The sequence below is a fragment of the Micromonospora sp. NPDC005215 genome, from assembly GCF_040607915.1.
GTDB lineage: Bacteria > Actinomycetota > Actinomycetes > Mycobacteriales > Micromonosporaceae > Micromonospora.
The window spans coordinates 1-111,677 of the sequence record NZ_JBEXHQ010000012.1 but is presented as its reverse complement, the minus strand read 5'-3'; the positions used below and the strand labels follow the sequence as shown (position 1 = coordinate 111,677).

At 72.3% G+C, this 111,677-nt stretch carries 106 protein-coding genes and 5 tRNA genes (1 of these 111 running past the window's edge); 54 read left to right on the top strand and 57 right to left on the bottom strand.

Annotated elements, in window-relative coordinates:
* The 5 genes from ABZU25_RS12420 to ABZU25_RS12400 form a co-directional block, all read right to left on the bottom strand.
* Window positions 1–31, bottom strand: partial view of a hypothetical protein gene (locus tag ABZU25_RS12420; protein WP_355029416.1) — the 5' end (the start) only. 767 nt of this gene lie to the left of the window's left edge; 31 of the gene's 798 nt are visible here — the first part of the coding sequence; it begins with the start codon at window positions 29–31; the stop codon falls past the left edge of the window.
* Window positions 32–200: 169 nt separating this feature from the next.
* Complete coding sequence (locus ABZU25_RS12415) at window positions 201–2,297, bottom strand: 3-hydroxyacyl-CoA dehydrogenase NAD-binding domain-containing protein (RefSeq protein WP_355029446.1); 2,097 nt, start codon at window positions 2,295–2,297, stop codon at window positions 201–203.
* Between the two features lie 20 nt (window positions 2,298–2,317).
* Entirely contained in the window at window positions 2,318–3,514 is a 1,197-nt protein-coding gene (locus ABZU25_RS12410; RefSeq protein WP_355029415.1) for a thiolase family protein, read from the bottom strand.
* Between the two features lie 158 nt (window positions 3,515–3,672).
* The gene (locus ABZU25_RS12405; protein WP_355029414.1) at window positions 3,673–4,992 is read right to left on the bottom strand and encodes a ribonuclease D; all 1,320 of its coding nucleotides are present in this window, start codon (window positions 4,990–4,992) and stop codon (window positions 3,673–3,675) included.
* A 176-nt stretch (window positions 4,993–5,168) separates the two neighbouring features.
* The gene (locus ABZU25_RS12400) at window positions 5,169–5,741 is read right to left on the bottom strand and encodes a DUF3000 domain-containing protein (RefSeq protein WP_355029413.1); all 573 of its coding nucleotides are present in this window, start codon (window positions 5,739–5,741) and stop codon (window positions 5,169–5,171) included.
* Between the two features lie 136 nt (window positions 5,742–5,877).
* On the opposite strand from ABZU25_RS12400, the gene hemE reads away from it, so the two are divergent.
* The 3 genes from hemE to hemQ are packed head-to-tail and all read left to right on the top strand — an operon-like array spanning window position 5,878 to window position 9,096.
* Window positions 5,878–6,981, top strand: coding sequence for a uroporphyrinogen decarboxylase (gene hemE / locus ABZU25_RS12395; RefSeq protein ID WP_355029412.1), 1,104 nt, complete (start codon window positions 5,878–5,880; stop codon window positions 6,979–6,981).
* 7 nt (window positions 6,982–6,988) lie between these two features.
* Window positions 6,989–8,398, top strand: coding sequence for a protoporphyrinogen oxidase (hemG, locus tag ABZU25_RS12390; protein ID WP_355029411.1), 1,410 nt, complete (start codon window positions 6,989–6,991; stop codon window positions 8,396–8,398).
* Window positions 8,395–9,096, top strand: a complete 702-nt coding sequence (gene hemQ, locus ABZU25_RS12385; protein WP_355029410.1) for a hydrogen peroxide-dependent heme synthase — start codon at window positions 8,395–8,397, stop codon at window positions 9,094–9,096. The genes hemG and hemQ overlap by 4 nt, the downstream gene beginning before the upstream one ends.
* A gap of 87 nt (window positions 9,097–9,183) precedes the next feature.
* On the opposite strand, the gene ABZU25_RS12380 is transcribed toward hemQ, so the two are convergent.
* From ABZU25_RS12380 to ABZU25_RS12365, 4 genes are all read right to left on the bottom strand, one after another.
* Complete coding sequence (locus ABZU25_RS12380) at window positions 9,184–10,341, bottom strand: lytic polysaccharide monooxygenase (protein WP_355029409.1); 1,158 nt, start codon at window positions 10,339–10,341, stop codon at window positions 9,184–9,186.
* A 118-nt stretch (window positions 10,342–10,459) separates the two neighbouring features.
* Window positions 10,460–10,915: a GNAT family N-acetyltransferase gene (locus ABZU25_RS12375; RefSeq protein ID WP_355029408.1), complete on the bottom strand. Its 456-nt coding sequence runs from the start codon at window positions 10,913–10,915 to the stop codon at window positions 10,460–10,462.
* Window positions 10,916–10,934: 19 nt separating this feature from the next.
* Window positions 10,935–11,876, bottom strand: coding sequence for a DMT family transporter (locus tag ABZU25_RS12370; protein WP_355029407.1), 942 nt, complete (start codon window positions 11,874–11,876; stop codon window positions 10,935–10,937).
* Between the two features lie 276 nt (window positions 11,877–12,152).
* Window positions 12,153–12,413, bottom strand: coding sequence for a Prokaryotic metallothionein (locus tag ABZU25_RS12365; RefSeq protein ID WP_203152424.1), 261 nt, complete (start codon window positions 12,411–12,413; stop codon window positions 12,153–12,155).
* 154 nt (window positions 12,414–12,567) lie between these two features.
* On the opposite strand from ABZU25_RS12365, the gene ABZU25_RS12360 reads away from it, so the two are divergent.
* The 3 genes from ABZU25_RS12360 to ABZU25_RS12350 all read left to right on the top strand — a co-directional run bounded on the left by ABZU25_RS12360 (window position 12,568) and on the right by ABZU25_RS12350 (window position 14,379).
* Window positions 12,568–12,843 (top strand): isoamylase early set domain-containing protein, encoded by a 276-nt coding sequence (locus ABZU25_RS12360; RefSeq protein WP_355029445.1) that lies wholly within the window; start codon window positions 12,568–12,570, stop codon window positions 12,841–12,843.
* A 110-nt stretch (window positions 12,844–12,953) separates the two neighbouring features.
* Entirely contained in the window at window positions 12,954–13,697 is a 744-nt protein-coding gene (locus ABZU25_RS12355) for a lytic polysaccharide monooxygenase (protein ID WP_355029406.1), read from the top strand.
* A 64-nt stretch (window positions 13,698–13,761) separates the two neighbouring features.
* A complete protein-coding gene (locus ABZU25_RS12350) occupies window positions 13,762–14,379 on the top strand; it encodes a DUF305 domain-containing protein (RefSeq protein WP_355029405.1) in 618 nt (205 codons plus the stop codon).
* 31 nt (window positions 14,380–14,410) lie between these two features.
* Here the strand turns inward: ABZU25_RS12350 and msrB are convergent, their stop codons facing one another.
* Entirely contained in the window at window positions 14,411–14,815 is a 405-nt protein-coding gene (msrB, locus tag ABZU25_RS12345; RefSeq protein WP_355029404.1) for a peptide-methionine (R)-S-oxide reductase MsrB, read from the bottom strand.
* Window positions 14,816–14,862: 47 nt separating this feature from the next.
* Between msrB and ligD the strand changes: the two genes are divergently transcribed.
* On the top strand, window positions 14,863–15,900 hold the full coding sequence (gene ligD, locus ABZU25_RS12340; protein WP_355029403.1) for a non-homologous end-joining DNA ligase: 1,038 nt from the start codon (window positions 14,863–14,865) through the stop codon (window positions 15,898–15,900).
* A gap of 288 nt (window positions 15,901–16,188) precedes the next feature.
* Here ligD and ABZU25_RS12335 read toward each other — a convergent pair whose 3' ends face one another.
* Complete coding sequence (locus ABZU25_RS12335) at window positions 16,189–16,815, bottom strand: LysE family translocator (protein WP_355029402.1); 627 nt, start codon at window positions 16,813–16,815, stop codon at window positions 16,189–16,191.
* A 180-nt stretch (window positions 16,816–16,995) separates the two neighbouring features.
* Here ABZU25_RS12335 and ABZU25_RS12330 point away from each other — a divergent pair, with 180 nt between their 5' ends.
* Entirely contained in the window at window positions 16,996–17,370 is a 375-nt protein-coding gene (locus ABZU25_RS12330; protein WP_355029444.1) for a LysR substrate-binding domain-containing protein, read from the top strand.
* 104 nt (window positions 17,371–17,474) lie between these two features.
* The gene (locus ABZU25_RS12325; protein ID WP_355029401.1) at window positions 17,475–17,666 is read left to right on the top strand and encodes a DUF397 domain-containing protein; all 192 of its coding nucleotides are present in this window, start codon (window positions 17,475–17,477) and stop codon (window positions 17,664–17,666) included.
* A gap of 115 nt (window positions 17,667–17,781) precedes the next feature.
* Here the strand turns inward: ABZU25_RS12325 and ABZU25_RS12320 are convergent, their stop codons facing one another.
* A complete protein-coding gene (locus ABZU25_RS12320) occupies window positions 17,782–18,237 on the bottom strand; it encodes a MarR family winged helix-turn-helix transcriptional regulator (protein ID WP_355029400.1) in 456 nt (151 codons plus the stop codon).
* Window positions 18,234–19,082, bottom strand: a complete 849-nt coding sequence (locus ABZU25_RS12315; protein ID WP_355029399.1) for an MBL fold metallo-hydrolase — start codon at window positions 19,080–19,082, stop codon at window positions 18,234–18,236. Before ABZU25_RS12315 ends, ABZU25_RS12320 begins: the two co-directional genes overlap by 4 nt.
* 85 nt (window positions 19,083–19,167) lie before the next feature.
* Here ABZU25_RS12315 and ABZU25_RS12310 point away from each other — a divergent pair, with 85 nt between their 5' ends.
* Window positions 19,168–20,418: a DUF222 domain-containing protein gene (locus ABZU25_RS12310; protein WP_355029398.1), complete on the top strand. Its 1,251-nt coding sequence runs from the start codon at window positions 19,168–19,170 to the stop codon at window positions 20,416–20,418.
* Between the two features lie 124 nt (window positions 20,419–20,542).
* Here ABZU25_RS12310 and ABZU25_RS12305 read toward each other — a convergent pair whose 3' ends face one another.
* Window positions 20,543–21,280: a VOC family protein gene (locus ABZU25_RS12305; RefSeq protein ID WP_355029397.1), complete on the bottom strand. Its 738-nt coding sequence runs from the start codon at window positions 21,278–21,280 to the stop codon at window positions 20,543–20,545.
* An 89-nt stretch (window positions 21,281–21,369) separates the two neighbouring features.
* Between ABZU25_RS12305 and ABZU25_RS12300 the strand changes: the two genes are divergently transcribed.
* The 8 genes from ABZU25_RS12300 to ABZU25_RS12265 all read left to right on the top strand — a co-directional run bounded on the left by ABZU25_RS12300 (window position 21,370) and on the right by ABZU25_RS12265 (window position 30,691).
* Window positions 21,370–22,014, top strand: coding sequence for a YdeI/OmpD-associated family protein (locus ABZU25_RS12300; RefSeq protein WP_355029396.1), 645 nt, complete (start codon window positions 21,370–21,372; stop codon window positions 22,012–22,014).
* 31 nt (window positions 22,015–22,045) lie between these two features.
* Window positions 22,046–22,525 carry a DUF2975 domain-containing protein gene (locus ABZU25_RS12295; protein WP_355029395.1) on the top strand — a complete coding sequence of 160 codons (480 nt, stop codon included), beginning with the start codon at window positions 22,046–22,048 and terminating at the stop codon, window positions 22,523–22,525.
* Complete coding sequence (locus tag ABZU25_RS12290; RefSeq protein ID WP_355029394.1) at window positions 22,525–22,740, top strand: helix-turn-helix transcriptional regulator; 216 nt, start codon at window positions 22,525–22,527, stop codon at window positions 22,738–22,740. Before ABZU25_RS12295 ends, ABZU25_RS12290 begins: the two co-directional genes overlap by 1 nt.
* Entirely contained in the window at window positions 22,737–22,901 is a 165-nt protein-coding gene (locus tag ABZU25_RS12285) for a hypothetical protein (RefSeq protein WP_355029393.1), read from the top strand. The genes ABZU25_RS12290 and ABZU25_RS12285 overlap by 4 nt, the downstream gene beginning before the upstream one ends.
* A 156-nt stretch (window positions 22,902–23,057) precedes the next feature.
* Window positions 23,058–26,252 carry an ABC transporter permease gene (locus ABZU25_RS12280; RefSeq protein WP_355029392.1) on the top strand — a complete coding sequence of 1,065 codons (3,195 nt, stop codon included), beginning with the start codon at window positions 23,058–23,060 and terminating at the stop codon, window positions 26,250–26,252.
* Entirely contained in the window at window positions 26,249–28,957 is a 2,709-nt protein-coding gene (locus tag ABZU25_RS12275) for an FtsX-like permease family protein (protein WP_355029391.1), read from the top strand. Before ABZU25_RS12280 ends, ABZU25_RS12275 begins: the two co-directional genes overlap by 4 nt.
* 1 nt (window position 28,958) lies before the next feature.
* The gene (locus ABZU25_RS12270) at window positions 28,959–29,954 is read left to right on the top strand and encodes an ABC transporter ATP-binding protein (protein ID WP_355029390.1); all 996 of its coding nucleotides are present in this window, start codon (window positions 28,959–28,961) and stop codon (window positions 29,952–29,954) included.
* An 11-nt stretch (window positions 29,955–29,965) separates the two neighbouring features.
* Complete coding sequence (locus tag ABZU25_RS12265) at window positions 29,966–30,691, top strand: ABC transporter ATP-binding protein (RefSeq protein ID WP_355029443.1); 726 nt, start codon at window positions 29,966–29,968, stop codon at window positions 30,689–30,691.
* 352 nt (window positions 30,692–31,043) lie between these two features.
* On the opposite strand, the gene ABZU25_RS12260 is transcribed toward ABZU25_RS12265, so the two are convergent.
* Window positions 31,044–31,541, bottom strand: coding sequence for a hypothetical protein (locus ABZU25_RS12260; protein WP_355029389.1), 498 nt, complete (start codon window positions 31,539–31,541; stop codon window positions 31,044–31,046).
* Window positions 31,542–31,602: 61 nt separating this feature from the next.
* A complete protein-coding gene (locus ABZU25_RS12255; protein ID WP_355029388.1) occupies window positions 31,603–32,055 on the bottom strand; it encodes a GNAT family N-acetyltransferase in 453 nt (150 codons plus the stop codon).
* Window positions 32,056–32,127: 72 nt separating this feature from the next.
* Between ABZU25_RS12255 and ABZU25_RS12250 the strand changes: the two genes are divergently transcribed.
* On the top strand, window positions 32,128–32,640 hold the full coding sequence (locus tag ABZU25_RS12250; protein ID WP_355029387.1) for a potassium channel family protein: 513 nt from the start codon (window positions 32,128–32,130) through the stop codon (window positions 32,638–32,640).
* Here ABZU25_RS12250 and ABZU25_RS12245 read toward each other — a convergent pair.
* Together ABZU25_RS12245 and ABZU25_RS12240 are read right to left on the bottom strand one after the other, a co-directional pair.
* A complete protein-coding gene (locus ABZU25_RS12245) occupies window positions 32,567–34,210 on the bottom strand; it encodes an alpha/beta hydrolase (RefSeq protein ID WP_355029386.1) in 1,644 nt (547 codons plus the stop codon). The two genes, ABZU25_RS12250 and ABZU25_RS12245, sit on opposite strands and share 74 nt — an antisense overlap.
* A complete protein-coding gene (locus tag ABZU25_RS12240; protein WP_355029385.1) occupies window positions 34,197–35,312 on the bottom strand; it encodes an ATP-dependent DNA ligase in 1,116 nt (371 codons plus the stop codon). The genes ABZU25_RS12245 and ABZU25_RS12240 overlap by 14 nt, the downstream gene beginning before the upstream one ends.
* Window positions 35,313–35,447: 135 nt before the next feature.
* Between ABZU25_RS12240 and ABZU25_RS12235 the strand changes: the two genes are divergently transcribed.
* Window positions 35,448–35,660: a hypothetical protein gene (locus ABZU25_RS12235; RefSeq protein WP_355029384.1), complete on the top strand. Its 213-nt coding sequence runs from the start codon at window positions 35,448–35,450 to the stop codon at window positions 35,658–35,660.
* 94 nt (window positions 35,661–35,754) lie between these two features.
* On the top strand, window positions 35,755–36,183 hold the full coding sequence (locus tag ABZU25_RS12230) for an SRPBCC family protein (protein WP_355029383.1): 429 nt from the start codon (window positions 35,755–35,757) through the stop codon (window positions 36,181–36,183).
* Window positions 36,184–36,240: 57 nt separating this feature from the next.
* Here the strand turns inward: ABZU25_RS12230 and ABZU25_RS12225 are convergent, their stop codons facing one another.
* The 9 genes from ABZU25_RS12225 to ABZU25_RS12185 all read right to left on the bottom strand — a co-directional run bounded on the left by ABZU25_RS12225 (window position 36,241) and on the right by ABZU25_RS12185 (window position 47,009).
* Complete coding sequence (locus tag ABZU25_RS12225) at window positions 36,241–37,161, bottom strand: DNA-3-methyladenine glycosylase 2 family protein (RefSeq protein WP_355029382.1); 921 nt, start codon at window positions 37,159–37,161, stop codon at window positions 36,241–36,243.
* A gap of 120 nt (window positions 37,162–37,281) precedes the next feature.
* On the bottom strand, window positions 37,282–37,929 hold the full coding sequence (locus ABZU25_RS12220; protein WP_355029381.1) for a hypothetical protein: 648 nt from the start codon (window positions 37,927–37,929) through the stop codon (window positions 37,282–37,284).
* Between the two features lie 203 nt (window positions 37,930–38,132).
* Window positions 38,133–38,909: a zf-HC2 domain-containing protein gene (locus ABZU25_RS12215; RefSeq protein ID WP_355029380.1), complete on the bottom strand. Its 777-nt coding sequence runs from the start codon at window positions 38,907–38,909 to the stop codon at window positions 38,133–38,135.
* Entirely contained in the window at window positions 38,906–39,598 is a 693-nt protein-coding gene (locus ABZU25_RS12210; protein ID WP_355029379.1) for a sigma-70 family RNA polymerase sigma factor, read from the bottom strand. Before ABZU25_RS12210 ends, ABZU25_RS12215 begins: the two co-directional genes overlap by 4 nt.
* 124 nt (window positions 39,599–39,722) lie before the next feature.
* The gene (locus ABZU25_RS12205) at window positions 39,723–40,580 is read right to left on the bottom strand and encodes a fused MFS/spermidine synthase (protein ID WP_355029378.1); all 858 of its coding nucleotides are present in this window, start codon (window positions 40,578–40,580) and stop codon (window positions 39,723–39,725) included.
* An 18-nt stretch (window positions 40,581–40,598) separates the two neighbouring features.
* Entirely contained in the window at window positions 40,599–41,558 is a 960-nt protein-coding gene (locus tag ABZU25_RS12200) for a hypothetical protein (protein WP_355029377.1), read from the bottom strand.
* 55 nt (window positions 41,559–41,613) lie between these two features.
* Entirely contained in the window at window positions 41,614–44,088 is a 2,475-nt protein-coding gene (locus tag ABZU25_RS12195) for an SMC family ATPase (protein WP_355029376.1), read from the bottom strand.
* Window positions 44,088–45,236: an exonuclease SbcCD subunit D gene (locus ABZU25_RS12190; protein ID WP_355029375.1), complete on the bottom strand. Its 1,149-nt coding sequence runs from the start codon at window positions 45,234–45,236 to the stop codon at window positions 44,088–44,090. Before ABZU25_RS12190 ends, ABZU25_RS12195 begins: the two co-directional genes overlap by 1 nt.
* A gap of 18 nt (window positions 45,237–45,254) precedes the next feature.
* Entirely contained in the window at window positions 45,255–47,009 is a 1,755-nt protein-coding gene (locus tag ABZU25_RS12185; protein WP_355029374.1) for an ATP-binding protein, read from the bottom strand.
* Window positions 47,010–47,209: 200 nt separating this feature from the next.
* Between ABZU25_RS12185 and ABZU25_RS12180 the strand changes: the two genes are divergently transcribed.
* Both ABZU25_RS12180 and ABZU25_RS12175 read left to right on the top strand, forming a co-directional pair.
* The gene (locus ABZU25_RS12180) at window positions 47,210–47,722 is read left to right on the top strand and encodes a SigE family RNA polymerase sigma factor (protein ID WP_355029373.1); all 513 of its coding nucleotides are present in this window, start codon (window positions 47,210–47,212) and stop codon (window positions 47,720–47,722) included.
* Complete coding sequence (locus ABZU25_RS12175; RefSeq protein ID WP_355029372.1) at window positions 47,715–48,464, top strand: hypothetical protein; 750 nt, start codon at window positions 47,715–47,717, stop codon at window positions 48,462–48,464. Before ABZU25_RS12180 ends, ABZU25_RS12175 begins: the two co-directional genes overlap by 8 nt.
* Window positions 48,465–48,468: 4 nt before the next feature.
* Here ABZU25_RS12175 and ABZU25_RS12170 read toward each other — a convergent pair whose 3' ends face one another.
* Window positions 48,469–49,215 (bottom strand): pyrimidine reductase family protein, encoded by a 747-nt coding sequence (locus tag ABZU25_RS12170; protein WP_355029371.1) that lies wholly within the window; start codon window positions 49,213–49,215, stop codon window positions 48,469–48,471.
* Between the two features lie 150 nt (window positions 49,216–49,365).
* Between ABZU25_RS12170 and ABZU25_RS12165 the strand changes: the two genes are divergently transcribed.
* The 6 genes from ABZU25_RS12165 (at window position 49,366) to ABZU25_RS12140 (ending at window position 55,895) form a co-directional block, all read left to right on the top strand.
* Entirely contained in the window at window positions 49,366–49,929 is a 564-nt protein-coding gene (locus tag ABZU25_RS12165) for a plasmid pRiA4b ORF-3 family protein (protein ID WP_355029370.1), read from the top strand.
* A gap of 195 nt (window positions 49,930–50,124) precedes the next feature.
* Entirely contained in the window at window positions 50,125–51,414 is a 1,290-nt protein-coding gene (locus ABZU25_RS12160; RefSeq protein ID WP_355029369.1) for an extracellular solute-binding protein, read from the top strand.
* A 109-nt stretch (window positions 51,415–51,523) separates the two neighbouring features.
* Window positions 51,524–52,495 (top strand): sugar ABC transporter permease, encoded by a 972-nt coding sequence (locus ABZU25_RS12155; RefSeq protein ID WP_355029368.1) that lies wholly within the window; start codon window positions 51,524–51,526, stop codon window positions 52,493–52,495.
* A 10-nt stretch (window positions 52,496–52,505) separates the two neighbouring features.
* On the top strand, window positions 52,506–53,348 hold the full coding sequence (locus tag ABZU25_RS12150; protein ID WP_355029367.1) for a carbohydrate ABC transporter permease: 843 nt from the start codon (window positions 52,506–52,508) through the stop codon (window positions 53,346–53,348).
* Window positions 53,345–54,766, top strand: a complete 1,422-nt coding sequence (locus tag ABZU25_RS12145) for a GH1 family beta-glucosidase (protein WP_355029366.1) — start codon at window positions 53,345–53,347, stop codon at window positions 54,764–54,766. Before ABZU25_RS12150 ends, ABZU25_RS12145 begins: the two co-directional genes overlap by 4 nt.
* Window positions 54,767–54,848: 82 nt before the next feature.
* On the top strand, window positions 54,849–55,895 hold the full coding sequence (locus ABZU25_RS12140; RefSeq protein WP_355029365.1) for a LacI family DNA-binding transcriptional regulator: 1,047 nt from the start codon (window positions 54,849–54,851) through the stop codon (window positions 55,893–55,895).
* Between the two features lie 20 nt (window positions 55,896–55,915).
* Here ABZU25_RS12140 and ABZU25_RS12135 read toward each other — a convergent pair whose 3' ends face one another.
* Together ABZU25_RS12135 and ABZU25_RS12130 are read right to left on the bottom strand one after the other, a co-directional pair.
* Window positions 55,916–57,127 carry an acyl-CoA dehydrogenase family protein gene (locus ABZU25_RS12135; RefSeq protein ID WP_355029364.1) on the bottom strand — a complete coding sequence of 404 codons (1,212 nt, stop codon included), beginning with the start codon at window positions 57,125–57,127 and terminating at the stop codon, window positions 55,916–55,918.
* Window positions 57,127–58,206, bottom strand: coding sequence for a phosphotransferase family protein (locus ABZU25_RS12130; RefSeq protein WP_355029363.1), 1,080 nt, complete (start codon window positions 58,204–58,206; stop codon window positions 57,127–57,129). The genes ABZU25_RS12135 and ABZU25_RS12130 overlap by 1 nt, the downstream gene beginning before the upstream one ends.
* 150 nt (window positions 58,207–58,356) lie before the next feature.
* Here ABZU25_RS12130 and ABZU25_RS12125 point away from each other — a divergent pair, with 150 nt between their 5' ends.
* From ABZU25_RS12125 to ABZU25_RS12110, 4 genes are all read left to right on the top strand, one after another.
* Window positions 58,357–59,058: an amino acid-binding protein gene (locus ABZU25_RS12125; RefSeq protein ID WP_355029362.1), complete on the top strand. Its 702-nt coding sequence runs from the start codon at window positions 58,357–58,359 to the stop codon at window positions 59,056–59,058.
* Window positions 59,059–59,148: 90 nt separating this feature from the next.
* Window positions 59,149–60,201: a GNAT family N-acetyltransferase gene (locus ABZU25_RS12120; RefSeq protein ID WP_355029361.1), complete on the top strand. Its 1,053-nt coding sequence runs from the start codon at window positions 59,149–59,151 to the stop codon at window positions 60,199–60,201.
* Between the two features lie 277 nt (window positions 60,202–60,478).
* A complete protein-coding gene (locus ABZU25_RS12115) occupies window positions 60,479–63,373 on the top strand; it encodes a glycoside hydrolase family 9 protein (protein WP_355029360.1) in 2,895 nt (964 codons plus the stop codon).
* Between the two features lie 208 nt (window positions 63,374–63,581).
* Window positions 63,582–66,071, top strand: a complete 2,490-nt coding sequence (locus ABZU25_RS12110; RefSeq protein WP_355029359.1) for a non-reducing end alpha-L-arabinofuranosidase family hydrolase — start codon at window positions 63,582–63,584, stop codon at window positions 66,069–66,071.
* A 68-nt stretch (window positions 66,072–66,139) separates the two neighbouring features.
* On the opposite strand, the gene ABZU25_RS12105 is transcribed toward ABZU25_RS12110, so the two are convergent.
* The 3 genes from ABZU25_RS12105 to bioB are packed head-to-tail and all read right to left on the bottom strand — an operon-like array spanning window position 66,140 to window position 67,843.
* Entirely contained in the window at window positions 66,140–66,646 is a 507-nt protein-coding gene (locus ABZU25_RS12105) for a GNAT family protein (protein ID WP_355029358.1), read from the bottom strand.
* A gap of 4 nt (window positions 66,647–66,650) precedes the next feature.
* On the bottom strand, window positions 66,651–66,842 hold the full coding sequence (locus ABZU25_RS12100; RefSeq protein ID WP_355029357.1) for a hypothetical protein: 192 nt from the start codon (window positions 66,840–66,842) through the stop codon (window positions 66,651–66,653).
* Between the two features lie 5 nt (window positions 66,843–66,847).
* Window positions 66,848–67,843: a biotin synthase BioB gene (gene bioB / locus ABZU25_RS12095; RefSeq protein ID WP_355029356.1), complete on the bottom strand. Its 996-nt coding sequence runs from the start codon at window positions 67,841–67,843 to the stop codon at window positions 66,848–66,850.
* A gap of 156 nt (window positions 67,844–67,999) precedes the next feature.
* Here bioB and ABZU25_RS12090 point away from each other — a divergent pair, with 156 nt between their 5' ends.
* The 4 genes from ABZU25_RS12090 to ABZU25_RS12075 are packed head-to-tail and all read left to right on the top strand — an operon-like array spanning window position 68,000 to window position 72,155.
* Entirely contained in the window at window positions 68,000–69,136 is a 1,137-nt protein-coding gene (locus tag ABZU25_RS12090; RefSeq protein WP_355029355.1) for an 8-amino-7-oxononanoate synthase, read from the top strand.
* A complete protein-coding gene (gene bioD / locus ABZU25_RS12085) occupies window positions 69,124–69,858 on the top strand; it encodes a dethiobiotin synthase (protein ID WP_355029354.1) in 735 nt (244 codons plus the stop codon). The genes ABZU25_RS12090 and bioD overlap by 13 nt, the downstream gene beginning before the upstream one ends.
* Before the next feature lie 54 nt (window positions 69,859–69,912).
* Complete coding sequence (locus ABZU25_RS12080; protein ID WP_355029353.1) at window positions 69,913–71,478, top strand: histidine kinase; 1,566 nt, start codon at window positions 69,913–69,915, stop codon at window positions 71,476–71,478.
* Window positions 71,479–71,489: 11 nt separating this feature from the next.
* Window positions 71,490–72,155 (top strand): response regulator transcription factor, encoded by a 666-nt coding sequence (locus tag ABZU25_RS12075; protein WP_355029442.1) that lies wholly within the window; start codon window positions 71,490–71,492, stop codon window positions 72,153–72,155.
* A gap of 37 nt (window positions 72,156–72,192) precedes the next feature.
* Here the strand turns inward: ABZU25_RS12075 and ABZU25_RS12070 are convergent, their stop codons facing one another.
* The 5 genes from ABZU25_RS12070 to ABZU25_RS12050 form a co-directional block, all read right to left on the bottom strand.
* A complete protein-coding gene (locus tag ABZU25_RS12070; protein ID WP_355029352.1) occupies window positions 72,193–73,014 on the bottom strand; it encodes an ABC transporter permease in 822 nt (273 codons plus the stop codon).
* Entirely contained in the window at window positions 73,011–73,943 is a 933-nt protein-coding gene (locus ABZU25_RS12065; protein WP_355029351.1) for an ATP-binding cassette domain-containing protein, read from the bottom strand. Before ABZU25_RS12065 ends, ABZU25_RS12070 begins: the two co-directional genes overlap by 4 nt.
* A gap of 88 nt (window positions 73,944–74,031) precedes the next feature.
* Window positions 74,032–74,874, bottom strand: coding sequence for a polysaccharide deacetylase family protein (locus tag ABZU25_RS12060; RefSeq protein ID WP_355029350.1), 843 nt, complete (start codon window positions 74,872–74,874; stop codon window positions 74,032–74,034).
* A 35-nt stretch (window positions 74,875–74,909) separates the two neighbouring features.
* Window positions 74,910–76,031 (bottom strand): cytochrome P450, encoded by a 1,122-nt coding sequence (locus tag ABZU25_RS12055; RefSeq protein WP_355029441.1) that lies wholly within the window; start codon window positions 76,029–76,031, stop codon window positions 74,910–74,912.
* A 66-nt stretch (window positions 76,032–76,097) separates the two neighbouring features.
* Window positions 76,098–76,766, bottom strand: coding sequence for a 50S ribosomal protein L11 methyltransferase (locus ABZU25_RS12050; RefSeq protein ID WP_355029349.1), 669 nt, complete (start codon window positions 76,764–76,766; stop codon window positions 76,098–76,100).
* A 184-nt stretch (window positions 76,767–76,950) separates the two neighbouring features.
* Here ABZU25_RS12050 and ABZU25_RS12045 point away from each other — a divergent pair, with 184 nt between their 5' ends.
* Window positions 76,951–77,802, top strand: a complete 852-nt coding sequence (locus ABZU25_RS12045; protein ID WP_355029348.1) for a hypothetical protein — start codon at window positions 76,951–76,953, stop codon at window positions 77,800–77,802.
* Between the two features lie 46 nt (window positions 77,803–77,848).
* On the opposite strand, the gene ABZU25_RS12040 is transcribed toward ABZU25_RS12045, so the two are convergent.
* Window positions 77,849–80,779, bottom strand: coding sequence for a M36 family metallopeptidase (locus ABZU25_RS12040; RefSeq protein ID WP_355029347.1), 2,931 nt, complete (start codon window positions 80,777–80,779; stop codon window positions 77,849–77,851).
* Window positions 80,780–81,000: 221 nt separating this feature from the next.
* Here ABZU25_RS12040 and ABZU25_RS12035 point away from each other — a divergent pair, with 221 nt between their 5' ends.
* Window positions 81,001–82,134, top strand: a complete 1,134-nt coding sequence (locus ABZU25_RS12035) for an alkane 1-monooxygenase (protein ID WP_355029346.1) — start codon at window positions 81,001–81,003, stop codon at window positions 82,132–82,134.
* Window positions 82,135–82,172: 38 nt separating this feature from the next.
* Here the strand turns inward: ABZU25_RS12035 and ABZU25_RS12030 are convergent, their stop codons facing one another.
* Complete coding sequence (locus ABZU25_RS12030) at window positions 82,173–82,754, bottom strand: TIGR03086 family metal-binding protein (RefSeq protein WP_355029345.1); 582 nt, start codon at window positions 82,752–82,754, stop codon at window positions 82,173–82,175.
* Between the two features lie 79 nt (window positions 82,755–82,833).
* Window positions 82,834–83,436 (bottom strand): TetR/AcrR family transcriptional regulator, encoded by a 603-nt coding sequence (locus tag ABZU25_RS12025; protein WP_355029344.1) that lies wholly within the window; start codon window positions 83,434–83,436, stop codon window positions 82,834–82,836.
* Window positions 83,437–83,822: 386 nt separating this feature from the next.
* Between ABZU25_RS12025 and ABZU25_RS12020 the strand changes: the two genes are divergently transcribed.
* From ABZU25_RS12020 to ABZU25_RS12010, 3 genes are all read left to right on the top strand, one after another.
* Window positions 83,823–83,895 (top strand) — tRNA-Gly (locus ABZU25_RS12020).
* Window positions 83,896–83,929: 34 nt separating this feature from the next.
* Window positions 83,930–84,000: transfer RNA gene (locus tag ABZU25_RS12015), tRNA-Cys, on the top strand.
* A 13-nt stretch (window positions 84,001–84,013) separates the two neighbouring features.
* Window positions 84,014–84,088 (top strand) — tRNA-Val (locus ABZU25_RS12010).
* A 76-nt stretch (window positions 84,089–84,164) separates the two neighbouring features.
* Here the strand turns inward: ABZU25_RS12010 and ABZU25_RS12005 are convergent.
* From ABZU25_RS12005 to ABZU25_RS11995, 3 genes are all read right to left on the bottom strand, one after another.
* On the bottom strand, window positions 84,165–84,683 hold the full coding sequence (locus tag ABZU25_RS12005; RefSeq protein ID WP_355029440.1) for a winged helix-turn-helix domain-containing protein: 519 nt from the start codon (window positions 84,681–84,683) through the stop codon (window positions 84,165–84,167).
* A 135-nt stretch (window positions 84,684–84,818) separates the two neighbouring features.
* The gene (locus ABZU25_RS12000) at window positions 84,819–85,163 is read right to left on the bottom strand and encodes a GNAT family N-acetyltransferase (RefSeq protein ID WP_355029343.1); all 345 of its coding nucleotides are present in this window, start codon (window positions 85,161–85,163) and stop codon (window positions 84,819–84,821) included.
* Between the two features lie 52 nt (window positions 85,164–85,215).
* Entirely contained in the window at window positions 85,216–86,196 is a 981-nt protein-coding gene (locus ABZU25_RS11995) for an ArsR family transcriptional regulator (protein WP_355029342.1), read from the bottom strand.
* A gap of 70 nt (window positions 86,197–86,266) precedes the next feature.
* On the opposite strand from ABZU25_RS11995, the gene ABZU25_RS11990 reads away from it, so the two are divergent.
* Window positions 86,267–87,082, top strand: coding sequence for an isocitrate lyase/phosphoenolpyruvate mutase family protein (locus tag ABZU25_RS11990; protein ID WP_355029341.1), 816 nt, complete (start codon window positions 86,267–86,269; stop codon window positions 87,080–87,082).
* Between the two features lie 130 nt (window positions 87,083–87,212).
* Here the strand turns inward: ABZU25_RS11990 and ABZU25_RS11985 are convergent, their stop codons facing one another.
* The gene (locus ABZU25_RS11985) at window positions 87,213–87,455 is read right to left on the bottom strand and encodes a DUF6458 family protein (protein ID WP_347663612.1); all 243 of its coding nucleotides are present in this window, start codon (window positions 87,453–87,455) and stop codon (window positions 87,213–87,215) included.
* A gap of 147 nt (window positions 87,456–87,602) precedes the next feature.
* On the opposite strand from ABZU25_RS11985, the gene ABZU25_RS11980 reads away from it, so the two are divergent.
* Both ABZU25_RS11980 and ABZU25_RS11975 read left to right on the top strand, forming a co-directional pair.
* Window positions 87,603–87,675 (top strand) — tRNA-Gly (locus ABZU25_RS11980).
* Window positions 87,676–87,723: 48 nt separating this feature from the next.
* Window positions 87,724–87,798 (top strand) — tRNA-Val (locus ABZU25_RS11975).
* A gap of 84 nt (window positions 87,799–87,882) precedes the next feature.
* Here ABZU25_RS11975 and ABZU25_RS11970 read toward each other — a convergent pair.
* Genes ABZU25_RS11970 through ABZU25_RS11955 form a run of 4 tightly spaced genes read right to left on the bottom strand, consistent with a single transcriptional unit; the run spans window position 87,883 to window position 95,459 of the window.
* Window positions 87,883–90,636, bottom strand: a complete 2,754-nt coding sequence (locus tag ABZU25_RS11970) for an FtsX-like permease family protein (RefSeq protein WP_355029340.1) — start codon at window positions 90,634–90,636, stop codon at window positions 87,883–87,885.
* Window positions 90,633–93,800, bottom strand: coding sequence for a permease (locus tag ABZU25_RS11965; protein WP_355029339.1), 3,168 nt, complete (start codon window positions 93,798–93,800; stop codon window positions 90,633–90,635). Before ABZU25_RS11965 ends, ABZU25_RS11970 begins: the two co-directional genes overlap by 4 nt.
* Before the next feature lie 7 nt (window positions 93,801–93,807).
* Window positions 93,808–94,530, bottom strand: coding sequence for an ABC transporter ATP-binding protein (locus ABZU25_RS11960; RefSeq protein WP_355029338.1), 723 nt, complete (start codon window positions 94,528–94,530; stop codon window positions 93,808–93,810).
* On the bottom strand, window positions 94,527–95,459 hold the full coding sequence (locus ABZU25_RS11955; RefSeq protein WP_355029337.1) for an ABC transporter ATP-binding protein: 933 nt from the start codon (window positions 95,457–95,459) through the stop codon (window positions 94,527–94,529). The genes ABZU25_RS11960 and ABZU25_RS11955 overlap by 4 nt, the downstream gene beginning before the upstream one ends.
* Before the next feature lie 187 nt (window positions 95,460–95,646).
* Between ABZU25_RS11955 and ABZU25_RS11950 the strand changes: the two genes are divergently transcribed.
* Entirely contained in the window at window positions 95,647–96,297 is a 651-nt protein-coding gene (locus tag ABZU25_RS11950; protein WP_355029336.1) for a TOPRIM nucleotidyl transferase/hydrolase domain-containing protein, read from the top strand.
* A 56-nt stretch (window positions 96,298–96,353) separates the two neighbouring features.
* On the opposite strand, the gene ABZU25_RS11945 is transcribed toward ABZU25_RS11950, so the two are convergent.
* The gene (locus ABZU25_RS11945) at window positions 96,354–96,815 is read right to left on the bottom strand and encodes a MerR family transcriptional regulator (protein ID WP_355029335.1); all 462 of its coding nucleotides are present in this window, start codon (window positions 96,813–96,815) and stop codon (window positions 96,354–96,356) included.
* Between the two features lie 9 nt (window positions 96,816–96,824).
* On the opposite strand from ABZU25_RS11945, the gene ABZU25_RS11940 reads away from it, so the two are divergent.
* Entirely contained in the window at window positions 96,825–97,637 is an 813-nt protein-coding gene (locus ABZU25_RS11940; RefSeq protein ID WP_355029334.1) for a methyltransferase domain-containing protein, read from the top strand.
* 11 nt (window positions 97,638–97,648) lie between these two features.
* On the opposite strand, the gene ABZU25_RS11935 is transcribed toward ABZU25_RS11940, so the two are convergent.
* The 3 genes from ABZU25_RS11935 to ABZU25_RS11925 form a co-directional block, all read right to left on the bottom strand.
* Complete coding sequence (locus ABZU25_RS11935; protein WP_355029333.1) at window positions 97,649–98,494, bottom strand: universal stress protein; 846 nt, start codon at window positions 98,492–98,494, stop codon at window positions 97,649–97,651.
* A gap of 10 nt (window positions 98,495–98,504) precedes the next feature.
* Window positions 98,505–100,898, bottom strand: a complete 2,394-nt coding sequence (locus tag ABZU25_RS11930; protein ID WP_355029332.1) for a phosphoketolase family protein — start codon at window positions 100,896–100,898, stop codon at window positions 98,505–98,507.
* A gap of 67 nt (window positions 100,899–100,965) precedes the next feature.
* On the bottom strand, window positions 100,966–101,826 hold the full coding sequence (locus tag ABZU25_RS11925; RefSeq protein WP_355029331.1) for a universal stress protein: 861 nt from the start codon (window positions 101,824–101,826) through the stop codon (window positions 100,966–100,968).
* A gap of 149 nt (window positions 101,827–101,975) precedes the next feature.
* On the opposite strand from ABZU25_RS11925, the gene ABZU25_RS11920 reads away from it, so the two are divergent.
* The 6 genes from ABZU25_RS11920 to ABZU25_RS11895 all read left to right on the top strand — a co-directional run bounded on the left by ABZU25_RS11920 (window position 101,976) and on the right by ABZU25_RS11895 (window position 107,276).
* Window positions 101,976–102,212, top strand: coding sequence for an HTH domain-containing protein (locus tag ABZU25_RS11920; protein ID WP_007457155.1), 237 nt, complete (start codon window positions 101,976–101,978; stop codon window positions 102,210–102,212).
* Window positions 102,212–102,793 (top strand): Clp protease N-terminal domain-containing protein, encoded by a 582-nt coding sequence (locus ABZU25_RS11915; protein ID WP_355029330.1) that lies wholly within the window; start codon window positions 102,212–102,214, stop codon window positions 102,791–102,793. Before ABZU25_RS11920 ends, ABZU25_RS11915 begins: the two co-directional genes overlap by 1 nt.
* A gap of 94 nt (window positions 102,794–102,887) precedes the next feature.
* Window positions 102,888–103,892 carry a diacylglycerol kinase family protein gene (locus ABZU25_RS11910; RefSeq protein WP_355029329.1) on the top strand — a complete coding sequence of 335 codons (1,005 nt, stop codon included), beginning with the start codon at window positions 102,888–102,890 and terminating at the stop codon, window positions 103,890–103,892.
* Window positions 103,885–104,886, top strand: a complete 1,002-nt coding sequence (locus tag ABZU25_RS11905) for a YihY/virulence factor BrkB family protein (RefSeq protein WP_355029328.1) — start codon at window positions 103,885–103,887, stop codon at window positions 104,884–104,886. The genes ABZU25_RS11910 and ABZU25_RS11905 overlap by 8 nt, the downstream gene beginning before the upstream one ends.
* A 69-nt stretch (window positions 104,887–104,955) precedes the next feature.
* A complete protein-coding gene (locus ABZU25_RS11900) occupies window positions 104,956–106,446 on the top strand; it encodes a phosphatase PAP2 family protein (RefSeq protein ID WP_355029327.1) in 1,491 nt (496 codons plus the stop codon).
* A gap of 8 nt (window positions 106,447–106,454) precedes the next feature.
* Window positions 106,455–107,276, top strand: a complete 822-nt coding sequence (locus tag ABZU25_RS11895) for an endonuclease/exonuclease/phosphatase family protein (protein ID WP_355029326.1) — start codon at window positions 106,455–106,457, stop codon at window positions 107,274–107,276.
* A 19-nt stretch (window positions 107,277–107,295) separates the two neighbouring features.
* Here the strand turns inward: ABZU25_RS11895 and ABZU25_RS11890 are convergent, their stop codons facing one another.
* Genes ABZU25_RS11890 through ABZU25_RS11880 form a run of 3 tightly spaced genes read right to left on the bottom strand, consistent with a single transcriptional unit; the run spans window position 107,296 to window position 109,219 of the window.
* On the bottom strand, window positions 107,296–107,424 hold the full coding sequence (locus tag ABZU25_RS11890) for a hypothetical protein (protein ID WP_355029451.1): 129 nt from the start codon (window positions 107,422–107,424) through the stop codon (window positions 107,296–107,298).
* Window positions 107,421–108,209, bottom strand: a complete 789-nt coding sequence (locus ABZU25_RS11885) for an alpha/beta hydrolase (protein ID WP_355029325.1) — start codon at window positions 108,207–108,209, stop codon at window positions 107,421–107,423. The genes ABZU25_RS11890 and ABZU25_RS11885 overlap by 4 nt, the downstream gene beginning before the upstream one ends.
* 47 nt (window positions 108,210–108,256) lie before the next feature.
* Window positions 108,257–109,219, bottom strand: a complete 963-nt coding sequence (locus tag ABZU25_RS11880) for a TIGR03557 family F420-dependent LLM class oxidoreductase (RefSeq protein ID WP_355029324.1) — start codon at window positions 109,217–109,219, stop codon at window positions 108,257–108,259.
* A 373-nt stretch (window positions 109,220–109,592) separates the two neighbouring features.
* Between ABZU25_RS11880 and ABZU25_RS11875 the strand changes: the two genes are divergently transcribed.
* Complete coding sequence (locus tag ABZU25_RS11875) at window positions 109,593–110,984, top strand: cellulase family glycosylhydrolase (protein ID WP_355029323.1); 1,392 nt, start codon at window positions 109,593–109,595, stop codon at window positions 110,982–110,984.
* A gap of 55 nt (window positions 110,985–111,039) precedes the next feature.
* On the opposite strand, the gene ABZU25_RS11870 is transcribed toward ABZU25_RS11875, so the two are convergent.
* Entirely contained in the window at window positions 111,040–111,360 is a 321-nt protein-coding gene (locus tag ABZU25_RS11870; protein ID WP_355029322.1) for a multidrug efflux SMR transporter, read from the bottom strand.
* Window positions 111,361–111,677: the final 317 nt, after the last annotated feature.

Below are 111,677 nucleotides of genomic sequence, written 5' to 3'. Positions count from 1 at the left end.
GGCCGTACGGGGTGGCCGGCGGCTGAGACATCAGTTAGCTCCAAGTCAGGGGTGCAAAGCGCGTGATCTTAACCCGGTGCGGCTACCGGTGATGTCCCCGCGTAGGTCCCTCCGACGGCCGAGGTGATCACAAACGGTCGCGGTGGTCGGCGGTCCACGCGGGACGGTCCGACCACCGCGACGGTGGCGCTGCGATCTGCTCAGGCGGGCAGGCTCGCCGCCCCCGGTGGCAGGAACCGCTGACCGGTGACCCGCTCGGAGGTGCCGGTCCGATCCAGGTAGGGCGTCACGCCACCCAGGTGGAACGGCCACCCGGCGCCCAGGATCATGCACAGGTCGATGTCCTGCGCCTCGGCGACCACGCCCTCGTCCAGCATCAGCCGGATCTCCTGCGCGAGCGCGTCGAGCGCGTTCTGTCGTACCTGCTCGGCGGTCAGCGGCTGGTCACCGACGACGAGCAGCTTGGCCACCTCGTCGTTGACCTGGTCGTCGACCACGATCGGCTGACCGGAGTCGGCGATGCGCCTGAGGTTGTCGCTGACGCCGTACCGATCCGGGTACGCCGCGTGCAGGGTGCCGCCCACGTGGTACGCGACGGCCGGCCCGACGAGCTGGAGCAGGGCGAGCGGGCGCATCGGCAGGCCCAGCGGGTCCAGTGCGCTGTTCGCCACGTCCAGCGGGGTGCCGGCGTCGACGGCGGCGAAGACGGTGCCCAGGAAGCGGGTGAGTAGCCGGTTCACCACGAACGCCGGAGCGTCCTTGACCAGCACACTCGACTTCTTGAGCTGCTTGCCGACCGCGAACGCGGTGGCCAGGGTGGCGTCGTCGGTGCGCTCACCCCGGACGATCTCCAGCAGCGGCAGCACAGCCACCGGGTTGAAGAAGTGGAAGCCGACCACCCGCTCCGGGTGCTCCAACTCGGCGGCCATCTCGGTGATCGACAGCGAGCTGGTGTTGGTGGCGAGCACCGCCTCCGGGGAGACGATCTTCTCCAGCTCGGCCCAGACCTGCTTCTTCACGCCCAGGTCCTCGAAGACCGCCTCGATGACGAAGTCGGCGTCCGCGAAGGCGCTCTTGTCGACAGTGCCGCTGACCAGGCCGTACAGCTTGGCGGCGGTGCCCTTGTCCATCCGGCCCTTGATGACGGCCTTCTCGATCTGGGTGTGCACGTAGCCGACGCCCTTGTCCACCCGGGACTGGTCCAGGTCGCTCATGACGACCGGCACCTGGAGGCGGCGGGCGAAGAGCAGCGCCAACTGGCTGGCCATCAGGCCGGCGCCGACGATGCCGACCTTGGTGATCGTGCGGGCCAGACCCTTGTCCGGTGCGCCGGCCGGTCGCTTGGCCCGCCGCTGCACCAGGTCGAACGCGTACAGGCCGCTGCGCAGCTCCTCGGAGAAGATCAGGTCCGCGAGGGCCTCGTCCTCGGCGGCGGTGCCGGCGGCGAAGTCGCCGTCCTTCGCCGTCTCCAGCAGGTCGAGGGCCTTGTACGCGGCCGGGACCGCGCCGTGCAGCCGCTGGTTCAGTGTCTCCCGGGCGAAGTAGAGCACGCCCGCCCACATGTCCTTGTCGACAGCGGGTCGGGTGACGGTCACCCGACCGCGCACCACGTCGGCGGCCCACTCCAGGGAACGCTCCAGGAAGTCGGCCGGTTCCAGCAGCACGTCCGCGATGCCCAGCTCGGCGGCCTGCTTCGGCTTGAGCATCTTGTTCTGCATCAGCGGGTTCTGGATGATCACCTGGGTCGCGGCGGGGATGCCGATCAGGTTCGGCAGCAGTTGGGTGCCGCCCCAGCCGGGCACCAGACCGAGGGAGACCTCGGGCAGCGCGAGGGCCGCCGCGCCACCGGAGAGCGTCCGGTAGTCGCAGTGCAGCGCCAGCTCCAGGCCGCCGCCCATCGCCGCCCCGTTGACGAACGCGAAGGTGGGGACGGTGCTGTCCTTGAGCCGGGCGAAGACCCGGTGACCGAGCCGGCCGATCTCCAGTGCCTGCGCGCGGTTGGCGAGCTGCGGCAGGCCGAGGATGTCCGCGCCCACGCAGAAGATGTACGGCTTGCCGGTGACCGCGATGAACGCCGGGTCGGCGGCGAGCGCGGCGGTGATCGCCTCGTCCAGGCTGGCCAGCCCACCCGGACCGAAGGTGTTCGGCTTGGTGTGGTCGAGCCCGTTGTCCAGTGTGATCAGGGCGGCGGGTCGGTCCAGCCCCGGTACGTTCACCTGCCGCAGCAGCGCCCGGGTGACGACCTCGTTCGGCGCCTTCACAGTGCCATCCTCGGTTCGCGACTGCGGGGCTCGCAGGCCCGGCTCACTCCTCGCGCTCACTTGTCGCCCTCCGTCCAGTGCGGGTTCTCCCAGATGACAGTGCCGCCCATGCCGATGCCGATGCACATGGCGGTGAGGCCGTAGCGCACCTCGGGGTGCTCGGCGAACTGGCGGGCCAGCTGCGTCATCAGCCGTACACCCGACGAGGCGAGGGGGTGGCCGATGGCGATCGCGCCGCCCCACGGGTTGACCCGCGCGTCGTCGTCGGCGATGCCGAAGTGGTCGAGGAAGGCGAGCACCTGCACGGCGAACGCCTCGTTCAGCTCGAACAGGCCGATGTCGTCGATGCTGAGCCCGGCGAGACGCAGCGCCTTCTCCGTCGACGGGATCGGGCCGACGCCCATCACCTCCGGCTCCACGCCTACGAACCCGAACGACACCAGCCGCATGGCGACCGGCAGGCCCAGCTCGCGGGCGGTCGCCTCGTCGGCGAGCAGGCTCGCGGTGGCACCGTCGTTCAGGCCGGCCGCGTTGCCAGCGGTGACCTTGCCGTGCGGGCGGAACGGGGTCTTCAGGGTGGCGAGCTTCGCGAGCGAGGTGTCCCGCGGGGCCTCGTCCACAGTGGCCAGGCCCCAGCCGCCCTCCGCGTCGCGGATGGACATCGGCACCAGGTCGTCCTGGAGCTTGCCGTTGGCGTACGCCTTCGCGGTCCTCTGCTGCGAGGCGAGCGCGAACGCGTCGGTGCGCGCCTTGGTGATGTGCGGGACCAGGTCGTGCAGGTTCTCCGCGGTGGCACCCATGACCAGCGCGGACGGGTCGACAAGCTTCTCCGCGATGATGCGCGGGTTGGGGTCGACGCCCTCGCCCATCGGGTGGTGTCCCATGTGCTCGACGCCGCCGGCGATGGCGACGTCGTACGCGCCCATGGCGATGCCGCTGGCCACGGTGGTCACCGCGGTCATGGCGCCGGCGCACATCCGGTCGATGGCGAAGCCGGGAACGGTCTTGGGCAGACCGGCCAGCAGGGCGGCGGTACGGCCGATGGTGAGGCCCTGGTCGCCGATCTGGGTGGTGGCCGCGATGGCGACCTCCTCGACCCGCTCCGGGGGCAGCTGCGGGTTGCGGCGCAGCAGTTCACGGATGCAGCGGATCACCAGGTCGTCGGCGCGGGTGTTGGCGTACATGCCACCCGCCTTGCCGAACGGGGTACGGACACCGTCGACAAAGACGACATCCCGAACTTCACGGGGCACTTGAGCCTCCTATTGACCATGATTCGGCCGTCGTGCGGAGCGGCACTCCGGACCGGACAGGGGTCGCCGACACGGGCACGTTCCCCCGAATGCTACTCGCCAGTAACCAACCCCGTCCCCACCCCCACCTGTGGCCCACCCCACACCCCGCCCGATGCTCAGGGGGTGGGGTCCAGGGCCTCGGTCAGGTCGGTGGCGAGGAGCCCGATCTGCCACTCGCGGGCGTTGAGGCCACGCAGGGTCTCCGCGACCGACTCCTCGGTGACCTCCTCCGGCGGGGTCCAGGCCAGCCGGCGAACCGAATCCGGAGTGATCAGGTTCTCCGGCGGCAGGTTGTGCTCACCGGCGATGCGGATCACCGCCTCCCGGCAACGGGCCAACCGACCAGCCGCCACCGGGTCGCGTTCGGCCCAACGGTGCGGCGGGGGCGGGCCCTCCACCGTCGGGGAGACCGGCAGCGAGTCGTCCGGCAGCTGCCGGGCGTCGTCGAGAGCGGCGAGCCAGGTGCGGGCCAACCGACGAACCGACCGACCGCCGAAACCGGGCAGGGTCAGCAGCGTCTTCTCGTCCTTCGGGTCCAACTCGGCGGCGGCGATGATCGCCGAGTCGGGCAACACCCGGCCGGGCGCGGCGTCCCGCCGGGAAGCGATCTGGTCCCGGGCGTACCACATCGAGCGGACGCGAGCCTGGGCCCGCGCCCCGCGCAGCCGGTGGATGCCGGAGGTACGCCGCCAGGGCTCCGCCCGGACCCGCGGCGGACGCGCCCCGGTGCGAACCAGCGCGGCGAACTCCTCAGCGGCCCAGGCCGACTTGCCCTGTCGGATCAGCTCGGCGTCGAGCGCGTCGCGCAGGTCGGTGAGCAGCTCCACGTCGAGAGCGGCGTACGTCAGCCACGACTCGGGCAGCGGCCGGCTCGACCAGTCGGCCGCCGAGTGGTGCTTCTCCAGGGTGAACCCGAGCAACTGCTCGGTCAGCGCGGCCAGCCCGACCCGCTCGAACCCCGCCAGCCGGGCAGCCAGCTCCGTGTCGAACAACCGGCGCGGGCGCAGCCCCACCTCGGCCAGGCAGGGCAGATCCTGGCTGGCCGCGTGGAGCACCCACTCGGCATCCCCGATCGCCGCGTCCAGCGCGCTGAGGTCCGGCAGGGGCAGCGGGTCGATCAGCGCCGTACCCGCACCGGCCCGGCGCAGTTGCACCAGGTACGCGCGCTGGCTGTAGCGGTAGCCGGAGGCGCGCTCGGCGTCCAGGGCGACGGGGCCGCTGCCCGCCGCGAAGCGGGCCACGACCTCGGCGAGCTCCGCCGGAGCGGCCACCGGATCGGGGGTGCCGTCACGCGGGGCGATCAGCGGAACGGGCCCACCGTCGGTCGGGTCGACCCCGTCGCCCGCCGGCTGCGGCTGGGCCGACGGCGGGTGCTGGGGTGCGTTTCCCGGAAGTTCTTCGGCGGGCCGACGGCGCAGGGGTGGTTCGTCGGTCACCTGCCAACCCTAGTGCGCGTGGGGAATCGGCGGGTGCAGCCGGTCCGGCGTGTGTCGGTCAGGTGTCCGCGCGGTGTCCCCGCGCATACCAGACGTTGCGGCAGACAACGACCGTTCGTGCTGGTACGTGCCATCGAACCGCGCCCTCCCGCAGCCGCCGCCCCGGACCGGTGCGGTCAGGCCGCGCCGGCCGCCCGGCGATCGGACAGGGCGGTGACCCCCGGTGGTGGCAGGCCGGCCGTGGAGGCGAGCAGCGCGCACCAGCCGAGCAGGTGCGGGGTCAGCTCGTCGTCGACAGGTGTCCAGGAGGCGCGGATCTCGATGTCGCCGACGGTCGGTGGGCCGGCGAGGTCGCCGAACCGGGTCGACATGGTCTGCGTCACCGTGCCGCCGATCGCCCGGTGACCGGCATCCTGGGCGTCCAACGCGTCGGTCAGCCACGTCCAGCCAACCGCGGGCAGCAGCGGGTCGGCGGCCAGGTCGACCTCCAACTCCGCTGTCACGTAGGTGACCAACCGCAGGGTGCCCTGCCACGCCTCGTGGCCGACCGGGTCGTGCAGCAGGATCAACCGGCCGGTCGCCACCTCGTCGCCGTCGCGCAGCACTGTGGCGGAGAGCGCGAACGCGTACGGGGCCAACCGCTGGGGAGCGCCGACCTCCTCCAGCGTGATCTCCGGCCGGGGGGTCGCCGATCGCAGCCCGGCGACCGCGCGGGCGAACGTCTCCGGGAGCGCGATCGGGGGGGCCATGTCGGCAGCCTATGCCGCCGTCGGCCCCCGGCTTCGACGGCGCGCCGACACCCGTGCGCCACCGGGGGCCTACAGAAGTCGCTCTTCCTTTCACCCCAGGTGGGGTGGGGGTGGTGGGCGTGGCACGATTGCGGCGATGACCACGGACACCACGGGCACTGTCGCCCGAGACGGAGAACCCCGCCCCGGCGGACCGGCCGACTCGCCCTTCGTCAGGGCCTGCCGACGAAGGCCCGTGCCGCACACCCCGGTCTGGTTCATGCGCCAGGCCGGCCGCTCGCTGCCGGAATACCGGGAGATCCGGGCCACCGTGCCGATGCTGGAGTCCTGCCGTCGCCCGGAGCTGGTCACCGAGATCACGCTCCAGCCGGTGCGCCGGCACGGAGTGGACGCGGCGATCCTGTTCAGTGACATCGTGGTGCCGGTCGCGGCGGCCGGCGTCGATCTGGACATCGTGCCGGGCACCGGCCCGGTGGTCGCCGAGCCGATCCGCACCCTCGCCGACGTCGAGCGGATCCGCCCGATCACCCGCGACGACGTCCCGTACGTGGACGAGGCCGTCCGGCAGTTGGTGGTCGAGCTGGGCGACACCCCGCTGATCGGTTTCGCCGGCGCGCCGTTCACCCTGGCCAGCTACCTGGTCGAGGGTGGGCCGTCGCGGACCCACGTCAAGACCAAGGCCCTGATGTACGGCGACCCGGAGCTGTGGCACGCGCTCTGCGGCCGGCTGGCCGAGGTGACGCTGGCCTTCCTGCGGGTGCAGATCGAGGCTGGCGTGTCCGCCGTGCAGCTGTTCGACTCGTGGGCGGGCACGCTGTCCGAGGCTGACTACCGCCGCTACGTGCTGCCGCACTCCACCGCCGTGCTGAGCGGGCTGGCCGACGACCGCCCCGGGGTGCCGCGGATCCACTTCGGGGTGGGCACCACCGAGCTGCTCGGCGCGATGGGCGAGGCCGGCGCGGACGTGGTCGGCGTCGACTGGCGTACCCCGCTGGACGTGGCCACTCAACGGATCGGCCCGGACAAGGCGGTGCAGGGCAACCTGGACCCGTCCGTGCTGTTCGCGCCGTGGCCGGTGGTGGAGGCCGAGGTGCGCCGCATCCTGGAGCAGGGCAGGGCGGCCCCCGGGCACGTGTTCAACCTCGGCCACGGCGTGCCGCCGGAGACCGACCCGGAGGTGTTGACCCGGGTGGTCGCGCTGGTGCACGAGCTTTCCAGCCGCCGGGCCGACCAGAGCTGAGAAGGTGATGCGGCAGCCCTGGCGGGTGGCGGTGGTCGGCGGCGGGATCGCCGGGCTGGCCGCCGCGGTCCGCCTGCGCGACAACGCACCGGCCGGCACCGAGATCACTGTGTACGAGCAGTCCGGCGCACTGGGCGGCAAGCTGCGTACCGGGGAGTTGGCCGGCCAGCCGGTGGAGTTCGGGGCCGAGTCGTTCCTGCTGCGTGACCCGACCGGGGCGGAGTCCGGGGCGGTGGCCCTGATCCGGCGGCTCGGGTTGGCCGACCGGATCGTGCACCCGACGGTGGGGCAGGCCGCGCTGGTCATCGACGGTGGGCTGCGCCCCATCCCGGGCGGCACCCTGGTGGGCGTACCGGGGGATCTGGACCGGGTGACAGCGGTCGCCCGCCCGGCGGCGGACGCCGACACCGACGACGGGCGGCCGCTGGTGGGGCCGGACGCGGACGTCTCGGTGGGTGCGCTGGTCCGGTCCCGCTTCGGTGACGAGGTGGTCGAGCGGCTGGTCGACCCGATGCTGGGCGGCGTGTACGCGGGCCGCGCCGACGATCTCTCCCTGGTCACGACGATGCCGGCGCTGGCCCGCACGGCCCGGGTGGAGCACACCCTGACCGGCGCGGTCCGGGCCGCGCAGGCCGCCGCGCCGCGCGCGCCCGGCGCCCCGGTCTTCGGCACCCTGGTCGGTGGGCTGGGCACCCTGGTCGAGGCCGCCGTGACGGCCAGCGGCGCGACGATACGGCGAGACGCCGCCGTCCGCGAGCTGACCCCGACCGGAACGGGTTGGCGGCTCACTGTCGGCCCGACCCGCGATCCGTCGATGGTCGACGTGGACGCCGTGGTGCTGGCGGTGCCGGCGCGACCGGCGGCCCGGCTGCTCACGGGCCCCGCCCCGGCGGTCGCGGCGGGTGTCGGCGAGCTGGACTACGCGAGCGTCGCGTTGATCACCCTGGCGCTGCCGCAACCGCAACTGCCCGAGTTGTCCGGTTTCTTGGTGCCCAGCACCGAAGGACTGCTGATCAAGGCCGCGACCTTCTTCACCACCAAGTGGGGGCACCTGCGCCGGCCGGACGGCCTGGCGTTGGTGCGCGCGTCGGTGGGCCGGTACGGCGAGGAGGCGCATCTCCAGCGCCCCGACGCGGACCTGGCGACCACAGTGCACCGAGAGTTGTCGGCGGTGCTCGGCACCCCGTTGCCCGCCCCGGTCGACGGGCACGTGCAGCGGTGGGGCGGTGCGCTGCCGCAGTACGCCCCGGGGCACGCCGACCGGGTCGCCGCCGCACGGGCGGCGTTGCGGTCCGCGTACCCCACAGTGGTTCTCGCCGGCGCCGGCTACGACGGCGTCGGCATCCCGGTCTGCGTCCGCTCCGGCGAGACGGCGGCCGACGAGATCATTACAGCACTGGGAGGATCGGCGAGATGACCGAGCAGACCAACGCGGCCCGGTTGCGGGAGCTGAACGACAGCGTCCGCTACACCATGTGGTCGGTGTTCCGGGCCAGCGCCCCGCTGCCGTCGCTGCGGGACAACGTCACCGGCGAGGTCGTGGCTCTCTTCGACGAGCTGGCCGGCAAGGACGTGGTGGTCCGCGGCGTGTACGACGTCGCCGGTCTGCGCGCCGACGCGGACGTGATGATCTGGTGGCACTCCGCGTCCAGTGACGCGCTCCAGGACGCGTACCTGCGGTTCCGTCGCACCACGCTGGGGCGGTCGCTGACCCCGGTCTGGTCGCAGATGGCGCTGCACCGGCCGGCGGAGTTCAACAAGAGCCACATCCCGGCGTTCCTGGCCGGCGAGGAGGCCCGCCCCTACATCTGCGTGTACCCGTTCGTCCGCTCCTACGAGTGGTACCTGCTGCCCGACGCCGAGCGGCGCGAGATGCTGGCCGAGCACGGCAAGATGGCCCGCGGCTACCCGGACGTACGCGCCAACACGGTGGCCTCGTTCGCGTTGGGTGACTACGAGTGGATGCTCGCCTTCGAGGCCGACGAACTGCACCGGATCGTCGACCTGATGCGGGACCTGCGCGCGTCCAGCGCCCGCCGGCACGTCCGCGACGAGGTCCCGTTCTACACCGGTCGCCGGCGTTCGGTGGCCGAGATCGTCAACTGCCTGGTCTGAGCTGGGCCACGCGGTTCGCGCGGGCGCACCCCGGACTCACCGCCGGCCGGTGCCGCACCCCCGCCCGGGTGCGGCACCGGTCGGAGGTCAACTGGTCGTCGTGCAGGAGACCAGCGGAACCGGGTTGCTGCCGTTCCACGAGCCGAGGAAACCGAACGAGGTGCTCGCGCCGGCGGCGAGGGTGCCGTTGTGGTTGGCGTTGCGTGCGGTGACCAGCGAGCCGTTGGTGCTGACCGTCGCGTTCCACGACGAGGTGACCTGCTGGCCGTTGTTGTAGTTCCAGCTCACCGACCAGCCTCGGGTGGGCGAGCCGCCCGCTGTCACCTTCACCTCGGCCTGGAAGCCGCCGGACCACTGGCCGGTGACCTGGTACGTCGCCGTGCAGGCCCCAGCCGGCGGCGGGGTGCTCGGCGGCGGGGTGGTGGGCGGAGGCGTGGTGGGCGGAGGCGTGGTGGGCGGAGGCGTGGTGGGCGGAGGCGTGGTGGGCGGAGGCGTGGTGGGCGGCGGGGTCGTCGGCGGCGGCGTCGTCGGCGGCGGGGTGCTCGTGCCCCCGAAGGTGACGTCGCTGCACAGGTAGTACGACTGGTCCAGGTGGCTGGCCTGCCAGACGGTGTAGACGATGTGCCGCCCGGTGCGCCCGGACGCGTTGACCGGGATCTGGATGGAGACGCCACCGGTGTCCGGGTTCCACTGGGAGGCCGGAGTGTTGCCGATCTGACCGGCCAACTCCAGGTCGTCCCAGCCGAGCGGCTCGGTGAGCGCGTTGAAGCCCTGCTTGGTCACGTACACCCGGATGTAGTCGGCGCCGTGACTGGCCTGGTCGAAGAAGCGCAGCCGGAAGTTGTTCGACACCGCTGTGGTCTTCCACGCGCCAATGGTGTCCAACGAGTTGTAGCGCGGGCTCTGGGTACGCCCGCCGCTGCACAGTTGGCCGTTGGGGACGGCGGCCTGGTGGTTACCGCCCACGCCCTCGCGGAACAGGCCGTTCCAGTTCCACATGGCGGCCGGGTCGGCCTGCCAGGCCTGCCAGCACATCGGGTCTTCGGTGGCCATCCGAGGGTTCTGGAAGTCGCCACCCCAACGTTGCCAACAGCTGTAGTTGCGCGAGGGCGGGTCGACGACCGACCCGTGCGCGGAGGCAGGCTGGGCCTGCATGGTGTTCAGTGCGGTCGTCAACAGGAGCGTGCTGGTCGCCGCGATGGCGAACAACCAGAGCACGCGTCGTGATCGGGTGGAAGTGGACATGGAGCCCCCGGGGGGATGAGGTCGGACGACGACACCCGGATCGACGGGAGTTGCCCACTCCCGCGCCTAATCGCTGGCTCCCGCGACGGCTCTACCCGGAACCATGCCAGCTCGATCGTCAGCCGTCAATGACAGCGCGTCGCATCGGGGTGTGTGGGATGCCGTCCTCGACGTACTCCGGGCCGCTGACCGCGAAGCCGTGCCGGGTGTAGAACGCCACCAGGTGCGACTGGGCATCCAGCACGCAGGGCCGGTTGCCCACCACCTCCAGCGCCGCGCTCATCAACCGGCCGGCGTGTCCGCCGCCGCGCGCCGCCGGGGCCACCACCACCCGACCGATCCGGGCGGTGCCGTCCGGGTCGGCCAGGATCCGCAGGTACGCCAGCGGCGCACCGCCGTCGGTCAGCCAGAGGTGCCGGGTGCCCGGCTCGACGTCGCGCCCGTCGAGTTCCGGGTAGGGGCAGTGCTGTTCCACAACGAACACGTCGATGCGCAGCTTGAGCAGGTCGTGGAAGGTGCGGGCGTTCAGGTCGGCGAAGGACGCCGTCCGGATTTCGGTGGTCTGCTGGGGCACCCACCGATGGTAGGCCGCCTCAGGGGGTGCCTGGTGGCGGTGCCAGGTAGGTGGCGGCCACGGCGGTGAGCAGCAGGACGCCGCCGACGATGACCGGCAGCGGGAGCGGCTCGTGCAGCAGTGTCACCGCCAGCGCCGCGGCGGTGAGCGGTTCCAGCAGGGTCAGCACGGCGGCGACGCTGCCCGGGGTGGTGCGCAGCCCGGCGTAGAACAACGCGTACGCCAGCGCGGTGGTGACCACGCCGAGGTGCAGCAGCAGTGCCACGGTGTCCAGGCGTACCGGCACGCCGACCCCGGCGACCAGGGCGAAGGGCGCGAGGGTCAGCGCACCGACCACTGTGGAGATGGTGGTCAGCGTCATCGGCGCGGTGTGCTGCGAGACGTTCCGGCTGATCAGGGTGGTCACCGCGTACCCGAGGCCGGAGCCGGTCGCGGCGAGCAGGCCGAACAGTGGCGCGGGCGCCGCCACGCTCGGATCGGCCGTGGCGCCGGTGATCAGGGCGAGACCGACCACTGCCGCGACCAGCGTGCCCAGTCGCAGCGGGCCGGGGAGCCGTCGGGCGCGCACCGACTCCCAGGTCGCGGCGAGCACCGGGGCCAGACCCAGGCTGACAACGGTGGCGACGCTGACGCCGGCCCACGCCACCGCGGCGAAGTAGAGCGCCTGGTAGAGGCCGAGGCCGAGGCCGGTGAGCAGCAGCGGTACGGGTGCCGCGCGCAGGGCGGACCGGAGTGTGCCGAGCCGACCGGCGGTGCACGCCAGCAGCACGAGCGCGGCGATCGCGAGGCGATGGAAACCGATGCTCACCGGGCTGAGCCCGGTGCCGTCGCGCAGGAGTTGCACCGCCACGCCGGTGGTGCCCCACAGCACGCCGGTGACGGTGATCTGGATCAGGCCGGTGCGGGCCGGACTGGCGGCCGTGGCCGGGGCGGCCGGCGGCACGGTACGGGAGAGGGACACGGAGGCGCTCCGAAGGGTGAGCCGTTGACGGGGACGACGTCGACGGAGCGCGTACGGCAGGGGGCCGAGCCGGGTAGCTCACCCGGTCGGGGACAGCGCGGCGCTCCGTTCAGGAGCGCGGCGGGGAAAGAACGCCCAGCAGTGGCCGCATGGCGACGACCGTACCGCAGGATCGTGGGATCGGGCGCGGCCTTTCAGCCGGCCGGCGTCGACCAGGGCGTGCGGTCGGGCCGGGCGTGCGGTCGGGCCGGGCCGGCGGTCGGGCCGGGCGGGCGGTCAGGCCGGGCGGGCGCCGACGGCGTCGCGGATCTCGGCGCCCTCGGCGCCCTCGACCGCGCGGGCGCAGTGTGCGCAGCAGAAGAAGCGGCCGTTGACCTCGACGCCATGCCCGACGATCTTGACTTGGCAGTGCTCGCAGATGGGCGCCATCCGGTGGATCGCGCACTCGAACGAGTCGAAGGTGTGCACGTCGCCGCTGACGGTGTGCACCTCGAACGCCATCCAGTAGTCGTTGCCGCAGACCTCGCACGTGGCCATGGCCAACCTCCTCATTCCGACATTTAGCCCAGAATGCCGCAGACTCGGATGCTCGCGGACGGAAATGCCGCTCTCCAGCGATCTGGGCGGCGTGTCGGCGCTGGCGTGTTGTCCGTTGTGCCAGGTGAACCGCCGCAACCCCCGGAGGGTCACAGTGATCAAGCGCAACAAGCTCTTCGGCAACCAGACCCGGGTGACCTTCTGCCTGCCCCGGGATTCCCCGCCCGGCCCGGTGAGCGTCGTCGGCTCCTTCAACGACTGGCAGCCGGGTCGACACGAGTTGGTGATCCGCCGCGACGGCATGCGCACGGTCACCGTGAAGCTTCCGCCGGGGGAGTACGTCTTCCGTTATCTCGCCGCCGGCGGCGTCTGGTTGGACGACGAGTCGGCCGACCGGGTCGACGACCGGGGCAGCCTGCTTCGCCTCTGACCGGAAAACTCGTCACCATCGATGGATTTATTGATGGGAGTCTTTACTGTTAACAATGTTTAAATTATGTTGAGGGGCACCTACCGGACCCTGGAGAAGGAGCCGCCCCGATGCGTCGAAGAATCACCATCCCGCTGGTGGCGGCCGGTGCCGTCGCCGCCACCCTCACCGTCGCCGCTCCCGCGCAGGCGCACGGCTACGTCTCCGCCCCGCCCAGCCGGCAGGCGCTCTGCGCGCAGGGCCGGGTGCCCGACTGCGGGCAGATCAAGTACGAGCCGCAGAGCGTCGAGGGGCCCAAGGGCCTGCGCAGCTGCAACGCCGGCATCGCCCAGTTCGCCGTCCTCAACGACGACAGCCGGGGCTGGCCGGCCACCTCGGTCGGCAGCTCGCTGACCTTCACCTGGGTGAACACCGCCCGCCACGCCACCAGCAACTGGGAATACTGGATCGGCAACACCCGGGTCGGCGTGGTCAACGGCAACGGCCAGCAGCCGGGCGCGACGGTCTCGCACACAGTCAACCTGGGCGGCTTCTCCGGACGGCAGAAGGTCCTCGCGGTGTGGAACATCTCCGACACCGCGAACGCCTTCTACTCCTGCATCGACGTGCAGATCGGCGGCGGTGGCGGGCCGGCCCCCACTCCCACGCCGAGCGCCTCACCCACCCCACGACCCACCCCGACCGCCACGCCGACCACGACGCCCGCCCCGGGCGGCAGCTGGACGACGGGCCGGGCGTACCAGGTCGGTGACCAGGTCACCTATGGCGGACGGACGTACCGCTGCCGGCAGGCGCACACGGCGATCCCCGGCTGGGAGCCGCCGAACGTACCGGCGCTCTGGCTACAGGTCTGACCCCACGGGTGCGGCCACCGGCCGCACCCGTGTCGCCGTCCCCCGCGTGAACGGAGCACCAGGCATGCCCTGTCGTACCCGTCTGGTGTCCCTTGTCGCCGCACTGCTGCTCACCGGCGCCTGCGGCGGGTCGCCCACGTCGAGCCCGTCGGTCGTGCCGCAACCGGCCCCCGCGTCCCCGGTCGGCACGGCGTCGCCCGGGGGCGTCGGATCCGGGGGAGCGGGGTCCGCGGTCGCCGGGGACGCGATGAGCGGGATCGACGTGGTCTTCCTGAGCACGATGGTCGGGCACAGCGAACGCACCCTGCAGATCGTCGCGCTGGCCCGGGACCGGGTGCGCGACGACGCGCTGCGTACCCTGGCCGCCGCCATCGAGGCGACCGAGGCCGACGAGCTGTCCGCGATGCGCGGCTGGTTACCCACGGCCGGGCCGGGTGCCAGCGCGGGCAATCACCAGCACGAAGGGCACGGCGACGACGCCGCGCTCGACCGACTGCGGACCGCGCCCGACGCGGACGTCGACCGAGCACTGCGCGAGGTGCTCGCCGACCACCAACGCGCGGCGGCCGACCTGGCCCGAGCCCAGGTCGGCGTGGGCCGGAACGAGCAGATCCGCGACCTGGCCCGGCGGATCGAGCAGTCCCGGACCGCCGAGGTCGAGCTGCTCAGGGGTACGCCGTGAGCGCGCGTCCGCCGCGCCCGGACAGCTCAGGTCAGCGGGGTTCCAGCCGGACCGAGATCGAGTTGACGCAGTGTCGGGTGTCCTTCGGGGTGAAGCCCTCGCCGTGGAAGACGTGCCCGAGGTGACTGTCGCAGCGGGCGCAGCGGATCTCGGTGCGCGCCATGCCCAGACTGCGGTCGTTGATCTCCTTTACCCGGCCCGGGATGGCGTCGTCGAAGCTCGGCCACCCGCAGTGCGAATCGAACTTCGTGTCGCTGGAGAAGAGTTCCAGCCCGCAGGCGCGGCAGTGGTAGACCCCCTGGGTCTTCGTGTCCACGTACTCGCCGACCCACGGGCGTTCGGTGCCGGCCTCCCGCAGGACGTGAAATTCCTCGGGGGTCAACCGGACCCGCCACTCGTCGTCGGTGCGGGGCAGCTCGTTGTCGTCAAGACTCACCCGTCAACGGTACGTCGAACGTCGGGGGCGTGGCATAAGGTCGCGAGATGGCGGGCACCAAGGCAGCGGTCACCGAGGTCGAGGTGGCCGGACACACCGTACGGCTGAGCAGTCCCGACCGGGTGATCTTCCCCCAGCGGGGCTTCACCAAGGCGGACGTCTTCCACTACTACGTCGCGGTCGGCGACGGGATCATGCGCGCCCTGCGGGAGCGGCCCACCACGCTGCAACGCTTCCCCGAGGGCGTCGAGGGCGAGGCGTTCTTCCAGAAGCGGGTGCCCACCCGAGGGGTCCCGCCGTGGGTGACCACCGCGCAGATCACCTTCCCCAGCGGTCGCAGCGCGGCGGAGCTGTGCCCGGCCGATCTGGCGCACGTGGCCTGGGCGGCGCAGATGGGCACCATCGTCTTCCACCCGTGGCCGGTGCGCGCCGCCGCCGTCGACCGACCCGACGAGCTGCGCATCGACCTGGATCCGCAGCCCGGCACCGACTTCGCCGACGCGGCGCGGGCCGCCGCGGAGGTCCGCGCGCTCCTCGACGAGCTGGGCGTGACCGGTTGGCCGAAGACCTCCGGTGGCCGGGGTGTGCACGTCTACCTGCGCATCCAGCCCCGTTGGACGTTCACCGAGGTGCGCCGGGCCACCATCGCGCTCGCCCGCGAGGTGGAGCGTCGCCACCCCGACCTGGTCACCACCGCCTGGTGGAAGGAGGAGCGCGGCAGCCGGGTCTTCGTCGACTTCAACCAGATGGCCCGAGACCGGACGATCGCCTGCGCGTACTCGCTGCGGGCCAACGCGCGGGCCACCGTCTCGACCCCGGTCACCTGGGACGAGCTGCCCGACGTCGACCCGGACGACTTCGACCTGCGTACCGTCCCGGTCCGGCTCGCCGAGCGCGGCGATCCGCACGCCGGCATCGACGACGCCCCGTGGGACATCACGCCGCTGTTGGAGTGGGCCGACCGGGACGCCGCCGCAGGCCAGGGCGACCTGCCGTACCCGCCGGACCACCCGAAGATGCCCGGCGAACCCAAGCGGGTCCAGCCGAGCCGCGCCAAGCGTGCCCCGGAGGGCGAGAGCGCCTGAGCGCGCCGGGTGCCGGGCGGCCCGGACCAACACGTCGCCGTCCCGAGGCGGAATCACCTGGCGAACCTGTGGTTCGCGCGCGGCGTGGCGGGTTCCATCCGATGCAGCACCCGCCATCGTCGTCACGACCCCTGGTGGGCGGGCCGGTAGCGTTGGCTCCGCCGCGCGGCGCACGGGCAGCATCGACGGCTTCGAGAGAGCGGGGTGGCGTTTACCGAGCGCTACGGACACGCCCGCATCGCGAGCGGACAGCGGCAGATCCGGGTGCCAAGACGGTCAATGGCGTTCCTACCGTTCGGCGGCCAGATGTAGGCCGATGGCGATGAGAACGCCGCCGGTGGCTGTGTCGATGCGGCGGCTCAGCGTGCGGCGATGCCGCAGCCACGTTCCGATCCGACCGGCGAACACTCCGACCGCGCCGTCTACCACGAACTCCAGCGCGATCAGGATCAGCCCGAGAACGGCGAACTGGACCCAGACGGAACCGAGTGCTGGATCGACGAACTGCGGCAGAAAGGCCACCGAGAACGCGATCATCTTCGGGTTGGAGAGGTTGGTCAGGAAACCGCTGAGGTAGGCGCGCCGACCGGACACTCCGGCTGCCTCCGTCCCGGCGATCATGTCACCGCGCTGCCGAATCATCTGGATGCCGAGGTACGTCAGGTACACCGCACCGGCGATACGCAGCAATGTGAACGCTTGCGGCACCGCGGTGAACAGGGCGGTCAAACCGGCCGCCGCAACCAGCACGTGGATCGCCTCGCTGGTGGCCAGCCCCGCGGTGGCCAGCAGTCCGGCCCGCGGCCCACCGCGCATCCCGCAGCTGAGCACGAACAGCATGTCTGGGCCAGGCGCGATCATGGCAATGACCGTGACGGCGGTGAAGGCGGCAAGCAGATGCGGATCGAGCGGCATCGTCTCAGCATGCCGGGAGTCCAGCAATAGATCCATACCGTATGGCGAGCGCTGAGCATGAGCTTTTCCGATGCTCGATTATCGGCGGCTGAGCCTGTTACGTGACGTGGCGGTCACCGGCACCATTGCTGCCGCCGCCGAACGTGCCGGTTAGCCGATGTTGCTGGCCGTGCCCGAAGCCTGGCAGCCGCCGAGACCGGGGCCTTCGACCTCGCCGACTTCGCCACGACTCCCTGGGTCGCCGCGCTCACCAGCACCGGTTTCCAGGCCGCCACCGAGATGGCCTGCCGAGCAGCCGGTTTCGACCCCCGCGTCGATATCCGGGTGCACAGTTACCCGATGGTCCTGGCGATGGTCGGCGCCGGTTTTGGGGTAGGGCTCGTGCCGCAGCTCGCAGCCGTCGCGCAGCCCGGCGTGAGCTACCTGCCGATCGCCAGGCCGACTGGCCTGACGAGGCAGATATACGCCACCACCAGGCGCGCCGACCGGTCGCCGGCAGCCCGGGCACTTCACCGATACCTTTGCGACGTCCTGGCCCTGACCACCCCGAAGTAGGCGCCGCCCTGGCCGGAGCGGGGAGAGGTCTGCCGAGCTTACCGCTCAAGCGTTGAGCGTTGAGGAATCGCGGAAGCTGATGCAGGGAATCAAGGAGAGGCACCATGATTGATCTGACCGGCGCGGCCTGGCGCAAGAGCACCCGGAGCGGAGCGCAGGGCAACTGTGTGGAGGTTGCCGACAACCTCCCGGGTGTCATCGCTGTCCGGGACAGTAAGGACAAGGAGGGGCCAGCGTTGACCTTCCCTCCGACGACGTGGGGCGCGTTCGTCTCCTACGCCAAAGCAGCCAACTAGCCCGCTGAGTCTCCACAGAACGACGACCTCCCGGCTCTTCCCTCATGGCAGGTCCGGGGTTTCCGCGCCTGCCGAGCACAGAATGGCCTGCCGGGGTTCCTCGTGAACGGCAGCGTCAGAGGCAGGAGCCCGGATCGGTGCTGGTGCCGATGATCGCGAACAGCATGTGGCGGAGCAGGGCGACCTGGTCCGGACCGAAGCCGGCCATGGTGTTCCGCTCCGCCTCCTCGCTGGCGCGGGCCACCTCCGCCCGGACGTTGTCGCCGGCGGGTGTGATCTCCGGAATGCGCCTGCGGCGGTCCTGGGGGTCGGAGTGGCGTACGACGAGATTGCCCTGTTCGAGGCGATCCAGCTGGGTCATGAGGGTGGTCTTGTCGAGACCGAGCGCTCTGGCCAGCTCGACCTGGGTCAGCCCGGGGGTCTTGTCGAGCGCACTCAACACGATGTAGTCACGCAACTGGAGGCCATGCCTCTCGGCTTGTTCACCCGTCACCACGTGCATTCGTTGGGCGGCGCGGTGCAGCAGCCAGGTGATCTCGGAGTCGAGCGACGGCGCCGGACCCTCGGTCATCGCGCTGTCTCCGGGAGGAGCGGAATGCCCTCGTAGGCGCGGAGGTCGTGTGCGGGGACCACCTGCATCAGTTCGGTCAGTGCGGCCGACCGCAGGATGCCCTGTCGCACCTGCGCGGGGTCGCTGTCGGCGAGGGCGCGCAGCAGCCAGGGTCGTTCGACTCTCCGGTGGATTCCATCGAGCTGCCAGGTCAGGTCACCGATGAACGCGTAGCGCTGTCCCGATGGAAGGGTCACGAACGCGACCACGGACCCCGTCGTGTGGCCGCCGGCCAGCGCCAGCACCAGCGACCCGTCGCCGTGGACGTCGAAGCTCGTGGAAAAGCCGAGATACGCGGGGCCGTCGAAGACGTATTCGTGGATCTCGTGGCCGGGGGAGACGGCGCGGAAGACCTTGCCGTCACCGTCGCTGCCGGCGTACTCCAGCTCACCCCTGTTCATCCAGATCGGGAGGTCGAGCGAGTCCAGGCCGCTCGCGTGGTCCCAGTGCGAGTGCGTCAGGAAAACTCCGCTGAGCCTGGTGCGGTCGTAACCGCTGTCGTCGAGCTGCTGACTCACTGTCCGAGTTGCCTGGAGAGGGGCGCGGGCGAACCGCGGCTGCATGGCGACATGTGCGGCGACGTCGGCCCCGAAGCCGGCGTCGAGGAGGAAGTCACCGTTCGGGTGCGCCACGAGGATGGCGGTGGCCGCGAACTGCCGCTTGTCCCGGAACGAGCCACCGCGAACGGCAAATGCCGCTCGCGTCTCGTAGGTGCCCGTGGGGAGCTGGTAGATCGCCATGCCGGCCGGTGGCGTCGCCTCGGGAAGGGCGTCGGTCCACGGGGCGGGGGCAGGAAGCGCACTCATGACGCGATCGTACGACCTCAGATGATCCGACGCCAGATGAATATGGCCACGGGAAGTTGTCGTACACCTGTTCTAGTGTCTGCTTGTGATCGATGAGTTGGCGGGGGCGGAGAGCGCGGTGGCGACCTGCACCGATGCTTCCGCCTGGGCGCTCTCCGAGGGCGACCTGATCACGGCCCTCGACGCCACGCACCGGCTCCAGCAGCGGCTGGCGGCGGTGCGGTTGGCCCTCGTGCGGGAGGTGGATGGTCGGGGCACCGCTGTCGCGCAGGGCGCGTCCTCGACGGCCGTGTGGTTGCGGCACCGCCTGCGACTCGATGTCGCCGCCGCCCGTCGGCTGGTCGACCTGGCCGCCTCGGTCGACGCCGCCCCGGCGGGGGTGCGGGACGCTCTGGCCAGCGGGGCGGTCAGCCTGGAGCAGGCTCGGGTCATCGCCGACGCCGTCACCGCCGTGCAGACGGTCGCCGGGCCGGAGGTCGCCGACAAGGCTGTCGGTGTGCTTGTCGAATGGGCCGAGCAGTTCGATCCCACAGTGCTGCGCAAGCTCAGCACCCGCATCCTCGACCACGTCGCCCCCGAGATGGCCGACGCCGCCGCCCGCGCGGCACTGGACGCCGAGGCCGCCCGGGCAACCCGCGACCGGCACGTCACCGTCTCCGAGCAGACCGGCGGTCGGCTACGGCTCAGTGGCACCCTCGACGCGGAGACCGCCGCGCTCGTGCGCGCCGCCATCGACCCGCTCAGCGCACCCAGCGGGCCCGACGACACGCGCACTCCCGGCCAGCGCCGGCACGACGCCCTCGCCGACGTGTGCCGGCTGGTCCTGCGCACCGGTGAGCTGCCGGAGCATGGCGGCGACCCGGCCCAGCTCGTCGTCACCACTGGCTTCGACGAGCTGACGCGGCAGTTGCACGCCGGCGCGCTCGACGTCGGCCTGCGCCTCACTCCCGACACCGTGCGTCGGCTCGCCTGCGACGCCGCCATCCTGCCTGCCGTGCTGGGCGGTGCCGGTCAGGTCCTCGACGTGGGCCGGCAACGCCGCCTCGTCAGCGGCCCGCTGCGGCGTGCGCTGGTGCTGCGCGACGGAGGCTGCGCCTTTCCGGGCTGCGACCGGCCGCCCCGCTGGTGCGCCGCCCACCACATTCGACACTGGGCCGACGGCGGCCCGACCAGCCTCGACAACTCGGTGCTGCTCTGCGGCCACCACCATCGGCACCTGCACCAGACGGAGTGGGCGGTCCGGCTGGGCGACGACGGCCGACCGGATTTCGTACCGCCGGCCTGGCTCGACCCCGACCAGCTCCCGCGCCGCAACCACTACCACCGCCGGACGTAGCCGATCCCCGGCGGCCCGAACCGACCAAGGTGCGCGGCGGCTCACGGGATCCCTGCCGCCGCCGGGCGCGTCGCAGCGTCCGGGCGATCCGGTGGCCGTGCCGCCCGGATGACGGGGGTACGAGTCAGCTTGGGGTGAGGAGGCAGAACTCGTTGCCTTCCGGGTCGGTGAGGACCCTCCACGGGACCTCGCTCGGGCTCAGGTCGACGGCGGTGGCGCCGAGCGTCCGCAGCCTGGCCGCCTCGACGGCCAGCTCGTCACCCGGGTACGGGCGGACGTCGAGATGGACCCGGTTCCATCCGGTCTTCACATCGGGTGTGCGGACGAACCGCAGATATGGGCCGACGCCCTTGGCGGAGCGCAGCACCGCGCTCTGGTCGGTCACCTCGTGCACTGTCCAGTCCATGGCCTTGTCCCAGAAGTTGGCCATGGCTCGCGGATCCGCGCAGTCGACCACCACCGCGGCGATCGGCCCGGTGTCCCGGTAGAGCGGCCGGGGGTCCAGCACGCAGAACTCGTTGCCCTCCGGGTCGGCCATGACCGTCCATGGCACGTCGCCCTGGCCGACGTCGGCGAGTGTCGCGCCGAGATCCGTCAGGCGCGTGACCACCTGCGTCTGATGGGCCGCCGAGGTGGTGGCGAGGTCGACGTGCACGCGGTTCTTCACCATCTTGGGTTCCGCGGAGACGACGAGGTCGACGCAGACGGCGACCGGATCGGGATAGTCGAAGCCCTCCGGTTCGAGATTGGTCACGCCGGGCCCCTCGCTGGAGATCTCCCAGCCGAGCGCCTCCGCCCAGAAACCGCCGAGTGCGGAGTCGTCCCGAGCCTTCATGTTGATCTGCACGAGCCGCGTTGCCATGGCGACGATGCTAGGGCCGGACCGGCCGACGGCGGTGGCCACGTGTCGGCTGTGGCATCGGTGTCGGCAGTGGCGGTTAGCCTGCCGGCATGGTGAGCGCTGAGCTGGATGAGTTGATCGTCGCGGACGCCGACGCCCTGCGCGCGTGGTTGTCGGCGAACCACGCCACGTCGCCCGGTGTCTGGCTCGCCCTGACCAGGAAGGGCGGCACGGCCACGACACTGACCTGGCAGCAGGCGGTCGACGAGGGACTGTGCTTCGGCTGGATCGACGGGCAGGCCCGGAAACGGGATCAGGAGAGCTCCTGGATCCGGTTCACCCCGCGCCGGTCCCGCAGCTCCTGGTCGCAACGCAACGTGGCCCACGTGGCCCGGTTGGAGGCGCAGGGGCGAATGCTGCCCTCGGGTCGCGCCGTCGTGGAAGCCGCGAAGGCGGACGGGCGATGGTCGGCTGCCTACGCCCCGTCGTCGGAAGCCGAGGTGCCGGCCGACCTCCTCGCCGCCATCGCCGCCGAACCTGCCGCGCAGGCCATGTTCGACGTGCTCACCAAGGCCAACCGGTTCGCTCTCATCCACCGCGTCAATGCCGTCAAACGGGCGCAGACCCGCGAGCGGAAGATTGTCGAGTTCGTCGCCATGCTGGCTCGCCACGAGGCGGTCTACCCCCAGAAGGCGAGGCCGGTCTCCGGGCCGACGCCGCCGCAGGCGGGAGCCGACCCTCGGCAAAGCGATTGACTTTCGATAGGTAACGAGCGAAACTCGATGGATGGTTACAGAGCATCGAGCGGTAGCCGCTCTCAGAGTCTTTCTCGGGGTGCTGTTCGTGGTCCTGATCGGGTTCCAGACGTTCTCGCTGCCCGGGCAGTTCGCGCACATGGCCCAGGAGTCGCCGGAGCACGCCTACCTCCGGTGGCCGCTGACCGCCGTGACGGTGTTCTGGGTGCTGTGCGTCCAGGTGGTCATCGTGTCGACGTGGAAGTTGCTCAGCCTGGTCAAGAACGACCGCATCTTCACCGAAGCGTCCCTGAGGTGGGTCGACCTGATCGTGTGGGCCGTCGGCGCCGCGTGGGTGGTGCTCGTGGGTGTCTTCCTCTCCGTCGGCTTCAACGCGGACGACCCGGGCGGCCCGATCCTGCTGTTCCTGTTGACGATGGGTGTCACGGTGCTCGGGCTCCTCATGGTGGTGATGCGTGCGCTGCTGCGGCAGGCAACCACGCTGCGGACCGACATGGAGGCGGTGATCTGATGCCCATCGTCGTCCGCATCGACGTCGAGTTGGCCAAACGCAAGATGAGCGTCGGCGAGTTCGCCGAACGGGTCGGGCTCACGCCGGCCAACGTGGCGGTGCTCAAGAACGGCCGCGCCAAGGCCGTCCGCTTCAGCACGCTGGAGGCGATGTGCCGGGTACTCGGCTGCCAGCCCGGAGATCTGCTCGAGTGGATCGAGGAGGAAACCCCATGAGGTACGTCCTGACCGTCGGCGTCATTCTCGCGGTCGCCATCGGCATCGCCGGCATCGTGCTCGGCGAGGCCGACGACTCGCCTGGTCTCCAGCTCCTGGGCGTCGTGCTCGTCATCGGAGCGGTGGCATTCGGCGTCCGCACCGTCCGGGGCGGCAGCTAACCGTCCGAGGCGCGCCGGCCGGCGGCCGTCCGAGGCGTGCCGGCCGGCCTGAGCCGACCCCTCTCCTAGTAACGATCATGTAACGGGCGCGAACCTTTCCCGGTGGGTGGCCTGTCTTGATGGTCGTCGGCCCGTCAGGGCCAGGGGAGGCGTCGGATGAAGCTGGTGTGGAGGCGTGCCCGAGAGGCGCGAGGGTTGCTGGTCGCCGCGGTGATCGCGGCCCTGGTCGCCGTCGCGTTGGTCACCGGGCTGTCCGACTACAACCGTCGGGCGGTGGATGCCGGGCAGCGGGCGCTGGTGGTCGCCTCGCCAGCCGAGGAACGCGGCCTCCTGGTCAGTGGGTCGGGCGGGCGCGACGCGGCCGAGTTCGCCACCCGCGACGGGGCGGTCCGCGCCGAGTTCACCGACGGGCTCGCCGGCGTACCGGTCAGCGTCTCGGTCGCCCGGTACGGCACCGGGCGGGAGTTGACCGGCTCGCTCGGATCCGTGCCCCGTACCGGCGACGAGCCCGTCTTCGCGAACCTGGCCACCCTCGACGACCTCGCCGGGCACGCGGAGCTGACCAGCGGAGCCTGGCCCCGCCCGGGGGCGAACCCCACCCAGGTGAGCCTCCCGGAACGGGCCGCGGGTGCGCTGGGCCTCAGCGTCGGCCAACGCATCCCGGTCCGTGACCGGGCCACCGAACGGCGCGGCGAACTGGTGCTCGCCGGCACCTGGCGGCCCCGCGACCCGGCGGACGCGTACTGGCTGTTGGCCCCCGGGGTGGGGACGGGCAGCGCCGGCTCCGGCACGTCGTACGGGCCGTTCGCACTCGACCCGGCTGACTTCGCGGCCATCTTCCCCGGCTCGGTGTCGGCGTCCTGGCTCGTCGAACCGGATCTCGGCGGCGTCGACGTGGCCGATCTTCCCGCCGTGCGGAAAGCCCTCACCGAAGCGTCCGCGGCGGTGCCCGAAGCCGCCCAACTGGGCAGCTCCGTCCAGGCGGTGACCAAGATGCCGCAGCTGCTGGACCGGATCGGCCGCGCCGACCTGGTCGGCCGTTCCGCGCTGGCGACCCCGCTGCTGCTCATCCTGGTGCTCGGCGGGTACGCGCTGGTGCTGGTCGCCGCGCTCCTGCACGAGGACCGTCGCGCGCAGACCGCGCTGCTGCGTGCCCGCGGCGCCGCCCGCCGACAGTTGGCCGGCCTGGCCGCCCGCGAGGCGACCCTGGTGGTCGCCCCCGCGGTACTGCTCGCGCCGGTGATCGCCAGTGTGGCGCTGCGCTTCGTCCGACCCGGCGGTACCGAGCAACTGTCCACCGCCGGCGGCAACACCGCCCTGGTCTGGGCAGCCGCCGCGGCCACGGCCGCCGGCTGTCTGGTGGCCATGGTCGCCCCGACGCTGCGCGGCGCCGGCACCTACGTCGCCGACATGGCCGCCCGGTCCCGCCCGAACCGGGCGGCGAGCGTTCAGCGGACCAGCGTCGACCTGGTGCTCGTGGCGCTCGCCGTGCTCGCCTGGGTGCAGCTCCGCCGGTACGCCTCGCCGCTGGCCGGCTCGGGCGGCCGGCTCGGACTCGACCCGCTGCTGATCGCCGCTCCGACACTCGGCGTGCTGGCGGGCGCGGTGCTGGCGCTGCGGGTGCTGCCACCGGTCACCCGGTTCGCCGAGCGGTTCGTCGACCGGCGGCCCTGGACGGCCACCATGTTCGGCATGTGGCAGGCCGGACGCCGTCCGCACGCCGGCCCGGTGCTGCTGCTCGCCCTCGCCGTCGGTGGCAGCACCCTGGCGTGGTCCCTGATCAGCACGGGGGAGCGGTCCCAGGTCGAGCAGGCCGGTCACACGGTCGGTGCCGACCTGCGGGTCACCGAACGAGATGGGAACGCCCCGCTCACCCGGGCCGGTGAACTCGCCGCGCTGCCCAGCGTGAACCGGGCGCTGCCGGCGTGGCGCGACGACATCCGGGTCGGCCGGGATGACCTGCCGGTGAGCGTGATCGGCATCGACCCGGCCAGCGCCCCCGGGGTCGTCCGACTCGCCGACCGGCTCAGCGACGACCCGGTGTCGGAGCAGTACCAGCGGATGATCCAAGCGCGCGGTGCCACCGGGGGAGTCGAGCTGCCGCCGGGCACCCGAGCGGTCACCGGCACCGTCCGTACGCCGGTCGAGCAACCCGCCGAGCCGCACCGCGTCGCGGTGTCGTTGCTGTTGACCACCCCCGACGGGCTCGCCTTCAGGCTGCCGGCGGCCGACGCCCTGAGCACCGGGCAGGCCAGTCGGTTCACTGTCACGCTTCCGGACGTGGGCGGAGCGCCGCTGCGGCTGGCCGGCTTCGAAGCCGACACCGGGTTCGCGGGTGGCGTCTCGTACGGGTTCTCGCTGGAAGGGTTGGCGCTTGTCGACGCCACCGGCACCGCCCGGCCGGCCGAGCTGCCTGGTGACTGGACGGCGACGTGGCTTGGTGGGCCGCGCACGCTTGTGGAGTCGAGCGGTGCCGGGCTCGCCGCCAACCGCCCCGTCCAGTTGATCACTGAGGGGAGCCGGCGGGATCGACCGGCGAGCCGGTTCGTCGTCGTACCGGGAGTGGCGGGCGGACCGGTCGCCGCTGTCCCGGTGCTGATGACCCCCCGGGTACGCGATGCGCTGAGCCTGCACCTCGGCAACACCGTCGAGCTGACGCTCTCCGGGGTGACGCTGCCGGTCCACCTGGTCGGTGAACTGGACTCCGTGCCGACCACCACCGGCGAGGGCATACTGCTCGACCTGCCGGCCGCTGTCGACGCGCTGATCGGTGCCGGCGGGACGATCCGGCCGGTACCGGAGTGGTGGATCTCCGCCACCGACGCGACGGCCGCCGCCGGAGCGGCCGACGAGCTGCCGGGAGTCACCGTCCTCAACCGGGAAGCGGAGATCACCGCCGCGGCGGACGACCCGTACTGGCAGGGTTCGCGTACCGGGATGCTCGCCGCGGCGCTCGGCGCGGTGCTGCTCGCCATCGTCGGCCTGATGGTGGACGTGTGGGCAACCGCCCGACGCCGGCTCAGCGAGTTCGCGGTCCTGCACACCCTCGGCGCCACGCCCCGGCTGCTGGCTCGGGCGCTGCTGGCCGAACAGGCCTTCCTCGCGGGCATCGGCGTGGGAGTCGGTCTGCTGCTCGGCGCCGCGGTCGGAGCCACAATGGCCCCACTTGTCATCCTCACCCCGGCCGCGGGTCGGCCGATCCCCCCGGCGACGTTCGCGCTGCCGTGGGTGCCGATCGGTCTCACCGCAGTCGGTCTGCTGCTGGCGGCGCTCGCCTTCAGCGCGTTCATCGCCTCCGGCATCCGGCAGCGGGTGGCGGCGGTGCAGCTGCGAATCGGGGGAGAACGATGAGCGTCGGCGCGGTGGTCCGGCGGGTCCGGGTGTACGGCGGGCAGTTCCTGCTGCTGGCGGTGCTGACCCTGGTGGTCACGCTGCTGATCAGCGGCGTGCCCCGGCTGGTGAACCAACTCGCCCAACAGGGGCTTCGGGCGCAGCTGAACACTGAGCTGCCGGCGCGCCGGGACCTCTCGTACACCAGCGGCGTGGTGACCGCCCCCGCCCTGAAGCCGGCGATGGCCTACGCCCGCGAGCGGTTCGACGCGCTGGCCGCGGACCTGCCGCCGCAGGTCCGATCGGCGGTGAGCGAGCGGTGGTACAACGTGGACGCGGAGCCGGCCCGCGTGGTCGGGCCGGACCTCGCGGCCCGCAACCTGCTTGTCGACCTGGGTCTCCGGGGCATGCCCGGCATCCAGGACGCCAGCACCCTCGTCGAGGGGACGTGGCCGAGCGAGACGTACCTTCCCGACCGGCCGATCGAGGTGGCGCTCGATGTCGACGTGGCCGGCAAACTCAACCTGCGCACCGGCAGCCAACTGCGCATCGGCAAGGTCGATGACCAGAAGCGGTTCTACGACGCCGTCCCGCTGACGGTGGTGGGGCTGTTCCGCCCCGTCGACCGTACGGGCGGCATCTGGGACGGGCTGCCGTCGATGCTGCGGATCATCGAACCGCAGGGGGACGGTCAGCCGTTCGTCGCCTCCGGCGTGGTCGCCCAGTCGGCCCTCGACAAGCGGGCCACGGCGGGTTGGCCGATCCGGTCCAACTGGCGGTACCGGCTGGGCGCCGACAAGATCGATGCGCGGCAGCTGGACCAGCTGATCGACGGTCTCCAGAAAGCGCAGCAGAGCACGCCGGCCGACCTCTCGCTGGCCCAGGGCGTCGACATCCCGTTGCGGGCGTTCGCCGCCCAGGTGAACGCCGCCCGGACCCTGCTGGCGGTGATCGCGGCCGGCGTCCTGGCCACGCTGGCCGGGCTGATCGTGCTCGCCGCCACCCTCGCCACCCGGCGGCGCCGGGCGGAGTTCGTGCTGATCCGGGCCCGCGGCGGCGGGACCACTGCCGGCGCCCGACGAAGCCTCGCCGAGTCGCTGCTGGTGGTGCCGGTCGCCGCCGCGCTCGGCTGGTGGCTGGGGACCCTGTTCCCGGGCGCCCCGGACCCGAGCACGCCGTACGCGATCGCCGCGACCGTCCTGGTCACCCTGGCACTGCCGCTGGCCACGCTGGCCGTACCGACCGGTGGGGCGTCCCGCCGCGACCTGGTCCGGATGCGCCCGTCGACCCGCCGGCTCACCGTCGAGGTTTCCGTGTTGCTGCTCGCCGTGCTCGCCGCGGTGCTGCTGCGTCGGCGCGGCCTCACCCTCGGTGAGGTGGACCCGCTGCTGGTGTCGGTGCCGGTGCTGCTCGCGGTCGCCGCGGCGGTGCTCGCGCTGCGGGCGTACCCCTGGCCGTTGTTGCTGGTCAGCCGGCTGGCCGCGCGGACCCGGGGCAGCGTCGCCTTCCTCGGCACAGCGCGGGCCGGCCGGTCGGCGGTCGCCGCGCCGCTGATCGTCGTGGTGCTCGCGATCGGCACTGCGGCGTTCTGCGCGGTCGTCGCCGCCGGCGTCGACGCGAGCCGGGACCGGGCCGCCGAGCGGATCGTGCCCGCCGACGCGGTGATCCGAGGTGAGCGCTTCGCTCCCGACACGATCGACGAGTTGGGTCGCCTGCCGGGGGTCCGGGCCGCGACCCGGGTGCTGTTCGCGTCCGACGAGCGGCTGGCCGCCGACGAACTCGGCACCGACCCGCGGCTCGGGGAGACGGCCGTGCTGCTGATCGACGGTTCAGGGTTGGCCACGGTGGCCCGGGAATCCGCTGTGGATCTGCCGCTTCCGGCCGCACTGCGCACCGCCCGGCCCGAACCGGGTCCGGTGCCCGCGATCGTCTCGCCGGCGGTCGCCGCCGATCTCGCCAAGGCCCGACTGGACCGCTCCGCCTTCGTCTCGGTGCAGGGCCAGCGGTACGAGTTCCGGGTGGCCGGCAGCGAGGAGAGTTTCCCCCTGCTGTCGGCGAACACCGACCGGTTCGTCATCCTTCCCTGGCAGGCGCTGCCAGCGCGCACCACCACGCCCGTGGCGACCAGCCTGCTGGTCGCCGGCGATCGGCTGGACGCCGAGGCGCTGCGCCGCGCCGGCGACCAGGGACAGTCGCGGTACCAGCAGGACGGGGCGGTCACCGGGCGGGAACGCCCGCTCGGAGTCGTCGTCGACACCCGGGCCGACATCCGCCGGGACCTCGGCGCGGGCGGCGCGAACGGCGTACTGGCCTTCGGGTTCGTCGCCGGTGCCGTCGGTGGCTCCGCGCTCGGGCTGCTGGCCATCGCGTTCACCGTGCTGGCCGGCGCGCGGGCCCGCGGCCAGGTGCTGTCCCGGCTGCGTACCCTCGGCCTGTCCCGCCGGCAGTGGCGCGGGCTGCTGCTGGTCGAGCTGGCCCCGCTGGTCGGGGTGTCGGTGCTGACCGGCGCGCTGGTCGGTGCGGTGCTGCCCCTGCTGCTCAACCCGGTGCTCGGCCTGTCCGCGTTCACCAGTGGCATGCCGGTCCGGGTGGCCTTCGAGCCCGGCCTGGTGGCGGCGGTGCTCGCGCTCGGGGTGGTCGCCCTCGGCTTCGCGGTCGCCGTCGAGGCCCTGAACAACCGCCGGTTGCGCCTCGGTGAGGTGCTTCGGCTCGGAGAGGAGAGCTGAGATGACCGCTACCGCCCAGACTTCACTGGTGCCCGACCTGGCCTCCCTGCAACAGCGGGCCGCGCAACGTGCCGCCGAGCGGGCCGGCGGGCAGGACCGACTGCGCGGACACATCGTCTGCGACGGTCTGGTGCGCATCTTCAAGACCGAGGGGGTCGAGGTCGTCGCCCTCCAGGGGCTCGACCTGGTCATCGACCGGGGGGAGCTGGTGGCGATCGTCGGCGCGTCCGGCTCGGGCAAGTCGACCCTGCTCAACATCCTCTCCGGCCTGGACACGCCCACCGCCGGCATCGCCCGGGTGGCCGACTACGACCTGCTCTCACTGTCCACCAAGCGGCGGCTGAGCTACCGGCGAGAACTGGTCGGCTTCGTCTGGCAGCAGACCGGCCGCAACCTGCTGCCGTACCTCACCGCTGTGGAAAACGTCGAGCTGCCGATGCAGTTGGCCGGCAAACGCGGCGGCAAGGCCCGCCGGGAGCGGGCCCGGGAACTGCTCGACATGGTCGGTGTGGGTTACTGCGCGGACCGTCGGCCGGGGCAGCTCAGCGGCGGCGAGCAGCAGCGGTGCGCGGTCGCGGTGGCGGTGGCCAACGACCCGGAGGTGCTCTTCGCCGACGAGCCGACCGGTGAACTGGACGAGGCGACCGGCGCCGAGGTCTTCGCGGCGCTGCGCACCATCAACGCCGAGCTGGGCGTGACCATCGTGGTCGTGACCCACGACCACGCAGTGGCCACGCAGGTCCGTCGGACCGTCGCGATCCGCGACGGCCGGACCGCCTCCGAGGTACGCCGAACCGCCCGGATCGACGCGGACGGCAACACCGAGCTGGTCAGCGAGGAGTACGCGGTGCTGGACCGCAACGGCCGGATGCAGCTACCTGCCGCATTCGTCGACGCGCTCGCGCTGAAGGAGCGGGTCCGGCTCGATCTGGAGCCGGATCACGTGCAGGTACGGCCCGGCGACCGGGCCTCGGACGAGCGGGGAGCACGGGCATGAGCCGTCGGGACATGGTGGTGACCGGTGCGGCCGGGTTCGGCGGTGGACCCGCCGCGCAACCGGCCGAGGTGCTCCGGGTCAGCGGTGTGAGCCGTACCTTCGGCCGGGGCGAGCACGCCGTGCACGCGGTGCGGGACGTCTCGTTCAGTGCCAACCGGGGCGAGCTGGTCGCCATCCGGGGCCGGTCCGGGGCCGGCAAGACCACGCTGCTGAACCTGATCGGCGGTCTCGACCGGCCGGACAGCGGTCAGGTGGTGGTGGCCGGGCACGAGGTGACAGCGGCCGGCGAGGCGGAACTGTTGCAGCTGCGCCGGGGCACCGTCGGGTTCGTGTTCCAGACCTTCGGGCTGGTGCCGATCCTCTCCGCCGCCGAGAACGTGGGGGTGCCGTTGCGGCTGGCGCAGGTGCCGGCCGCCGAGCGGGAGCAGCGGGTCGCGGTGCTGCTGGAGCTGGTCGGCCTGGGCGGACACGCGGCCCAGCGCCCGTACGAGCTCTCCGGTGGGCAGCAGCAGCGGGTTGCGGTCGCCCGAGCGCTGGCCAACGAGCCGGATCTGCTCATCGCCGACGAGCCCACGGGTCAGCTCGACTCGGAGACCGGTCGGTCCATCATGGACCTGCTGCGCGCGGTGGTGCACGCGCGTGGCATGACCGCGCTGGTGGCCACGCACGACCCGGCCCTGATCGACCTCGCCGACCGGGTGCTCGTGCTGCGCGACGGTCGCCTGGTCGACGGCTGACCGCCGCGCCTCGGCGGTGGCGGCGGGCGGTGGCGGCGTGCGGTGACCGGGACGGTGGCGGCGGTCGGTGGCGGCTGCGGGCTGCGGCGCCGTGGGTCGTGCGTCGCGGTCCGCGCCACCGATGGGGTGTGGTCGCTGCCTGTAGAGCTGCCCCAGATGTGGGGCGGCGGCCCGGGTGTGGGGCGGCGGTCGGGGTGTGGGGCGGTGGCCCGGGTGTGGGGCGGCGGCCGGGTGTGGGGCGGTGGCCCGGGTGTGGGGCGGCGGCCGGGTGTGGGGCGGCGCCCCGGGTGTGGGGCAGCTCTACAGGCGCTGAGGGGCGACTCCGGGACCCGGGGCGCGCGAGGTCGTCCTCCTACTTCGCCTGGTCGGGCCGGTCGTGCCTGGGCCGGTTACCACCCATGCGGCCGCTGGGGAGGGCGCCGGCGAGCGGGATCAGCAGGTAGCCCAGCAGGGCCAGGACGAGACCGGCGCCCGGCCCGGTCGACAGCAGTTCCTCATCGACGTAGGGGTCTTCGGCCTCGAAATACCAGTACACCCCGGTGATGCTGCCGCAGGCGAGCGCGTTGGAGACGAGCATTCCCAGGCTGGCCTGCCGCCAGACCCAGCGGGCCGGGCCGACGTTGACGAGCGACTGCACTGCGAAGACGGCAGCGATCACCGCGAACGGTAGCGCCCAGCCGAGCGCCTTCGAGCCCACTGTGACGTCCACCCGATCCGGATAGACGGTGCGCCAGGCGGGCAGCCAGAACGCGACGACGACCAGAAGGACGCCGGCCGTCAGAATCGCCCAGCCCGTCCGCCGCCATCCTGGGCGGGGCTGCGAGCCAGCGGGCATCGTCGGCTCGTCCACGGCAGCGAATGTAGACCGGCCGGCTCGGTTTCCGCTGCCCGCCGGTGGGTGTCACGACGCCTCAGAGCGCGAGCTTCATGCCCTCGTGGCTGGCCACGAAGCCGAGGCCCAGATAGAAACGGTGCGCGTCCGCTCGGGACTTGTCCGTGGTGAGCTGCACCAGCGCGCAGCCACGCTCGCGGGCCTGGTCGACGGCCCAGCTCATCAGGTCTCGGCCCAGCCCCTGGCCGCGCCGGTCGGAGCGGATCCGGACCGACTCGATCAGGGAGCGCTCGCTGCCGTGCCGACCGAGGCCGGGGATGTAGGTGATCTGGAGGCAGCCGACCAGTTCGGCGTCCTGCTCGGCCACGATGAGCTGGTTGCGCGGGTCCGCGGTGATGTCCGCGAACGCCTTCTCGTAGGCCTCGTCGACCTCGGTGAAGTCGCGGGCCTTGCCCAGGACGTCGTCGGCGAGCAGGGCGATGACGGCGGGCAGGTCGGCCCGGACCGCCTCCCGGAAGGTCACGTCGGTCATGCGGTGAGCCTGGCACAGCGAACCCGACCGATGGTTCGTGCCACTTGCGGGCAACGGGCAGCATGAGGCGGCATGGAGCTAGTGCTGCTGCCGTTCCGCTGGATATACCGGGCGTTGGTGTGGTTCGCCAACTCGCCCCGCACGCTGATCACCTCGTACCTGTTGATGATCGTGGTGGCCGGGGTCATCTACGGGGAGGTTGAGCAGCGAAGCCCGGCCGACGCCGTCTGGTGGGCGGTGGTCACCGCCTCGACCGTCGGGTACGGCGACATCTCACCGACGACCTGGGCGGGCCGTACGTTGGCCGCGTTGCTCATCTCGACAATGGTGCTGCTGGTCATCCCGCTGATCACCGCACACTTCGCGAGCCGGCTCATCGTCGACGACAACGCGTTCGAGCATGAGGAGCAGGAGCAGCTCAAGGCCGACGTGCGCCGGATGCGGGCGCTGCTGGAGGAGTTGGCCGCCCGGCAGGGGATCGAGGTGCCCCCGCTGCCGCCGGCCCCGCCGGTCAGCGAGCCGGGCAGCGTAGGCCCTCCCGGGGCACGGTCAGGTCGAGCAGGTAGGCGTCGACCGCGGCGGTGATGCAGGACGTCTGCGGGTACGCCGTGTGCCCCTCGCCCTCCCAGGTGAGCACCCGGCCGACGCCGAGCATCGAGGCGAGCCGGCCGGTCTGCTCGTAGGGCGTCGCCGGGTCGCCAGTGGTGCCGACCACCACGATCGGCGGTGCGCCGTTCGCCCGACCGGTCGGGTACGGGTCACGCCCACCCGGCCACTCGACGCAGCTCAGCATGCCGACCGCCAGCGCCGGCCCGAACAGCGGATACTTCCCCCGCCAGTCCGCCTGCAACTGCCGGATCTGCTCCCGGCTGGGCTTTTCCGTCTCGTCCGCGCAGTTGATGGCCAGGTTGGCGTCGAACAGGTTCGAGTAACGCCCATCGTCGCCCCGGCCGGCGTAGGCGTCGGCGAGCCGGAACACGTCCTTCGGGTCGCCCTCGGCCAGATGGTCGATCGCCTGGGCCAGCTCCTGCCAGCCGGATTCGGTGTAGAGCGACGAGATGACAGCGTAGAACACCCAGCCGGCGGTGGCTTCCCTCCCGCCGGCGCCGCGTACCGGGGAGACCTTGGCCTTGTCGATGGCCGAGGTGACGGCGGCCCGCGCGTCCGGGGCGATCGGGCACCGGCCGGCGTTCGCCGTGCACCAGCGAGTGAAGTTGGTGAAGGCCCGCTCGAAGCCGCGGGCCTGGCTCTCCGAACCCTCCACCAGCCGCTGCTGCGGGTCGACGGCCCCGTCGAGCACCAGCGCCCGCACCCGCTGCGGGTAGAGCTGGGCGTACGTGGCGCCGAGCAGCGTGCCGTAGGAGTAGCCCAGGTAGGTGAGCCTGTCGTCACCCACCGCGGCGCGCACCGCGTCCATGTCGCGGGCAGCCTGCTCGGTGCCGTACAACGGCAACTGGTCCCCGTACCGGTCGCCGCAGCCGCGCCCGATCCGCTGGCTCAGACCGACGAAGCCGTCGAACTCCGACTGGCTCGCCGGGTCCGGGTCGAAACCGAAGCTGGCGTCCAGGTCGGCGTCGGAGATGCACTTCACCGGGCTGGACCGGGAAACCCCCCTAGGGTCGAAACCGACGATGTCGAAGCGCTCGGTGATCGAGCTGGGCAGCCCGCCGAACTGGGGGCCGAACGACAGGTAGACGGCGGTGTCGACGCCGGAGCCGCCGGGGCCGCCCGGGTTGAGCACCAGTGAGCCGATCCGGTCGCGCTGTTTCGTGGAGCGGGCCCGCAGCAGGGCGATCTCGAAGGTCTCCCCGGCGCCCGGGCCGGCGCTCGCCCCGCCGCCGGTGCCCCAGTCGCGGGGCACCGCGATCCGGGCACAGTCGTAGCGCATGCCCGGCGCGCCGCGCCCGACCAGGTCGTCGGGCACCTCGGGGCAGGGCCGCCAGGCGGGCGCGCTGCCGGTCGGCGCGGCCGCGCCCTCCACCTCGGTGCGTGGCGCGAACGCCGGCAGCGTGCAACCGGCGGTGAGCAGCGCCGCGACGGTGAATGCGGCCAGCGTGCGACGGACCCGGCGACTGGTCGCCAGCCGAGGCTGATGGGCGGTGCGGATCACGTGCTCCTCCGGGGTCGAGTCGACGGCCAGGCTACGCCGAGCCATTGGCGGCCCGGTCCACGGTGGCCGCCGGGTCACCGCGCAGCACCTGGTCCACATCGAAGCGGATCGGCCGGTCGAGCTGGTCGTAACGGCACGACCGGGGATCGCGGTCCGGACGCCAGCGGACGAACCGTGCGGTGTGCCGGAACCGCTCGCCCTCCATCGCGTCGTAGCCCACCTCGACCACCAGCTCCGGGCGGACCGGCTCCCACTCCAGGTTCTTCGTGCCGGTCCACCGGCTCACCCCACCGGGGATGCGTTGGCCGCGCTCGTGGTCGCCGTGCACCCACGGATGCTCGCCGCCGGTGTCCCGGTAGGGGGCCAGCTCGTCGAGCAGCTCGGCGCGACGGGCCATGGTGAACGACGCGCTCACCCCCACGTGGTGCAGGACCCCGGCATCGTCGTACAGACCGAGCAGCAGCGAACCCACCACCGGGCCGGACTTGTGCCAGCGGAAGCCGGCCACCACCGCGTCCGCGGTGCGGGTGTGCTTGACCTTGAACATCAGCCGCTTGCCCGGCTCGTACGGCAGGTCGGCCGGCTTGACGATCAAACCGTCCAGCCCGGCGCCCTCGAAGACGTCGAACCAACGGCGGGCGGTGTCGGGATCGGTGGTGACCTGGGTGACGTGCATCGGCGGGCGCACTCCGGCCAGCGCCTCGACCAACCGCTTCCGGCGAAGCGGGTAGGGCTGGTCGAGCAGCGCCTCGTCGCCGATGGCCAGCAGGTCGAACGCGACGAAATCGGCAGGTGTGGTCTCGGCCAGCATCTGCACCCGGGACGCGGCCGGGTGGATGCGCTGGGCCAGCAACTCGAAATCCAACCGGGGCTGGCCGCTCGGCCCATCGCGCCGGATGACGATCAACTCACCGTCGACCGCGCACCGCTCGGGCAACTGCCGGCGGGCCTGATCGACCACCTCCGGGAAATAGCGGGTCATCGACTTGCCGCCCCGGCTGGACAGCTCGACCTCGTCACCGTCGCGGAAGACGATGCACCGGAACCCGTCCCACTTGGGCTCGTAGGTCACGCCGGACGCGGTGGGGAGCTTGGCGACACTCTTGGCCAGCATCGGCTCGACCGGAGGATTGATCGGCAGGTCCACGGCGACCAGTCAATCAGACGGCACCGACAGCCGTGAGGCAGATCACCGTGGGTGCTGGTGCGGCGTGTCCGCCCCCGCGCCACTCGTCCCGACCGGGCGAATCGGATAACCGCAGGTCAGAGCTAGTTTCGCGAGGTGTCCGAGTGGGTCTGTGACTGCTGCGGGCGGTGGCGGGTGAGCGTCGAGCTGATCCGGGGCCGCTACCGCTACCGGCTGACCCGCCGCTACCCGCAGCGGTTCGGTGGCGGCCGGAACGTGCTCGGCGAGGTCGGTTCGGTGCCTGAGCTGGAGGAACTGCTGCGGCTGCGTACCCCGCTGAGCCTGGCCGATCTCCGCGAAGCCGCCTGATCCCGTCGAGGTTGCGCGCGGGTGTCACGATCCACCCGGCGGCCTCGTCCGCACCCGTGGGGGTGCGCGACGGCGCCGCCAGGGAGGGGACGTGATGCGGTTCGAAGCCACGGCGGAGATCGCCGCCGACGTCGAGCAGGTCTGGGCGGTGCTTGTCGACGTGGAGCGCTGGCCGGAGTGGACGGCCTCGGTTTCCCGGGTCGAGCGGGGGGAGCCGGGGCTCCTCGCCGTCGGCGCGACCGCCCGGTTGACCCAGCCGAAGCTACGGCCGGCGGTGTGGCGGGTCACCGAGCTGACCGAGGGACGGGAGTTCACCTGGGTCTCCGACACCCCGGGGGTACGCACCGGCGGGGAGCACCGGCTGCTGCCGCTGCCCGACGGGCGTACCCGGGTCGAGCTGGCCATCGCCCAGTCCGGGCCGCTGGCCGGCGTGATCGGCCGGCTGTACGGCGGCCTGCTCCGGCGCTACCTGCGCCTGGAGGCCGACGGTCTCAAGCGCCGGTGCGAGCGGTGGCCGAGCTGACGTACCCGGAGGTGGGGGCGACCCGGCACGGGCCGCTGCCCGGCGGGTACCACCCGCTCAGTACCGTGCGAACGAGCGGATCGGGGCGCGCGGACCATACTTCGGCGCGCGGAGACCGGCGGCCCCCAGCAGCAGACAGACCCGACCCCGGTGCCCGCGGAACGGCTCCAACAGGGCCAACATCCGGGCGTCGTCGCCTCTCGGCTCGCCGGCGAGCGCCCAGGCCACCGTGTTCGGGACGTGGTAGTCGCCGACGCTGACCGCGTCCGGGTCCCCGTACGCGACCCGGACCACCTCGGCGGCCGTCCACGGCCCGATGCCCGGAATGGCGGTCAGCCGACGGGTGGCGTCGGCGGCGTCGGTGCTGCGCTCCAACCGGTCGGCGAGCGCGGCGGCGCGGCGCAGCGTGTCGGCCCGACGTTGTTCCACGCCGAACGGGTGGAACACCCAGTACGGGGTGGCCGCCACCGCGGCGGCCTCGGGTGGCAGCAGCAGCGACGGCAACGGGCCGGGCGCCGGCTCCCGGAAATGCCGCACGGTCGCCTCGTACGCCCGGTACGCCTCCTTGACGGTGACCTTCTGCTCGAAGACCACGCGCAGCAGCCGGGGGAAGACCTGCCCGGTGCGGGGCATCCGCAGCCCCCGGTGCTCCCGAGCCAGCCGGGCCACCAGCGGGTGCGCCCCGGCCAGCTCGGCGAAGCCGGTCAGGTCGTCGTGCAGCCCGGCGATCGCGTCGGCCCGTGCCACCACGTGCGCGGCGCCCGGCCCGTAGCCCTCGGCGAGCAGGTCACCGGCGACCGGCCGCAGCGCCAGGGTGGCCGGCCCGTCCGGGGTGCGGGTGGCCCACCAGAAAGCGCCGGCGACGACGCGTGCGCACGGGTCGTACGGGGTGAAGGTCAGCGCCCGGACCGACGCCGCCAGCCGGTAGCCGACCGGCGGGCGCAGCACCCGGGTCGCGGCGGGTTCGGTATCGGTCACCCCGCCACTCTGCCAGGTCGCGGCCTGGCCACGGCCACCGCCGGCCCGCACGGACACGGCGGTGGCCGGCCGCGCCCTCCCCGGCTGCGACCGGCCACCGTGCCCGCGTGGCGTCTGGGATCAGTACGAGTAGCCCGAGCCCCCGGCGTCGTTGGCGCCGCTGTCCGCGGGCGGCGCGACCGCCTTCGGCGTGGAGGTGGGCAGGCAGCTGAGGTTCTTCTTGCCGTCCGGCTGGACCACGAACCAGGTGCCACCAACCGCCTGGCCCTTCCACTGGCCGGGCTTCTTGTCGCCGATGTAGCGGTAGACCGGCCAGCCGGCGATGGTGAGCTGACGGGTGCCGTCCTGGCGGGTCACGCTGCTGACCTTGTCGTCGGAGACGCCGGTGAGCTGCGGGTTGCCGTCGGTCAGCGCCGGGGGCCACACCTCGGCGCACTTGTCGACGCAGTTCGACGACGGCGGGTCGGCGGTGTCCTTGTCGAAGCGGTACAGGATCCAGCCGTCCTGGTCGGTGACGACCTTGCCCATTCGGGCGACGCTCTTGCCGACCAGCTTCTCGGTCAAATCTACGTTCGCGGGCGGCGCGTCGGCGGCTGGCGCCTCCGCGGACGCCGACGCCTCGGCTTCAGCCGACGCGCTGGGCTCGGCCGCGGCGACGGCGACCGGCTCGGCCGCGCTCGAGTTCGCCCCGTCGTAACCTGCGGGAGCGCAGGCCGTTAGTGCGATCATCGCGCTCGCGACGATGACGGTCCGCTTCATCTGTGCCACGTGCCCTCCTCATTCTTGGTAGTTCACCCATAGGTACGGAAGGCGGGCTGTCAAGGTTGAAGTAGTAACAGTGGTCAATTTCACCTGAATTGGTTGAACCGATTCGAGTGGGAATGCGTACGCCCCCGATGCGGGACTTCTCCGGCAACGACAGATCGGCGCCGGCCATTGTCGCCATGGCCGGCGCCGATCCGTACGCGAGACTACATAGGTAGCGTGACCAGCGGACTCGCCACACCATTGGCGTCCACCGACTGCACCTGGAGTTGCTTGATGTCGTCCACCGGAGCCGACGTCGACGCACTCAACTCCAGACCCTGCGGTCGGGTGCTGGTGCCGTAACCGCCGTCCGGCACCGACCAGCTCGAAATGACCTCGGTGCTGGCGTTCTTCCGCACCACCACCAACCGGCAGACGCGCGGGCCGGGCAGCTTCCGCAGGCTGAAATTGATCCGCGTGCCGTACTCCCGTTTCACCAGGAACATGGTGGTCTGCACACCGGTCGTCGGATCGGTGGCCTCGACCTGGTCGCCCTCCTCCTCGGTGCCGCCGACACCAGGGCCGCTCGGCGGGGCCGTCGGCCCGCTCGTCGTCGGATCGGCCGGTGTGCTCGGCGTCGCACCGGCGAGCGGCGCCGATTCGCTGCCGGTCACGCTGACGAAGCCGTACCCGGTCAGACCGCCGAAGACCACCACCGCGGCGGCCGTCGCGAGCAGCTGACGAAACCGGGTACGCCGCCGGTCGGCCCGGACCGCGCCCAGCGTCCGGTTCAGCAGCGCCGGGTCGGTCGCCGTCTGCTCCAACGCCATCATCGTCTCGCCGTCGATGTCGGAGAGCAGACCGACCACCGGCACCATCGTCTCCAACTCGGCCGCACACGCCCAGCAGGTGGCGAGATGCTCCTCGAACCGCTCAGTGTCCTGCTCGTCGAGCACACCGAGCGCGTACGCCGCTACGTCCATGTGGTCCGGCCGGCTCATTCTGTCACCCCCCGCTCCTGCAGAGCCGTGCGCAGCGCGCGCAGCGCGTAGTAGACCCTCGACTTGGCGGTGCCCAGTGGCAGCCCCAACTCCTCGGCGGCCTCTGGCACCGTCCGCCCCCGAAAGTACGTCGAGATCAGGATTTCCCGGTGCGACTGACTGAGCGTACGCAGCGCGTCCGCCACCGTCATGGTCCGCAACACCCGGTCGGTGCTGTCCGCCTCGGCGAACGCGGTGAGGTCCCGGTCGTACGTCTCCGGCGGTCGCGCCTCCTGGCTGCGGTGCTCGTCGATGGCGATCCGACGGGCCACCGTGACCAGCCACGGCCGCAGCGACCCCTGCCCCTGCGTGCCCAGGCGGTGCGCGTTACGCCAGGCCCGCAGCAGCGTTTCCTGGACGATGTCCTCCGCGCGCTGCCGGTCCCCCCCGGTGAGGCGCATGACGAACATCAGCAACGGGCCGGCATGCTCGGCGTAGAGCTGACGGATCAACTGGTCGGAGTGGCTGGCCTCGGTTGTCGTCGCCTGATGGCGTCCGGGCGCCGGTCGCGGCGTCACCGGACCATTCTGGCGAGACGTAGCGTGCGCGTCGACCCCCCGGGCAGACGACGTCGGCCGTGACGAGGATCGCGCCGACATCCAGTCCGCGCCTACCACGTCGCCATGCCAACCGGCCGCCACCGCATGCATGCAGACCTCCGGGGTGTCCGAAACCATCGCCGGCCCACGAAGCGGGCCGCCCGGTGGTACGCAGCGCCGCCCCGAGCGGATCAACAAACGGCGAAAAAGTTCTGCGGAGCCGTCGGGTGGACGGTCAGCGGCGGACGGAGAACAGGCCCGGTGGCGGCGGATCGGAACCGGTGGCGTCCGCGTCGCGGACCACCTGTGCGCCGCCGGCGAAGCGGTCCAACTCGTCGCCGGCCACCACCCGGCCAGGGAACCAGTCGCCGGCCGCGCGCCGGGTCAGCTCCGGCACCGGCGGTGTGGACCGTCCGGCGACAAGCACCAGATTTCCGTACCGGCGGCCCCGCAACACCGCCGCGTCACTGACCAGACAGGCCTGCGGCAACACCGAGCGGACCGTGGCGACCTGCCCACGTGCGTGCCGCAGCGGCGGGCCGTCGGCCAGGTTCGCCAGATACCACCCCGCGGGGCGGAGCACCCGGGCCACCTCGGCCGCATATTCCACCGAGGTGAGATGAGCCGGGGTACGGGCACCGGCGAACACGTCGGCGACCACCACGTCGTAGCTGGCGTCCCGGGTGGCGGTCAACACGGCCCGCGCATCCTCCACGCGGACCCGCAGCCGGGCGTCGGACGGCCACGGCAGCACCCTGCGGACCAACTCCACAAGCGCGCCGTCCACCTCGGCCACCCGCTGGGTCGAGCCGGGCCGGGTGACCGACACGTAACGGGGCAGGGTCAGGGCGCCGCCACCCAGATGCAGCACCCGCAGCGGCTCACCGGCCGGTGCGACCAGGTCCACCGCGGCGGCCAACCGCCGCACGTACTCGAATTCCAGGTGCGTCGGGTCGGTCAGGTCGACGTGCGACTGCGGCGCGCCGTCCAGCAGCAGCGTCCACGAGCCGGCCCGGTCCGGGTCCGGAACCAGCTCGGCCCGCCCGGTGTCGACCTGCTCGACCACCCGGTCAGCCGCCCGCTTACGTCCCATCCCGACAAGTATCCGCTGTCAACGGGCCGCACGGGCCGCGGCGGTCAACGCGCGGTGCAGCAGCCGGGAATCGCCGAGCAGGGCACGCAGCCGGCGCTCCAGCCCGGCGATCGGGATCAGGTTCTGTGGGGCCCGCGGGTCCTTGTACGGGGTGGAGGCGAAGCGGGGCAGGGTGACAAGCGACAGGTCGGCCAGCTCGATCGCCGCCTCCACGGGCAGGTCGGCCGAACACTCCACCCGCACGATGCCCGCCCACGGCGCGCCGACCGCCACCGGCAGCCGCAGATACCACGACCAGCCACCCCAGGCGGTGCCCAGCCGGAACACCGGGGAACGCTCACCCGACGCCAGGCCGGTCACCACCGCGGTCAGCCGGGCATCCAGATACTGGCTGTGCTGGGTCTTGATGTAGCCGAGCGTGCGCGGCAACTGTCGGCGACTGCGCAACGGGCCGTCCACCACCAGCAGGTCGCCGTCGACCCGGGCGGCGTCGGACACCGCCACCTCCAACGCGGTCAGCGGGCCCTGCACCGCGGCTGGCAGCTTCGCCAGCTCACCGGTGCCACCCACCCGGTGCACCGGGTAGCGGATCGCGCCGGCCACCACGTCCTGCGCCGACGGGCTCGCCGTGAACAGGCCCCGACCAACCCGGGTGCCGGCCAACTGCGCAGCGCCCCGGCCCAGGTCGCACCGGACCACCCCGGCCGCGTACGAGGCGGCCAGACCGGGAAACGACACGCCGTCGGTCTCCGCCGTCCAGATACTCGCGTCGATCCGGCGGACCCCGTCGACCATCAGCACCACGTCGGGCGCCCGCACCTGGGGGCGTACCCCGATCGCCCGCCAGTCCACCGCGGGCAGCTCCACGTCCGCGTCGACCTGCGCGCTGCTCGGCGCGGCCGGCCCGGCGGCCGACGCCTCGAACGACGCCCCGTACGCCGGATCCCACGAGTCGACGAAGAACGCCGCGTCGCTCACCGCGCGAGTCTTTCGTTCGCGACTGCGGGGCTCCGCTGCGCTGCACTCCTCGCGCTCACCGGCCCGTCCGCTCTACCCGCGCCGAACGCGCGTCCTTGCGCACCTCGAAGCGGACCGGGATCCGTTCGGCCAGCGCCGGCACGTGGGTGACCACGCCGACCATCCGGTCGCCCCGGGCGGCCAGGTTTTCCAATGTGGCGGCGACCGTGTCCAGGGTCGCCGCGTCGAGCGTGCCGAAGCCCTCGTCCAGGACGATCGACTCCAGGCTCGCCGCCGTGGTCGACATCCCGGCCAGCTGCTCGGAGAGCGCCAACGCCAACGCCAGCGACGCCTGGAACGTCTCACCGCCGGAGAGGGTGCGCACCCCCCGGCGCAGCCCCGCGTCGTGGTGGTCGACCACGACGAACTCACCCTTGTCGTGCACCAGCTCGTACTGGCCGGAGGAGAGCTCCCGCAGGATCCCCGACGCGCCGTCCACAAGCAGGTCCAACGCCTCGGCCAGCAACCACCGTTCGAAGTTGTTGGCCCGCAGGTGCCCGGCGAGCGCGCGCGCCACCTGCGCCTCCCGCTCGTGCCCGGCCCGCTGCTCGCGCAGCGTGCCGGCCTGCTCCCGGCGCTCGGCCAGCCGGCGGCGGTCGGCGTCGGCCCGCTCCACCGCCACTGTCGCCGCGTGCACCGGATCGGCGCCGACCGGCACGTCGGCGTCGGCGAAGATGCCGGCGATGCGCCGCTGCACCGCGTCGGCCACCGACTCGGCCTCGGCGACCGCGGCGGCCCGGGTCGCCCGATCGGCGCGGCGTCGATCCGCCTCGGTGGTCGCCCAACCCGTCAACGCCGACCAGGCCACTGCCACGTCGTCCCGGTCGGTCACCGGCGGGCCGAACCGCGCCAACCCGTCCCGGGACGTGTCGAAGGCCCGCCAGACGGCCCGCAGCCGCTCCTCGGCGGCATCCACCCCGGCGCGGGCCTGGCGCGCGGCCTCCCGGCCGGCCCGCACCGCGGTCGCCGCCTCCTCCAGTGCGCGCCGCAACCGGGCGTGCTCGGCCAACTCCCGGCGCAACACGGCCGGCTCCGCCGCGCCGGCGAGCTGCCCGTCCAACTCGGCCAGTCGGGCGTCCACCTGCTCCTGCCGGGCCCGCGCCTGCACCAGCAGCCGTTCCAGGTCACGCGCCGCCGCGTCCCGTTGCTGCACTGTCGCCTGCGCGGCCTTGCTCGCCGCCCGCGCCACCTTGCCCGCCGCCGTCGCAGCCGCCACCGCCGAATCGGCCGGCACCGCCGGCACCCGCGCCACCGGCTGCTCGCAGACCGGGCAGGCCGCGCCGGCATGCAGGTGCACCCGCAGGCTGACCGCCAGGTCGGTGGCCTTCGCCTCCTCGTGCGCCCGGAAGGCCGCCTCCAGCTCGGCCTCGGCCCGCTCGGCCGCCGCGCGAGCCACCGCCAGCGCGGCCACCGCCGCGGCGTGCTCGTCGTTCGCCGCGCGCACCGCGGCGCGGACCGTGTCGGCTTCGCCGGACAACCGGTCCCGATCGTCGTACGCCCGCAGTTGCAGCCGCAGCGCGCTCTCGTCACCGGCGGCGGTCAGCTCGCCGCGCAGCTTCTCCTCCCGCTCCTCGGCCAACGACACCCCGGTCGCCGCCGCCTCGGCGTCGGCCCGCGCCGCGGTGACCGCGCGGGCCACCTCGGCCACCCCGGCGGGCGCGCGCACCCCGGTCAGGACGGTCAGCTCGTCGTCGAGAGCCCTCAGCGCCGCCGCCGCCTCCCGGGCGGCGGAGCGGGCCGCTGCCAGCTCCGGCACCGCGGCGGTCACCTCGCCGGCCAGCGCGGCCATCCGGTCGACCCGCGCGTCGGCCTCGGCCAACGCCTCGTCGTCCACGCCGGTCAGCCCGGCGAGCACCTGGTCGACCGCCTCCAGCCGGGCCTCCGCCTGCGCGGCGCGCGCCGTCGCCTTCTTCTGCACATCCTCGTAGACCCCGAGGCCGAGCAGGTTGACCAGGATCTGCTGCCGGGTCGCCGGCTTGGCGTGCAGAAAGTCCGCGAACTGCCCCTGCGGCAGCACCACGCAGCTGGTGAACTGCTCGTACGGCAGCCCCACCGCCTCCAGCACCGCCTGCTCCATCTCGGCGGGGGTGCCCGCGACGACCTCGCCGAGGTCGTCCGGGCTCAACCCGGTGTCCAGTTTGGTCACGTCGAAGCCGGCCGGCATCAGTTGCAGGCCGGCGTTCGCGGTCTTCACGTTGCCCCGGCCGTCCCGGCGGACCACCCGGGTCGCCACGTACCGGGCACCGCCGGACTCGAAGACCAACCGCACCCGGGCCTCGGTCGCCGACGGCGCGAGCGCGTTCGCCAACCCCCGCGCGCCACCCCAGCGGGGCACCATGCCGTAGAGGGCGAAACAGATGGCATCCAGCACTGTGGACTTGCCCGAACCGGTCGGACCGATCAGGGCGAAGAAGTCCGCGTCGGTGAAGTCGACTGTGGTGTCGTCCCGGAAGACCGTGAACCCGGCCATGTCCAACCGCATCGGACGCATCAGTGCTCGACCTCCTCGAAGAGCTCGTCGAAAAGCTCCCGGACGCCCTCGTCGGCGTGGCCCCGGCTGTCCAGGTAGTCGGCGAACAACTCCCGCGGCGAACGCCCCGAGCGCTGCGCGATGCGGGCACCGCTGCCCGGCGCGGTCAACAGCTCCGGGTCGATTCGGATCTCCAGCGCCCGGGGCAGCAGCTCCTGCACCTCCTCGCGCAGGCCGGCGCGGGGTTGCTCCCGCACAAACACCCGCAGCCAGGCGTCCGGTGCCTCGATCTCGGCGAGCTGGGCCAGGGTGCCCCGCACCGTGCGCAGCGCGCTCGCCGCGGTCACCGGCACCTCCCGCACCCGGGCGGCGGTGCTGGCCGTCACCTCGACCATCGTCACCGAGGGGACATTTTCCTGCTCACCGAAGTCGACAGCGAGTGGGCTGCCGCTGTACCGCACCGGGCAGGGGCCGATGACCCGCTGCGCCCGGTGCAGGTGGCCCAGCGCCACGTAGTGCGCGGTGGCCGGGAACACGGTGGCCGGGACGGCGTAGCCCAGCACTGTGTGCGCGTCGCGTTCGCCGCCACCGGTGGTCGCGCCGGTCACCGTGAGGTGCGCGGTGACCAGGTGCACCCGGTCCGGTTCGGTGAAACCCTCGGTGAGTCGCCCCAGCACCCGGCCCAGGTGGTCGGCGTACGTCTGGTTGGTCTCCGCGGCGGTCAGGTCGTACATCTCCAGGGCGCGCACCGCGTACCGCTGGGACAGGAACGGCAGCGCGGCCAGCCGCCACCGCTCACCGCCGGCGGTGGTGCCGTCGATCACGTGCTCGTCGGGATCTTCCCGCACCCCACCGCGCAGCGTGATGCCGGCGGCATCAGCCCACGGACGCAGCGCGTCCAGCGCGGGGCCGTTGTCGTGGTTGCCGCCGATCGCGACCACGTCCGCGCCGGTGCGGCGCAGCGCGGTCAACGCCCGGGTGACGAGGCGGGTCGCCTCCGAGCTGGGCGCGGCGGTGTCGTAGAGGTCGCCGGCGACGATCACCAGATCCGGCTGCTCGGCGCGGGCGATGTCGATCACCCCGGCCAGCACGGCCTTGTGCTCCTCGGCCCGGGACTGCCCCTTGAGCACCTTTCCCACGTGCCAGTCGGAGGTGTGCAGGATCTTCATGGCTGTGCCGGCCCCTACCTAGAACGGGATGTCGTCGTCGCTGCTGCCGCCGCCGGAGCCCACGACGGCGAACGGATCGGCGGACTGGGTGATCGAGCGCAACGTCTCCGATGGTGCCCGGCCCGCCTCGGAGACCCGGGTGGCCCAGGCCGGGAACGGGAACTCCAGACAGAGCGGCACCGGAATGTCCGGCTGGTTGACGAACATCGTGCCCGGCTTGGCCAGCAGCGCCCGCTGCCGCTGCGCCGGCGGGAGGAAACCGTACTCCGGGCGGGAGGCCTCGGCCGGGTCGAGCCGGCCGACCACCCGGATCGCCGAGTTGGTGACGATGCGCCGCTCCACCTCACTCGCCGTCTGCTGCGCGCCGATCAGGATCACCCCGAGTGAGCGGCCCCGCTCGGCGATGTCGAGCAGGACCTCCTTGATCGGCGAGGAGCCCTCCCGGGGGGCGTACTTGTTGAGCTCGTCGAGGACGACGAAGAGCAGTGGCTTGGCGGTGCCCGACTTCTCCTTGCGCTCGAACTCACTCTTCAGCGTCACACCCACCACGAACCGCTGCGCGCGGTCCGGCAGGTTGTGCAGGTCGACCACTGTCACCTGCGCCGACTCGCTGGTGTTGATCGAGTGCGGGCGGCGGGTGGCCAGGTCGCCACGGATCAGCCGGGCGAGGTCCTTCTTGCTGCCGATCAACCGTCGGGCGAACGCGTTGACGGTGCCCAGACCGACAGCGCTGCCCGCCCAGTCGGAGCGGGTCTCGTCGTCGTTGAGCTGGTCGACGATGTGGTCGACCAGGTCGCCGTAGGAGCCGAGCCGCACCCCGTCGATGCTCACCCCACCGTCGGCCGGCTGGGCGTAACGCGCCAGGTGCGCGGCCACCGAGTGGACCACCATCGTGTACTGCTGGCGTTCGTCGTCGGCGTCGGCGAAGACGTAGGGCAGCAGGCGGTCCGTGCAGAACTCGCTGAGCGTCCAGTAGAACGAGTCCACCCCGGTGAGCCGGCTGCTCACGTCCGGCGTGCCGGCCGCGTCACCGGGCCGGGGCGGGGCGTACACCCGCACGTCGGGGAAGGCGCCGGCGCTCAGCCCGAGCTTCGCGTACGCCGCGCGGGTCGGCTCGTCGAGGCGGGTGTTGGGGTGGTCGAGGAAGAGCAGGTCCTCGCCCTTGACGTTGAAGATCAGCGCCTTGGCGTTTACCGCGTCGCCGCCCAGCACGCCGGAGCGGAAGACCGAGTAGAGCAGGAAGGTCGCGAAGCTGGTCTTGGTGGCCACCCCGGAGATGCCGGAGATGGAGACGTGCGCGCCCCGGCTGCCGTCGAGAAAGTCGGCGTTGAGGTAGACCGGCACCCCGTCGCGGCCCATGCCCATCGGGATGCGTCGCTCCATCCGGTCGAAGTGCAGCGCACGCGCCCGGGCGTCGCCCTCGGCCCGGTGCACCACAGCGCCCGGGGTCGGCGGCACGTACAGCTCCGGATCGACCCGCGTCGTGGTGACCTCGGCCGCCTCCTGCACCTGCGCGGGCAGCGTGCCGTCGGCGATGGCGAACACGTCGGAGTCGAACTGGGCGCCCTCGTGCCGGGCGCGGACCTGGGTGACCACGCCGGCGATCGTCACCGGCTCCCGGTTGGGCAGCTCGCGCCGGGTGACCACCACGTCGTCGAGCTGGAGATAACTGCCGGGTGCCACGGCCGTCCAGAACTGCAACGGGGTGGCGTCGGCGGTGCCCAGCACCCGCCCGACCGCCTCGCCAGGGCTGTCGAGGTCGGCGTCGGTCATCGGGCGACTCGGGTCGGTCGGGCATCACGGTCGGCGCGCATGCTGTGCATCCTGCCCGAGGAGTACGACAGGTCGCCACGCGACGCGTCGGACGACACCATGCCTCATCATGCTCCTGACGCTGGGTGCCCGGCCGAAGACAGCGCGTCGCGCACTCAACCTCACGGCCGGCGCGCGCGTTACCCAGACATGGAGCCCGCATGAATGACGACTTCGGCGCCTTCGTCTCGACAAGTGGCCCCCGGCTCCTGCGGTTCGCCGTCCTGATCACCGGTCAACGAGCGGACGCCGAGGATCTGTTGCAGGAGGTGCTTATGCAGGCGTACCCGCGCTGGCGGGTGGTGCGGGAACGGCAGCCGGAGGCGTACCTGCGCCGCGCCATGACCAATCGCCTGATCAGTCGCTGGCGCTCGCCGTGGAGCCGTCGTCGGGTTGCCGAGTTGCCGGACCACCTCACGCAACCGGACGAGCTGGGTCGGGTGGACGACCGCGAACTGCTGCTGGATGCGCTGCGTCAACTCCCGCCCCGGATGCGGGCGGTCGTGGTGCTGCGGTACTGGCTGGGTTGCACCGAGGCGGAGACGGCTGCCGAGTTGGGCTGCTCCGCCGGGTCGGTGAAGAGCCAGGCATCCCGTGGACTGCGTCGACTCCGGGCTGCTCTGGACGGCGCCGGGGCGATTCCGATCGATGTCGCGAAGGAGAACCATGCGTGATCAGGAAGTCGCCGAGCTGCTCGATCGCGCCGTCGCCACCGTCGAGTTGCCGGCGGGCTTCACCACCCGGGTCGTTGCCGGCAGCCGGTCCCGACGCCGGCGACGTCTCCTGCTCTGCGGCGGTGCGCTGGTCGTCGCGGTGGCGCTGGCGACTCCGCTGCTGACGCCGATCGGGCCGGCCGGCCCGATCGGCGGCGCGGGGATCAGCGTCGTGGGTCCGAGCGTCGAGCCCGAGGTCCCGGCCGGGATCGTCGGCTCCGACGGTATGCCCGCCACGCCTGAGCGAGTGGTCGCGCTGGGTAGGACCGGCACGGAGACGCTTGTGGTGCTGCGCCGTACCGCGCGGGCCGAGGAGCAGACGGCGGGGGGTCAGGCGGCCGAGGTGTGGATCGCGCCCGACGGCGGCGATCCGCGCCGGGCACTGGACTACCTCTCGTACGACCTGGCCTGCCCCGATGATGACCAGGTCTGCCTTGACGTCCGGTCCACCGGCGGCGGGCTGGGGTTGGCGATCGCCCACCGCGCGGGCGGCCGGCTCTTCGTCCTGGCGCAGGCACCCGAGGGCCGCACGGTCGAGGTGGTCGCCAACGGGGTGCGCCAACCGGTCGGCGCGGCGCCGCACGGTGCGGTGGTCGAGGTGATCGCCGACGAACCGTACGACGACGTGCAGGTGTGGGCCACCCTGGCGGACGGCCGGCGTTATCGGATCCCGTGGGCTCCCGGGGCGGTGCTCATCGACTGAGATCTCACGGGCGGGCGTGGCGGAGCATGAGGACGCCGTCCTCGGCGGCGAGCACGTGTCGCAGTGGCAGGTGCCGGGACGGCGCGGCGTCCCCGGCGGTGATCCGGCCGGGGCCGGCCCCGGCGAGCAGCGGCGAGACGGTGAGGCACAGCTCGTCCACCAGGTCGGCGGCGGTGAGCGCGCCGAACAGGTGCGGGCCGCCCTCGCAGAGCAGTTGGGTCAGCCCGCGTCTGTGCAGTTCGGCGAGACCGGCGGCCAGGTCGACCCGGTAGGTGCCGCAGCGCAGCAGGTCGGCGACGTCGGTCAGGCCGGGTGGCGGCTCGGCGTCGGCGTGGGTGAGCACGATCGGTCGGGTCGGCGCGTCGGCGAAGGCGGCCTGCGCCGGATCCAGGTCGAGGGCGGCGGAGACGACCACCAGCGTGGGGTACTCGACCAACCCGTTGTCGCGACGCCAGGCGCGGCGGCGCTCGTCGAGGCGGACCGCCCGGTAACCCTCGTGGCGCAGCGTGCCGGCGGCCACCACGAGCGCGTCACAGACCATCCGGAGCACGCCGAACACCCGCTTGTCCGGCTGGCTGGAGAGCCCGGCGGAGTAGCCGTCCACGGTGACCGCGCCGTCCAGGCTGGTGACGAGGTTGACCCGCAGTCGGGGTTCGTCGGCGCGACCGTAGAGGGCGGTCAGCGCGGTGTCGTCGAGTGGCTGCGTCGACGGCTCGGGCCAGAGCCGCCGGATCGGAATTCCGACGGTCATTCGCCGGCCGGACCGGTGACCGGAGGGGTCGGTTCGGCGGTACGGTGCTGGCAGTCGCACCAGTTCCGGCCCGGGCAGTCGTCGTGTCGCCGGGCCCGGCACGCTCGGCAGATCATGCTCGCAGCCTAAGCCGCGGGAGGACAGGACAGCATGCCGCGTCAGATCTTCCAGCTGAAGATGTCCCTCGCCGAAGTCCGTCCGCCGGTGTGGCGGCGGGTGCTCGTCCCGGCCGGCTACACGCTGGACCGGCTGCACCGGGTGGTGCAGCACGCGATGGGTTGGCGGGACTGTCACCTGCACTCGTTCGAGATCGACGCCGTGCAGTACGGCGAGCCCGACCCGGACGGGGAGTTGGCGCTGCACGACGAGCTGGACGTGCGGCTGGACGCGGTGCTCGGCAAGGGCAGCCGGTTCTCCTACACCTACGACTTCGGCGACTGGTGGGAGCACGACCTGGTCGTGGAGGACGCGTTGACCGCGGACCCCGACGAGCGGTACCCGGTCTGCCTGGACGGCGAACGGGCCTGCCCGCCGGAGGGTGTCGGCGGGCCGCCGGGCTACCAGGCGCTCCTTGTCGCGTTGGCCGACGAGGACGACCCGGCCGGCCCGGTCGATCCTCGGCAGGCGACGCTGCGCGACTGGGCGGGGTCCACCTTCGAACCATCCCGCTTCGACCCCGACCGCGCAACCACCCTGCTCCGCCGCTTCTCCTGAGGGTGCGGATTCCGGGCTAGCTGGGCGGTAACGATCTGGGAACGCTCCCAACGTCCTATTGACACCCCCGTTACCTGTCGGCAATCTCATGGGAGCGCTCCCGGAGGTGGCATGGGTCACTCGTACACCCTGGCTGGCGCGATGAGCACCCCCCCACCACACATCAGCCTCACCACCGGAAAGAGGGGTCAGCGAATGAGTGTCACCACGCGGCGTACCCGCCTGGCGGCCGCTGCCCTGGCCGCGATCACCGCGGTCAGCGGTCTCGCAGCCTGTGGCAACGACGACGACAAGCCGGCGGCCGGCGAGAAGCCGGCCAAGCTGGTCGTCGACACCTTCGGCGAGATGGGCTACGACGAGCTCGTCAAGCAGTACGAGAAGGACACCGGCATCAAGGTCGAGCTGCGCAAGACCGCACAGCTCGGTGAGTACCGGCCGAAGCTGGTCCGCTACCTGGCCACCGGCAAGGGCGCGGCGGACGTCACCGCCCTGGAAGAGGGCATCCTCAACGAGTTCAAGCCCAACGCGCGCAACTGGAACGACCTCACGCCGCTGATCGCCGACCACTCGAAGGAATACCTGCCCTGGAAGTGGGAGCTGGGCAAGGCGCCGGACGGCCGGCTGATCGGCCTGCCCACCGACGTCGGCAGCCTCGCCGTCTGCTACCGCAAGGACCTGTTCCAGGCGGCCGGCCTGCCCACCGAGCGCGACCAGGTGTCGGCGCTCTGGCCGGACTGGAAGGGCTTCCACGACGCCGGTCTGAAGTACAAGCAGGGCAGCGGCGGCAAGGCGTTCGTCGACTCGATCACCGCCGTCTCCAACGGCGTGCTCTTCCAGGGCAACGGTGACCTGTTCTACGACAAGGAAGACAACATCATCGCGGACACCAGCCCCGCGGTGAAGAACGCCTGGGAGACCGCCACCGGGATGGCGGACATCTCCGCCAAGGCGCAGACCTGGTCGCCGGAGTGGTCGGGTGGCTTCAAGCAGGGCACCTTCGCGGCCACCTTCTGCCCGTCCTGGATGCTCGGCATCGTCGCGGACAACTCCGGTGCGGCCAACAAGGGCAAGTGGGACATCGCGTCCGTGCCGGGCGGCGGCGGTAACTGGGGCGGCTCGTGGCTCGCCGTTCCGGCGCAGAGCAAGTACCCGACGGAGGCGGCGAAGCTCGCCGAGTACCTGACCAACGCCAAGAGCCAGGTGGAGGCATTCAAGCTCAAGGGCCCGCTGCCCACCAACCTGGAGGCGCTGAAGAACGACGCGTTCCTCAGCTACACCAACGAGTACTTCAGCAACGCGCCGACCGGCAAGATCTTCGGGGAGAGCGTCGCCAAGATCCAGCCGATCCACCTGGGTCCGAAGCACCAGGCGGTGAAGGAGAACGCACTCGAGCCGGCCATGCGGGCGTTCGAGAACGGGCAGGCCAACAAGGCGAAGGCCTGGGAGCAGTTCACGAAGGACGCAAAGACTCAGGGTGCCTTCTGAGTGATTCCCTGCCGGTGGCGTTCGGGGCTTCCCGGACGCCACCGGCCGGTCCCCTCCGCGTAGCGCCCTGCGCGAGGGCCCCCGGGCCTCGCCGGAAAAGGAAATTCGCATGAGCCTGTCGGCCACGACGGCACCGCCGTCGCCAGCAGCACCGCCTTCTCCCGACGTCGCTTCCCGACGTAGCCGGGCAAGGTTACTCAACCGCCTCGATGTCAAGTACTCGCCGTATCTCTACATCGCCCCGTTCTTCCTGATCTTCGGCGTGTTCGGGCTGTACCCGATGGTGCGTACCGCCTGGATGTCGCTGCACGACTGGGACATGATCGGCGAGCACTCGTTCATCGGCTTCGACAACTACACCCGGCTGTTCTCCGATGAGTACTTCTGGAATGCGCTGGTCAACACGTTCGGCATCTTCGCCCTGTCGACCATCCCGCAGCTGTTGCTCGCCCTCTTCCTGGCGAACCTGCTCAACCGGACCTTCCTGCGCGCCAAGACCTTCTTCCGGATGGCCATCTTCATGCCGAACGTGGTGTCGGTGGCCGCGGTCGCGATCGTCTTCGGGATGCTGTTCCAGCGGGAGTTCGGTCTGTTCAACTGGCTGCTCAGCTTCGTCGGTGTCGACGGGGTCGACTGGGACGGGCACCGGTGGAGTTCCTGGTTCGCCATCTCCTCGATGGTCAACTGGCGGTGGACGGGATACAACACCCTGATCCTGCTCGCCGGTATGCAGGCTATCCCGAAGGATCTCTACGAGGCCGCGGAGATCGACGGCGCCGGCCCGTGGCGGCAGTTCTGGCAGATCACCCTGCCCATGCTCAAGCCCACCTTCATCTTCGTGGTCATCCTGTCCACGATCGGCGGCATGCAGCTCTTCACCGAGCCCCTGCTCTTCGGCAACGGCAACATCATCGGCGGCAACCAGCGGGAGTTCCAGACGCTGGCCATGTACATGTACGAGATGGGCATCGTGAACCTCAACACCGCCGGCTACGGTGCCGCGGTCGCCTGGGCGATCTTCATGATCATCGTCGTGGTGTCGCTGTTCAACTTCCTACTCGTCCGCCGCTCGGCGAAGTGAGGAGAGCTCGATGATCTCGGGTTCCCAGCGCCTGTGGCGCACCAGCCCGCTGACGTACGTGGCGCTCGTCCTGGCGGCGCTGCTGTCGATCTATCCCTTCTACTACATGATCGTTATTGCCAGCCGCAGCCTGGACTCGATCAACGATGTGCCCCCGCCGGTGACCCCGGCGGGCGCGTTCGGCGACAACTTCGGGCGGGTGCTCGACAACGACGCCGCCAACTTCCTCACCGGCATGATGAACTCGATCATCGTCTCCTCGGTGGTCACCCTCTCGGTGGTGCTCACCGGTTCGCTGGCCGGGTTCGCCTTCGCCAAACTGCGGTTCAAGGGCAGCAACGCCCTCCTGCTGGCGATCATCGTCACCATGATGATCCCGACCCAGATGGGGCTCATCCCGCTCTGGGGCATGATGCAGGACCTGGGCTGGTACGACACCCTCTACGCGGTCACCGTGCCGTTCCTGGTCAGCGCCTTCGGCGTGTTCATGATGCGGCAGTACGCCAGCCAGGCGATCTCCGACGAGCTGATCGAGGCCGGTCGGGTCGACGGGGCGAGCACGTTCCGGATCTACTGGAGCATCGTGCTGCCCGCGCTGCGTCCCGCCGCCGGCGTCCTCGGTCTGCTGACCTTCATGGAAACCTGGAACTCGTTCCTCTGGCCGTACGCCATCCTCACCCCGGAGAACCCGACCCTGCAGGTCTCGCTCTCCTTCCTCTCGTACGCCTACTACACCGACTACTCCCAGGTGTTCGCCGCAACGGCGATCGGCACCATCCCCCTGGTGATCGTTTTCCTCGTGTTCGGCCGCCAGATCATTGGCGGGATCATGGAAGGTGCCGTCAAGTCGTGAGCAACCCCGCCAGCCCACCCGCCGTTGGTGTCCTCGACGAGCGCCCCGGGCTGACCTTCCCACCCGGATTCCTGTGGGGAGCCGCGACCGCGGCGTACCAGATCGAGGGGGCGGCGGCCGACGACGGCCGTACCCCGTCGATCTGGGACACCTTCAGCCACACCGACGGTCGGGTCGTCGCCGGGCACACCGGCGACGTCGCCTGCGACCACTACCACCGCCTCGGTGGCGACGTCGCGCTGATGGCCGAGCTGGGCCTGAAGTCGTACCGTTTCTCGGTCTCCTGGTCCCGGGTGCAGCCCGGCGGCACCGGTGCGGCCAACCCGCAGGGTCTGGACTTCTACCGGCGTCTGGTCGACGAGCTGCTGGCCAACGGCATCGAGCCGTGGCTGACCCTCTACCACTGGGACCTGCCACAGCCACTGGAGGACGCCGGCGGCTGGCCGGCCCGGGACACCGCGGCCCGCTTCGCCGACTACACGACGCTGCTGGCCGACGCGCTCGGTGACCGGGTGCGTTACTGGACCACGCTGAACGAGCCGTGGTGCTCGGCGTTCCTCGGCTACGGCTCCGGTGTGCACGCCCCCGGCCGCACCGACGGTGCGGACGCGGTTCGCGCCGGCCACCACCTGATGCTCGGTCACGGCCTGGCCGTGCAGGCGTTGCGGGCCGCCCGGCCGGCCGCCGAGGTGGGCGTGACTGTCAACCTCTACCCGGTCGACCCGGCCAGCGACGCTCCGGCGGACGTGGACGCCGCCCGGCGGATCGACGGGCTGGCCAACCGGTTCTTCCTCGACCCGCTGCTGCGGGGGTCGTACCCGGAGGATCTGGTGGCCGACCTCGCCACGGTGACCGACTTCGGCCACGTGCGGGACGGCGACCTGGCGACCATCTCCACGCCGCTGGACCTGGTCGGGGTCAACTACTACAGCCGGCACGTGGTCGCCGCGGCGACCGAGGGCGCCGCGATCGATCCGGCGCCCTCGTGCTGGCCGGGCAGCGAGGACGTCCGGTTCGTCACCCGGGGCGTCCCGGTGACCGACATGGGCTGGGAGATCGACGCCCCGGGCCTGACCGAGACGCTGCGTCGGGTGCACGACTACACCGACCTGCCGCTCTACGTCACCGAGAACGGTTCCGCGTTCGTCGACTCTCTGGTCGACGGAGAGGTCGACGACGTCGACCGGCTGGCCTACTTCGACGCCCACCTGCGCGCCGCGCACGAGGCGATCGACGCCGGAGTGCCCCTGCGGGGATACTTTGCCTGGTCGTTGATGGATAATTTCGAATGGGCCTGGGGTTACACCAAGCGGTTCGGCATGATCCACGTCGACTACGACAGCCAGGTCCGCACCCCCAAGTCCAGCGCCAAGTGGTATGCCTCGGTGATCCGGCGCAACGGTCTGGCCGCACAATAGGCTCGGGCCAGCCACCAGGACGGTCCTGGCGTCCACCTCTCGCAGGTGGCGCCGGGTCCGCCCGCCGTCGGAGGAGCAGACGATGACAACGCAGCGCACCCGGTCGCTCGGGCGCCCGACCCTCGATGCGGTCGCGGCGCGCGCCGGCGTCGGTCGGGGCACGGTCTCCCGGGTGGTCAACGGCTCGCCGCAGGTCAGTCCGGAGGCCCGGGCCGCGGTCCAACAGGCCATCGCCGAGCTGGGGTACGTGCCGAACCGAGCCGCCCGCGCGCTCGTCACCCAGCGGACCGACTCCGTGGCGCTTGTGGTGTCCGAGTCCGGCGAACGGGTCTTCACCGAGCCGTTCTTCGCCGCGATCGTCCGGGGGATCAGCTCCGGCCTGCTGGAGACGCCGATGCAGCTCTGGCTGGCCATGGCGCAGTCGCCGGTGGAGCGGGAGCGGGTCGAGCACCACCTGACCAACCAGCACGTCGACGGCGTACTGCTGCTGTCGTTGCACGACTCCGACCCGCTGCCGACGCTGCTGGAGGAGCGCGGCCTGCCCGCGGTGCTCGGCGGTCGGCCCGCCCGGATGCTGCAACCGGGCGCCCAGCCGGCCTGGTTCGTCGACGTGGACAACGTTGGCGGAGCCCGGCAGGCGGTCGAGTACCTGGCGAGGCAGGGGCGACGTCGCATCGCCACCATCGCCGGTACGCAGGACATGGGCGTGGGCCTGGCCCGCCTGGCCGGCTACACCGAGGCGGTGAAGGCCACCGGGGCCGGCGTCAACCCCGACCTGATCGCGTACGGCGACTTCAGCGAGGGCAGCGGCGCGATCGCCATGCGCCGACTGTTGGACGTCTGCCCGGACCTGGACGCGGTCTTCGTCGCGTCCGACCTGATGGCGTTCGGCGCGCTACGTACGCTGCGTGAGGCCGGCCGGCGGGTGCCGGAGGACGTCGCGGTGATCGGCTTCGACGACGCGACGATCGCCCTCCGGGCGGACCCGCCGCTGACCACCGTCTTCCAACCGGTGGAGGAGATGGGCCGGCAGATGGCCCGCCTGCTGGTGGCCCGGATCCGCGGCGAGGACCTCCCTGCCACGCACCTCCTCCTGGACACCCAGTTGGTCCACCGCGCCTCCGCCTGACCCGCCGCCGGGCGCAGGGGTTACGGGGCCCAGCGGCGGAGTTCGCGCTTGGCCAGGGAGTTACGGTGGACCTCGTCGGGGCCGTCGGCCAGGCGTAGGGTGCGGGTCTGCGCCCAGAGGGCGGCCAGGGGAGTGTCCTGGCTGACGCCGGCGCCGCCGTACCCCTGGATGGCCTTGTCGATCACCCACTCCGCCATCGCCGGGGTGCCGATCTTGATGGCCTGGATCTCGGTGTGTGCGCCCTTGTTGCCGACGGTGTCCATCAGCCAGGCCGTCTTCAGCACCAGCAACCGGGCCTGCTCGATACGCACCCGCGACTCGGCGATCCACTCCCGGACCACGCCCTGCTCGGCCAGCGGCCGGCCGAACGCGACCCGCCCGAGCGCCCGCTTGCAGAGCAGCTCCAATGCCCGCTCAGCCATCCCGACCAATCGCATGCAGTGGTGGATCCGGCCCGGACCCAGCCGGGCCTGGGCGATGGCGAAGCCGGTGCCCTCGGCGCCGATCAGATTCTCCGCCGGCACCCGGACGTCGGTGAAGTCGATCTCGGCGTGCCCGCCGTGTGAGCCGTCGGTGTAGCCGAAGACGGTCATGCCCCGGCGGACGTGCACCCCGGGAGTGTCCCGGGGGACCAGCACCATGCTCTGCTGGCGGTGCCGGTCGGCGTCGGGGTCGGTCTTGCCCATCACGATGAAGATTTCGCAGCGCGGGTCCATCGCGCCGGACGACCACCACTTGCGTCCGTTGATCACGTACTCGTCGCCGTCCCGGGTGATCCGGGTGGCGATGTTTGTGGCGTCGGAGGACGCCACGTCCGGTTCGGTCATGCAGAACGCGGAGCGGATCTCGCCCTCCAGCAGCGGCATCAGCCAGCGGTGCCGCTGGGCGTCCGAGCCGAACTCGGCAAGCAACTCCATGTTGCCGGTGTCCGGCGCCGCGCAGTTGACCGCCTCGGGCGCCAGATGCGGGCTGCGCCCGGTCAACTCGGCAAGCGGCGCGTACTGGAGGTTGGTCAGGCCGGCGCCGTAGCGCGGGTCGGGGAGGAACAGGTTCCACAGGCCGCGCTTGCGGGCCTCCGCCTTCAGCTCGGCCAGCACCGGGGTACGCGACCACGGGTCACCGGCGGCCACCTGCTCGGCGTGCACGGCCTCGGCCGGGTAGACGTGCTCGGTCAGGAACCGGGTCAGCTCGCCGCGCAGCTCCTCGGTCCGGGTGTCGAATGAGAAGTCCATCACCGCTCCCTGGCGGCGGTCAGCCCGTGCGCGACCAGCGGTGCCACCATCTCGCCGATCCGGTCGAAGCCCTCGCCGAGCGTCTGCCCGAGCGTGTGCCGGTAGTGGATGCCCTCGCAGATGACAGCGAGCTTGAAACACCCCAGCGCCACGTGCCAGTGCAGCGGCCCGACGTCCACGTCGCTGCGCCCGGCGTATCTGTCGATCAGCTCGCCGCCGGTGGGGAAGCCGGCGCGCGGGCCGAGCCCGTCGGCGACCGGGTTGCCCGCGGCGGTGTCGCTGCCGCCCAACACCTCCCAGTACGTCAGGAGCAGCCCCAGATCGGCGAGCGGGTCACCGAGGGTGGCCATCTCCCAGTCGAGGACGGCGTGCACGGCCACCGGGTCGGCCGAGGCGAGGAGGTTGTCCAACCGGTAGTCGCCGTGCACGATCCGGCCGGCGTTCGCGCCCTCCGGGGCGGTCGCCGCGAGCAGGTCACGCAGCTCGTCGATGCCGGGCAGCTCCCGGCTGCGCGAGCGGTCGAGTTGCCCACCCCAGCGGCGGACCTGCCGGGCCAGGTAGCCCTCCGGGCGGCCGAAGTCGCCAAGCCCGACAGTGGCCGGCTCGACGCTGTGCAGCGCGGCGAGCGTGTCCATCATCGCCATGGCGAGGGCCCGGCGTCCCTCGTCGCCGAGCGGGTCGGTCTGCGCGCGGGTGCGGAACACCTCGCCGGGCATCCGCTCCATGAGGTAGAAGGGCGCGCCGATCACCTCGGGGTCGGTGCAGAGCAGCAGCGCGCCCGGGACCGGCACCGCGGTCGACGCCAGCGCCGAGATGACCCGGAACTCGCGGGCCATGTCGTGCGCGGTTGCCAGCACGTGCCCGAGCGGAGGGCGGCGCAGCACGACCTCCCGGTCGCCGGCGCGCAGCAGGTAGGTGAGGTTGGACTTGCCGCCCGCGATCAGGTCGGCCCGCAGCGGCCCGACCGCCAGCTCGGGTCGGTGCTCGGCCAGGTAGCCGGCGAGCCGGTCCAGGGAGAGCCCGGTCGGAGAGGCGGGAACGGTGCCCGGTCGCAGCGCATCGACGGCCGGATCACTCATCCGACTAGTTGATGGCAGCCCGCTCACGTTGTCAAGGTCAGAATTTCCCCTCGGGACATGCCTCTGCAACAGGGACGAAATGGTCATCCGGCAGGCTGTGTCGCAGCCTGCCGGCCGATTGTCGCCGGCCCGCCGAGCGGAGGGACAGACATGTTGCTGCGAGTTCGGGTCACCCTGCCGGACCGTCCGGGCACCCTCGGCCAGGTCGCCCGCACGTTGGGCGTCTCCGGCGCGGACATCGTCCAGGTGGTGGTCCTCGAACGACTCGGTGGGCGCGCGGTGGACGACTTCACTGTCGTCTGGCCGGGCGCCGCCCGGGTGGAGCGGCTGCTGGCTGGCCTCGCGGCGATTCCGGGCGTGCGGGTGGACGGCGTGTGGCGGGCGATCGGCGCGCCCACCACCACCGGCCAGGACGCGGAGTTGTTGGCCCAGGTCGCCGCCAACCCGGCCGACGGGCTGGCCACCCTGGTCGACGCGGTGCCCGGGCTGCTGGCAGCCGACTGGGCCGTCGCCGCCATGGTGCCTCTCGACTGGGCCTCACGGACCGGGGGTGGCGGTGCGACGGTGGGGCACGCGAGCTGGCGTGCACCCGTACCCGTGCGGTTGCCGGAGGTGACCCCGCTGCGCGGTCGGTCGATGACCACGCCCGACGGCACCCACCACGCGATCGCGCCGTTCGGCCGGGCGGGCCTGGTGCTGGTGGTGGCCCGGGAATACAGCGACACCCTCTGCGCCGCCAACTTCCACAGCACCGAGGTCGACCGGCTCACCCAGCTGGTCCGGGCCAGTGCGGTGATCCTCGGTGATCGGCTGGACCTGGTCGGCGCGCCGCCGGTGGTCGCCGGCCCCTGACCGGCCGACGAGTTCCCGGGCACGACACCGCCGGGCAATCGGGCGGCAACAGCCGGGGGCGAGGCTCTGCGGTGGGGAAGGGAGCCAACCATGACGTTGTGGCGGATTCGAGCCACGGTGGACGACCGACCGGGCTACCTGTCGGTGCTCACGGCGAGCCTCGCGCTGCGCGGGGTCAACATCCTCAGCGTGCAGGTGCAACCCACCGAGCAGGGCGCGGTGGACGACTTCCTGGTCGACGCCCCGGACACACTCGACGAGGCGGGCCTGATCGCCGCCGTCGAGCGCGGTCGGGGCCGGGACTGCTGGGTGGCGCGCAGCGAGGCGCGCGGCCTGGCCGACCAGCCCACCCGGGTGCTCGGGCTGGCCAACCGGCTGGTGCGCGACCCGGACGCGACGGGCGAGGCGTTGCGGACCCTGCTCGGCGCCGACTCGGTCACCTGGCGACCCGCGTCGACAGGCGTCGACCGGGGGATCACCGACGCCACAATGTCGCTGGCCGACCCGGCGGGCGGCTCGTTCGCGCTGCGCCGGGCCGCGCCCGCCTTCACCCCGGCGGAGTACGCCCGGGCGCAGGCCCTGGTCGAGCTGGCCGCCACAGTGGCACGCCGGGCCGCGGAACAGGTCACACTGGTGCTGCCCGACGGGGCCGAGGTGGGCGTCCGGCCGGGCTGCGCCGACGACCTGTCCGGCGTCGTCGAGCTGCACGAGACATGCTCACCGGGTAGCCGGCACCGGCGTTACCTGAGCGGGGCGCTGCTGCCGCAGCCAGCCCGACTGCGCCGGCTGCTGGAGCCGGGGCGAGGGTTGACGCTTGTCGCGACGACCACCGGTGCCGACGGTGCGGCGGAGTCCGTGGTCGCCATGGCGAACCTGCTCGGCGAGGGCGACGAGGCCGAGGTGGCGCTGCTGGTGCGCGACGACTGGCAGCGGCGGGGGCTCGGCTCGGCGTTGCTGCGCCGGTTGGTCCGGCACGCCGACGCCGCCGGGTACGCGGCGTTGGTGCTGCACGTCCAGGCGGAGAACACACCGATGCTGCGGACGCTGCGGCGGCTGGACCGGCCCAGCTCGGTGGAGCGCGACGGTGCGCTGCTCACCCTCACCGTCCCGCTCGCCGTCGCGGCCCTGGCCCGTCCGCGCTGATCGGAAGGCCGGTCGCCCACGTCAGGGTTCGGCGGGGATGCGGCTGCGAGGTGTCCGGGTCCGCCAGGTTGATTGGCGGGAATCGATTATGTGACGCCCTCCGGGTGGGAGGCTTCCCAATCGGCGGCGGCCACATTACATTGTCGGTTATCCATGGGAGCGCTTCCATCGCCTGCCATGGTCATACCGCCACCCCCGAGGCCGCCGGTGGCCGTGCCGCCCGAACGCCGTCCCGCGTTGGTGCGACCATCGGCGGCGCCTCCGACAGGAGCCCGCCATGCGCCATGCCACCCGGTCGGTTCCCGGCCGCTCACCGGTCGTCGACCAACCCTGGCCCCGCCGGCTGCTGGCCGGCGGCATCGCCCTGCTCACCGGCCTGTCCCTGGTGGTCGCCGGGCCGGCGTCGGCACCCGCGTCCGCCGCCCCGGCAACCTACAACTACGCCGAGGCGTTGCAGAAGTCGCTGCTCTTCTACGAGGCGCAGCAGTCCGGCCGGAAGCCCGACTGGAACCGGGTCTCCTGGCGTGGCGACAGCGCGCTCACCGACGGCGCCGACGTCGGGCTGGACCTCACCGGCGGCTGGTACGACGCCGGTGACCACGTCAAGTTCGGCTTCCCGATGGCGTTCAGCGCCACGATGCTGGCCTGGGGTGCGGTGGAGTACCGCAGCGGCTACACCGCGTCGGGGCAACTGCCGCACCTGCTCAACAACCTGCGCTTCGTCAACGACTACTTCATCAAGGCGCACCCGTCGGCCAACGTCCTCTACGGACAGATCGGCAAGGGCGACGACGACCACAAGTGGTGGGGCCCGGCCGAGGTGATGCCGATGGCGCGACCCGCGTACAAGATCGACGCGAGCTGTGGCGGCGCGGACCTGGCCGGCGAGACGGCCGCCGCGATGGCCGCCTCCTCGATGGTGTTCCGGCCCACCGACGCGACCTACGCCGACCGGCTGCTCACCCACGCCCGGCAGCTCTACACCTTCGCCGACACGGTGCGGAAGTCCTACCACGAGTGCATCACCGACGCGACAAGCTTCTACCGCTCGTGGAGCGGCTGGCAGGACGAGCTGGTCTGGGCCGCCATCTGGCTGCACCGGGCCACCGGCGAGGCGAGTTACCTGACCAAGGCCGAGAGCGAGTACGACAAGCTCGGCACCGAGAACCAGTCCACCACCCGCTCCTACAAGTGGACAATCGCCTGGGACAACAAGCAGTTCGGGGCGTACGTGCTGCTGGCCAACCTGACCGGCAAGCAGAAGTACGTCGACGACGCCAACCGCTGGCTGGACTACTGGACCGTCGGGGTGGACGGGCAACGGGTGCCGTACTCGCCGGGCGGGATGGCAGTGCTCGACTCCTGGGGTGCGCTGCGCTACGCCGCGAACACCTCCTTCGCCGCGCTGGTCTACAGCGACAAGACCACCGACACGACCCGCAAGGCGCGCTACCACGACTTCGCCGTCCGGCAGATCAACTACGCGCTCGGCGACAACCCGCGCAACTCCAGCTACGTCATCGGGTTCGGCGCCAACGCACCGAAGAACCCGCACCACCGCACCGCGCACGGCTCCTGGTGGGACAGCCAGACCGTGCCCGTGGAGACCCGGCACACCCTCTACGGCGCGCTGGTCGGCGGCCCGTCCGCGGCCAACGACGCGTACAGCGACAGCCGGTCGGACTACGTGATGAACGAGGTGGCCACCGACTACAACGCCGGCTTCACGTCCGCGCTGGTCCGACTGACCTCCGAGTACGGCGGCACGCCGCTGGCCAACTTCCCGGTCGCCGAGACGCCGGACATCGACCAGCTGACAGTGGAGACCACTGTGACGCAGGCCGAGCCCCGGGCCACCGGGCTGAAGACGATGATCTACAACAAGTCGGCGTTCCCGGCCCGCGCGCTGACCGACGGAAAGTTCCGGTACTACTTCCGGCCCGACGGCACCGGCCCGGTGCAGGTCACCGCCGGCTACACCCAGGGCTGCCCGTCCCCGACCACCGCCAAGCAGTTCAGCGGCGACATCTGGTACGTCGAGGTGGACTGCACCGGGCACACCATCGCCCCGGCCGGCCAGTCGGCGCACCGGATGGAGGTCCAGTTCAAGATCGGTGTGCCGGAGGGCGGCACCTGGGACCCGACAAACGACCCGTCGTACCAGGCCACCGCCGGGCCCAACCGCAAGGTGCCGCTCTACTCCGGCGGGGTACGGGTCTGGGGCGAGGAGCCCGGACCGGCCACCCCGGACACCACCGCCCCGACCGCGCCGGGTAAGCCTGCCGCGTCCGGTCTCGCGTCCCGCTCGGTCACCCTGACCTGGGCGGCGTCCACCGACAGCGGCGGCAGTGGCCTGGCCGGTTACGAGGTCCGCGAGGTGCAGGTCGGCAGCGACACGGTAGTAGTCCGGCCGGTCACCGGCACGACGCTGACCATCTCCACGCTGCTGCCGGCGACGTCGTACGAGTTCACCGTCGTGGCCCTCGACGGCGCGGGCAACAGGTCGACCGCCGCACCGGTGCTCACCGTGACCACACCGCCGACCGGCTCCACCGACACGACCGTGCCGAGCACCCCCGGCACCCCGGTCGCCTCGGCGGTTACCGCCACCGGGCTCACCCTGGCTTGGACCCCGTCGACCGACAACGTCGGTGTCACCGGGTACCGGGTCTACCGCGAGGCCGGCACGACCGACGTGCTGGTCGGCTCGCCCACCAGTACCACTGTGGCCCTGTCCGGGCTGACCGCGTCGACGTCGTACCAGTTCTACGTGGTGGCGGTGGACGCGGCCGGAAACGTTTCAGCCGCGTCGCCCGGCGTCACTGTCACCACCACGGCCCCGCCTGCCGGCGGCCGCTGCGCGGTGACCTGGACGTCGAACAACTGGGACACCGGGTTCACCGCGAACATCACGATCGCCAACACCGGCACCACGGCGATCAACGGCTGGACGCTCACGTTCACGTTCCCGAGCAGCGGGCAGAAGATCGGGCAGGCCTGGTCGGCGAACGTGACCCAGACCGGCGCCGCGGTGACCGCGTCGAACCTGTCCTACAACGGGACACTGGCGCCGGGTGCGTCGACGAGCTTCGGCTTCAACGGCACCCACACCGGCAGCACCACCAGGCCGACCGCCTTCACAGTGAACGGCGCCGCCTGCACCGTCTCCTGACCCATCGACGCGGCGTGACGTGGCCGGTACCGCGCCCGGGCGACCGGCCACGTCACGCCGCGTAAGGCCAAAACATTTCCGAAACTATTCCGTAAAATCCGCTGCCCGGACCGGCGCGTGGTTAGCATCGACTGAGTTAGATATCCCAACCAAGACGTCCGGTCGTCCCGCCCCGGCGGCCCGGGTGTTGGCCAATAAGGAGGCCGAGATGGCAATGAGCCCATCCGTTCATCGCGGCGGGACTCGGCGACGGCGATCAACCGCCGTCCGAGCGCTGCTCGCCGGCGCGTTCAGTGTCGTGACTGTGGCCGCCGTCGCGGTGATGATGCCCTCGGCGAACGCCGCCGCGACCACGCTCGGCGCGGCCGCCGCGCAGTCGGGCCGGTACTTCGGCACCGCCATCGCGGCGGGCCGGCTGGGCGATTCCACGTACAGCACGATCGCGGCGCGTGAGTTCAACATGATCACGGCCGAGAACGAGATGAAGCCGGACGCGACGGAGCCCCAGCGGGGCCAGTTCAACTTCAACTCCGGTGACCAGATCTACAACTGGGCGACCCAGCGTGGCCTGAAGGTCCGTGGGCACACCCTGGCCTGGCACGCGCAACAGCCGGGGTGGATGCAGAGCCTGAACGGCAGCAGCCTGCGTCAGGCGATGATCGACCACATCAACGGCGTGATGGGCCACTACCGGGGCAAGCTCGCCGCGTGGGACGTGGTCAACGAGGCGTTCAACGAGGACGGCAGCCGCCGCTCGTCCAACCTCCAGGGCACCGGTAACGACTGGATCGAGGTGGCGTTCCGCACCGCGCGGGCGGCCGACCCGTCGGTCAAGCTCTGCTACAACGACTACAACATCGAGAACTGGTCGTACGGCAAGACGCAGGGCGTCTACCGCATGATCCAGGACTTCAAGTCCCGTGGCGTGCCGATCGACTGCGTCGGGTTGCAGACCCACTTCACCGGCGGCAGCTCGCTGCCGAGCAACTTCCAGACCACGCTGTCCAGCTTCGCCGCGCTCGGCGTGGACGTGGCGCTGACCGAGGTCGACGTCACCAACTCCTCCACCACCCAGTACGCCGGGCTGACCCAGGCGTGCCTGAACGTGCCGCGCTGCATCGGCATCACCGTCTGGGGCGTACGCGACAGCGACTCCTGGCGCTCGAACGAGAGCCCGCTGCTCTTCGACGGCGGCGGCAACAAGAAGGCCGCCTACAACTCCGTCCTCAACGCGCTCAACGCGGCCCCCCCGACCTCGAGCCCGACCGCGACCCCAACGGTGAGCCCGACGGTGAGCCCGACGGTGAGCCCGACCACGAGCCCGCCGCCGAGCGGCGGCGCCGGCCGGATCGTCGGCGTGCAGTCGGGACGGTGCATCGACGTGCCCAACGCCACGCAGACCAACGGCACCCGCGTCCAGCTCTACGACTGCCACAGTCAGTCGAACCAGCAGTGGACGTACACCGCGAACAAGCAGTTGAGGGTCTACGGCAGCAAGTGCCTCGACGCGAACGGCGCGGCCACCGCCAACGGCACCGGAATCGTCATCTGGGACTGCAACAGCGGGGCAAACCAGCAGTGGAACATCAACTCCAACGGCACCATCAGCGGCGCGCAGTCCGGACGGTGCCTGGACGTCTGGGGCACCGGCAACGGCCAGCAGATCCAGCTGTACGACTGCCACGGGCAGACCAACCAGCAGTGGCGGACCGACTTCGGTGGCGGCACCACGCCGCCGACCACCACGCCGCCGACCACGCCGCCGCCGCCGACCACGCCTCCGCCGGGCGGCTGCGCGCTCCCGTCGACCTACCGGTGGTCGTCGACCGGCGCGCTGACGAACCCGCAGAACGGCTGGGTCTCGCTCAAGGACTTCACAAACGTGGTCTACAACGGCAAGCACCTGGTCTACGCGTCCAACGTCAACAGCAGTGGCCAGTACGGCTCGATGAACTTCAGCACGTTCACCAACTGGTCCGACATGGCCTCGGCCAGCCAGACCGGAATGAGCCAGGGCACAGTGGCGCCCACGCTGCTGTACTTCGCCCCGAAGAACATCTGGGTGCTGGCGTACCAGTGGGGACCGACCTCGTTCAGCTACAAGACGTCGAGCGACCCGACGAACGCCAACGGCTGGTCCTCGGCGCAGACGCTGTCCACCGCCACCCTCTCGGACGCCCCGTACGGGGTGATCGACCAGACCCTCATCGGCGACGACCAGAACATGTACCTGTTCTTCGCCGGGGACAACGGCAAGATCTACCGGTCGAGCATGGCGCTGGGGAACTTCCCGGGCAGCTTCGGCTCGAACTACACGACGATCATGACCGACACGACGAACAACCTGTTCGAGGGCGTCGAGGTCTACAAGGTGCAGGGCCAGAACCAGTACCTCATGATCGTCGAGGCGATCGGGAGCCAGGGACGCTACTTCCGGTCGTTCACGTCCACCAGCCTGAACGGCTCGTGGACCCCGCAGGCCGCCAGCGAGAGCAACCCCTTCGCCGGCAAGGCCAACAGCGGCGCGACGTGGACCAACGACATCAGCCACGGTGACCTGGTCCGCACCAACCCCGACCAGACCAAGACCGTCGACGCCTGCAACCTCCAGTTCCTGTACCAGGGCAAGAACCCCAGTGCGGGCGGCGACTACAACCTGCTGCCGTGGCGGCCGGGTGTACTGACCCTCCAGCGCTAGGCGTCACTCCGTTCGCGGAGAACCAGGGCGTGCCCGGCACCGTGCGGTGCCGGGCACGCCCGTCCGATTCAGCCGGCCAGGTCCTCGGCGAGCAGGTCCATCAGCAAGGCATCGTGCCAGCGGCCGTCCTCGCCCCGCTCGTACCGGCGCATGATGCCCACCGGCCGGAAGCCCACCTTCGCGTACGCCCGGATGGCCGCGCTGTTCGCCGCGGCCGGGTCGATGGTGAACCGGTGGTGGCCGTACTCGTCGATCAGGTGCCGGGCCAGGGTGCGGATGGCGTCCCCGCCCAGGCCCTCGCCGCGCACCGCCGGGTCGAGGAAGACGTCCATGCTGGCGTGCCGGTAGTCCGGGTCCGGTTCGGCGTGCCACTGGATCGCACCGACCACCCGGTCGTCGTGCTCGATCGCGTACACGTGCAGGTCGTCGTCGCCGAGGTCGGCGCGGACGGAATCGGCCAGGTCGTCGCCGCCGCGCCACCACCGGCGTACCTCCGGGGCGGCCCGGATCGCCGCGAGGGCCGGCACGTCCGCGACCGTCGCCGGTCGCAGGGTCACCGCCCGCCCGCGCAGCACCGGCTCAGCCCCGGATCTCGCCGTGCTCGACGCAGACCGCCGACCAGCCGACCGGCAGCACCTGCACCTTCATCCGGCGGCGGCACCGGTGGCAGAACCGGGGCGGCTCCAACTGGCGGGCCGAGGCGCAGCCCGGGTGGGCGGCGGTCGTCGCCGACTCACCGCACCTGTCACACCACACCTCGGTCGTCGTCATTGTCGTCACAGCGTGGCAGAGAGCGCCTTGACCGGCATCTTCAATTCGTCAAGCAGATCCAGGTCGGCGGTCGCCGGCCGACCCAGCGTGGTCAGGTAGTTGCCGACGATCACCGCGTTGATGCCGCCGAGCAGGCCGTCGCGGGTGCCCAGGTCACCGAGGGTGATCTCCCGACCACCCGCGTACCGGAGGATGGTGTGTGGCATGGCCAGCCGGAACGCGGCGATGGCCCGCAGCGCGTCCTTGCCCTCCACCACCGGACGGTCGCCGAGTGGTGTGCCCGGCCGGGGGTTGAGGAAGTTGAGCGGCACCTCGTGCGGATTCAACTCGGCCAGCTGCGCGGCGAACTCGGCCCGCTGCTCGACGGTCTCGCCGAGGCCGAGGATGCCACCACAGCAGACCTCCATGCCGGAGTCGCGCACCATCCGCAGCGTCTCCCAGCGCTCCTCCCAGGAGTGCGTGGTGACCACGTTCGGGAAGTACGACCGGCAGGTCTCCAGGTTGTGGTTGTAGCGGTGCACGCCCATGTCGACAAGGTCGTCGACCTGCTCCTGGGTGAGCATGCCCAGCGACGCGGCGACCTGGATGTCGACAGCCGCCCGGATGGCGGCGACGCCCTCGCGCATCTGCTTCATCAGCCGGGCGTCCGGGCCGCGCACCGCGGCCACGATGCAGAACTCGGTCGCCCCCGTCTTGGCGGTCTGCTTCGCCGCCTCGACAAGCGACGGGATGTCCAGAAAGACCGACCGCACCGGGGAGGTGAACAGGCCGGACTGGGAGCAGAAGTGGCAGTCCTCCGGGCAGCCGCCGGTCTTCAGCGAGACGATGCCCTCGACCTCGACCTCGGGGCCGCACCAGCGCATCCGCACGTCGTGGGCGAGTTGCAGGGCGGCGGGCAGGTGCTCGTCGGGCAGGTTCAGCACCGCGAGAATGCCGGCCTGGTCGAGGCCGACACCGTCACCCAGCACCTGGGTCCGGGCCTGGTCGAGGATCTCTGGCATGGCTCGTACCCTACAAGGCCCCCCGATCAGCCGGAATGGCCTGGCCGCCCGGCGACCGCCCGCGTCGAGTGGATCCGTCGGGCTGACGGTGGCGGGTGGTAATTTCGCCCGGCGGGTGTCGGGCTGACCGGCGCGGACGGCGGCAAAGGGGTGACGGTGGCGGACTGGCTGGCGGCGCTCGACCGCCGCGCGCAGTTGCGGGCGAAGGCCGGCCTGACCCGGCGACTGCACCCGCGACCCGCTGGCGACGGGGTGACCGACCTGGCCGGCAACGACTACCTCGGCCTGGCCACCCACCCGGAGGTCACCGCCGCGGCCGTGGCGGCGCTGTCGGCGTACGGGCTGGGGGCCACCGGGTCACGCCTGGTGCGTGGTTCCACCGACGCCCACCAGGCGCTGGAGGACGAGCTGGCGCAGTGGCTCGGCACCGATCGCGCCCTCGTCTTCTCCTCCGGCTACCTGGCCAACCTCGGTGCGCTGCGGGCGCTCGTCCAACCTCGTACCCTGCTCGTCTCCGACGCCCACAACCACGCGTCCCTGATCGACGGCTGCCGGATCTCCGGGGCGGAGACGGTGGTCACCCCGCACGCCGACGTGGACGCCGTGGCTGCCGCGCTCGAGGCCGCTCCGGGCCGCCCGGCGGTGGTGGTGACCGAGTCGGTCTTCTCGGTCGACGGTGACCTGGCCCCGCTGGCCCGGCTGCACGCGGTGGCCCGCCGCCACGGCGCGTTGCTGCTTGTCGACGACGCGCACGCGCTCGGCGTGACCGGTCCGGCCGGTGCCGGCGCGGTGGCCGCCGCCGGGCTGGCCGGTGCACCGGACGTAGTGGTCACCGCCACCCTGTCCAAGGCGCTCGGTGGTGCGGGTGGCGTCGTCGCCGGGCCGGCCGAGTTCGTCCGGCACCTGGTCGAGACCGGGCGTACGTTCATCTTCGACACGGCACTGCCACCGGCGGTCGCGGCCGGCGTGCACGCGGCGTTGCGGCTCGCGCGGGTCGGCGACGACCTGCGCGCGGAGCTGTCCGACCGGGTGCGGCTGGCGGTCGGTCGACTGCGTGCGGCCGGGCTGGCCGTCTCCGCGCCGGACGCGGCGGTGATCTCGGTGACCGCCCCCGGGCCGGAGGCGGCGACCGCCTGGGCCGCCGACTGCCGGGAGCGGGGTGTCGCGGTGGGCTGTTTCCGGCCACCGTCGACCCCGGACAGCCGTTCCCGCCTGCGCCTCACGGTCAGCGCCGGGGTGCCCCGGCCGGATTTCGAGCGGGCCCTGGAGGTCATCGTGGAGTGTGCCCCGTGAGCGGGTGGGAAGGGCCGGTTCTGGTTACCGGGACCGACACCGAGGTCGGCAAGACGGTGGCGACCGCGGCGATCGCCGCCGCGGCGCAGGCCGCCGGGCTGCGGGTGGCGGTGGTCAAACCGGGCCAGACGGGTACGGCCGGCGGTGAGCCGGGCGACGTGGACGTGGTGAACCGGCTGGCCGCCCCACTGACCGGCCGCACTCTGGCCAGTTACCCCGACCCGCTCGCCCCGCTGGCCGCCGCCCGGGTCGCCGACCTGCCCCCGTTGGAGTTGTACGAGGCGGTGGACGCCATCCGTGCGGAGGCGGACAAACACGACCTGGTGCTGATCGAGGGCGCGGGTGGGTTGCTGGTTCCGATGGGGCTGCGTCCGTCGGGGGAGCCGTGGACGATGGCCGACCTGGCGGTGTCGCTCGGCGCGCCCGCCGTGGTGGTCGCCCGCGCCGGGTTGGGCACGCTCAACCACACAGCGCTGACCCTGGAGGCGCTGGACCGGCGGGCGGTGCCGGCCGGCGTGGTGATCGGGGCCTGGCCGAGCCGGCCGGAGTTGGTGCACTGGACCAACCTCACCGATCTGGTGCCGAATCTGCTCGGCGCGCTGCCCGACGGCGCCGGCGCGATGGATCCGGGCGTGTTCCGGCGTTCCGCGCCGGGCTGGCTCACTCCGGCCCTGCACGGTGTGCTCGACGACTGGCGGGTGTGGGCCGAGGAGAGCGGCTGAACACCTGACTTTCGTCGGTGTCCGCGCAGGTCGGGCGTGGGTAGCCTGGCCGCCGTGCGGATCCTCGACTCCTCGCCGCCCGGTCCGCTGGATCGGCGGCGTCGCCTGCTGCTGGACGCGCTGCTCTGGGCGGTCGTCGCGGCCCCGGTCGGCTATGCCGGGGTCAGCCCGCCCTACCCGCGGTACGCGGTGCCCATGCTGGTCGGCAAGCTGTTGCTGCTCGGCGTGGCCGTGGTGGTGAGTCGGCGCAGACCGTTGGTCGCCCTCGTGCTGGCGGTGTCCGGATCGGTTGTCGACGGCAATTTCGTCTTCGCCATCCCCGTTTTCAGCTACCTCGCGGGGCGGCGCGCCGCTTCCGCCGGCCCGGCCGCCGGTGTCTTCGTGCTGATCGCGGCCGGCGGCACGGCGCTCAACCTGGGTCTGCTCGGCACCGGTGCGGCCACCTGGTTCCTGCTGGCCTCGGTGCTGCTCTTCGCCGCGGTGTTCCCCTGGTTGGTGGGCCGGTACCGGCGTCAGCAGCAGGAGTTGACAGATGCCGGTCGTCGTCACGTCGAGGCGCTGACCCGCGAGAAGCGCGGCGCCACCGAGCGGATCCGGCTGCGGGAACGGGCCCGGATCGCCGGGGAGATGCACGATTCGCTCGGTCACGATCTCAGCCTGATCGCGTTGCGCGCCGCCGCCCTGGAGGTGGCCGCCGACCTCGACGAGCGGCACCGGGCCGCGGCGGGGGAGTTGCGGGCCAGCGTCGCCGTCGCCACCGAGCGACTGCACGAGATCATCGGGGTGCTCCGCGAGGACGGGGGCGCGTCCGTGCGTCCGAGTGGGGAGACCGTCGCCGACCTGGTCGACAATGCCCGGGAGGCCGGGATGGCGGTACGGATGGACACCCCCTCGGCGGTCGCGGAGCTGCCGGCGATGACCGGCCACGCGGCCCACCGGGTGGTCCGTGAGGCGCTCACCAACGCCGCCCGGTACGCGCCGGGCGCCCCGGTCGACGTGCGACTCACCCGCGACGGTGAACGGGTCGAGGTGAGCGTGGTCAACGGTGCTCCGCCGGCTGAGCCGCTGCCCGCCCCGCCGTCGCGGGGCAGCGGGTTGCTCGCCCTCGCCGAGCGGGTCCGCCTCGCCGGTGGGACGCTCGACGCCGGTCCCCGCGCCGGCGGCGGGTTCGCGGTGGTGGCGGCGTTGCCGGCCAGCGCGCCGCCGGTGGAGGCGATCGAGCCGATGGGCCGGGCAGCACAGTCCGGTGACGGTGCGCCCGGTCCGGTGGAGCGGCCGGTGGACGCGGAGCGGCGGCTGCACGACGCCCGCCGGCGAGTCCGGCGCAGTCTGTTGGTGGCGCTCCTGGCGCCGGCCGGCTTCGCCCTGATGCTCTCGTTCGTCTACTACCCGGTGGCGACCGCCGGGACGGTGCTGGACCGGGCCACCTTCGACCGGATGCGCGTCGGCACGGCCAGGTCGGAGCTGGACGGTCTGCCCCGGCGGCATCTGGAACGCCCCGCGGGGGCAGACCGGGCCGGCTGCGAGTACTACACCGACGGCAACTTCCCTCTCGCCCAGCCGACCTGGCGGCTGTGCTTCACCGATGGCCGGTTGGCCAGCAAGGAGTCGATCGCGTAGTGGACGCCGACATGGCCGGGGTAGGGCCGGTGCGGGTGGTGCTGGCCGACGACGAGGCCATGGTCCGGGCCGGCGTCCGGGCCATCCTCGCCGCCGATCCGGGGATCGAGGTGGTCGCCGAGGCCGGTGACGGACGCGCCGCTGTGGAGTTGGTCCGTGCGCACCGACCTCGGGTCGCGCTGCTGGACATTCGGATGCCGCGGCTGGACGGGTTGGCCGCCGCCGCCGAGATCCGCCGGGTCGTGCCGGAGACCGCGACGATCATGCTGACCACGTTCGGCGAGGACGACCACGTGGCCCGCGCGCTCGGGCACGGTGCCAACGGGTTCCTGCTCAAGGCCGGTGACCCGCGTGAGCTGATCGCCGGTGTGCACGCCGTCGCCGAGGGCGGCGCGTACCTGTCGCCCAGGGTGGCCCGTCGGGTGATCGAGCTGGGTGCCGGGCGGTTGGCCCGCCGGCCCGCCGCGCGGGACCGTACGGCCGGGTTGACCGAGCGGGAACGGGAGGTGCTGGCCCTGGTCGGGGCGGGGCTGTCCAACGCCGAGATCGCCCGCCGGCTGCACCTGGTGGAGGGCACCGTGAAGAGTTACCTGACAAGCATCTTCACCCGGCTGGACGTGCGTAACCGGGTGCAGGCGGCGATCCTCGCGTACGAGGCGGGGCTGGTCGACGGCTGAGCGGGGGCCAGCACGGCCCCCGCTCAGCCGGTGCGCCCTACGCGTCGCGGCGGCGCAGCGCGGCCCGGCCCAGCAGCAGCGCGGCACCGGCCCATCCGGCGAGCAGGAGCAGCCCGACCAGGCTCGGGTACGGCTCGGTGTCGCCGGCCATGAAGTGCCCGCCGGCCACGCCGGGGAACCCGTCGGCGATCCGGTTCAGCAGGTCGATGTCCGGTTCCTGGAGGGACAGCGGCACGATCATCAGGGTGGCGAAGAGCACGACGATCGTGAGCACCGCGCTGCGCAGCGCGGCGCCGAGGCCCAGCGCGAACACGCCGATCAGCGCCAGGTAGGCCGCCACCGCCACGATGTCGCCGATGGTGCCGGCGGCCGGCGCGCTGCCCCACTCGGCGAGCACCGGCCGGGCCACCAGGGCGCCGACGCCGCCGAGCAGCAACCCGAGGGCGAAGGTGACGGTGCCGGTGACCACGGCCTTGGCCAGCAGCACGCGACCACGCGACGGGGTGCACTGCAACGTGGTCCGGATGGTGCCACTTGTGAACTCGGCGGTGATCGCGAGCAGGCCCAACGCCAGCACCGCGTACTGGGTCAACTCGACCGAGTCGATAAGCACGCTGCCGACGGTGACGATCCCCGGGTCGTCGGCCGGGTCGTCGTTGGTGTTGGCGTTGGCGGCGTAGATGGCGAGTTGACCGGCGCTCGCGGCCATCACCAGCAGTCCGGCCAGCGCCGTCCACCAGGTGCTGCGCACCGAGAGCAGTTTGGTCCACTCGGCGGCCAGCGCCCCCCGGAAGGCGGCCGGCGCACCGGCGGCCGGGGCGGTGGCGGGACGGGTGCCCACGTCGGTCCGCGTGCTCATCGTTGCCCACCTTCGGTCGGACCCCCGGCGTACTCGACGCTGTCGGCGGTCAGCTCCATGAACGCCTGCTCCAGCGACGCGCCGTGCGGGCTCAGCTCGTGCAGTCGTACCCCCAGCTCGTGCGCCAGGTCACCGACCCGGTCCGCGGTGGTGCCGGTGACGGTCAGCTCGTCGCGGTCGGCCGCCGTCACGCTCGCGCCGGCGGCCGTGAGGCGCGTGGCCAGGGCGGCCAGCCCGTCCGGGTGCGGGCTGCGCACCCGGACGGCGACCGTACTGCCGGCGATCACGTCGCCGATCGGTGCGTCGGCGAGCAGCCGGCCCCGGCCGATCACCACGAGTTGGTCGGCGGTGAGCTGCATCTCGCTCATCAGGTGGCTGGAGACGAAGACGGTCTTCCCCTGGTCGGCAAGCGAGCGCGTGAGCTGCCGGACCCAGCGCACCCCGTCCGGGTCGAGGCCGTTCACCGGCTCGTCGAACATCAGCACCGGCGGGTCGCCGAGCAGCGCGCCGGCGATGCCGAGCCGCTGGCCCATGCCGAGGGAGAGGGTCTGGCCCGGTTTGCCGGCGGCCCGCCCGTCCAGCCCGACGGTGTCCAGCACCTCGTCGACCCGGCGGTCGGGGATGCCGTTGCTGCGGGCCATGGCCAGCAGGTGCGCCCGGCCGGAGCGGGTCGGGTGGATGGCTCGGGCGTCGAGCAGCGCGCCCACCTCGTGCAGCGGTCGGCGCAGTTCCCGGTACGCGCGCCCGCCGATCAGGGCCTGTCCGGCGGTGGGGCGGTCCAGCCCGAGGATCATCCGCATGGTGGTGGACTTGCCGGCGCCGTTGGGGCCGAGAAAGCCGGTGACCCGGCCGGGCGCGACGTCGACGGTCAACGCGTCGACCGCGACGGTCGCCCCGAACCGTTTCGTCAACCCACGTAGTGTGATCATGCGCTGACGTTAGGCGCGCGGCCCGCCGCCGCACCGCGCCCGAAAGGCACCACCTGACACTGACTTTCGTCAGGTCGTCGGCGAACGGTCAGCGCACGTAGTCCTCCAGCAGCGCCGGCGTGAGCCCGGCGCGGTGGATCGCCTTGAGCGCGGCGAGCAGGTCGTCCATCAGCGCCGGCCGGAAGTGCATAAGCAGCACGTCGCCGGGGTGCACCACCTTCTCCGGGGTCTGGTAGCGCACCTTCCCCTCGTGCACGGTCTCGGTCCAGTGGAAGACCGCCTTCGCGCCGCAGTCGTACGCCGCCTTCAACGTGGTGCTGTCATGCTCGCCGAACGGTGGCCGGAACAGGGTCGGTCGCTTGCCGAACAACGCTTCCAGCTTGTCCGCCGCCCCGCAGATCTCGTGCTTCTGGCGGTCGTACGACCGGCCGGCCAGCGAGGTGTGCGTGATTGTGTGGTTCTCGACGACCCCGCCCGCCACAGTGATCTGCCGGAAGTAGTCGGTGTGCTCCGCCGCCGCCGGTGAGTTGAGGAACATCGTGACCGGGATGTGCGCCCGCCAGACGAAGTCGGCCACCTCGGGCGGGCGGGCCAGCCCACCGTCGTCGATGGTGATGAAGGCGACCTTCTGGTCGGTCGGCAGACGGTGCCAGAACTGGGCCGCGCCGGTCGCCGGCAGCGGCACCGGTTGCGGTGGCGGCGCCTCGGGGAAGGTCGGCACCTGGGACACGTACCAGTCCAGGCTTCCCGGTGTGGGCGTCGCCGTCGGGGACGGCGAGGCCGACGGCGCGACCGGCGAGGCGGACAGGGCCGGCTGGCCCATGGTGATCTGCCGTGCGTGCACAGTGCCGCCGGCTGTGCAGGCACTCAGCACCAGCAGGGCCAGAACTGTTACGACGGCGAGGATCCGACGGGCGGGGTTCGCTGACACGCCCGGAAACCTACCGAAGTGAGGTCAGGATCCGGTCAGGGCCGGTGCCCCGCCGAACGGCGGACGACGAAGGCGTCCGGCATCCGGAAGGTGAGATTGTCCGGGCACCAGGGCGGGCGGACCACTGTCACCCCGTCCAGCAGCGGTGCGGCCTCGGCAACCACCACTGCCGCCTCCATCCGGGCCAGCACGTCACCGACACAGCGGTGGGCGCCCGCCCCGAACGACAGGTGGCGGCGGGACCCACGCTGGCCCGGCCGGAACTCGTCGGGCGCCTCGACGACCGCCGGGTCGCGGCCGGCGCGACCCAGCCAGAGCACGAGGCTGCTGCCCGCCGGCACCGCCGTACCGCCCAGCGTGTTGTCCGTCGCCGCCACCCGCCGCCAGGTGACGATCGGCGGCTCCAGTCGCAGCCCCTCCTCCACGACGTCGGCCACCGCGACCTCGCCGGTGCGCAGGCCGGCCCGCACCGCGGGCTCCCCGGCCAGCCGGTGCAGCAGCAGGGTCAGGAACTGCGAGGTGGTCTCCTGCCCGGCGACCAGCAGGAAGAAGAGCGCGCCGACCACCACGTCCGGCGAGTGCCCGGCCGCGCGCAGCTCGCCGGCCAACCCGCCGCCGGTGGCCGCGAAGTCCCGCAGTACGCGGTGGAACCGGCCCACCTCGGCGGCGAGTGCCAGCTGCCGGTCGGCGTCCAGCGGTGCCCAGAACAACTCCAGCGCGGCGCGGGCGAACTCCTTCACCGCACCGACGGGTGCGTCCGGCAGCTCGACCAGTCGGGCCAGCACCAGCAGCGGCAGGTCGGCGGCGAGGTCCGCGTACAGGTCGACCGGCGCGCCGCTGTCGAGCCGGGCGCCGAGCCGGACGACCCGGTCCCGGACCAGCGCGGTGAGCCAGGGCCGCTGCGCGGCGACCCGCTCGGGGTGCAACGCCGCCGCGACGATCGCCCGGATCTGGGGATGGCTGGCGCCCGAGTTGTTGGCCAGGGTCGGCGGCAGCCGGAACCGGTGCCCGGCGAGCACCCGCAGCGCGGTCACCGGCATCGGTGTCACAGCGTCCAGCGCGTTGTCCGGCCGGTAGCTGACCGGGTCGGCCAGGACCTGACGGACCAGCGCGTGCCGGGTGACGACCAGGTGGCGTACGCCGACGTGGTCGTTCACCTCGGCGACGTCCGGCCAGGGTGCCTGGACCGCGGACCCCCAGCTGGAGAAGAGCACGTCGACACGCTAGCGGGCGGCTCCCGGCAGCCCGGCGCGCAACTGCCAGACGGTGGTGCGCTTCACCCGGACGCTCTCCAGCGCCTCCGGCACCGGCACGTCGTACGCGGCCAACTCGTCGAAGCGGTCGCGGGGTAGGAACGCCCGGCCGGGGTCACCGACCAGCGCGGGCGCCCCGGCACGGGCGGCGCGCAGCAGGAAGCGCAGCACCCGCCGGGCCATCGCGTCGCTGTAGAAGACGTCACCGGCGAGCACCACCTCGGCGTCCCCCGCGTCGGAGTCGAGGATGTCGCCGAACTCGGCGTCGACGCGTACCCCGTTGGCCTCGGCGTTGAGCGCGACCGCCGCCACGGCCAGCTCGTCCACCTCGACGGCTCGCACCGCTGCCGCCCCGGCGCGGGCGGCGGCGATGGCCACCAGGCCGGAGCCGGAGGCGAGGTCCAGCACCCGGCGGCCGGCGACCAGCTCCGGATGGTCGGTCACGTAGCGGGCGAGAGCCTGACCGCCGGCCCAGGCGAACGCCCAGAACGGCGGCGGCCGGTCGGTGGAGAACTCGCCCTCGGTCAGCTCCCACAGCCCGATCGGCTCGTCGGCCTGGTGCAACCGCACCTCGGGGACGAAGGGGACCGGGGCCAGCCGGGCGTGCAGCCGGACGAACGTGCTGGAGAGCTCGGACACCTGGCGATTCTCGCGCACCGGCAATCCCCGACGCCGGATGGAGGGGGAGGCAGCCGTACGGGTCAGCGGTTCACCACTCTCGGTGAAATCACCACTTGTCCTTGGCGTCCGATGCGAAGACACCCGTCTGTCCGGCCCGCCCGTTTCCTCCTAGCGTTTCCCGGGAGCGACGAGAAGAGGCGGGGTGGTGGTGATCGTGTGGCGGTACGCGCTGCGGGTCGGGGCGTTGGTTGCCGGCGTGACGGGGGCGGTGCTGACCCTGGCCGCGCCGGCGCAGGCGGCCTTCGCCACCGAGATGAGCGGCCTGCCGGCCCGGTTCACCGCCGGGGAGCAGGTGCGGACGATCTCCGCTGTGGTGTCCCAGACGGATCGGCGCGGCGGATGCGTGAAGGTGCGCTGGTCGATGGTGCTCAGCGTGCAGGGCATCCGGCTCGACCAGGTGAAGATGGATCGGGTGGAGGAGAACGGGGACTTTCCCCTGGAGATCAGCACCGAGGGTGACGTGGCCCGGCTGACCGACCGGCAGCTCGACCCGGGCACGCTCTGCCCGGGTCGTACGGTCACGGCACGCTACCGGGTGGCCTTCGCCGAGGACATCACCCAGGGGCGGGTCACCCTCGCCGCCGAGGCGTACGACGCCAACGCGCGCCTGCTGGCCCGGCAGACGGCCACCCGCTCGGTGCAGGGCGCGGGCGTCACCCCGACCGGTACGCCGAAGCCGAGCGCCACCCCGGCGCGGCCCAGCGACCCGGCGAGCGCTCCGGTCGAGGAGGACACGTCGGTGGCGGAACCGGTGGGGGACTACCCGGCCGACGCCGCCCCACCGGCCGGCCGCCCGGTCTCGCAGGCCGGCGGGTTCGGCGTGGTGCAGGCCGCGTTTCTGCTCGGCGGGCTGCTGCTCTTCCTCGGGATGGGGTTGCTGCTGCGGCTGCGCCACCTGACCCGGGCCACTGCCGACGAGGCCGAGGACCCGCCGGTGGATCGGCGCTGGGAGCGGCCGGTCTCGGCCGACCGTTGGCGACCGGCCCGCCGCTGAGCGGGGGACGTGGGGGCCGGCGGGCAGTCCGCCGGCCCCCACGGCGTCACTTCGAGAACGCCTGGAACTCGGCGATCCTGACCTGCGTCCGGGCCGGGCTGGCGGTTGCGCAGTCCGTCGTCGTGGCCGGGTCGTCGTCCTGCTCGCCCGCGTACCGCGGGCCGCCGGTGCACTGGCTCGCCAACACCTCCAGGCGCAGGTGGGTGGCGAGGGTGGTGGGCACCGCGAACGTCCGGAGGTTGATGTCCCGGCTGTACGACCGGTACGCCCCGCCGGGGAACGCGTCGCCCGCGCTGCTGTAGATCCGCTGCCAGCGCGCCGGGTCCGCGCAGTCGGTGGTCGTCGCGTCGCAGGCGGACACCGCGAACGAGCGCAGCGCGCTGAGCGCGTTCTGACTGCCGGTGTCGGCGTCGCCGGCGATCGCCGGGCGCAGCATCGCGCTGACGTTCACCCGCTTGACCGTTTGCGGGGCGTCCCCGGGCAACGCCACGGTGAGCTGCCGGCCGGTCACCCCGTCCAGGGAGGCCCAGTTCGTCGCCTCGGTGTCGTCGGCGATCCGGTCCAGGTTGACCCCGTCGCCGGTGATCGTCGCCCCGGACGCGGTGGACGCCAGGTTGCGGCTCATCCGCAGGTCCACATATCCGTCCTGATCGGCCTTGGCGACCACGGTGAGCCGCTGGTGCCCGAAGCCGGGGGCCACGGCGAGCAGGTCGTACGTGCCGGCCACCAGCTGCACGGTGTCCGGGATCGACGTCGCCGGGTCGGTGTCCGCGATCGGCGTGGCCCGCGCCTCGTACGCCCCGACGTACACCCGGATCGGCGCGTCGGCGCTGTCGCCGCGCGGGCGCAGGGTGAGCGTCGCGTTGCCGCCGCGAGGCGAGGCGAAGCTCGGCGTGGGGTCGGTGTCGCCGGCGCCGTTGGTGGCGGCGTCGCGGCCCATCCCGGAGCGGGCGAACTCCGCCCAGATCAGGTCCTGGTTGGCGCCGCCGAAGCGGAGCAGGTCGGCGGTGAGCATGTTGTCCCGCATGTCGAGCATGCTGACCTGGCTGGCGGCCTGGAGCAGGAACGAGTCGAAGACCAACTGCGACCAGCGCCGGTTACCGGGGCACTGGTCGGCGGCGACCTTCCCCTGTGCGCAGTCGAGCTGCCGCTGGGCGGTGCCGAGGCCGTACCGCTTGACCAGTGCGGCGCGGACCCGGAAGTTGGTGGCGCCCCAGATCTCCCCGTCGGCGTGCACGGCGGGACCGCCGGTGTTGTAGCCGATGTCGGAGTAGTTGAGCGGGCTGCGGCTGAGGTCGTAGTTGCGGATGCCGCTGACCAGGTTGCCGGTGACGTAGCCGCCGGTGACGAAGGGCGTCTCGCCGGGCGCGCGCAGCCCGTTCTGGAAGAGGTACTCGGCGGCGAGCAGGTCGCCCCACGACTCGCCCATCGCTCCGCCCTGGTGGCCGCCGATCCCGCTGTCCGGGCCGGCGATCATCCGGTTGGTGATCGCGTGGGTGTATTCGTGGCCGATCACCGTCATGTCGTAGTCGCCGTCCACACACGGCGGGTACGGGCCACCGGCCTGCGGCTGCCACAGGTACATGTTGGTGGTCGGCGGCAGCCCGTCGCGTCCGGTGCCCTGGTTGGCGTTGTTCCGGTTGCCGGTGAGCGCGCCCTGCTGGGCGCGGCCCTGCTCGGCGTCACCGCCCAGCCCGGCCGGCGTGAGGTTGACCGCCTGGAGGTTCCACGCCGACTCGGTGAAGCCCAACTGGTACGACCAGTCGTGCATCCGGTTGTGCATGGCGAAGAGGTTGGCGATCGACGCGTCCGCGTCGTTGCGCTGGGCGGAGGTGAACACCTCCGGGTTGCACTTCGCCTGGTGCCACTGGTCGGTGAAGGGGTACTCGTAGCGGCGGTCCGGGCTGGTGGTGGCCGGGACGATCGGGGTGCCCGCACCCCAGGAGAGCACGGTGTTTGCCGAGTTGCCGCGCGAGGTGAAGGTGGGTGTGCCGGTGGCCGCGTCGATGTCCCAGGGTTGGCCGGTGGCCGGGTCGCGGAAGGCGGCCTGGCAGCCGGGTGCGGGGTCGCCGCACCAGCGCACCCGGGGGTCCTGCCCGGGGCCGAGGTCGCGGGGCGGGGTGGCGGGGAAGACCGCCCAGCTGGGGTTGTCGGAGTCGAAGTCGACGAGGTCCTCACGGACCAGCACCTGCCCGGTGCCGCCGTCCACGTAGCTGGTGAACGCGGCCGGGTGCTCGGTGTCCGCGGCGATCATGGTGACCTCGTAGGCGGCCCGTGGCCCGTCCAGCGGGGTGGGTACGGCCACCGGCCGGATGGTGTGGCTGGCCACCGCGCCGGCGGTCAGCCTGGCGTCGGCGAGGGCGGCGGCGTACGCCTGCTCGGCGGTGCGGGTGGCCGGTGCGGGAGTGCCGGTGTCGCGGGCCAGCGAGGAGTTGACCGACAGCACCGTGCCGCCGGTGACGGCGAGGGTGACGAGGCCGTCCGGTCCGGCGGGCAGGTCGCCGAAGCGTTGCCGGAGGGTGACCACCGCGCCGCTGCCGATCGGCCGGACCAGCACCCGTTCCATGCTGGCCACTGCGGCGGCGTCCAGGCCGAACAGGTCGCGGTTGCCGGTCAGGTAGGCGCGGGCGGCGGCCTCCGGGTCGGCGGGCAGCCCGCTGGCGAGCGGGGTGCGGCCGGGCCCGAGCGCCTGCGGGGTGCCGAGTCGGTTCCACCGAACGTCGGGGTCGGCGGCGCGGGCCAGGCCGCGCTGGCGGGCGTCGGGTGCCGCCGTACCGGCGCGGTTGTCGGCGTCGGCGGGCTCGTGCCCCTCGCTGAACGGTCCGGACCGGCGCTCGGCGGACGCCGCGCTGCCGGTGGGGGCCGCGGTGCTCACGCCGGTGGGGAGCAACGCGGCGACCGTGGCCGTCGTCGCCAGGACGGCGATGAGCCGGCGTCGACGCCGGCTCATCGGGGGTGACCATTCGGGTAGTGGCACGGGACCTCCTCGTGGGAGCGAAATGGCCGGCGGTCGCCGGCCGTCGATGCGCGATGACGCATGTGTGTCTGTGAATATCAGGCGGGGGTGGTGGCGGCAAGGTCCAGGCCGCTCGACGCGCCAATTGATCGAGATAAGTTGACTTTACAAAAACTGCGCTCTTGTAAAACTCCGGGACGGCTGCCACAGTCGGTGCAGGGACGCGAGACCGGAGGTTGGTCATGGCCGTCGATGTCGATCCGACAGTCGAGCCCGCCCGGTGGCGAGACCCCCGCAGGGCGCTCTGGCCGCTGGCGCTCCTGGTGCCGGCGCTGCCCTTCGCCGGCTTCGCGGTGTGGCGGGCCGGCGGCGGCGCCTGGGCCTGGTGGCTCACCCCGGTCGTCGTGTTCGGTGTGATCCCGGTGATCGACCTGCTGCTCGGCGACGACCGGCAGAACCCACCGGAGGAGGCGGTGCCCCGCCTGTCCGCCGACGGCTACTACCGCTGGCTGACCTACCTCTACCTGCCGGCCCAGTACGCGGCACTGGTGCTCTGCGGCGCGGTGTGGACGCGCGACGCGCTCTCGATGCTGGATGCCGCCGGCCTGGTCGCCACGGTCGGCGTGGTCAACGGCATCGCCATCAACACCGCCCACGAACTGGGCCACAAGCGGGAGCGGGTGGAGCGCTGGCTGTCCAAGGTGGCCCTGGCGCCGGCCGGCTACGGGCACTTCCACGTCGAGCACAACCGCGGCCACCACGTGCGGGTCGCCACCCGGGAGGATCCGGCCAGCTCCCGGCTGGGGGAAAGCTTCTGGGCGTTCTGGCCGCGTACCGTCTTCGGCAGCCTGCGCTCGGCCTGGCGGTTGGAGGCCGGCCGGTTCCGGATCCGCGGCCGGTCACCCTGGACCCACCGCAACGACGTGCTCAACGCCTGGGCCCTGACCCTGCTGCTGTACGCGGCGCTGGCAGTGGCCCTCGGCCCCGGGGTGCTGCCGTTCCTGGTCCTCCAGGCGGTGGTCGGCTTCTCCCTGCTGGAGGCGGTCAACTACCTGGAGCACTACGGGCTGGCCCGGCAGCGCACCGGCGCCGGCCGCTACGAGAAGGTCGACCCTCGGCACAGCTGGAACAGCGACCGCGTCGTCACCAACGTCTTCCTCTTCCAGCTCCAGCGGCACAGCGACCATCACGCCAACCCGCTGCGCCGCTACCAGACCCTGCGCACCTTCGACACCTCACCGCGGCTGCCGGCCGGTTACGCGACGATGGTGGTCGTCGCGCTGGTGCCACCGCTGTGGCGGCGGGTGATGGACCGTCGGGTGCTCGCCCACTACGGCGGCGACCGGACGCGCGCCAACGTGCACCGTCGGCGGTGACAGCGCGGGTGGTCGGTCGTCCGGTCCGCCGCGCCGGGTCAGTCGTCCGGTGTCCAGTCGGGGTCGCGGCCGAAGGCGGCCAGCAGGTGGTCCTGCTCGTCGGCGTCGTCGGGCACCCGCACCCCGGTCTGGACCAGGTTGTTGCGGCGGTAGTCGTCGATCTGGCCGGCGAACCACTGGGCGGCCACGTGCACCGCGTCCGGGTCGAGCCGAGGCTGCGCGCCGATCGCCACCGCCACGTCCCAGCCGTGGACGAGATGCTCGGCGAGGAGTTGCTGGAGGTATTCCGCGGCCGGGGTCTCGCCGGCGGAGAGGTGCACGACGCGGTCGAGCGTGCCCGGATGGGTGGCGGCGATCTCGGCCTGCGCGGCCGCCTCCCGCGCCACCGCGATCGGGTCGTCGCCGAGCTGGTCGCCGTCGAGGCGGTCGCCGACCTCGTCGATGGTCCGGCCGGCGAGCAGCGGGACGCTCCACCGGTCCTCACCCACCACGTGGTTGACAAGCGTGCGCACGTCCCAGTTGGAGCAGGGTGTCGGGTCGGACCACTGGCCGGGCTCGACCTGGTCCACCCGGTCGACGAATTCGGCCAGGCTCCGGCGGTACGCCTCCAGCAGATCCATGCTGCCGATTGTTCCGGTCGGCGGGGCGGGCCGAGCCGTTTTGCCCGGCCTGGTGGGGCGATCGCGCTGGCTGCCCGGCTCAGTCCAGGGCGGTGGGGTCCAGGCCGAGCTCCCGGGCGGTGACCAGCCGGACCCACTCGCCGAACTGCCGACGGGAGATCACCCGGTCGTGCACGGCGAGTTGGACGGCGAGGCCGTCCATCACCGCGCTGATCCGCCAGGCGGCCCCGTCCGGGTCGGCGCACTCGAAGGTGCCGTCGGCCACCCCGGCGGAGATCACCGCGGCCAGGTCCTGCCGCCAGCGCAGGTCGAGCCGGCGGGACACCTTCTCCAACTCGGGGGTGCGCAGCGACTCGGACCAGCCGTCGATCCACATCGACCAGGAGGTCGCCCGTCCGGCCGGGGTGTAGAGCTTGAGGATCCGGCGGAGCTTGGTCAGCGGGGGAGCCGAGGAGCGGGTCACCGCGTCCAGTCGGGCCAGATCCTGCTCGACCGCGTACGCGAAGGCCTGCGCGAGTAAGCGGTCCTTCGTGGCGAAGTGGTAGAACACCAGTGCCTGACTCACGCCGGCGGCCTGTGCCACGTCGGCCGTCCGGGTGTTGGCCAGACCGCGCTCCACGATCACGTCACAGGCGGTGCGCAGCAGGGCATCCAGGCGGATCTCGGCCGCACGTCTCGTCACGACCGTTACCGTAGCCCATCCGAGTGAACACGAACAGTTACCGCTGCGGCCGGATCCGCGATGCGACAGTCGGAAGCCGGACACTTCCTCGGGGTGCCGTCAGTCGTTCCTGTGAGAGCGTTCACCGAGGTCCGCCGCGAGTGGGTGGCGCACGACGTGCCTGGTGGCCGGCGTTCGGCGCAGTGACGACCATCATCGCCTAGAGGCGCCCGAGCGTGACGGTAGGTGGCCGCCAGCAGCACCAGGCCAGCCCCCTAGGAAGCCTGCCGGTGGTGGTCCCGACCCTGCCCGGGATCGATGGGACGCGCCGAGGTGACCCCGAGTTGGCAGTCTTTCACCGGCTCGGCTAAAGTTCTCATCCGTCACCCGGGAACGTCCGGGGGCGTGCGGACGTAGCGCAGCTGGTAGCGCATCACCTTGCCAAGGTGAGGGTCGCGGGTTCGAATCCCGTCGTCCGCTCGGAGCTGCCGCCACGCATGACGGGGGCAACCTCGGTGGGGTGGCCGAGAGGCGAGGCAACGGCCTGCAAAGCCGTGTACGCGGGTTCAAATCCCGTCCCCACCTCGGCAACAAGCACGGGCGATTGGCGCAGTGGGAGCGCGCTTCCTTGACACGGAAGAGGTCACTGGTTCAAACCCAGTATCGCCCACCAGCAGATCAGCGGCTCGTTACCGGATTCCGGTGACGAGCCGCTCGTGTTTGTCACAGACAGTCGGCCCCGGGTGGGTTCACGTCACGCTGAGCCGGTAGCCGATCCCGCGTACGGTGTGCACGCGTACCGCGGCGCCGGCGACGCGCAGCTTGCGGCGTAACCGTTTCACGGCCGAGTGCAGGACCGATGTGTCGCCGAGGTACGCGCACCCCCAGACCGACTCGAAGAGCCGCTCGTAGGTCCAGACTCCGGCCGTCGCGGTGGCGAGGTGCGTGAGCAGGTTCCGTTCGAGGCGGGTCAGGGCCAGCGGTTGTCCGCGCCAGGTCACCAGATGGTCGAGCGGATCGATCAGGAGGTCGCCGAGGCTGATCCGATCGCCCGCGTCGGCGCTGACGGCGGCTGGACCCCTGTCACCGGCTGGGCCGGCGGCGGCTGGATCTGGTCCGGGGGCGGAGGTGGTCGTGGGGCTGAGGAGCGGGGCCGGCGCGCCGAGCGCGGGCGGCCCGATCATCGCCTGCAACTCGGCCAGGTCGGCGCAGATCACCAGGGTGCCGAGGCCGTCCAGGCGCCGGACCATCCGCTCGCGCACCGACACGTCGGCGGTTACGCAGAACACGAGGGACACGTCGTCCGTCACCGTTCTCCCTCCCCAGGCGCCACAGGAAAGACAACGCTGTCTGACCCCCGTAGTCAATGGTTTTGCGGGTGAGGATGGCCTCGGGCGCCGATTTCAGAACGTCAACACGCGAAACTCGCCCACCGGCCGGAAACCGAGGCGGCGGTAGACCGGCTCGCCGATGGGCGACGAGGTGAGGGCGGCGGCGCGGGCGCCGCGTTCCCCGGCCAGATCGAGCGCGGCCCTGGTCAGCGCCGCGCCGATGCCCCTGCGGCGGTGCTCGGGCTGCGTACCCACGAAGTAGAGGGTGACCAGTCCGTGGCTGAGCCAGGCGACGGCCGTTCCGACGACCCGGCCGTTGTCGAGGCGACCGGCCAGTCTGAGCACCGTGCCGTCGCCGGTGAACGCCTTCTCCCGTTCGATCGTCGCGGCCACCCCGCCGGCCGGAATCCCGGACACTTGCGGCTCGATCTACGCCGCGGCACGCTGGCCCGTCCGCACGCCGCGACGCCTACCCGGTCGCGGAGAGCAGTGCCTCGGCCAGGTCGGTGCGGGCGCTGAGCAGCGTCCGGCCCCGCCGGTGGGTCACCACCAGGCCGGCCGCGCGGAGGGCGCTGAGGTGTTGGGAGACTCCGGCGGGCGACATCTCGCTACGCCAAGCCAGTTCGGTGGTGCTGACCGGCGAGGTCAGCTCGGTGAGCAGCCGGGCCCGCCCGCGACCGAGCACGGCGGCCAGCGCGTGCGGGACCCCCTTCGGGCGCTCCCAGAGTGTGCCGAGCCCGCGGGCGGGATAGGCGAGCTGCGGCGCGTCCCCGGCCGACACGCTCGCCACCGACGGCCAGACGAAGACGGACGGGACCAGCACCAGGCCCGGGCCGTCCGGGACGTCCGGCGCCAGGCAGTGCCGCTGCGCGATGAGCACTGTGTCGTCCTCCCACCGGACCTGCCTGTGCAGGTCGTTGAGGAGCACCGCCGCGCCGTCCTCGGCGAGGATGCGGGCGCGGGCGGTGACGTCCGCGTCGAGCAGCAGTCGCAGCCGTGGCCAGTGCGGGGCCAGTGCGATCCGCCAGTACGCCTCGATCTCCTCGGCCAGCCGGCGCAGCCCGACCGGGGGATCGGCGTACAGGGCGGCGAGCGCCGGCGTGCGGTCACCCGGGTACAGGTCCAGGTGTGCGCGGACGGTGTCGGCCGGGGTGGCGCGTAGCGCGGCGAGTTCGGTGGTCAGGTCCGGACTGAGGCCAGCGGGCGGTGGGGTGAGGAAGTCGGCCAGGTAGCCGGGCGGGGCCGGCACCAACTGCCAGAGCAGCCCGCCGTCCGGGTCGACCAACCCCGCCTCGACCAGCGGTGGACGGACCCGGCGCACCCAGGGCAGGTGGACGGCGTGGTCCCCGGGGTCACGCAGCACCCGGACGCTCGCGACGACCTCCCACAGGCAGGAGACGGCGAACCGGATGCGGGCGACCGCACCCGCCGACAAGCTGATGGCGACCACGACACCCCCGGTGGATTCAGCTGGGACTGAAACATTACTGCGGCGACGGGGACCGGCCGAGACTTGCCGGGTGAGCGAACAACACATCCGAGCCGAACTCTTCCGATCCCTGCACACCCCCGGGTCGCCGCTGGTCCTGGTCAACGCCTGGGATGCCGCGAGCGCCCGCATCGTGGCCACCGCCGGCGCCCGTGCGGTGGCCACCACCAGCGCCGGCGTCGCCTGGAGCCTGGGAGTGTCCGACGGTGACGTCCTCGGCCGCGACGCGGCCGTCGAACTGGTCGGCCGGGTCACCGCCGCCGTGTCGCTGCCGGTCACCGCGGACATCGAGTCCGGGTACGGGGCGACACCGGCGGAGGTCGACGTGACCATCCGCGCGGTGCTCGACGCCGGTGCCGTCGGCGTGAACATCGAAGACGCCCGACGGGAGGACGGCCCGCCGTTGCGGGACGTGCCCGACCAGTGCGACCGGATCGGCGCGGCACGGGGCGCGGCCGACTCGGCGGGGCTGCCGCTGTTCGTCAACGCCCGGATCGACACGTTCCTCAGCGGCGCCGGGGGCGTCGACGAGACGGTGGCGCGGGCCACCGCCTATCTCGCGGCCGGCGCGGACGGCATCTTCGTGCCGGGGGTGGTCGACCCGGTGACCATCCGCGCGCTGGTGCAGGCGGTGCCCGCGCCGCTGAACGTGCTCGCCGGGCCGGGCGCGCCGTCGGTGGGGGAGTTGGCCGGCCTGGGTGTGGCCCGGGTGAGCCTCGGCTCGGCGGTCGCGGAGGCCGCGTACACGGTTGCCCGCCAGGCGGCGGACGAGGCGCTGGGCGTGGGTACCTACGGCGCGTTGGCGGATGCCCTCGACTACGGCACGCTCAACGCGTTGATGCGCTGAGCGGTGCGGTTGTGGGCATCGCTCCCGCGCCGCCCTCAGCCCGAATGCGACGGACCGGCCGCCCTCGTCGAGGCGGCCGGTCCGTAATCGCCTGACCTGCCGGCTGCGCCGGCGACGGGAAGTGGTCGTGTCACATCGGCGGGGCGATGTCGCGCCGCTCCTCGACCTGGCGGTACTCCACCGGCTGCTCGGTGGTCGTGACCACCTGGCGACGCCGGCCCCAGATCAGCGTGGTCATGATCAGGCCGAGCACGCCGGCTCCCATCAGGATCCAGCCGACCACGTCGAGGTTGATGCCACCGACGCTCGCGTCCAGCGCGAAAGTGAGGATCGCGCCGAGCGCGATCAGGAAGATGCTGGTGCCGATACCCACGACAGCCTCCTTAAGGGGGTGTGGTGCGCTGTCGAGCCCTTCAGTACCCCGGTGGCGACCAGCGCAACCGCCACCGCGCAGGGTGCCGCGCCAAGCGATCTTGGCATCGGGTAAGGTTCACCTGTCGCCGATGCGAGTCGGGGACGTGCGGACGTAGCGCAGCTGGTAGCGCATCACCTTGCCAAGGTGAGGGTCGCGGGTTCGAATCCCGTCGTCCGCTCGCGATCTGCCCCATCGGGGCCTGGCTGCCGGGTTCGGTGGTCGCCACGGGCGATTGGCGCAGTGGGAGCGCGCTTCCTTGACACGGAAGAGGTCACTGGTTCAAACCCAGTATCGCCCACCATCTATGTACGCGGATCAGCTGGCCCGTTACCGGATATCCGGTGGCGGGCCTCGGCGTTTCTGCTTCCTACCTGCCACCAGCCGGTCACTCGCCGGCGCGGAGCACCTCACTCAGCCGGTCGCGTCGCCGCAGCGCGGACTCGACAGGTACGACCGTGGCGGCCGCCGCCAGCAGCGCCACGCTCGCCAGGCCGAGCAGCCACCACGGCAGGACCGCCGCCGGGTCGGCGGTTTGGCCGGTGAGCAGCCGCAGGTCGAGCGGGCCGAGCGTCAGGCGTGCGAGCAGGGCCCCGAGTAGCGGGCCGCACACCGCGGCGACCACGACCGGCGGCAGCAGTTCTCCGGCGGCGACCCAGCGGGCGTCGCGTGGCCGCAGGCCGAGGGTCCGCAGCCGGGTCAGGGTCTGCCACCGCTCCGACGCACCGGCTGCGGCGGCGAGCGTGAGGCCGAGCAACCCCAGCGCCAGCAGCACCGCGGCGGCCGTCCACGCCAGCCGTAGTAGCCCTGCGGTCAGCGGAGCCACTCGCTGCGCCCGAAGGACGTCCGCGCGCAGCACGACGTCGGCGGTGACGCCGCTGTTCGACACGGCCCGCGCCGCGCCGGGGCCGGTCACCCAGACGGTATTCGGAACGGCGGGCAGCCCGGCGTCGGCGAGGGCCGCGGCGTCCACGATGACGACGTCGGTGGCGCCGCCGACGGAGGGAGCGGTACCGACCGCGGCGAGACGGATCGCCGGGGCGCCGTCCCGGGGCAGTTGCAGCCGCGTACCGGTCCGCAGATCGCCGTCGCTCGATCGGACCAGCGCCGGGACGTCCCCGGTGCCAGGACCGGGTGCCGTGAGCCGGGCCAGCGCCGGCGCGTCGGGCAGCGGAGTGGTGGCCAGCAGGCGCTGGAACGCGGCGGCGTCCACGATGACCAGGCGTGGGGTGAGTGGTGTCGATTCGGTGAAGACGCGCGCCGAGTCGGTCACCTGCGCGACGACGACCTGCCCTACTCCGGGTGCGGCGGCGATGCGCTCGGTGAGTGCGGGCGTGGCGGCCTCGGCGTCGACGTCGAGGCGGGCGTCGGCGCCGACGGTGCTCCACGCGCCGTCGGCCAGACCCCGGGTGACGGTGGTGCCGAGGATGAGCGCGAACGACGCGAGCGCCGTGGTGCTGACCAGAACCAGCAGCGGCAGCGCGCGCCCGGCGGTTGTGGCCGCCTGGGCGGCACTGAACACGGCCAGCGGGCGGCGCGAGCGCAGGGCCTGCCGGAGCGCGAACCGCGCCCCGAGGGGCAGCAGCCGGAGCAGGACGAGCGCGCCGACGAGCGCGCCCAGAGCGAGGGCGCTGATCGGCAGGATCAGGTCGCCGGTCAGCTCACCGGTGTCGCCGTCGGAGGCGACGGGCAGGAGCCCGCGCTGGTGCAGGGTGACGAAGGCGGCGACCGCGGCGATCAGGACAGCGGCCTCCACGGCGGCGCGGCGCAGCTGGCTGGTGGCCCGGATCCAGCGCCGAGCGGTCGGGTTGGCGGGTTGGCGCCGGTCGCGGCTGGCGCGAGCGGCGGCGAGGGTGCCGAACGCCGGCCCGGCGACGGCACCGGCCAGGACCACGGGGACGGCCCAGGTCCAGGAGACGCCCGGAGCGGCCGCGCGGGCGAGCGCGAGCCCGACGGCGGCGGCCGACAGGGACACCACTGTGGACTCGATGATCAGTTCCGCACCGAGGTCGGGTAGGGCCGCCCCCCGCTGCCGGGCGGCGCTCAGCGCCGGGGTACGGCGGCGGACCAGCAGGTCGGCGGCGAGCAGCAGGACCAGTACCGTCGCGGTCAGCACCCCGGCGAGCAGGACGGCGGCCTGTGCGGAAGCGCCGCTGTTCCGGGTACGGGCGTCGCGCAGGGCGGTGTCGAGCTGCGATTCCCACCGCAGGGACTGGCCGCTGTCGCCTGCTGAGCCGGAGGCTGCCTTGAGCTTGACCACCTGGCTGGCGAGCGCCGCAGTGGCATCCCAGGTGAGCGCGTCGGCTTCGGGGGCGAAGTGGACGGTGCTCCGCAGTTGGTCCTCGTCGACGGCGAGCCGGGCGTCCGACAACGACTCGCGCGACAGCAGGCCGGCGAACCGGGTGGTTCCCACGCCGTCGGCGCCGGGCACGGGGCGCAGTAGCGCCGGAGCGAGTCGCCAGGCGGGGTCGGCGCTGTCCGCGGGTCGGTAGATCCCGCTGATCCGGACGTCCTTGTCGCGACCCTGGCCGTCCGTTACCGGGATTCGATCGCCGGGGCCGAGGTTGAGTGCGGCGGCGTCCGCCTCGGAGAGGCCGACCTGCACCGGCCAGGGCGGTCCGTCGTAGGGGATCTCGACGTACTCGTCGGTCACGGTGGGGCCGGGCGCGCTGCCGGCGATCCAGGTCACGTCCGGGCCGCCGAGGTCACCGGCCAGGTAGGTGAACTGGAAGGTACGCGGCACGCTGCCGTCGGTGATGGTGAGGATCGGGCCGTTGACAACGGCGACGGGCGGGAGCAGCGCGGCGTCCAGGTCGGGCCCGAGCGCGTATGTCGCCCGGGCGCTGAAGTTGTCGACGTCCTCGGCGAGGCGGGGCATCCGGACCCGCCCACCGGTCGGGCCGTCGTCGCGTTCCCAGTCGGCGTGTGCGAGGACGTTCGAGTCCTGGCCGGCGCGGCGGACGGTGTCCTGGACGGCGCTGTCGGCGGCGGCGCGAAGCAGCGCCGGCACGGCCCCGGCGAGCAGCGCGACGACCGCGATGACGGCGGCGGTGAGCAGCAGCGGTCCGGCGTCGGTACGGCCACGGCCGCGGATGCTGGGCCAGTGCGGCGCCAGCCAGCGGCGGGTCAGCCACCGGTTCACGGTGCCACCCGCAGGTGCGCGGCATCGGCCCGGCGGACCTGGACGGTGACCACGATGGCGACCGCCAGCACGCATCCGGCCAGCAGTACGGCGAGCAGCGCGGCCTCGGCCGGCCACGGCCAGTGTGGCTGGGCGGCCGGGACGGGCGCGGCGCCGGTGTCGGAGCGCACGAGCAGGGGAGCGACGACGCGGGTGGCGAGCGCGCCGACGACCGCGCCCGCCGTGAGCAGGGGCAGCAGAACGCCGGCGTGCTGGCCGAGCAGCACGGCCCGGATGCCGCGCCGGGACATCCCCAGGCCGCGTAGCCGCGCCACCTCGACAGCGCGGACCTGTAGGTCACAGGTGACGTGCAGGACGACGCCGGCGAGCAGCAGCAGGGCCGAGGCCGGGACGACGAGCCGGAGCGCGGCCGGCAGCCCGGCCTGCAACGGGCCGTCGGTGAGGCGGGCGGTCTCCGCCTCGCGGGTCGCGACGGTGCCCAGGTGCAGGGCGGTGGCCCGCTCGGCGGCACCGGGACCGCCTGGGTGGCCGACCCACCAGGCGTCGACCGGGAACGTCAGGTCACCGGTGACGGCGCGTGCGCGGGACAGCGTGTCCAGGTCGGCCAGGACGGCGACGGCGCCGGGGGCGGACGGCACGGTCGGCACGACCTCGGTGACGACGATCGGGACGGGCGTGGTGCCGACCGTGACGCTGAGTCGGCTGCCGCTGTCGGCACCGACCTCGCTGGCGAAGCGGGCGGAGACGGCGACGGGCACCGGGCCGGGGTCCGGGAAGGCGGTGGCGACGAGGGTCCGGGCGGCGTCCGCGGTGCCGCCGAGGTCGACGGTCGCGGCCATCCGCAGCGCGGTTCCCGTCGGCGTGGCGGACACCATGACGGTCAGGTCGGTCAACTTGCTCGGGACCGGCGGCGCGGACGTGGCGGTCCACTCCGATTCGTCCGGGGACCTCTCCGCCGACCCGGCGGGCGGCACGGTGAGCGTGACGGCTACGGCGACGGGTCCGCCGATCGCGTCGGCGGTGACCGGCAGGGCGACCGCGACGAGGCGCAGCCCGTCAGCCGTCGCGCAGGCGGGCAGCCGAACCTCCCGGCCGTCGAGCGGTACGGCGGGACCGGTGCAGGACGTGCGTAGGCCGGTGGCGTCCTGCAGTAGCAGTCGGGGCGTCACGGTGAGCGAGGTGTCGCCGGGGGCGGTCCCGCTCAGGACGAGCGAGGCGCCAGTCGGAACGGCGAGGCCGGTGGCCCGGGTGCGTGGCGCCAGCGTGGCGCCCACGTCCGCCCATCCGCGGTCGCTGTCCAACGGCCCGCGCAGCAGCGCGTCGGCGCGGGTGGTGTCGACGGCGACCAGGCGCGGCGCACTGCCGGCGTTGCCGAGCCACTGACCGACGGCGGTACCACGGTCGAGGGCCGGACTCACCGCCCCCGCGGTGGTCGCGCTGACGACCGCGCCGTCTCCGGCCACCGGCGCCGTGCTGAGGGTGAGTGCCAGGTCGGTGCCGACGGAAAGGGCGGCCTGGTCGCGCTGCGACTGGTGCCACGTGGTGTCGAAGGCGAGGCCGAAGGTTCCGGCCGCGCAGGCAAGCCCGACGAGCAGCCCGGCGGCGACCGCCTGGGGCCGGCGGGCGGCCTCGGAGACCGCCAGCGGAAGCGCCAGCCCACGGGCGCGGTACGCCAGCCGGTCGACGCCGCGCAGGGCGGGCAGTACCACCCGGAGCGCGAGGGCGGCGCCTGCGGTGAGCAGCAGCGCCGGCGCGAGCACCCGGACCGCGTCGGCGCGTGGGCTGGCGGTGGTGGGCTGCGCGTACAGCTGCCACCATCCGGCTGCGGCGAATACCGCGAGCACCAGGTCGGCGCCGGATCGGGCCAGCAGTTCGCGGCGGGTGCGCCGGTCACCGGGTGCCGGGACGGGCCGGATCGCCAGGACGGTGAGCACAGCGGTGAGCAGCAGCGCGCCGCCGGCGACCGCGAGGACCTGGGCGCCGGCGATGGCCGGCCGGACGGTCAGGCCGGCGCCGTCCAGCGGCGGTAGGTGGGTCAGGCCGGCGTGCAGGGCCGACGAGGCCGGTATCGCGAGCGCGGCGGCGACGGCGGCGACGAGCCCGGCCTCGAGTGTCGCGGTGGCGGCGAGTTGGCGACGGCTGGCGCCCAGGGCGGACCGCAGGGCGGTCTCGTCGGCGCGTAGGCCAGCGGTCAGCCGGCCGGCGAGGACGAGTGCCGTCGCGGCCAGGACACCGCCGAGGACGGCGATGGCGAGCACGACGGCGGCGGTGACGTGCCGTTGGTCGTCGGCGGCCCGCAGGGTCAGCGGCAGGTTCGAGGAGACCCGTGCGAGCTGTACGCGGTCGCCGAGAGCGCCGGCCAGCGGGCGGTCGGCACCGCGGACGGCCCCGGCCACGGTCTCCAGGTCGCGGCGGTTGGGGTGGGACAGGTCCGGATGGGCGGTGACCTCCATCCGGTCGACTGTGGCACCCGTGGTGACCAGGTCGGCGAGGTCGACGAGGAACGGGCCGTAGGCGTTGACCGGCTGGAGGAAGCGGCCGTCCCGGTAGCCGGTGGCGGAGCCGGTCGCGGCCAGCGGGTCGCGGTCCCAGCCGCGCCCCGGCAGCGGGCGTACCACACCGACGACTGTCACGTCGATGGCCGGGACGGGCGCGTGGGCCAGCTCGGCGCCGAGGCGCACCCGGCGACCGGGGGTGAGGCCGAGCAGTTGTGCGGTGGACTCCAGCAGCACCGCGTCGCCAGGGTGCTGTGGCCAGCGCCCGGTGACCAGCTCGGCTCGGGCCGGCAGGTCGTCCAGCCCCGACAGGTACGCCTGGGCCGCGACGGTGGTGCCCGGGGCGAGCGCGGGCGGCAGCGCTCGCAGCACTGTCGACGCCCGCGCGGTTGTTGTCACCGGGAACGGTGCGAGCGCGGAGGCCACCACGGTGCGGGTGTCGGCGGCGACGGACGGCGTGTCCCGGCCCTCGACGGTGCCGGTGTAGACGGTCACGTCGACGGCGGCGGGGGCGGCGCGGGCCATGGCGACCTCCAGCGCCCGCTCGGCGGTGCGGGTGACAAGCAGGGTGCAGGTGCCCAGCAGCGTCGCGCCGATCGTGACGATCCCGAGGAGGGCTGCCAGCAACGGCCACTGCGCGCGGGCGCGCCGGCTGACCAGCCTCAGCATCGTCGCGTCACCTGACGTCCGGCACGGGCTCGTACGGCTGCCCGGCCGCCTGTTCGTCGAGGTGCCCGTCGTGGATGCGGATCACCCGGTCGGCCAAGGCCATCATCACCGCGTCGTGCGTCGACACCAGTACGGTGACGCCTTCGGATTCCACTATCCCGCGCAGCAGGGCCATCACCGACAGGCCGGTCTCGGCGTCCAGTTGCCCGGTGGGCTCGTCGGCGAGCAGTAGCCGGGGCGAGGCGGCCAGCGCGCGGGCGATCGCCACCCGCTGCTGCTGGCCACCGGACAGCTCGGCCGGCCGCTGCTGGGCGTGGTCGGCCAGCCCGACCAGCTCCAGCAGCAACTCGACGCGCCGCTCGCGATCGGTCGGGGCGGCGCGGGCCAGCCGCAGCGGGGCGGCGACGTTCTCCGCGGCCGACAGCACCGGGATCAACCCGAAGCTCTGGAAGACGTATGACACCTTGTCGCGCCGCAGCAGGGACAGGCCATCCTCGTCGAGCGCTGTGACGTCGGTGCCGTTGACGTGCACGGTGCCGGCGTCCGGGGAATCCAGGCCGCCGATGACGTTGAGCAGTGTGGTCTTGCCCGAGCCGGACCGGCCGACGAGCGCCACCATGGAACCGGCGGCCACGTCGAACGACACGCCGCGCAGGGCGTGTACGACGGCCGGCCCGCTGCGGAAGCGCCGGTGTACGCCGCGCACGCTGAGCAGCGGCTCGTTACTCATTCGCCGGTTCCCGAGTCGGGGCGGATCGTGATGTGGTCGGGTTCCAGGGCCAGCCGGACCCGTCGGGTCAGCGCCAGCGCCTGGCGGAACTCGCGGGGCACCTGGACCCGCCCGGCCCGGTCCATCACTGCGTACTCCTCGGCGATCAGGTGGGTGTCGCCCGCCGCGTCGGTGGTGGTGCGGCGCAGCACCTCGCTGCTGGTGCGCCCATCCCGGATCGCGACGGTCCGTTCGACCTGGCCGCTGACCTCCGGGTCGTGGGTCACCACGACAACGGTGACGCCGTAACGCCGGTTGACGTCCCGCAGCACGCCGAAGACCTCCGCGGACGTGGCGGCGTCCAGCTCACCGGTGGGCTCGTCGGCGAGCAGGACCCGCGGCTGGTTGGCAAGCGCCACCGCGATCGCGACCCGCATCTGCTGCCCTCCGGAGAGTTGGCCGGGGCGCCGATCGGCGCAGTCGGCGACACCGAGGCTGTCCAGCAGCTCGGCCGCGCGCTCCCGGCGCTCCTTTTTCGCGGTGCGGGCCGCCGTCATCGGCAGGTCCACCATCTCCCGTGCGGTCAGGTAAGGGATCAGGTTGCTCGCCGTCTGTTGCCGGACGAACCCGACGGTGTGCCGCCGGTAGTCCACCCGGTCCGCGCGCGACATCGCCAGCAGATTCCACTCCTCGACCCGGACCCGCCCGGCGGTGGGGGCGTCGATGCCGGCCAGGATGGAGAGCAGCGTCGACTTGCCCGACCCGGAGGCCCCGACGACGGCGACCAGCTCACCGCTCTCCACGGCCAGGTCCAGTCCCTGTAGCGCCTGCACCTCGATCGAACCGGTCTGGTAGATCCGCACCAGGTTCTCGCAGACGATGAGCGCGTCCCGGCCGAACTCGGGCGCCCGCGCGGATGGCCGCGGCAGGGACAGCGGTGTGCTGGACATTCCCCTCCGTCCGGTTGTGCCGATGTCGAGCCAGCCTCGGGCAGCGGACGCGGATTGAAGCAGTTTCGCAATCGGCGGCTCCGTTGACCATGCCCTGGGCGGCTTTTCTAAGAGGGTCGGCGGGCGAGCACGCCAACCGTCGACAATCCGGTGGCGGGGCGGGCTGCTTGTTGCGAGACTCTGCCCCGTGCGAGACCCGGACCGCTTCCGAGCCGCCGTACACGCCTGGGCGGCCGGCGGTCCCGACGCCACGGCGGCCGGCGCGGCGGCCCGGGACCTGGCCGTCGGTCTGCGGACGGTCGTGCTCGTCGAGGGTGTCAGCGACCAGCGCGCGGTGGAGGCGTTGGCCGAGCGGCGGCACCGTGATCTGGCGGCCGAGGGCGTGTGCGTGGTGCCGATCGGTGGCGCCATGAGCGCCTCTCGATACCTGCGGCTCTGCGGAGCGCAGGGCCTCGCCGTGACCGTACGCGGGCTGTGCGACGAGGCCGAGGAGGACTTCTTCCGGCGCGGATTGGAGGACGCCGGCCTCGGTGCCGGCCGGACCCGGGCGGCGATGGAGGCGCTCGGTTTCCACGTCTGCGTGACCGACCTGGAGGACGAGCTGATCCGGGCGCTCGGCAGCGACGGCGTCGAGCGGGTCATCGCGGAGCAGCGGGACCTGGCCCGGTTCCGGGTCTTCCAGAACCAGCCCGCGCAGCGCGGTCGGTCGGTCGAGCGGCAACTGCGTCGCTTCCTGGGCACGATGAGTGGCCGCAAGGCCCGCTACGCCCAGGCGCTGGTGGGTGCCCTCGACCCGGGCGGCGTTCCCCGCCCGCTGGACCGGCTGCTCGCCGGCTGATCCCACGATCACGAGGGTGGGTCGACGATGTCGTCGCGACAGCCGAGGTGCGGCCGTCAGGAGGGCCGCGCCGCCGACTGACGCCGGGCAGCCGTCGCCGGCGCGATGGCATCGACTGTCGCTCGTCGGGACGTCACCTCGCGAACGTGCTGGCACTCGGCGACGTCGTCGTGGTCGCAGGCCAGGGCGCAGTCCAGCAGGGCAAGTCTGGCCTGGTCCTGCGCGATCCGCTGAGCAACCCGGACGCGCTGCTCCGCCAGCACCCGCCGCCGGGACGGGGGATCTGCCGCGAGCATCCGGCGGATTTCGTCCAGGGCCAGCCCGGCCTCCTTGGCCCGCAGGATGACCGCGATGCGTGCGATGTCGTGAGTGTCGTAGCGACGCCGGTGATCGGCGGTCCGGGCAGGGTGCAGCAGGCCGGTCGCCTCCCAGTGGCGCAGGACGTGTGGAGCGAGACCGAAACGCGCGGCGACGGCACCGATGGGCAGCCTTGACTTCACGTCGACGTGAGGACCCATGCTGCCAGGATGTCAGAGCGGAAAGCGAACGCACGCCCTGCCGACAGCACATCCGCTGTGGCGGCACGGTTGGACGCCGTCGAGGAACTTCCCGCGATCATCGAGCTGCGGCGGTACTCCTACGACCTGCTGTGCCTGAATCCCGCGGACGAGGTGGTGGATGTCGGCGCCGGCACGGGGCGGGCCGTCGCGGAACTGAGCGCGTACGGGTTCCAGGCCATCGGCATCGACCCCGACGAGGAGATGCTGGCTGTTGCCCGCGCCCGCTACCCGGATGCGGACCTGCGGATCGGTACCGCCGAACGGCTACCCATCGGGACCGCCACGATGGCCGGATATCGCGCCGACAAGGTCCTGCACCAGCTGGCCGAGCCGATTGTCGCGGCCCGGGAAGCCCGGCGGGTCCTGCGCTCCGGCGGCCGAGCCGTGCTGCTCGGCCAGGACTGGGACGCCATCGTCATCGACTCGTCCGACGGTGCCCTCACCCGCCGGATCGTCCAGGCCCGCGCCGACACGATTCCCCGGCCTCGGGTCGCTCGCGGCTACCGCAGCCTGCTCCTGGACGCCGGCTTCCAGGAGGTGTCGCTGGCAGCCCGCACTGTCGTGTTCACCCAGGCCCTGTTGTTGGACATGCTCACCGGACTCGCCAGGGCCGCCCGCAACACGGGTGCCATCACCGACGAGCAGTCCACCGCATGGTTGACGGACCAACGTGACCGGGCGATGGCCGACCGCCTCATTGTCGCGTTGCCCTTCTTCGTCGCGGCCGGCACCGTGCCACCCGACACCCGAGCCGGTCGCCGGCAAGCGACGGCCAGCTGATCTCCGCGCGCTCAGCGTTCCCGGACCACGGCGACCGGGCAGCTGGCGTGCTGGATCACCTGCTGGCTGACCGAGCCGAGCAGCATCCCCGCCAGCCCACCCCGGCCCCGACTGCCGACCACCACCGACTGCGCGGACCGGCTCGCCTCGATCAGCATCGCCGCCGGGCTGCCCGGGATCACGTCGACGGTCATGCTCAGCTCGGGAAACGTTCGCCGCCACGGCTCCAGCGCCTGCTCCACCGCGGCCCGCTCGTCGGGCACCCCGGCCGCCCCACCGGGACCCGGAGTCCAGGCGTGCAGAACCCGCAACGGCACCTGCCGGCGTGCCGCCCGTTCGGCCGCGAAACCGAGCGCCACCAGCGACGGCTCCGAAACGTCCACGCCGACCGCCACCGGGTCGTCCGGTCCACTGGCCGTACCGTCGCGGACCACCACGACCGGGCAGTGTGCGTGGGCGGCCACCGACACGGCCGTGGATCCGGCCAGCAGGCCACCGAATCCGCCGTGGCCTCGGCTGCCGAGCACCAGCATGCCGGCCTCGGCCGAGCGTTCCTGCAACACCAGGGCAGGTGGTCCGTCGTACACCTCGCCGGTGATCGTCAGCCCGGGGTGGGTGGCGGCGGCGTCCGCCGCGGCCTTGCCGACCAGGTCCTCGACCTGCCGGCGGGCGGTCTCGTCCGGCCAGACCCCGGGCGCCACACCCGGACCGACCCAGCCGGCCACGGTCAGCCATTCGAAGACGTACGCCAGCCGCACCGGTTGGCCGCTGTGCCGAGACTCCTCCAGCGCCCACTCCACCGCCTGCGAGGCGTCGGTGGAGCCGTCGTAGCCGACCAGGATCTCCGCGTCGCGCACGTCGTCCTCCTCAGGGGTTCGTCGGGTCGGTTTCGCGGACCCAGCGCCACTCGGCGACCTCGGGGTCGTCCTCGCCGTACCGGCGGGTGTAGTCGCGGGCGGCCTGCCGGGCGTCGACCATCCGCTGCCGCAGGTGCGCGGCGCGGGCGGCCAGCCCGGGTACCCGGTCGATGACGTCGATGACCAGGTGGAAACGGTCCAGGTCGTTGAGCATCACCATGTCGAACGGGGTGGTGGTGGTGCCCTCCTCCTTGTAGCCGCGTACGTGCAGGTTGTCGTGGTTGTTGCGGCGGTAGGTCAGCCGGTGGATCAACCAGGGATAGCCGTGGTACGCGAAGATGATCGTCCGGTCCTCGGTGAAGATGGTGTCGAACTCGTTGTCGGTCAGACCGTGCGGGTGCTCGGTGTCCGTCTGGAGTCGCATCAGGTCGACAACGTTGACCAGTCTCACCCGCAGGTCCGGGAGGTGCTGGCGGAGCAGCTCGGCGGCGGCCAACGTCTCCAGGGTGGGCACGTCCCCGCAGCAGGCCAGCACCACGTCCGGTTCGGTGCCCCCGTCGTTGCTTGCCCACTCCCAGATCCCCAGGCCGCGTCGGGTGTGCTGGATCGCCTCGGTCATCGTCAGCCAGTTCGGCGCCGACTGCTTGCCGGCCACCACCACGTTGATGTAATGCCGGCTGCGCAGGCAGTGGTCCATCGTGGCGAGCAGGGTGTTGGCGTCCGGCGGCAGGTAGACCCGCACCACCTCGGCCTTCTTGTTGACCACGTGGTCGATGAAGCCGGGATCCTGGTGGGAGAAGCCGTTGTGGTCCTGACGCCAGACGTGACTGGACAGCAGGTAGTTCAACGAGGCGAGCGGCTGCCGCCAGGGGATGGCCCGGGTCACCTTCAACCACTTGGCGTGCTGGTTGAGCATCGAGTCGACGATGTGGATGAACGCCTCGTAGCTGGTGAAGACGCCATGCCGGCCGGTCAGCAGGTAGCCCTCCAGCCAGCCCTGGCACAGGTGCTCGGAGAGCACCTCCATGACCCGGCCGTCGGGGGAGAGATGGTCGTCGCCGGGAACGGTGGCGGCGACCCACGCCCGGCCGGTCACCTCGAACGCCGCGCCCAGCCGGTTGGAGGCGACCTCGTCCGGGCCGAACAGTCGGAACGTCTGCGGGTTGGCGCTGATGACGTCGCGGATCCACGGGCCCAGCACCCCGGTCGCACCGGCCATCGGCTGGCCCGGCTCGGGGACGTCCACGCCGTAGTCGCGGAAGTCGGGCAGGGCCAGGTCGCGCAGTACCACGCCACCGTTGGTGACCGGGTTGGCGCTCATCCGCCGGTCCCCGCGCGGTGGCAGCGTGCGCAGCTCGTCCACCGGCGCGCCGGTGGCGTCGAACAGCTCCTCGGGCTGGTAGCCGCGCATCCACCGCTCCAACTCGGCCAGGTGGGCCGGGTTGTCGCGGACCCCCGACAGCGGCACCTGGTGGGCGCGGTACGTGCCCTCCACCTGGACGCCGTCCACCTGGCTCGGGCCGGTCCAGCCCTTCGGCGTACGCAGGATGATCATCGGCCAGCGGGGACGTTCGACGACGCCGCCGGAACGGGCCCGCCGCTGGATCTCGGCGATCTCGTCCAGCGCGCGGTCCATCGTCGCGGCGAGGATGCGGTGCACCTGGGCGGGGTCGTCGCCGGCCACCACGTACGGCTGGTAGCCCGAACCGCGCATGAGGTCGAGCAGGTCGGCCTCGGGGATCCGGGCCAACACCGTCGGGTTGGCGATCTTGTAGCCGTTGAGGTGCAGGATGGGCAGCACGGCGCCGTCGCGCGCCGGGTTGAGGAAGACGTCGGAGAGCCAACTGCCGGCCAGTGGCCCGGTCTCCGCCTCGCCGTCGCCGACCACGCAGGCCACCACCAGGTCCGGGTGGTCGAACGCGGCGCCGTAGGCGTGGCTCAACGCGTACCCCAGCTCGCCGCCCTCGTGGATGGAACCCGGCACGTCCGCCGCCACGTGGCTGGGGATGCCGCCGGGGAAGGAGAACTGGCGGAAGAGCTTGGACATCCCGGCCTCGTCGCGCGCCACGTCGTGGTAGCGCTCCGACCAGGTGCCCTCCAGCCAGGTGTTGGCCACGATGGCCGGGCCGCCGTGCCCGGGGCCGGTGACCAGCATGGCGTTGAGGTCACGCGCCACGATCACCCGGTTGAGATGGGCGTAGATGAGGTTGAGCCCGGGGCTGGTGCCCCAGTGTCCGAGCAACCGCGGCTTGATGTCGTCGGGGGTCAGCGGCTCCCGCAGCAGCGGGTTGCCCAGCAGGTAGATCTGCCCGACGGTGAGGTAGTTCGCGGCGCGCCAGTAGGCGTCCAGCCGGCGCAGCTCGTCGTCGGTGAGGGCGCGCTGCACGTCGAGAGCGGTGTCCATCAGGCTGCCTCTCGCGGGTAGGAGTGGGGCGTCCGGCGTCCAGCTTCGCCGCCGCGAACGCCCCGGGTCAGGGCCGTTGGTCCCGCGCCGGCCGGGCACCCGGGGCGGTCAGCGGCGCCTCGGTCAGGCCACGGACGACGACCACCGGTGCGGGGGAGTGATAGAGCAGGGATTGGGCGACCGCGCCCAGCATCCCTCGTCCCGGTTCGTCGCCGCGGGCGGCGACAAGCGCCACCTGCGACGCGCGGGACGTGTCGATCAGCACCTGACCGGGATCGCCGCGGACGACTCGGCACTCGGTGGGCACCGAGCCGTCGCGCCCGACATGTCGGGCCAGCGCCTCGCTGAGCTGCTCGGCGACGGCGTCGGTGTCCTCGTCCTGCTCCACCACCCGTAGTACGAGTAGCCGGGTGTCCCGGCGGGCGGCGCATTCCACAGCCCATTGCAGCGCGAGGTGCGAGCTGGGCGAGCCGTCCACCCCGACCAGCACCGGGCCCTGCGGTGGCGGCTCGCGGCGGACCACCAGCAGCGGGCAACCGGCCCGTGCGGCCAACTGCACGGCGGGTGTCTCGGCCGGGACGCACTGGCCGCTGCCGGCCATCCCGCTGTCGCCGACCGCCAGCAGGAAGGCCGTCTCCGATCGGCGGATGAGGGTGGCCAGCATGGCGCTCTCGACGATCTCGCTGCTCACTGTCAGTCCGGATTCGGCCTGGTGGGCAAGCTGGGCGGCCCGGGTGAGCAGCTCTTCGGCGCGGTCGCGGGGTGCGGCGACGCTGTCCGCGGCGAAGGCCGCGTGCCAGTCGAAGGTGTGCAGCAGGTGCAGGGCGCGGCCGTGTCCGGCGGCTTCCTGCGCGGCCTGCTCGACGACCGGCAGGTCGAGATCCGAGCCGAGGCCGACAAGCACCGCCCCGTCGGTGGCTGCGGCCATCGATATCACCTCCCGGGCGTCGCGCCCGGCCTCACCAAGCTGTCCCTGACCGAGGGTAGTCCGATGGACACGGCGGCGGGCCGGTTCGGGCACCACCCGATCGTCAACCGGGGTTGACAGCACAGGCACTGTCAACGTATGTTGACGACATGAGTCAGGCGACAGAACTCGCGGCGGCAGCCGGCAGCACCGACCCCCGGGTCGGGCTGCGCGCTGTCCGCGCGCTGCGCCGGCTGCTTGAGCGGCTCGAGGTGGTCCAGGTGGACAACGCCCGTCGACAGGGCTGGTCCTGGCAGGAGATCGCCGACGCGCTCGAGGTCAGCCGGCAGGCGGTGCACAAGAAACACGCCGGGCGACCGGCGGTCAACTCATCCTGGGAGGCGTGATGTTCGAACGGTTCACCGACCGGGCGCGCGGCGTGGTGCGCCGGGCGCTGGAGGAGGCGCGGGCCGAGGGCCAACGGCCGGTCGGCACCGAGCACCTGCTGCTCGCCCTGCTCGCCGACGACGCCGGCCTGGCCAGCCGGGTGCTCGCCGACGCCGGCGTGCGCGCCGACGACCTGCGCGAGCGCGTCCGCCGACACACCGCCAGCGGTGGCGCCGGCCTCGGCGACGCGGACGCGGCGGCCCTGCGGGAGATCGGCATCGACCTGGCCGCGATCGTGGCCCGCATCGAGCAGTCCTTCGGCCCGGACGCGCTGCGCGAGGCCGTACCGGCGCCGCGCAGCCGCTGGGGTCGCCGGCGGCGGTACCTCGGCGGCCCGTTCTCGCCCCGGTCCAAGAAGGCGCTGGAGTTGTCCCTGCGCGAGGCGCTGCGCCTGCGCCACAAGCACATCGGCACCGAGCACATCCTGCTCGGCGTGCTCCGGGAGGGCCACGGGCTGGGCGCGCTGGTGCTCACCGAGTCCGGCATCGACCTCGACGATCTGCGCCGACGGGTGGAGAGCGCCCTCCGGGCGGCGGCCTGACGGGTGCGCTCGCGTTGAAACGTGTCTGTGGCACTTTCGACGCGAGCCCCCCGCTGGGTCGCTGAAGGTGCCCCGGTGCTGCACACTGGCGCCCGTGGATGCTGGACAGGACAGGCGGCCCTCGGGCGGCGACGGTGGGCTGCGCTCCGCCGTGGTGGTCAACCCGGTGAAGGTCGACGATCTCGACGAGCTGCGCCGTACCGTGAACGACGCGCTCAACGCGGCCGGCTGGCCCGAGCCGCAGTGGTATGAAACGACAGTCGACGACCCGGGCCGCGGTCAGGCCGAGCAGGCCGTGAAGGCCGGCGTCGACCTGGTCTTCGCCTGCGGTGGCGACGGCACCGTGATGTCCTGCGTGAGCGCGCTGGTCGGCACCGACGTGGCCCTCGCCGTGCTGCCGCAGGGCACCGGCAACCTGCTCGCCGCCAACCTCGGTCTCTCCACCGACCTGGCCGCCGGGCTGCAGGTCGCCATCGAGCGGGGTCGACGGCTGCTGGACGTCGGCGCCGTCGAGGACCAGTACTTCACAGTGATGGCCGGTATGGGCTTCGACGCCCAGATGCTCGCCGCCACCTCCGAGACCACCAAGGCCCGCATCGGCTGGCCGGCGTACGTCATGGGAGCCGCCCGCCACCTGCGGGACCGGCCCATGCGGGTGCAGATCCGCATCGACGACCGCCCGCCGGTACGTCGCCGGGCCCGCTCGGTCCTGATCGCCAACGTCGGCCGGCTCCAGGGCGGCGTGCACCTGCTCACCGAGGCCGAACCGGACGACGGGTGGCTCGACGTCGCCGTGCTCACCCCGCACAACCTGCGGCACTGGCTGGCGCTCGGCTGGGCGGTGATCCGCCGCAGCGGCCAGGTGCCGCGCATGGAGGTGTTCCGGGGCCGGCGCGTGGTGATCACCAGCAACCGGGCCCAACCCCGGGAGTTGGACGGCGACCTCATCTCTCCGGACCGGCAACTGGCGGCAGAAGTCCGGCCCCAGGCGCTCTGGCTCTGCGTCCCCCAACCAGAGGACACCCCCGACCTGGCCGTCGACGCGCAAGGCGCCGGAGAGCGGGGCGAGCAGCTGATCGAGGACGCGCGCCGTGAGTAGCACCCGGATCGTGCCGGAGACCCGGCTGATGGCCGACGAGGAGCTGTCCGCCGACGACGCCTGGCACACGCTGCGCCGGGAGGGCGGCTGGCACCTGCTGCGGGACGCCTTCATCCGGTTCCGCTACGGCGACGGGTTCAGCCACTCCCGCGCCTTCGGGTTGCAACTCTGCCTCGCCGTGGTGCCGTTCCTGATCGCCCTCACCGGCCTGATCAGCGAGCTGGGCGTCGAGGAGGGCGGCCGGGTGGTCGCCGACACCGTGCTGGCGCTCACCCCGGGCCAGAGCGCGCAGATGGTCGGCGAGTTGCTCGGGGAGGGCGAACGCGTCGAGGACGCCGGGGAACTGGCGCTCAGCCTCGGTCTGCTCACCGGCCTGTTCGCGCTGACCACCACCATGGCCCAGATCGAGCGGGGCGCCAACCGCATCTACGGTGTCGAGCGGGACCGCCCGGCGCTGTGGAAGTACCTCCGCGCCGCGGTGCTGGCCGTCACGGCGGGTCTGCCCGCGCTCGCCGGCTTCCTGATCCTGGTCGGCGGCGGCGCGATGGGCGACTCGGTGCGCGAGCACTACGAGTGGGGTGCGCTCGCCAACGGCATCTGGGACGTGATCCGCTTCCCCCTGAGCTTCGGCCTGACCGTCCTCGCCGTCGCCGTGCTGTTCCGGCACGCGCCACGACGCAACCAGCCCGGCCTGTCCTGGCTGTTCTTCGGCGCCGGCATCGCCACGGTCCTGTGGTGGCTGGCCAGCCTGCTGCTCGCCGCGTACGTGCGGTTCAGTGACGGCTTCGGGCAGACCTACGGCGCGTTGACCGGCATGATGGCGCTGCTGCTCTGGGCCAACCTGACCGGGATGGCGCTCTTCGGCGGGCTGGCCTTCGCCGCCCAGCTGGAGGCGCTGCGCATCGGGGTACGGGAGCCGGCCCAACCAGACCTCTGGGAGCCCGACACCGACCGTGCCGAGCTGCTCGACACCGGAGACATGACGGCGCTCTAGCGGCACCGGCGTGTACGACGGACGCGGATCGGGTAAAGCGCCTCGCCAGACAGAAAAGGGAGGTGCGGGGTGACCGCGGTCAAGGAGATGGCGCGACGTCCGATCGGTCACTTCGCCGAGCGGAGCATCGTGGGTCTGGCGGCCGTCACCGGCGCCGGGGTGGCCTTCGGGCTGCTGTTGCTGCTCGTCCGGGTGCGGTGGAGCCCGTTGCAGGACGGCGACCATGCCGTCGCCGAATGGTTCAACGGGCTCGTCGCCCCACACCACGCCCTGGTCACCGTTCTGCAGGCGGTGACCGACCTGGGCGGCCGACCGATCCTGATCTGGTTGGTGAGCGTCGCCGTGGTCGGGCTGCTGATTCGGAAACAGCCACGGCTGGCCGTCTACCTGATCATCACCGGGGTCGGTGGCCTGATCCTCGACCCGTCGCTGAAGACGCTTGTCGGTCGGCTCCGCCCGGTGGTGGACGTGCCGATCGCCAGCGCACCGGGCAACAGCTTCCCGAGCGGGCACGCGCTGGGCTCGTTCGTCGCGTACGGGGCACTGCTGCTGGTGTTCCTGCCGGCCATGGCGCCCCGCTGGCGCAAGCCGGCGATCGTCGGTGTCAGCGTGCTGGTGGCGGTGATCGGCCTGACCCGGATCGCGCTGGGCGTGCACTTCATCTCCGACGTGCTGGCCGGCTGGCTGCTCGGCGCGGCCTGGCTGGGCGTCACCGCGTACGCGTTCCGGCTGTGGCGGCGCGAGCGCGGGCGGCCGGTGCCGCCGCTGACCGAGGGCCTGGAGCCGGAGGCCGGGCACGACATCGCCGCCGCCCCGGCCGAGGAGCACGTGCTGGCCCACCCCCGTTCGGCGGTGGCCGAGCTGCTGGTGGGCTGGGTGCTCGTGTTCGGGGCGCTGTATGGCTTCGGCACGTACGTCAGCTATCACGCCAAGGGCACCGTCTTCGACACCCTCGACACCGACGTGCCGCGTTGGTTCGCCGAGCGGCACACCGACGTGTTGACCGACGTGAGCTGGTGGTGGAGCAAGTTCGGCGACACCCACGCGATCCTGATCATCTCGCTGGTGTTCTGCCCACTGGTGCTGGCGGTCTGGCGTCGCTGGCGTCCGGTGCTGTTCGTGGCGCTGGCGATGGTGGGGGAGCTGACCCTGTTCCTCGCGTCGGCCCGCGCCGTCGACCGACCGCGCCCGGCGGTGGAGAACCTCGACGGGCAGATGCCCACCTCGTCGTTCCCGTCCGGGCACATCGCGGCCACCATCTGCGTCTGGCTGGCCATCACTGTCATCGTGTTCCCGCGTACCGACAGGTGGTGGCGTTGGATCTTCGTGGCGCTGGCCGTGATCATGCCGGCCGGGGTCGCCACCTCCCGGATGTACCGGGGCATGCACCACCCGACCGACTTCATGGGCGCGATCCTGCTCTCCGCGCTCTGGATCGGGTTGCTCTACCTCGTCATCCGCCCGAACGCCGACCTGAGGGAAGGCAACCAACCGGCCGTCGAGTCGGAGGACGTGGACACCCTCGACGACGAGCTGGCGCGCGCCGGCCGAGCCGACTGAGCGCCACAGTGCTGCGGTTGATGACCTGGAACATCCGCACCGGCGGTCGGGACCGCGGCGGCGGCGACCGGCTAAAGCAGGTGGTCCGGGTCATCGACGAGCAGGCGCCGGACGTGCTGGCCCTCCAGGAGCTGCGCGGCTTCGACAGCGACGGGCTGATGGCAGGCGTGGCGGGTCGGGTGGGGATGACGCCGCACCTGGCCCGGTCCTGTCTCGGTCAGCCGGTGGCGGTGCTGGTCCGGCCGCCGTACCAGGTCGTCGAGGCGGGGCCGCTACGCCGGCCGTTCCACCACGCCGCCGCCCGCGTCGTGGTGGCGACCGCCGCCGGCCCGCTCACCGTGCTCGGTGCCCACCTCTACCCGTACTCCGGTGGACGGCGGCGGATGGAGGCCGACTGGCTGGTCCGGGCGGTGCGACGGGCCCGGGGACCGTTGACACTTGTCACCGGTGACCTCAACTCGCTCGACCCGGGCGTCGACCACACCGAGCGGCTGGCCGGGATGCCGGCCCTCTACCGGCGGCGGCATCTGCGCCGCTTCGGTGGGGCCGTCGACACCCGGGCGATCGCCCGGCTGCTCGCCGCCGACCTTGTCGACCTCTGGCCGTCGTGCAACGTCGGGGCGCCGGAGGCCGACGGCCACACCGTGCCCACCCGCTTCGGCGGGGCCGAGTTCGCCGGCATGCGACTGGACTACCTGCTCGGCACGCGCGACGTGGCGGAGCGGACGCGCGAGTGCCGGGTGCTCCGGGGCGGAACGGCGAACCGCGCCTCGGACCACTATCCGCTGCTCACCACACTCGACCTCGGCCCGGCCGCAACCGGCGCCTGAGGCGTGGACGGGGTGAGCCTCAGAGCACCAGGTTGAGCAGGACGGTGAGCACCACCGAGGCGAGGATCGAGAAGAGGATCATCAGGAGGCAGCCGAGGCCACCGCCGAGCGGGCGGATCTCCGTGTTGCCGAAGCGCATGAGGGTCACCTGTCCGAGAGTGCGGAATGTGGGGCGAGCAGGCGGCGGCACGCATCCGCGACCTGGGTCGGGGCGGTCGTGACCACGTTGTGCGCGGCACCGGGAACGACCACCACGCTTGCGTCCGGCACGAGCCGGGTCGCCTCGTCGCGCCAGGGGGCCGGTACGACCGGGTCGCGAGCACCGGTCACGACGAGGGTTGGCGCGGTGACGCGAACGAGGTCCTCCTCGATCGCGTTGTGCACCGAGTGCGACAGCGTCGCGAAGACCCGCCAGGGCCGGGCGTTCCAGATGTCGCGGACCAGGATCGGCGCCTGCAACGGCGCTTCGCGCAGGCAGTCCACCAGCCACCTGCCGAACAGGGCCGTGCGGGACCGGGCCGACGGGTCACTTGTCGGCCCGGCCAGCACCAGAGCACGTACCGCGTTCGGGTGGTTCGCGGCGAGCGCGGCGGCCACCTCCGCGCCGAACGAGTGTCCGAGCAGGCAGACCGGCGGCAGCCGGTACTCGGCCAGCCAGGCGGCCAGGTGCGCGGCGTGCCGGTGGACGTCGTACGCGCCGTCGGGGTGTTCGGTCAGCCCGAAGCCGGGCAGGTCCGGCACGTACACCGGGTGGGTGGTGGCGAGCGCGACGGCCAGCGGGGTGAGGTAACGGTGTGAGACGGCCAGGCCGTGCACCAGCACCACGGGCGGCGTCCCGGTCCCCGGTGCCGTACTGCGCCGGGTGTGGGTGCGCAGCCCGTCGACGAGCCGCCACTCGCTGGTCAGGCCGGCTGCTGGCCGGGGCGCAGCCATGGCGAGCCGTAGCTCCGCCGGACCGAAGTGACAGCCGGGCGTCGGCTTCACAACGCCCGCAGCCGGGGCAGTAGCTGCTCCTGCGCCCAGTCCAGGAACATCGGCTGGGTCTCCCCGCCGACCTGGATGATCGCCACGTGGGTGAAGCCGGCGTCGACGAACGTGCGGAACGCCTCGACGTGCGCGTCGATGTCCGGCCCGCAGGGGACGCCCTCGGCGACGTCCTCCTCCCTGACGAACTGGGTGGCGGCGGCGAAGGACTCCGGGCCGGGCAGGTCGGCGTTGACCTTCCAACCCATCCCGAACCAACGGAACTGGTCGTGCACGATCTTGCGGCACTCCGCCTCGTCCGGGCCGTAGCAGATGGCCACCTGCCCGTACCGGGGCTGGCCGGCGCCGCCGGCGTCGTCGTACATCTCGAGGATGTGCCTGTCGGGTTCGGTGGAGATGATGCCGTTGCCGTACTCGGCGGCCAACGTCGCGGACTGCCGACCGGACGCGGCGACGGCCATCGGCACCGGCCGTTCCGGGCGGTCCCAGACGTAGGCGTCCGGCACGTCGAAGTGGTTGCCGGAGAAGGTAAGCGTCTCCCCGTTGAGCAGCGGCCGGATGATCTGCAACGCCTCCTCGAACATCTCGTGCCGCTGCTGCACGTGCGGCCAGCCACCGACCACGTGCTCGTTCAGGTTCTCCCCGGCACCCAGACCGAGGGTGAACCGGCCGTCCGAGAGCGCCCCGATCGTGCTGGCCTTCTGCGCGACCACGGCCGGGTGGTAGCGGCGGATCGGGCAGGTCACGAACGACATCAGCTGGGCGCGGGAGGTGGCGTGGGCGACCGCTCCGAGCACCGACCAGGCGTACGGAGAGTGGCCCTGGGAGTCCAGCCAGGGGTAGTAGTGGTCGGACATCACCAGTTGGTCGAAGCCGGCCGCCTCGGCCCGGACCGCGTGGTCGACCAACTGCTTGGGACCGGCCTGTTCGCCCATCAGGGTGTAGCCGACGCTGACCATCCTGGTATCCCCTCTCACTGGCTGATCGTTCCCGGGATACCCCCGTCGGCCGCGGTCAACCCTCCCGTCCGGTTCTGGATGGCAGTGCTTGACGGATGACGGTGACCTGCCTACCGTCGGTCTTAACCGGTTAAGAGCCGGAGGTGGCGCACATCCTGTGGTGGGGATGATCGCTCCGTGACGGCCCGCGTTCGCGTGGGCCGTTGCGGCTGTCCGGAGTCCGGGTCTGTCAACTGAACCGGTTGCGAGGACCAACCCATCGCCCTACCCTGATGCGTGCGCCGGGAGTCGGGCGCGGCTGCCGGGCTGCAGCCGCCTTCCCCTGTCACGTCCCACCCCTGTCGGGCACCGGGGGTCCTCCCTGAGGAAGGCCATGAAGACTCGACTCACCGCCGCCGGCGCGGCCCTGCTCGCGTTGCTCGTCGCCCTGCTGGCGTTCGGCCAGCCGGCGCACGCCGCGGCCGGTTTCTCCGTCGCGGGCGGCAAGCTGTACGACGCCAACGGCACCGAATTCGTCATGCGCGGCGTCAACCACGCGCACACCTGGTATCCGCAGCAGACCAGCTCTTTCGCCGACGTCAAGGCGCTCGGCGCGAACACCGTGCGGGTGGTGCTCTCCAGCGGAGACCGGTGGACCCGCAACACCAACGCCGACGTCGCCACCGTCATCTCGACCTGCAAAGCCAACCGGCTGATCTGCGTGCTGGAGGTGCACGACACCACCGGGTACGGCGAGCAGAGTGGGGCAATCACCCTCGACCGGGCCGTCGACTACTGGCTCAGCCTCGCCGACGTTCTCGTCGGCCAGGAAAGATACGTCATCGTCAACATCGGCAACGAGCCGTACGGCAACCAGAACTACGGCTCCTGGGCCACCGACAACGCCAACGCGATCAAACGTCTCCGCAGCGGCGGGCTGACCCACACGATCATGGTGGACGCGCCGAACTGGGGTCAGGACTGGTCCTTCACCATGCGGGACAACGCCGCGTCGGTCTTCGCCGCCGACCCGGCCCGCAACACCGTCTTCTCCATCCACATGTACGGGGTCTTCGACACCGCCGCGGAGATCAGCGACTACCTCGGTCGTTTCCGTGCCGCCGGGCTGCCGATCGTGGTCGGTGAATTCGGCTTCAACCACTCCGACGGTGACCCGGACGAGGACACCATCCTCGCCTACAGCCAGGCCAACGGGATCGGCTGGTTGGGCTGGTCGTGGAGTGGCAACGGCGGTGGGGTGGAGTATCTCGACCTCGCCACCAACTTCAACCCGGCCAACCTGACCACCTGGGGTCAGCGGCTCTTCAACGGCGCCAACGGAATCCGGCAGACCGCCCGGGAGGCCAGCGTCTTCGGTGGCACACCCCCACCCACCACTCCCCCGCCGACCACGCCACCGCCCACCACCCCACCGCCCACGACGCCACCGCCGACCACGCCGCCACCCACCACGCCGCCGCCCGCGGGTGGCTGCACGGCGACGTACACGGTGACCAACCAGTGGCAGGGCGGCTTCCAGGGTGAGGTACGGGTGACCGCCGGCGCCAGGGCGATCACCGGCTGGACCGCCCGGTGGACCTTCGCCAACGGCCAGAGCGTCACCCAGTCCTGGAATGTGGCCCTCACCAGCAGCGGAACCACGGTGAACGCCCGCAACACGGACTACAACGGACGGCTGGCCGCCGGGACCAGTGCCAGCTTCGGCTTCCTCGGCAGTTGGACCGGCACCAACAGCCCGCCGGTGGTGAGCTGCACGGCGAGCTGACCGTCGGACCGGTGGCCGGGTCCACGTCGGACCCGGCCACCGGGAACCACAGCGGTCAGTGCCCCCCGGCCAGGTTCACGATGACCACCCCGGCGATGATCAGCGCGATGCCGGTGAACTTGGCGAGCCCCACCGACTCACCCAGGAACACCGCCCCGATCGCCACGATGGCCGCGGTGCCCAGACCCGACCAGAGGGCGTACGCCACACCGATGGGGATCTCCTTGACGGCCTGGGCCAGCAGGAGGAACGCCAGTGCGTAGCCGCCGAGGCACGTCACCGTCGGCCAGAGCCGACTGAATCCGGCGGTGCTCTTGATCAGGCTGGTCGCCACCACCTCGGCGAGGATGGCGATCCCCAGAAGCACGTACGCCATGCGTCCCCTTGGTCCTCCGTGGTTGATGAATGCGCCACCCCAGGCTAGTGCCGGCGATGTCCTCGCCCTTCCGCCCCGTAGGCGTGCCCCGGACACCCGCCGCCGCCCGCCGCCGCGGCCCCGCCGCCGCCAGCCGCCGCGGCCCCGCCGCCGGTTGCCGCGCGCTGTCGCCGCTGGCAGAGAGGGCTGGCAGGGTAGATCTTGGACACTATCCGTTGCGCCCTTGGGGTCAACCGCTGGTTGCAACACCTTCGTTGATGGTGATGGAGGTGGTTGTGGTGGCTGGACGGTTGTCAGCGGCAGAACGTGAAGAGATT

Bases quoted from the DNA above. Each gene is read 5' to 3' on its own strand.
- ABZU25_RS12075 (WP_355029442.1), top strand. From the start codon at position 71,490: ATGGCCGGGGTAGGGCCGGTGCGGGTGGTGCTGGCCGACGACGAGGCC.
- ABZU25_RS12110 (WP_355029359.1), top strand. From the start codon at position 63,582: ATGGCAATGAGCCCATCCGTTCATCGCGGCGGGACTCGGCGACGGCGA.
- ABZU25_RS12065 (WP_355029351.1), bottom strand. From the start codon at position 73,943: ATGATCACACTACGTGGGTTGACGAAACGGTTCGGGGCGACCGTCGCG.
- ABZU25_RS12190 (WP_355029375.1), bottom strand. From the start codon at position 45,236: ATGAAGATCCTGCACACCTCCGACTGGCACGTGGGAAAGGTGCTCAAG.
- ABZU25_RS12320 (WP_355029400.1), bottom strand. From the start codon at position 18,237: ATGACCGAGGGTCCGGCGCCGTCGCTCGACTCCGAGATCACCTGGCTG.
- hemG (WP_355029411.1), top strand. From the start codon at position 6,989: ATGCGGCAGCCCTGGCGGGTGGCGGTGGTCGGCGGCGGGATCGCCGGG.
- ABZU25_RS11965 (WP_355029339.1), bottom strand. From the start codon at position 93,800: ATGCTGAGGCTGGTCAGCCGGCGCGCCCGCGCGCAGTGGCCGTTGCTG.
- ABZU25_RS12280 (WP_355029392.1), top strand. From the start codon at position 23,058: ATGAAGCTGGTGTGGAGGCGTGCCCGAGAGGCGCGAGGGTTGCTGGTC.
- ligD (WP_355029403.1), top strand. From the start codon at position 14,863: ATGGCGGGCACCAAGGCAGCGGTCACCGAGGTCGAGGTGGCCGGACAC.
- ABZU25_RS12150 (WP_355029367.1), top strand. From the start codon at position 52,506: ATGATCTCGGGTTCCCAGCGCCTGTGGCGCACCAGCCCGCTGACGTAC.
- ABZU25_RS12170 (WP_355029371.1), bottom strand. From the start codon at position 49,215: ATGACCGTCGGAATTCCGATCCGGCGGCTCTGGCCCGAGCCGTCGACG.
- ABZU25_RS12380 (WP_355029409.1), bottom strand. From the start codon at position 10,341: ATGTCCACTTCCACCCGATCACGACGCGTGCTCTGGTTGTTCGCCATC.
- ABZU25_RS12135 (WP_355029364.1), bottom strand. From the start codon at position 57,127: ATGGACTTCTCATTCGACACCCGGACCGAGGAGCTGCGCGGCGAGCTG.
- ABZU25_RS12100 (WP_355029357.1), bottom strand. From the start codon at position 66,842: ATGACGACGACCGAGGTGTGGTGTGACAGGTGCGGTGAGTCGGCGACG.
- ABZU25_RS12305 (WP_355029397.1), bottom strand. From the start codon at position 21,280: ATGGCAACGCGGCTCGTGCAGATCAACATGAAGGCTCGGGACGACTCC.
- ABZU25_RS11920 (WP_007457155.1), top strand. From the start codon at position 101,976: ATGAGTCAGGCGACAGAACTCGCGGCGGCAGCCGGCAGCACCGACCCC.
- ABZU25_RS11885 (WP_355029325.1), bottom strand. From the start codon at position 108,209: ATGGCTGCGCCCCGGCCAGCAGCCGGCCTGACCAGCGAGTGGCGGCTC.
- ABZU25_RS12290 (WP_355029394.1), top strand. From the start codon at position 22,525: ATGCCCATCGTCGTCCGCATCGACGTCGAGTTGGCCAAACGCAAGATG.
- ABZU25_RS11880 (WP_355029324.1), bottom strand. From the start codon at position 109,219: ATGGTCAGCGTCGGCTACACCCTGATGGGCGAACAGGCCGGTCCCAAG.
- ABZU25_RS12295 (WP_355029395.1), top strand. From the start codon at position 22,046: ATGGTTACAGAGCATCGAGCGGTAGCCGCTCTCAGAGTCTTTCTCGGG.
- ABZU25_RS12035 (WP_355029346.1), top strand. From the start codon at position 81,001: ATGGCCGTCGATGTCGATCCGACAGTCGAGCCCGCCCGGTGGCGAGAC.
- ABZU25_RS11915 (WP_355029330.1), top strand. From the start codon at position 102,212: ATGTTCGAACGGTTCACCGACCGGGCGCGCGGCGTGGTGCGCCGGGCG.
- ABZU25_RS12365 (WP_203152424.1), bottom strand. From the start codon at position 12,413: ATGGCCACGTGCGAGGTCTGCGGCAACGACTACTGGATGGCGTTCGAG.
- ABZU25_RS12155 (WP_355029368.1), top strand. From the start codon at position 51,524: ATGAGCCTGTCGGCCACGACGGCACCGCCGTCGCCAGCAGCACCGCCT.
- ABZU25_RS11875 (WP_355029323.1), top strand. From the start codon at position 109,593: ATGAAGACTCGACTCACCGCCGCCGGCGCGGCCCTGCTCGCGTTGCTC.
- ABZU25_RS12300 (WP_355029396.1), top strand. From the start codon at position 21,370: ATGGTGAGCGCTGAGCTGGATGAGTTGATCGTCGCGGACGCCGACGCC.
- ABZU25_RS12230 (WP_355029383.1), top strand. From the start codon at position 35,755: ATGCGGTTCGAAGCCACGGCGGAGATCGCCGCCGACGTCGAGCAGGTC.
- ABZU25_RS12355 (WP_355029406.1), top strand. From the start codon at position 12,954: ATGCGTCGAAGAATCACCATCCCGCTGGTGGCGGCCGGTGCCGTCGCC.
- ABZU25_RS12030 (WP_355029345.1), bottom strand. From the start codon at position 82,754: ATGGATCTGCTGGAGGCGTACCGCCGGAGCCTGGCCGAATTCGTCGAC.
- ABZU25_RS12205 (WP_355029378.1), bottom strand. From the start codon at position 40,580: ATGGGACGTAAGCGGGCGGCTGACCGGGTGGTCGAGCAGGTCGACACC.
- ABZU25_RS11960 (WP_355029338.1), bottom strand. From the start codon at position 94,530: ATGAGTAACGAGCCGCTGCTCAGCGTGCGCGGCGTACACCGGCGCTTC.
- ABZU25_RS11925 (WP_355029331.1), bottom strand. From the start codon at position 101,826: ATGGCCGCAGCCACCGACGGGGCGGTGCTTGTCGGCCTCGGCTCGGAT.
- ABZU25_RS12215 (WP_355029380.1), bottom strand. From the start codon at position 38,909: ATGAGCCGGCCGGACCACATGGACGTAGCGGCGTACGCGCTCGGTGTG.
- ABZU25_RS12160 (WP_355029369.1), top strand. From the start codon at position 50,125: ATGAGTGTCACCACGCGGCGTACCCGCCTGGCGGCCGCTGCCCTGGCC.
- ABZU25_RS12130 (WP_355029363.1), bottom strand. From the start codon at position 58,206: ATGAGTGATCCGGCCGTCGATGCGCTGCGACCGGGCACCGTTCCCGCC.
- ABZU25_RS12180 (WP_355029373.1), top strand. From the start codon at position 47,210: ATGAATGACGACTTCGGCGCCTTCGTCTCGACAAGTGGCCCCCGGCTC.
- ABZU25_RS11955 (WP_355029337.1), bottom strand. From the start codon at position 95,459: ATGTCCAGCACACCGCTGTCCCTGCCGCGGCCATCCGCGCGGGCGCCC.
- ABZU25_RS12070 (WP_355029352.1), bottom strand. From the start codon at position 73,014: ATGAGCACGCGGACCGACGTGGGCACCCGTCCCGCCACCGCCCCGGCC.
- ABZU25_RS12245 (WP_355029386.1), bottom strand. From the start codon at position 34,210: ATGGCTCGGCGTAGCCTGGCCGTCGACTCGACCCCGGAGGAGCACGTG.
- ABZU25_RS12275 (WP_355029391.1), top strand. From the start codon at position 26,249: ATGAGCGTCGGCGCGGTGGTCCGGCGGGTCCGGGTGTACGGCGGGCAG.
- ABZU25_RS12400 (WP_355029413.1), bottom strand. From the start codon at position 5,741: ATGGCCCCCCCGATCGCGCTCCCGGAGACGTTCGCCCGCGCGGTCGCC.
- ABZU25_RS12350 (WP_355029405.1), top strand. From the start codon at position 13,762: ATGCCCTGTCGTACCCGTCTGGTGTCCCTTGTCGCCGCACTGCTGCTC.
- ABZU25_RS12270 (WP_355029390.1), top strand. From the start codon at position 28,959: ATGACCGCTACCGCCCAGACTTCACTGGTGCCCGACCTGGCCTCCCTG.
- ABZU25_RS11930 (WP_355029332.1), bottom strand. From the start codon at position 100,898: ATGGACACCGCTCTCGACGTGCAGCGCGCCCTCACCGACGACGAGCTG.
- ABZU25_RS12265 (WP_355029443.1), top strand. From the start codon at position 29,966: ATGGTGGTGACCGGTGCGGCCGGGTTCGGCGGTGGACCCGCCGCGCAA.
- ABZU25_RS11940 (WP_355029334.1), top strand. From the start codon at position 96,825: ATGTCAGAGCGGAAAGCGAACGCACGCCCTGCCGACAGCACATCCGCT.
- hemE (WP_355029412.1), top strand. From the start codon at position 5,878: ATGACCACGGACACCACGGGCACTGTCGCCCGAGACGGAGAACCCCGC.
- ABZU25_RS12175 (WP_355029372.1), top strand. From the start codon at position 47,715: ATGCGTGATCAGGAAGTCGCCGAGCTGCTCGATCGCGCCGTCGCCACC.
- ABZU25_RS12335 (WP_355029402.1), bottom strand. From the start codon at position 16,815: ATGCCGCTCGATCCGCATCTGCTTGCCGCCTTCACCGCCGTCACGGTC.
- ABZU25_RS12255 (WP_355029388.1), bottom strand. From the start codon at position 32,055: ATGACCGACGTGACCTTCCGGGAGGCGGTCCGGGCCGACCTGCCCGCC.
- ABZU25_RS12210 (WP_355029379.1), bottom strand. From the start codon at position 39,598: ATGCATGCGGTGGCGGCCGGTTGGCATGGCGACGTGGTAGGCGCGGAC.
- ABZU25_RS12125 (WP_355029362.1), top strand. From the start codon at position 58,357: ATGTTGCTGCGAGTTCGGGTCACCCTGCCGGACCGTCCGGGCACCCTC.
- ABZU25_RS12250 (WP_355029387.1), top strand. From the start codon at position 32,128: ATGGAGCTAGTGCTGCTGCCGTTCCGCTGGATATACCGGGCGTTGGTG.
- ABZU25_RS12120 (WP_355029361.1), top strand. From the start codon at position 59,149: ATGACGTTGTGGCGGATTCGAGCCACGGTGGACGACCGACCGGGCTAC.
- bioB (WP_355029356.1), bottom strand. From the start codon at position 67,843: ATGCCAGAGATCCTCGACCAGGCCCGGACCCAGGTGCTGGGTGACGGT.
- ABZU25_RS12185 (WP_355029374.1), bottom strand. From the start codon at position 47,009: ATGACCGACGCCGACCTCGACAGCCCTGGCGAGGCGGTCGGGCGGGTG.
- ABZU25_RS12140 (WP_355029365.1), top strand. From the start codon at position 54,849: ATGACAACGCAGCGCACCCGGTCGCTCGGGCGCCCGACCCTCGATGCG.
- hemQ (WP_355029410.1), top strand. From the start codon at position 8,395: ATGACCGAGCAGACCAACGCGGCCCGGTTGCGGGAGCTGAACGACAGC.
- ABZU25_RS11945 (WP_355029335.1), bottom strand. From the start codon at position 96,815: ATGGGTCCTCACGTCGACGTGAAGTCAAGGCTGCCCATCGGTGCCGTC.
- ABZU25_RS12325 (WP_355029401.1), top strand. From the start codon at position 17,475: ATGATTGATCTGACCGGCGCGGCCTGGCGCAAGAGCACCCGGAGCGGA.
- ABZU25_RS11870 (WP_355029322.1), bottom strand. From the start codon at position 111,360: ATGGCGTACGTGCTTCTGGGGATCGCCATCCTCGCCGAGGTGGTGGCG.
- ABZU25_RS12165 (WP_355029370.1), top strand. From the start codon at position 49,366: ATGCCGCGTCAGATCTTCCAGCTGAAGATGTCCCTCGCCGAAGTCCGT.
- ABZU25_RS12195 (WP_355029376.1), bottom strand. From the start codon at position 44,088: ATGCGTCCGATGCGGTTGGACATGGCCGGGTTCACGGTCTTCCGGGAC.
- ABZU25_RS12115 (WP_355029360.1), top strand. From the start codon at position 60,479: ATGCGCCATGCCACCCGGTCGGTTCCCGGCCGCTCACCGGTCGTCGAC.
- ABZU25_RS12285 (WP_355029393.1), top strand. From the start codon at position 22,737: ATGAGGTACGTCCTGACCGTCGGCGTCATTCTCGCGGTCGCCATCGGC.
- ABZU25_RS12315 (WP_355029399.1), bottom strand. From the start codon at position 19,082: ATGAGTGCGCTTCCTGCCCCCGCCCCGTGGACCGACGCCCTTCCCGAG.